Annotated in this window: 112 protein-coding genes, 1 tRNA gene and 1 pseudogene (2 of these 114 only partly in view); 57 read left to right on the top strand and 57 right to left on the bottom strand. The window is 62.7% G+C overall.

The features are described from left to right. The 6 genes from RCH09_RS01375 to RCH09_RS01350 form a co-directional block, all read left to right on the top strand. Positions 1-90: the 3' end of a hypothetical protein gene (locus RCH09_RS01375; protein ID WP_326939225.1), read on the top strand. It extends 252 nt beyond the left edge of the window; only the last 90 of its 342 coding nucleotides appear in the window; the start codon falls outside the window, past its left edge; its stop codon occupies positions 88-90. Between the two features lie 195 nt (positions 91-285). Beyond that, positions 286-954 carry a PEP-CTERM sorting domain-containing protein gene (locus tag RCH09_RS01370; protein WP_326939224.1) on the top strand — a complete coding sequence of 223 codons (669 nt, stop codon included), beginning with the start codon at positions 286-288 and terminating at the stop codon, positions 952-954. Between the two features lie 162 nt (positions 955-1,116). Further along, the gene (locus RCH09_RS01365) at positions 1,117-1,998 is read left to right on the top strand and encodes a DMT family transporter (protein WP_326939223.1); all 882 of its coding nucleotides are present in this window, start codon (positions 1,117-1,119) and stop codon (positions 1,996-1,998) included. A gap of 99 nt (positions 1,999-2,097) precedes the next feature. Then, on the top strand, positions 2,098-2,778 hold the full coding sequence (locus RCH09_RS01360) for a response regulator transcription factor (protein WP_326939222.1): 681 nt from the start codon (positions 2,098-2,100) through the stop codon (positions 2,776-2,778). Between the two features lie 3 nt (positions 2,779-2,781). Then, entirely contained in the window at positions 2,782-4,095 is a 1,314-nt protein-coding gene (locus RCH09_RS01355; RefSeq protein WP_326939221.1) for a HAMP domain-containing sensor histidine kinase, read from the top strand. Between the two features lie 115 nt (positions 4,096-4,210). After that, positions 4,211-4,852 (top strand): hypothetical protein, encoded by a 642-nt coding sequence (locus tag RCH09_RS01350; protein ID WP_326939220.1) that lies wholly within the window; start codon positions 4,211-4,213, stop codon positions 4,850-4,852. Here the strand turns inward: RCH09_RS01350 and RCH09_RS01345 are convergent. Genes RCH09_RS01345 through RCH09_RS01335 form a run of 3 tightly spaced genes read right to left on the bottom strand, consistent with a single transcriptional unit; the run spans position 4,836 to position 8,025 of the window. Beyond that, the gene (locus RCH09_RS01345; protein WP_326939219.1) at positions 4,836-6,665 is read right to left on the bottom strand and encodes a bifunctional anthranilate synthase component I family protein/class IV aminotransferase; all 1,830 of its coding nucleotides are present in this window, start codon (positions 6,663-6,665) and stop codon (positions 4,836-4,838) included. The genes RCH09_RS01350 and RCH09_RS01345 overlap by 17 nt on opposite strands. 43 nt (positions 6,666-6,708) lie before the next feature. Then, positions 6,709-7,284 (bottom strand): nucleoid occlusion factor SlmA, encoded by a 576-nt coding sequence (slmA, locus tag RCH09_RS01340; protein ID WP_326939218.1) that lies wholly within the window; start codon positions 7,282-7,284, stop codon positions 6,709-6,711. 42 nt (positions 7,285-7,326) lie between these two features. Continuing rightward, positions 7,327-8,025: an HAD-IA family hydrolase gene (locus RCH09_RS01335; RefSeq protein ID WP_442784987.1), complete on the bottom strand. Its 699-nt coding sequence runs from the start codon at positions 8,023-8,025 to the stop codon at positions 7,327-7,329. Positions 8,026-8,047: 22 nt separating this feature from the next. Between RCH09_RS01335 and RCH09_RS01330 the strand changes: the two genes are divergently transcribed. After that, a complete protein-coding gene (locus RCH09_RS01330; RefSeq protein WP_326939217.1) occupies positions 8,048-8,971 on the top strand; it encodes a TraB/GumN family protein in 924 nt (307 codons plus the stop codon). 22 nt (positions 8,972-8,993) lie between these two features. Here the strand turns inward: RCH09_RS01330 and RCH09_RS01325 are convergent, their stop codons facing one another. Both RCH09_RS01325 and RCH09_RS01320 read right to left on the bottom strand, forming a co-directional pair. After that, positions 8,994-9,464: a DUF1203 domain-containing protein gene (locus RCH09_RS01325; protein ID WP_326939216.1), complete on the bottom strand. Its 471-nt coding sequence runs from the start codon at positions 9,462-9,464 to the stop codon at positions 8,994-8,996. A 142-nt stretch (positions 9,465-9,606) separates the two neighbouring features. After that, positions 9,607-9,858: a hypothetical protein gene (locus tag RCH09_RS01320; RefSeq protein ID WP_326939215.1), complete on the bottom strand. Its 252-nt coding sequence runs from the start codon at positions 9,856-9,858 to the stop codon at positions 9,607-9,609. 111 nt (positions 9,859-9,969) lie between these two features. Here RCH09_RS01320 and RCH09_RS01315 point away from each other — a divergent pair, with 111 nt between their 5' ends. Both RCH09_RS01315 and RCH09_RS01310 read left to right on the top strand, forming a co-directional pair. Continuing rightward, positions 9,970-10,212 carry a DUF1289 domain-containing protein gene (locus tag RCH09_RS01315; protein ID WP_326939214.1) on the top strand — a complete coding sequence of 81 codons (243 nt, stop codon included), beginning with the start codon at positions 9,970-9,972 and terminating at the stop codon, positions 10,210-10,212. Next, entirely contained in the window at positions 10,205-11,128 is a 924-nt protein-coding gene (locus tag RCH09_RS01310) for an MBL fold metallo-hydrolase (RefSeq protein ID WP_326939213.1), read from the top strand. Before RCH09_RS01315 ends, RCH09_RS01310 begins: the two co-directional genes overlap by 8 nt. Before the next feature lie 21 nt (positions 11,129-11,149). Here the strand turns inward: RCH09_RS01310 and RCH09_RS01305 are convergent, their stop codons facing one another. The 8 genes from RCH09_RS01305 to RCH09_RS01270 all read right to left on the bottom strand — a co-directional run bounded on the left by RCH09_RS01305 (position 11,150) and on the right by RCH09_RS01270 (position 21,025). After that, positions 11,150-11,518, bottom strand: a complete 369-nt coding sequence (locus RCH09_RS01305; RefSeq protein WP_326939212.1) for a VOC family protein — start codon at positions 11,516-11,518, stop codon at positions 11,150-11,152. Between the two features lie 182 nt (positions 11,519-11,700). Beyond that, the gene (locus RCH09_RS01300; RefSeq protein ID WP_326939211.1) at positions 11,701-14,802 is read right to left on the bottom strand and encodes a transglycosylase domain-containing protein; all 3,102 of its coding nucleotides are present in this window, start codon (positions 14,800-14,802) and stop codon (positions 11,701-11,703) included. 285 nt (positions 14,803-15,087) lie between these two features. Beyond that, positions 15,088-16,263, bottom strand: coding sequence for a lipid-transfer protein (locus RCH09_RS01295; RefSeq protein ID WP_326939210.1), 1,176 nt, complete (start codon positions 16,261-16,263; stop codon positions 15,088-15,090). Between the two features lie 46 nt (positions 16,264-16,309). After that, the gene (locus tag RCH09_RS01290) at positions 16,310-17,350 is read right to left on the bottom strand and encodes a branched-chain amino acid ABC transporter permease (RefSeq protein WP_326939209.1); all 1,041 of its coding nucleotides are present in this window, start codon (positions 17,348-17,350) and stop codon (positions 16,310-16,312) included. Next, complete coding sequence (locus RCH09_RS01285) at positions 17,347-18,333, bottom strand: branched-chain amino acid ABC transporter permease (protein WP_326939208.1); 987 nt, start codon at positions 18,331-18,333, stop codon at positions 17,347-17,349. Before RCH09_RS01285 ends, RCH09_RS01290 begins: the two co-directional genes overlap by 4 nt. Further along, on the bottom strand, positions 18,330-19,067 hold the full coding sequence (locus RCH09_RS01280) for an ABC transporter ATP-binding protein (protein ID WP_326939207.1): 738 nt from the start codon (positions 19,065-19,067) through the stop codon (positions 18,330-18,332). Before RCH09_RS01280 ends, RCH09_RS01285 begins: the two co-directional genes overlap by 4 nt. Next, on the bottom strand, positions 19,064-19,831 hold the full coding sequence (locus RCH09_RS01275; RefSeq protein ID WP_326939206.1) for an ABC transporter ATP-binding protein: 768 nt from the start codon (positions 19,829-19,831) through the stop codon (positions 19,064-19,066). Before RCH09_RS01275 ends, RCH09_RS01280 begins: the two co-directional genes overlap by 4 nt. 6 nt (positions 19,832-19,837) lie before the next feature. Beyond that, complete coding sequence (locus RCH09_RS01270) at positions 19,838-21,025, bottom strand: substrate-binding domain-containing protein (RefSeq protein WP_326939205.1); 1,188 nt, start codon at positions 21,023-21,025, stop codon at positions 19,838-19,840. A 220-nt stretch (positions 21,026-21,245) separates the two neighbouring features. Here RCH09_RS01270 and RCH09_RS01265 point away from each other — a divergent pair, with 220 nt between their 5' ends. The 3 genes from RCH09_RS01265 to RCH09_RS01255 all read left to right on the top strand — a co-directional run bounded on the left by RCH09_RS01265 (position 21,246) and on the right by RCH09_RS01255 (position 23,022). Continuing rightward, positions 21,246-22,091 carry a D-amino acid aminotransferase gene (locus RCH09_RS01265; RefSeq protein WP_326939204.1) on the top strand — a complete coding sequence of 282 codons (846 nt, stop codon included), beginning with the start codon at positions 21,246-21,248 and terminating at the stop codon, positions 22,089-22,091. An 18-nt stretch (positions 22,092-22,109) separates the two neighbouring features. Continuing rightward, positions 22,110-22,388, top strand: a complete 279-nt coding sequence (locus RCH09_RS01260; protein ID WP_326939203.1) for a DUF493 family protein — start codon at positions 22,110-22,112, stop codon at positions 22,386-22,388. A gap of 178 nt (positions 22,389-22,566) precedes the next feature. Next, entirely contained in the window at positions 22,567-23,022 is a 456-nt protein-coding gene (locus RCH09_RS01255; RefSeq protein ID WP_326939202.1) for a fasciclin domain-containing protein, read from the top strand. Positions 23,023-23,101: 79 nt separating this feature from the next. Here RCH09_RS01255 and RCH09_RS01250 read toward each other — a convergent pair whose 3' ends face one another. The 3 genes from RCH09_RS01250 to RCH09_RS01240 form a co-directional block, all read right to left on the bottom strand. After that, complete coding sequence (locus RCH09_RS01250; protein ID WP_326939201.1) at positions 23,102-24,577, bottom strand: cryptochrome/deoxyribodipyrimidine photo-lyase family protein; 1,476 nt, start codon at positions 24,575-24,577, stop codon at positions 23,102-23,104. Next, positions 24,574-25,782 (bottom strand): FAD-binding domain-containing protein, encoded by a 1,209-nt coding sequence (locus tag RCH09_RS01245; protein ID WP_326939200.1) that lies wholly within the window; start codon positions 25,780-25,782, stop codon positions 24,574-24,576. Before RCH09_RS01245 ends, RCH09_RS01250 begins: the two co-directional genes overlap by 4 nt. A 134-nt stretch (positions 25,783-25,916) precedes the next feature. After that, the gene (locus tag RCH09_RS01240) at positions 25,917-26,855 is read right to left on the bottom strand and encodes a transcriptional regulator GcvA (protein ID WP_326939199.1); all 939 of its coding nucleotides are present in this window, start codon (positions 26,853-26,855) and stop codon (positions 25,917-25,919) included. A gap of 150 nt (positions 26,856-27,005) precedes the next feature. Between RCH09_RS01240 and RCH09_RS01235 the strand changes: the two genes are divergently transcribed. Genes RCH09_RS01235 through lipA form a run of 3 tightly spaced genes read left to right on the top strand, consistent with a single transcriptional unit; the run spans position 27,006 to position 28,981 of the window. Continuing rightward, entirely contained in the window at positions 27,006-27,353 is a 348-nt protein-coding gene (locus tag RCH09_RS01235; protein ID WP_326939198.1) for a DUF2917 domain-containing protein, read from the top strand. Further along, on the top strand, positions 27,295-27,972 hold the full coding sequence (gene lipB, locus RCH09_RS01230) for a lipoyl(octanoyl) transferase LipB (RefSeq protein WP_326939196.1): 678 nt from the start codon (positions 27,295-27,297) through the stop codon (positions 27,970-27,972). Before RCH09_RS01235 ends, lipB begins: the two co-directional genes overlap by 59 nt. A 13-nt stretch (positions 27,973-27,985) precedes the next feature. After that, on the top strand, positions 27,986-28,981 hold the full coding sequence (gene lipA / locus RCH09_RS01225) for a lipoyl synthase (protein ID WP_326939195.1): 996 nt from the start codon (positions 27,986-27,988) through the stop codon (positions 28,979-28,981). An 87-nt stretch (positions 28,982-29,068) separates the two neighbouring features. Here the strand turns inward: lipA and RCH09_RS01220 are convergent, their stop codons facing one another. From RCH09_RS01220 to RCH09_RS01190, 7 genes are all read right to left on the bottom strand, one after another. Then, positions 29,069-30,817, bottom strand: coding sequence for an extracellular catalytic domain type 1 short-chain-length polyhydroxyalkanoate depolymerase (locus RCH09_RS01220; RefSeq protein ID WP_326939194.1), 1,749 nt, complete (start codon positions 30,815-30,817; stop codon positions 29,069-29,071). Between the two features lie 192 nt (positions 30,818-31,009). Next, a complete protein-coding gene (locus RCH09_RS01215) occupies positions 31,010-31,444 on the bottom strand; it encodes a DsrE family protein (protein WP_326939193.1) in 435 nt (144 codons plus the stop codon). 4 nt (positions 31,445-31,448) lie between these two features. Further along, positions 31,449-32,045, bottom strand: coding sequence for a LemA family protein (locus RCH09_RS01210; RefSeq protein WP_326939192.1), 597 nt, complete (start codon positions 32,043-32,045; stop codon positions 31,449-31,451). A gap of 75 nt (positions 32,046-32,120) precedes the next feature. Further along, entirely contained in the window at positions 32,121-32,777 is a 657-nt protein-coding gene (locus tag RCH09_RS01205; protein ID WP_326939191.1) for a BON domain-containing protein, read from the bottom strand. Next, positions 32,770-33,366, bottom strand: coding sequence for a phosphoheptose isomerase (locus tag RCH09_RS01200; protein WP_326939190.1), 597 nt, complete (start codon positions 33,364-33,366; stop codon positions 32,770-32,772). Before RCH09_RS01200 ends, RCH09_RS01205 begins: the two co-directional genes overlap by 8 nt. 51 nt (positions 33,367-33,417) lie before the next feature. Beyond that, positions 33,418-33,798, bottom strand: coding sequence for a YraN family protein (locus RCH09_RS01195; protein ID WP_442784986.1), 381 nt, complete (start codon positions 33,796-33,798; stop codon positions 33,418-33,420). After that, positions 33,799-34,908 carry a penicillin-binding protein activator gene (locus RCH09_RS01190; RefSeq protein ID WP_326939188.1) on the bottom strand — a complete coding sequence of 370 codons (1,110 nt, stop codon included), beginning with the start codon at positions 34,906-34,908 and terminating at the stop codon, positions 33,799-33,801. It lies immediately after the preceding gene. Between the two features lie 13 nt (positions 34,909-34,921). Here RCH09_RS01190 and rsmI point away from each other — a divergent pair, with 13 nt between their 5' ends. Next, positions 34,922-35,830: a 16S rRNA (cytidine(1402)-2'-O)-methyltransferase gene (gene rsmI / locus RCH09_RS01185; protein ID WP_326939187.1), complete on the top strand. Its 909-nt coding sequence runs from the start codon at positions 34,922-34,924 to the stop codon at positions 35,828-35,830. Here the strand turns inward: rsmI and RCH09_RS01180 are convergent. Genes RCH09_RS01180 through RCH09_RS01170 form a run of 3 tightly spaced genes read right to left on the bottom strand, consistent with a single transcriptional unit; the run spans position 35,811 to position 38,810 of the window. Beyond that, positions 35,811-36,791: a YihY/virulence factor BrkB family protein gene (locus RCH09_RS01180; protein ID WP_326939186.1), complete on the bottom strand. Its 981-nt coding sequence runs from the start codon at positions 36,789-36,791 to the stop codon at positions 35,811-35,813. The two genes, rsmI and RCH09_RS01180, sit on opposite strands and share 20 nt — an antisense overlap. A 19-nt stretch (positions 36,792-36,810) precedes the next feature. Then, a complete protein-coding gene (locus tag RCH09_RS01175; protein WP_326939185.1) occupies positions 36,811-37,365 on the bottom strand; it encodes a DsbA family protein in 555 nt (184 codons plus the stop codon). 32 nt (positions 37,366-37,397) lie between these two features. Next, positions 37,398-38,810: a DHA2 family efflux MFS transporter permease subunit gene (locus RCH09_RS01170; protein WP_326939184.1), complete on the bottom strand. Its 1,413-nt coding sequence runs from the start codon at positions 38,808-38,810 to the stop codon at positions 37,398-37,400. Between the two features lie 250 nt (positions 38,811-39,060). Here RCH09_RS01170 and RCH09_RS01165 point away from each other — a divergent pair, with 250 nt between their 5' ends. From RCH09_RS01165 to RCH09_RS01155, 3 genes are all read left to right on the top strand, one after another. Beyond that, positions 39,061-39,552 carry a DUF4188 domain-containing protein gene (locus RCH09_RS01165; protein ID WP_326939183.1) on the top strand — a complete coding sequence of 164 codons (492 nt, stop codon included), beginning with the start codon at positions 39,061-39,063 and terminating at the stop codon, positions 39,550-39,552. A 113-nt stretch (positions 39,553-39,665) separates the two neighbouring features. Then, on the top strand, positions 39,666-40,217 hold the full coding sequence (locus RCH09_RS01160) for a YbhB/YbcL family Raf kinase inhibitor-like protein (RefSeq protein WP_326939182.1): 552 nt from the start codon (positions 39,666-39,668) through the stop codon (positions 40,215-40,217). 58 nt (positions 40,218-40,275) lie between these two features. Further along, on the top strand, positions 40,276-41,121 hold the full coding sequence (locus RCH09_RS01155) for an HDOD domain-containing protein (protein ID WP_326939181.1): 846 nt from the start codon (positions 40,276-40,278) through the stop codon (positions 41,119-41,121). A gap of 7 nt (positions 41,122-41,128) precedes the next feature. Here RCH09_RS01155 and RCH09_RS01150 read toward each other — a convergent pair whose 3' ends face one another. From RCH09_RS01150 to RCH09_RS01140, 3 genes are read right to left on the bottom strand one after another with little or no spacing between them, the layout of a single operon-like run. Continuing rightward, entirely contained in the window at positions 41,129-43,189 is a 2,061-nt protein-coding gene (locus RCH09_RS01150; protein WP_326939180.1) for an AsmA family protein, read from the bottom strand. After that, positions 43,186-43,755 (bottom strand): SRPBCC family protein, encoded by a 570-nt coding sequence (locus tag RCH09_RS01145; protein ID WP_326939179.1) that lies wholly within the window; start codon positions 43,753-43,755, stop codon positions 43,186-43,188. Before RCH09_RS01145 ends, RCH09_RS01150 begins: the two co-directional genes overlap by 4 nt. Positions 43,756-43,773: 18 nt before the next feature. Then, positions 43,774-44,331: an SRPBCC family protein gene (locus tag RCH09_RS01140; protein ID WP_326939178.1), complete on the bottom strand. Its 558-nt coding sequence runs from the start codon at positions 44,329-44,331 to the stop codon at positions 43,774-43,776. Positions 44,332-44,474: 143 nt separating this feature from the next. Between RCH09_RS01140 and RCH09_RS01135 the strand changes: the two genes are divergently transcribed. From RCH09_RS01135 to RCH09_RS01105, 7 genes are all read left to right on the top strand, one after another. Then, the gene (locus RCH09_RS01135) at positions 44,475-46,508 is read left to right on the top strand and encodes an NADPH-dependent 2,4-dienoyl-CoA reductase (protein WP_326939177.1); all 2,034 of its coding nucleotides are present in this window, start codon (positions 44,475-44,477) and stop codon (positions 46,506-46,508) included. A gap of 31 nt (positions 46,509-46,539) precedes the next feature. Further along, entirely contained in the window at positions 46,540-47,034 is a 495-nt protein-coding gene (locus tag RCH09_RS01130; RefSeq protein ID WP_326939176.1) for an energy transducer TonB family protein, read from the top strand. Between the two features lie 106 nt (positions 47,035-47,140). After that, positions 47,141-47,689 (top strand): hypothetical protein, encoded by a 549-nt coding sequence (locus tag RCH09_RS01125; protein ID WP_326939175.1) that lies wholly within the window; start codon positions 47,141-47,143, stop codon positions 47,687-47,689. After that, positions 47,686-49,119, top strand: a complete 1,434-nt coding sequence (locus RCH09_RS01120) for a dihydrolipoyl dehydrogenase (RefSeq protein ID WP_326939174.1) — start codon at positions 47,686-47,688, stop codon at positions 49,117-49,119. Before RCH09_RS01125 ends, RCH09_RS01120 begins: the two co-directional genes overlap by 4 nt. 137 nt (positions 49,120-49,256) lie before the next feature. After that, a complete protein-coding gene (locus RCH09_RS01115; protein ID WP_326939173.1) occupies positions 49,257-49,559 on the top strand; it encodes a DUF883 family protein in 303 nt (100 codons plus the stop codon). 18 nt (positions 49,560-49,577) lie between these two features. Then, positions 49,578-49,961, top strand: a complete 384-nt coding sequence (locus RCH09_RS01110) for a phage holin family protein (protein WP_326939172.1) — start codon at positions 49,578-49,580, stop codon at positions 49,959-49,961. 12 nt (positions 49,962-49,973) lie between these two features. After that, complete coding sequence (locus RCH09_RS01105) at positions 49,974-50,351, top strand: hypothetical protein (protein WP_326939171.1); 378 nt, start codon at positions 49,974-49,976, stop codon at positions 50,349-50,351. Between the two features lie 65 nt (positions 50,352-50,416). Here RCH09_RS01105 and RCH09_RS01100 read toward each other — a convergent pair whose 3' ends face one another. Continuing rightward, the gene (locus RCH09_RS01100) at positions 50,417-51,283 is read right to left on the bottom strand and encodes a c-type cytochrome (RefSeq protein WP_326939170.1); all 867 of its coding nucleotides are present in this window, start codon (positions 51,281-51,283) and stop codon (positions 50,417-50,419) included. Positions 51,284-51,466: 183 nt separating this feature from the next. On the opposite strand from RCH09_RS01100, the gene RCH09_RS01095 reads away from it, so the two are divergent. Together RCH09_RS01095 and RCH09_RS01090 are read left to right on the top strand one after the other, a co-directional pair. Then, positions 51,467-51,542 (top strand) — tRNA-Arg (locus tag RCH09_RS01095). 440 nt (positions 51,543-51,982) lie between these two features. Further along, entirely contained in the window at positions 51,983-52,396 is a 414-nt protein-coding gene (locus RCH09_RS01090; protein ID WP_326939169.1) for a BLUF domain-containing protein, read from the top strand. A 694-nt stretch (positions 52,397-53,090) separates the two neighbouring features. Here the strand turns inward: RCH09_RS01090 and RCH09_RS01085 are convergent. Together RCH09_RS01085 and RCH09_RS01080 are read right to left on the bottom strand one after the other, a co-directional pair. Continuing rightward, positions 53,091-53,801 carry a hypothetical protein gene (locus RCH09_RS01085; protein WP_326939168.1) on the bottom strand — a complete coding sequence of 237 codons (711 nt, stop codon included), beginning with the start codon at positions 53,799-53,801 and terminating at the stop codon, positions 53,091-53,093. Beyond that, complete coding sequence (locus RCH09_RS01080; RefSeq protein ID WP_326939167.1) at positions 53,791-54,195, bottom strand: VRR-NUC domain-containing protein; 405 nt, start codon at positions 54,193-54,195, stop codon at positions 53,791-53,793. The genes RCH09_RS01085 and RCH09_RS01080 overlap by 11 nt, the downstream gene beginning before the upstream one ends. 74 nt (positions 54,196-54,269) lie before the next feature. On the opposite strand from RCH09_RS01080, the gene RCH09_RS01075 reads away from it, so the two are divergent. Continuing rightward, complete coding sequence (locus tag RCH09_RS01075) at positions 54,270-55,271, top strand: hypothetical protein (RefSeq protein WP_326939166.1); 1,002 nt, start codon at positions 54,270-54,272, stop codon at positions 55,269-55,271. A 103-nt stretch (positions 55,272-55,374) separates the two neighbouring features. On the opposite strand, the gene RCH09_RS01070 is transcribed toward RCH09_RS01075, so the two are convergent. Further along, positions 55,375-55,719, bottom strand: coding sequence for a hypothetical protein (locus RCH09_RS01070; protein WP_326939165.1), 345 nt, complete (start codon positions 55,717-55,719; stop codon positions 55,375-55,377). Positions 55,720-55,915: 196 nt separating this feature from the next. On the opposite strand from RCH09_RS01070, the pseudogene RCH09_RS01065 reads away from it, so the two are divergent. Then, positions 55,916-57,183: pseudogene (locus RCH09_RS01065) on the top strand (glycerate kinase type-2 family protein). A gap of 94 nt (positions 57,184-57,277) precedes the next feature. On the opposite strand, the gene RCH09_RS01060 reads toward RCH09_RS01065, so the two are convergent. Continuing rightward, entirely contained in the window at positions 57,278-57,445 is a 168-nt protein-coding gene (locus tag RCH09_RS01060) for a hypothetical protein (protein ID WP_326939164.1), read from the bottom strand. On the opposite strand from RCH09_RS01060, the gene RCH09_RS01055 reads away from it, so the two are divergent. Next, positions 57,444-57,905: a hypothetical protein gene (locus tag RCH09_RS01055; protein WP_326939163.1), complete on the top strand. Its 462-nt coding sequence runs from the start codon at positions 57,444-57,446 to the stop codon at positions 57,903-57,905. The two genes, RCH09_RS01060 and RCH09_RS01055, sit on opposite strands and share 2 nt — an antisense overlap. Here RCH09_RS01055 and RCH09_RS01050 read toward each other — a convergent pair. From RCH09_RS01050 to RCH09_RS01035, 4 genes are read right to left on the bottom strand one after another with little or no spacing between them, the layout of a single operon-like run. Next, a complete protein-coding gene (locus RCH09_RS01050) occupies positions 57,880-58,623 on the bottom strand; it encodes a pseudouridine synthase (RefSeq protein ID WP_326939162.1) in 744 nt (247 codons plus the stop codon). The two genes, RCH09_RS01055 and RCH09_RS01050, sit on opposite strands and share 26 nt — an antisense overlap. Before the next feature lie 33 nt (positions 58,624-58,656). After that, positions 58,657-58,845, bottom strand: a complete 189-nt coding sequence (locus tag RCH09_RS01045; protein WP_326939297.1) for a DUF1653 domain-containing protein — start codon at positions 58,843-58,845, stop codon at positions 58,657-58,659. A gap of 28 nt (positions 58,846-58,873) precedes the next feature. Then, the gene (locus RCH09_RS01040) at positions 58,874-59,302 is read right to left on the bottom strand and encodes a flagellar basal body-associated FliL family protein (protein ID WP_326939161.1); all 429 of its coding nucleotides are present in this window, start codon (positions 59,300-59,302) and stop codon (positions 58,874-58,876) included. Then, entirely contained in the window at positions 59,271-59,522 is a 252-nt protein-coding gene (locus tag RCH09_RS01035) for a hypothetical protein (RefSeq protein WP_326939160.1), read from the bottom strand. The genes RCH09_RS01040 and RCH09_RS01035 overlap by 32 nt, the downstream gene beginning before the upstream one ends. 23 nt (positions 59,523-59,545) lie before the next feature. On the opposite strand from RCH09_RS01035, the gene RCH09_RS01030 reads away from it, so the two are divergent. The 4 genes from RCH09_RS01030 (at position 59,546) to RCH09_RS01015 (ending at position 65,106) form a co-directional block, all read left to right on the top strand. Further along, positions 59,546-59,725, top strand: coding sequence for a CsbD family protein (locus RCH09_RS01030; protein WP_326939159.1), 180 nt, complete (start codon positions 59,546-59,548; stop codon positions 59,723-59,725). Positions 59,726-59,888: 163 nt separating this feature from the next. Further along, on the top strand, positions 59,889-61,439 hold the full coding sequence (locus RCH09_RS01025; RefSeq protein WP_326939158.1) for a phospholipase D family protein: 1,551 nt from the start codon (positions 59,889-59,891) through the stop codon (positions 61,437-61,439). Positions 61,440-61,730: 291 nt separating this feature from the next. After that, the gene (gene aspT, locus RCH09_RS01020; RefSeq protein WP_326939157.1) at positions 61,731-63,440 is read left to right on the top strand and encodes an aspartate-alanine antiporter; all 1,710 of its coding nucleotides are present in this window, start codon (positions 61,731-61,733) and stop codon (positions 63,438-63,440) included. Between the two features lie 19 nt (positions 63,441-63,459). Beyond that, on the top strand, positions 63,460-65,106 hold the full coding sequence (locus RCH09_RS01015) for a bifunctional aspartate transaminase/aspartate 4-decarboxylase (protein ID WP_326939156.1): 1,647 nt from the start codon (positions 63,460-63,462) through the stop codon (positions 65,104-65,106). 31 nt (positions 65,107-65,137) lie between these two features. Here the strand turns inward: RCH09_RS01015 and RCH09_RS01010 are convergent, their stop codons facing one another. Together RCH09_RS01010 and RCH09_RS01005 are read right to left on the bottom strand one after the other, a co-directional pair. Next, positions 65,138-66,670 (bottom strand): DUF1501 domain-containing protein, encoded by a 1,533-nt coding sequence (locus tag RCH09_RS01010; protein WP_326939155.1) that lies wholly within the window; start codon positions 66,668-66,670, stop codon positions 65,138-65,140. 9 nt (positions 66,671-66,679) lie between these two features. After that, positions 66,680-68,473: a DUF1800 domain-containing protein gene (locus tag RCH09_RS01005; RefSeq protein ID WP_326939154.1), complete on the bottom strand. Its 1,794-nt coding sequence runs from the start codon at positions 68,471-68,473 to the stop codon at positions 66,680-66,682. A gap of 102 nt (positions 68,474-68,575) precedes the next feature. On the opposite strand from RCH09_RS01005, the gene RCH09_RS01000 reads away from it, so the two are divergent. Then, positions 68,576-68,701 carry a hypothetical protein gene (locus tag RCH09_RS01000; protein WP_326939153.1) on the top strand — a complete coding sequence of 42 codons (126 nt, stop codon included), beginning with the start codon at positions 68,576-68,578 and terminating at the stop codon, positions 68,699-68,701. Between the two features lie 78 nt (positions 68,702-68,779). Here RCH09_RS01000 and yfcF read toward each other — a convergent pair whose 3' ends face one another. Further along, the gene (yfcF, locus tag RCH09_RS00995; RefSeq protein ID WP_326939152.1) at positions 68,780-69,403 is read right to left on the bottom strand and encodes a glutathione transferase; all 624 of its coding nucleotides are present in this window, start codon (positions 69,401-69,403) and stop codon (positions 68,780-68,782) included. A 187-nt stretch (positions 69,404-69,590) separates the two neighbouring features. Between yfcF and RCH09_RS00990 the strand changes: the two genes are divergently transcribed. Both RCH09_RS00990 and RCH09_RS00985 read left to right on the top strand, forming a co-directional pair. Beyond that, positions 69,591-71,840, top strand: a complete 2,250-nt coding sequence (locus RCH09_RS00990) for a bifunctional diguanylate cyclase/phosphodiesterase (protein ID WP_326939151.1) — start codon at positions 69,591-69,593, stop codon at positions 71,838-71,840. A gap of 181 nt (positions 71,841-72,021) precedes the next feature. Continuing rightward, complete coding sequence (locus RCH09_RS00985; RefSeq protein WP_326939150.1) at positions 72,022-73,098, top strand: sensor histidine kinase; 1,077 nt, start codon at positions 72,022-72,024, stop codon at positions 73,096-73,098. 66 nt (positions 73,099-73,164) lie between these two features. Here RCH09_RS00985 and RCH09_RS00980 read toward each other — a convergent pair whose 3' ends face one another. The 5 genes from RCH09_RS00980 to RCH09_RS00960 form a co-directional block, all read right to left on the bottom strand. After that, on the bottom strand, positions 73,165-74,784 hold the full coding sequence (locus tag RCH09_RS00980) for a methyl-accepting chemotaxis protein (RefSeq protein ID WP_326939149.1): 1,620 nt from the start codon (positions 74,782-74,784) through the stop codon (positions 73,165-73,167). Positions 74,785-74,847: 63 nt separating this feature from the next. Further along, positions 74,848-75,984: an ABC transporter ATP-binding protein gene (locus RCH09_RS00975; RefSeq protein WP_326939148.1), complete on the bottom strand. Its 1,137-nt coding sequence runs from the start codon at positions 75,982-75,984 to the stop codon at positions 74,848-74,850. An 11-nt stretch (positions 75,985-75,995) separates the two neighbouring features. After that, positions 75,996-76,865: a carbohydrate ABC transporter permease gene (locus RCH09_RS00970; RefSeq protein WP_326939147.1), complete on the bottom strand. Its 870-nt coding sequence runs from the start codon at positions 76,863-76,865 to the stop codon at positions 75,996-75,998. Next, the gene (locus RCH09_RS00965; RefSeq protein WP_326939146.1) at positions 76,855-77,787 is read right to left on the bottom strand and encodes a carbohydrate ABC transporter permease; all 933 of its coding nucleotides are present in this window, start codon (positions 77,785-77,787) and stop codon (positions 76,855-76,857) included. The genes RCH09_RS00970 and RCH09_RS00965 overlap by 11 nt, the downstream gene beginning before the upstream one ends. Before the next feature lie 79 nt (positions 77,788-77,866). Beyond that, a complete protein-coding gene (locus tag RCH09_RS00960; protein ID WP_326939145.1) occupies positions 77,867-79,120 on the bottom strand; it encodes an ABC transporter substrate-binding protein in 1,254 nt (417 codons plus the stop codon). A gap of 219 nt (positions 79,121-79,339) precedes the next feature. Between RCH09_RS00960 and zwf the strand changes: the two genes are divergently transcribed. The 3 genes from zwf to RCH09_RS00945 are packed head-to-tail and all read left to right on the top strand — an operon-like array spanning position 79,340 to position 83,470. Then, on the top strand, positions 79,340-80,800 hold the full coding sequence (gene zwf / locus RCH09_RS00955) for a glucose-6-phosphate dehydrogenase (RefSeq protein ID WP_326939296.1): 1,461 nt from the start codon (positions 79,340-79,342) through the stop codon (positions 80,798-80,800). Then, positions 80,800-81,543 carry a 6-phosphogluconolactonase gene (gene pgl / locus RCH09_RS00950; protein ID WP_326939144.1) on the top strand — a complete coding sequence of 248 codons (744 nt, stop codon included), beginning with the start codon at positions 80,800-80,802 and terminating at the stop codon, positions 81,541-81,543. The genes zwf and pgl overlap by 1 nt, the downstream gene beginning before the upstream one ends. Next, on the top strand, positions 81,521-83,470 hold the full coding sequence (locus RCH09_RS00945; RefSeq protein ID WP_326939143.1) for a glucokinase: 1,950 nt from the start codon (positions 81,521-81,523) through the stop codon (positions 83,468-83,470). The genes pgl and RCH09_RS00945 overlap by 23 nt, the downstream gene beginning before the upstream one ends. A gap of 23 nt (positions 83,471-83,493) precedes the next feature. Here the strand turns inward: RCH09_RS00945 and RCH09_RS00940 are convergent, their stop codons facing one another. The 8 genes from RCH09_RS00940 to RCH09_RS00905 all read right to left on the bottom strand — a co-directional run bounded on the left by RCH09_RS00940 (position 83,494) and on the right by RCH09_RS00905 (position 94,395). Next, positions 83,494-84,651, bottom strand: coding sequence for an ankyrin repeat domain-containing protein (locus tag RCH09_RS00940; RefSeq protein WP_326939142.1), 1,158 nt, complete (start codon positions 84,649-84,651; stop codon positions 83,494-83,496). Between the two features lie 236 nt (positions 84,652-84,887). Further along, the gene (locus RCH09_RS00935; protein WP_326939141.1) at positions 84,888-86,555 is read right to left on the bottom strand and encodes an alpha-amylase family glycosyl hydrolase; all 1,668 of its coding nucleotides are present in this window, start codon (positions 86,553-86,555) and stop codon (positions 84,888-84,890) included. Next, complete coding sequence (gene malG / locus RCH09_RS00930) at positions 86,552-87,442, bottom strand: maltose ABC transporter permease MalG (RefSeq protein WP_326939140.1); 891 nt, start codon at positions 87,440-87,442, stop codon at positions 86,552-86,554. The genes RCH09_RS00935 and malG overlap by 4 nt, the downstream gene beginning before the upstream one ends. Positions 87,443-87,452: 10 nt before the next feature. After that, a complete protein-coding gene (gene malF, locus RCH09_RS00925) occupies positions 87,453-88,964 on the bottom strand; it encodes a maltose ABC transporter permease MalF (RefSeq protein WP_326939139.1) in 1,512 nt (503 codons plus the stop codon). A 74-nt stretch (positions 88,965-89,038) separates the two neighbouring features. Then, a complete protein-coding gene (gene malE, locus RCH09_RS00920; RefSeq protein ID WP_326939138.1) occupies positions 89,039-90,250 on the bottom strand; it encodes a maltose/maltodextrin ABC transporter substrate-binding protein MalE in 1,212 nt (403 codons plus the stop codon). Positions 90,251-90,332: 82 nt separating this feature from the next. Continuing rightward, positions 90,333-91,409, bottom strand: coding sequence for an ABC transporter ATP-binding protein (locus RCH09_RS00915; RefSeq protein WP_326939137.1), 1,077 nt, complete (start codon positions 91,407-91,409; stop codon positions 90,333-90,335). A 4-nt stretch (positions 91,410-91,413) separates the two neighbouring features. Then, entirely contained in the window at positions 91,414-93,045 is a 1,632-nt protein-coding gene (locus tag RCH09_RS00910; protein WP_326939136.1) for an alpha-amylase family glycosyl hydrolase, read from the bottom strand. A 126-nt stretch (positions 93,046-93,171) separates the two neighbouring features. After that, a complete protein-coding gene (locus RCH09_RS00905) occupies positions 93,172-94,395 on the bottom strand; it encodes a maltoporin (RefSeq protein ID WP_326939135.1) in 1,224 nt (407 codons plus the stop codon). A 540-nt stretch (positions 94,396-94,935) separates the two neighbouring features. Between RCH09_RS00905 and RCH09_RS00900 the strand changes: the two genes are divergently transcribed. Next, positions 94,936-95,769 carry an SHOCT domain-containing protein gene (locus RCH09_RS00900; RefSeq protein WP_326939134.1) on the top strand — a complete coding sequence of 278 codons (834 nt, stop codon included), beginning with the start codon at positions 94,936-94,938 and terminating at the stop codon, positions 95,767-95,769. Further along, on the top strand, positions 95,760-96,668 hold the full coding sequence (locus tag RCH09_RS00895; protein ID WP_442784988.1) for an aldo/keto reductase: 909 nt from the start codon (positions 95,760-95,762) through the stop codon (positions 96,666-96,668). Before RCH09_RS00900 ends, RCH09_RS00895 begins: the two co-directional genes overlap by 10 nt. 16 nt (positions 96,669-96,684) lie before the next feature. On the opposite strand, the gene RCH09_RS00890 is transcribed toward RCH09_RS00895, so the two are convergent. Continuing rightward, on the bottom strand, positions 96,685-97,830 hold the full coding sequence (locus RCH09_RS00890) for a branched-chain amino acid ABC transporter substrate-binding protein (RefSeq protein ID WP_326939132.1): 1,146 nt from the start codon (positions 97,828-97,830) through the stop codon (positions 96,685-96,687). Between the two features lie 198 nt (positions 97,831-98,028). Here RCH09_RS00890 and argS point away from each other — a divergent pair, with 198 nt between their 5' ends. The 5 genes from argS (at position 98,029) to RCH09_RS00865 (ending at position 102,822) form a co-directional block, all read left to right on the top strand. Further along, positions 98,029-99,747, top strand: a complete 1,719-nt coding sequence (gene argS / locus RCH09_RS00885) for an arginine--tRNA ligase (protein ID WP_326939131.1) — start codon at positions 98,029-98,031, stop codon at positions 99,745-99,747. A gap of 24 nt (positions 99,748-99,771) precedes the next feature. After that, positions 99,772-100,419 (top strand): SPOR domain-containing protein, encoded by a 648-nt coding sequence (locus RCH09_RS00880; RefSeq protein ID WP_326939130.1) that lies wholly within the window; start codon positions 99,772-99,774, stop codon positions 100,417-100,419. A 17-nt stretch (positions 100,420-100,436) separates the two neighbouring features. Beyond that, a complete protein-coding gene (locus RCH09_RS00875) occupies positions 100,437-101,168 on the top strand; it encodes a thiol:disulfide interchange protein DsbA/DsbL (RefSeq protein ID WP_326939129.1) in 732 nt (243 codons plus the stop codon). A 71-nt stretch (positions 101,169-101,239) separates the two neighbouring features. After that, complete coding sequence (locus tag RCH09_RS00870; protein ID WP_326939128.1) at positions 101,240-102,037, top strand: SDR family oxidoreductase; 798 nt, start codon at positions 101,240-101,242, stop codon at positions 102,035-102,037. Beyond that, positions 102,034-102,822 carry a helical backbone metal receptor gene (locus RCH09_RS00865; RefSeq protein WP_326939127.1) on the top strand — a complete coding sequence of 263 codons (789 nt, stop codon included), beginning with the start codon at positions 102,034-102,036 and terminating at the stop codon, positions 102,820-102,822. The genes RCH09_RS00870 and RCH09_RS00865 overlap by 4 nt, the downstream gene beginning before the upstream one ends. Before the next feature lie 19 nt (positions 102,823-102,841). Here RCH09_RS00865 and RCH09_RS00860 read toward each other — a convergent pair whose 3' ends face one another. Next, on the bottom strand, positions 102,842-103,204 hold the full coding sequence (locus RCH09_RS00860) for a hypothetical protein (protein WP_326939126.1): 363 nt from the start codon (positions 103,202-103,204) through the stop codon (positions 102,842-102,844). 363 nt (positions 103,205-103,567) lie between these two features. After that, a complete protein-coding gene (locus tag RCH09_RS00855) occupies positions 103,568-104,614 on the bottom strand; it encodes an MBL fold metallo-hydrolase (protein WP_326939125.1) in 1,047 nt (348 codons plus the stop codon). A gap of 91 nt (positions 104,615-104,705) precedes the next feature. On the opposite strand from RCH09_RS00855, the gene RCH09_RS00850 reads away from it, so the two are divergent. From RCH09_RS00850 to RCH09_RS00810, 9 genes are all read left to right on the top strand, one after another. After that, a complete protein-coding gene (locus RCH09_RS00850; protein ID WP_326939124.1) occupies positions 104,706-105,116 on the top strand; it encodes a MerR family transcriptional regulator in 411 nt (136 codons plus the stop codon). A gap of 79 nt (positions 105,117-105,195) precedes the next feature. Then, a complete protein-coding gene (locus tag RCH09_RS00845; RefSeq protein ID WP_326939123.1) occupies positions 105,196-106,380 on the top strand; it encodes an isovaleryl-CoA dehydrogenase in 1,185 nt (394 codons plus the stop codon). A 60-nt stretch (positions 106,381-106,440) separates the two neighbouring features. Then, on the top strand, positions 106,441-108,246 hold the full coding sequence (gene aceK / locus RCH09_RS00840) for a bifunctional isocitrate dehydrogenase kinase/phosphatase (protein WP_326939122.1): 1,806 nt from the start codon (positions 106,441-106,443) through the stop codon (positions 108,244-108,246). Positions 108,247-108,273: 27 nt separating this feature from the next. Further along, a complete protein-coding gene (locus RCH09_RS00835; protein WP_326939121.1) occupies positions 108,274-109,455 on the top strand; it encodes an acetyl-CoA C-acetyltransferase in 1,182 nt (393 codons plus the stop codon). 2 nt (positions 109,456-109,457) lie between these two features. After that, positions 109,458-110,132 (top strand): SDR family oxidoreductase, encoded by a 675-nt coding sequence (locus tag RCH09_RS00830; protein WP_326939120.1) that lies wholly within the window; start codon positions 109,458-109,460, stop codon positions 110,130-110,132. Positions 110,133-110,146: 14 nt separating this feature from the next. After that, entirely contained in the window at positions 110,147-111,277 is a 1,131-nt protein-coding gene (locus tag RCH09_RS00825; RefSeq protein WP_326939119.1) for an acyl-CoA dehydrogenase family protein, read from the top strand. A gap of 22 nt (positions 111,278-111,299) precedes the next feature. Continuing rightward, a complete protein-coding gene (locus RCH09_RS00820; protein WP_326939118.1) occupies positions 111,300-111,698 on the top strand; it encodes a rhodanese-like domain-containing protein in 399 nt (132 codons plus the stop codon). Beyond that, positions 111,695-112,081: a YchJ family protein gene (locus RCH09_RS00815; protein WP_326939117.1), complete on the top strand. Its 387-nt coding sequence runs from the start codon at positions 111,695-111,697 to the stop codon at positions 112,079-112,081. Before RCH09_RS00820 ends, RCH09_RS00815 begins: the two co-directional genes overlap by 4 nt. Continuing rightward, positions 112,078-112,244 carry the 5' portion of a carboxyl transferase domain-containing protein gene (locus RCH09_RS00810; protein ID WP_326939116.1) on the top strand. The gene runs 1,438 nt beyond the window's last position, so only the first 167 of its 1,605 coding nucleotides appear in the window; it begins with the start codon at positions 112,078-112,080; its stop codon lies off the right edge, out of view. Before RCH09_RS00815 ends, RCH09_RS00810 begins: the two co-directional genes overlap by 4 nt.

The following is a 112,244-nucleotide window of genomic DNA, read 5'->3' as shown; positions in this document are numbered from 1 at the left end:
CGCGCGTTGCAGCTCGATGCGGCGACGCAGATCGAGGTCAGCCGGGCGCATCTGCGCCTGAAAGCGATTCCGGTCGACGAATGGGATTGATTGCGTAGCGTTGCACCGGCCCGCATCGCTGGCTGTAACGGGGAAGTGACCATATTTAACAGTTGCCGTCTTGTCAGATTGTCTTCGTCCGGCTAGTCTCACGTTAGTTGATTGATATTAATCAATTCGGACATCCGTTCGGCGCGTCTGATGGCAAAGTTTGCTTGCCGAAAAACACCAATAAAAGAGAACACCTTGAAAAAATTAGCCCGCCTGACCATCCTTGCCGCCCTGATCGCACCGTTGTCAGCCCTGGCCGATGTTGCGCCCGTCAACTGGACCCAATGGAACGACGACCTCAGTGGCGCCACCAAACAAGACAATGCCGCCATTACCGTCACCTATACCGGTGATAAGATTGGAGTCGACTACAGTAGCAATGTGTATGGCGTGACCAGCTCGTTTACTAGCGCCAACGTGATCAACACGCCGGGCGCGAACGGTTCGATCAAGATGCAGGGTGGCAATAGCACCATCAACAATTTCCACTTTTCCTCGGCGGTCATCAATCCCTACTTTGCCATCTTCAGCCTCGGGCAGGGCGGGGCCGGCGACGTCACCAGCTCGGCCTCGCTCGACTTCACGATGCCATTCACGATTCTCAGCAGTGGTGCCGGGTTATGGGGCGGCGGCACCTTTCTGGCCAATGGCAACAGCATTGTCGGCAATGAAGGCAACGGCACACTGCAATTCATCGGCTCGTTCACCGACATTTCGTTTGTCACGCCACGCCAGGAAAAATATTACGGTGTCACCGTCGGTCTGGCGCAAGTCTCGGCAGTGCCTGAGCCAGGCACCTACGCGATGCTGCTGGCCGGTCTGGGCCTGATGGGTCTGGCGCTGTATCGACGCAAATCGCTGTAACACCGGACTGCTCCTGCAGCAGTTCAGACGAAAGCCCCGCAAGGGGCTTTTTTTACGTGCTGCGCCGTGCCAACAGGCTCTCGCCTTGCACGTCCGATTTTGGCCAACGGCCAATCCGGCAATGCCTTATCCTCTGCACTTCCGAATTCCCGGTTTCCCGCCATGCGTACCATTGACCTGATCCGACTGCTTGCCCTCGCCGCCATCTGGGGCGCCTCCTTCCTGTTCATGCGCCTGATCGCCCCGGTACTCGGGCCATTGTGGACGGCCGAGCTGCGCGTCGGGATTGCCGGGCTGCTGATGCTGGTCTTCATGGTTGCCACTGCACAGCCAATGCGGTTTCGCGCCAACTGGCGGCAATACCTGATTATCGGCACGGTCAATTCGGCGCTACCCGCCTCGCTGTACGCCTATGCTGCGCTGACGTTGCCGGCGGGGTATTCGGCCATCCTGAATGCCACCAGTCCGCTATGGGGGGCGCTGATCGGCGCCGCGGTGCTGAGCGAGCCGCTTGGTGCGCGCAAGATCGTCGGCCTGTTCTGCGGCGTCGCGGGGGTTGCGTTGCTGGTGCGGCTGGGGCCGGTGCAGTTCACGCCGGAGGTGCTGCTGGCGGCGCTGGCCTGTCTGCTGGCGACCGTCTGCTATGCCAGCAGCGGCGCGTATTCGAAACTGCGTTCGGCCGGCATCGCGCCCGGCTTGATGGCGACCGGTTCGCAACTCGGCGCCGCGGCGGTGCTGCTGCCCGCGCTGCCGCTGGCGCCAATGCGCTCCGAGCCAACCTTGCAGATTCTGCTGCTGGTTCTGGCGCTGGCGGCAATCTGCAGCGCGGTGGCCTACTTCATCTATTTTCGCTTGCTGGCCGATATTGGTCCGACCAAAACGCTGACGGTGACCTTTCTGATTCCCCTGTTTGCGCTGGTGTGGGGTGCGCTGTTCCTGGGCGAAGTCATCAGCATCACGACGCTGGCCGGATGCGCCCTGGTGGTGCTGGCGACCTGGCTGGTGACGGTGGCGCCGCGACGCGCGCTGGCGTCGGCCAACTGACAGCGGGCACGACGCCGGTGTAAAGCCAGGTAAAGTTCCCGGCGACGGCAGGCCGATTGGCTATCCTGAACGCCGTTGCATCTTCTCCGAAACCACACCATGCACAACATTCTGCTGATCGACGACGACGTTGAACTGGTGCAGCTGCTGCGCGACTACCTGCAACAGGACGGTTTCGCTGTCAGCGTCGCGCATAACGGCGAAGCGGGCGTGGCGCTGGCACTGACCGGCAATTTCCAGCTGGCCGTGCTGGACGTGATGATGACGCGCTCGGATGGCCTGGCCGCCCTGCAACGCATCCGCCTGCAGAGTACCTTGCCGATCCTGATGCTGACCGCCCGCGGCGACGATGCCGACCGCATCCTGGGACTCGAACTCGGGGCCGACGATTACGTTGCCAAACCCTGTTCGCCGCGCGAACTGAGCGCACGCATCCGCGCCATCCTGCGCCGCAGCCAGGGCGGCGACAGCGCCATCCAGCCGCCGATCATGGCCGGCGCGCTGGTGCTGTGGTCGACCCAGCGCCGCATCGAGTACGGTGGCCAGCCGGTAGCCTTGACCAGTACCGAATTCAACCTGCTCGAGGTGTTGATGCGGCATGCCGGTCGGCCGGTCAGCAAGGCCGCGCTGTCGGAACAGGCGCTGGGTCGCCCGCTGGCGCGGTTCGACCGGAACATCGATGTGCATCTGTCGAGCATCCGCCAGAAACTGGCGCGCATCAGCGACGCCGCGTGCATTCAGACCGTGTTCCGGCAGGGCTATCAATTGATTCGGGACTGACGGATGGTCAAGCTGTTCTGGAAATTCTTCTTCTTTATCCTGCTGGCGCAACTGACCGCGTCATTTGGCATTGGCGGAACGATCTGGCTGACCCATCTGCGCCAGCAAGCCGATACCGGGCCCGATCGCAGTCCGCCAGCCACCTTCAGCCTGGAAGCGGCCGCCTCCACGTTGCAGCATGGCGGTGCACCTGCGTTGCGTGCGCTGCTTGCCCACATGGGACCGTTCGTGGTGTACGCGGTGGATGCCGCCGGGCGCGACATCGCCAATCGTCCGCTGTCGCCGGAAACACTGGCGGCGGCACGGCCACTGGCACGCCAGGTGACGGCGCCGGATGGCCGGCGCTGGCTGTTGTTTTCGGCGCACAGTCCGAACGGACAAGCGGACCGTCAGCCGCCGCGCAACGGCCAGTTCGGACCGCTGCTGCCGCTGCTGACGTCGGTGCTGGCCAGTCTGTTATTCGCCGCGCTGCTGGCGCGCTATTTCTTTCGGCCGATCCGGCAATTGCGCGATGCCTTCAGTGCCGTGGCCAGCGGCAACCTGCGGCCGCACCTGCAGCAAGCGATGGGCGCACGGCACGATGCGCTGGCCGATCTGGGGCGTGAATTCGACCGCATGGCGCAGCAGTTGCAAACGCTGATCGAGGGCCAGCGCCGCCTGCTGCACCACGTGTCGCACGAGCTGCGCTCGCCGCTGGCGCGGCAGCAAATTGCCATCGGGTTGGCCCGCCAGCAACCGGATCGCAGCGCCGATCTGCTCGAACGGATTGAGCGCGACAACCAGCGCATGGACAAGCTGGTCGGCGCGGTGCTTACGCTGTCGCGGCTGGAATCGGAGCCAGGCGTCGAACCTCGCGACGACATCGTGCTCGACGATTTGCTGGCCGAGATCGTCAATGACGCCCGCTTCGAAGGCGCACCGGCGGCCCGGCAGGTGGTGCTGGTGGGCGAGTCCGGCACGATCGTGGCGGGTAGTGCGGAGTTGCTGCACAGCGCCCTGGAAAACATCGTGCGCAACGCCGTCAAGCACACCGCGCCCGCCAGTACGGTCACGGTGCGGGTGGCCATCGACGGCTCCGGCAAGCATGTCTGCGTCAGCGTCATCGATCGCGGGCCCGGTGTTCCGGACGCCGATCTGGAGGCGATTTTCCAACCCTTTTTTCGTGGCGCCGAGAGTGCCGGTGCGGTGGCCGGACACGGGCTCGGCCTGACCATCGCGCGCCAGATCATCCGCGGCCATGGTGGACAGGTGCGGGCCTTCAACGAGCCCGACGGCGGCCTGCGGGTCGAGACCGCGCTGCCGATCCAGGCATCCTGACGGGGCGCATCGGGCGGCTGCGGCTTTACGTGGATTTACACCTGCCGCCATCTTGCCCGGCCCGACTCGCGCCGATAATCCTGATACCTCCCCACCCCTTTTCGAAGGAATCATCATGAGCGTTGCCAGTGTGTCAAACAGCACATCGCGGTCCCAGCTTCAGCAAACCGGCACGGCCAGTCGCAATCAAGGTGTGCGCCCGCCGCCACCGGACGGCCCACCGCCAGGCGGCGGTAATCCTCTGCTCGACGCCGTCACGTCGGCATTGAAATCGCTCGGCGTAACCTCCAGCACCGACAGCACCGACAGCACGACAGTGACGGCCAGCACCGATACCTCCAGCAGCGCCAGCGCCGGCAAGACCGATGCGCCGCAGGCCTTCGGCGCGTTCTTCCAGAGCCTGCTGCAAACGCTGCAATCCCAGAACAGCGGGTCCAGTACCGAGCAGGCTGGCGGCAGTGCCAGCACCCCGGCGTTTGGCGGCGGCGCCGGCAAACTGGAGCAGGATCTGCAATCGCTGATTCAGAAATTGAGTGCCGGCACTGGAAGCAGCACCAGCAGCACCGGCAGCAGCGACACCGGCAACAGCGCGACGGCAACCAGCAGTACGTCGAGTCTGGACCAGAGCTTCAAGAATTTGCTCAGCGCACTTGGCGACAGCGGCAGCAAGGCCACGCTGACGTCGTTCCTGAAAGCGCTGTCGAGCAATGTCGCAGGCGCCGGTGCGGCCGGCAACGTGGTCAATACCCAGGCGTAAGCAATTGCGCCGGCAGCACGCCACGTAAGGCATTGCACACCACCAGCCGTTGCGCGCGCTGCAGGTCGTCGCGCGTGAGGCTGGATTCGCGCGCCGCCCAGGCCGGATCGTCCAGCAATCGGGCACGCATCACGCCGGGCAGCACACCCGCCGACAGCGGCGGCGTGAGCCACGCGCCATCGATTTGCGCGAACAGGTTGCTGCGCGCGCCTTCGGTGATTTCCCCGCGCTCGTTGTAGAACAGCATGTCGAAGGCGCCCTGCGCCTCGGCTTCGCGCCACGCTGCATCGTACTGGTTGCGGTGCGTGGTCTTGTGACGCAGGAACAGGTCGTCCGAAGCGGTCGGCCGGGTTGCCAGCAACAGCCGCGCAACACCGGGCCATGGCGCCACCGGTGCGGTCTGGATTGACCAGCGACCATCCTGTTCCAGCGCCAGCCGCAAGCGGTACGCCTGGGCATCGGGCAAGGTCGCGCATGCCTGCGCCACCGCCTGACACAGGCCGGCTTCATCCAGGCTGAAGCCGAAATAGCGCGCCGAGCCGGCCAGCCGGTGCAGATGCCGTTCCAGCAAGGCACAGCCATCGGCACGCGATACCGCCATGGTTTCGAACAGCGCAAAGGTGTTCGGCATGCCGGCCAGGAAGCCTGCCTTCAGGCGGCATTCGGCAAACTCGCTGGCGGCCTCGCTGTCATGCACGATGCCGGCGCCCACTCCCATCTCGCCGGCGCGCACTCCGCCGGTGCCGGGCGGCTGCAGGACCAGCGTGCGGATCGGCACCGACAGGCAGAAGTCGCCAATGCGCCCCGGCGCGGTGGCCGGATCAAACCAGCCGATCGCGCCGGTATACAGCCCGCGTGGGTCGGGTTCGAGTGCGCGGATGATTTGCATCGTGCGATGTTTCGGCGCGCCGGTAATCGAGCCGCACGGATATAGCGCGTCGATCACGCCGGTCAGCGTGACATCGGCACGCAATTGCGCAGTGACGGTCGAGGTCATCTGCAGCAGATCGGCATAGCGCGTGACCGCAAACAGCTGCGGCACCGCGACCGATCCGGTGACGGCAACGCGGCCGAGATCATTTCGCAGCAAGTCGACGATCATCAGGTTCTCGGCGCGATTCTTGGGGTCGCTTGCCAACTCGGTGGCGGCCAGCGCGTCCCGGGCGGCGTCGCCGCTGGCCGCTGCGGTGCCCTTCATCGGACGTGCCAGCAGTTCGCCGGCGCGATGCGTAATGAACAGTTCCGGCGACAGCGACAGCACTGCCGAACCATCGGGCAGCGCGATCAACGCGCCGTACGGCACCGGCTGCCGCGCGCGCAGGCGGGCATACAGCGCCGGCAGTGTGCCGAACGCGTCGAAGCGGACCCGATAGGTGTAATTGACTTGATAGGTGTCGCCAGCCTGGATCAGGGCGCGAATGCGACCGATGGCGTCCTCGAAGGCCTGCGGCGTGACACTGTTGCGCAGGTTGGCCACGCCCGCCGGGGCGGCATCGCTGCGCGCTGCCAGCCAGGCGCCGACCTGGGTGGCATCCAGCAGCTCGCAGCGTGCAAACAGCAGCACCTGCGCCAGTGGCGCGGTCTCGGTGTGTGGCGCGATGCCTTGCAGCGCCGCACCCAATTCGTACGACATCAGCAGCACTGCCGGGGTATCGGTCTGCTGCAACTGGTCCAGCAGCTGCGGCAAGTCGGTATGTTGGTGGCAGATCAGTGTGCGCAGGTAGCCCGTGTACAGGCGCGAACGCGGCTGGACGGCGCTGGCATCGGCGTCATCGAGCAGCGCATAACAAAGATCGGAATTTTCGGCAGGCATGGCGCAGCGGGTGTCATTGGGACGGTGCGCCGATTGTAGGCGATCAGCGCAAAATCAGTGCGATCTGCTCCTGCGCACCCTCGGAAGGCTTCTGCCGAAAGCCGGTCTTGGCAAAGCGCTGCCAGCGCCCCAGCACAAACGAGGTCAGCAAATTGGCGCGCATTGCCACCTCGGCTTCCGTGGCCTGCTGCTGCGTCACAGCCATGCGCAGCGCCTGCTTGATGGCCAGTTCGACGCGGTCGATGAACTGGTTCATGCGCGCCTGCAGCCGGTCATCTTCATTGACCAGCGCATCGCCGAGGATGACCCGCGTCATGCCCGGATTGCGTTCGGCAAAGTTGAGCAGCATGGCGCCGATGGCGTGGGCCTGGTCGAGGCCGTTGTCCTGTTGTTCGGTGATCTGGTTGATCAGGCCGAACACGGTCGATTCGATGAAGTCGATCAGGCCCTCGAACATCTGCGCCTTGCTGGCGAAGTGCCGGTACAGCGCGGCTTCGGACACGTCGATGCGTGCCGCCAGCGCGGCTGTCGTGATCTTTTCGCCCTTCGGCTGTTCCAGCATCAGCGCCAGTGTCTGCAGAATTTGCAGCTTGCGTTCGCCCGGTTTGGTGGTGGCCATGGTCGGTATTCCAAAGTGAGTCGATCAAATTTTTTTTATTGACTAGCGCAGCCGGTGCACCTGCCCTGACAGTTGCCTTAAGGATTTTACTTTGACATCGACAAATGCGGGGCGGTTTATGAATGTCGATGGCGCAATCCGGCCGGGGCTACGCAGATAGCCGGTCATCCAGACCGTGCGCATGCCGATCTGGCGTGCCGCTTTCAGGTTCACCGCAGTGTCTTCGACCAGCACGCAGCCGCCGGCATGCAGGCGCTCGCGCCGCAGCAGCTGGCGCAACATCAGGCGCGACGGCTTGGGCCGCAACTGGCCGTGCACCCGCATCGACTCGATCGAGATATGACGGGAAAAATGCCGCTGCAGGCCGAGATGGCGCAGCACGTCCTGCGCGTACCGATGGGGCGCGTTGGTCAGCAGGATCTTGCGGCCCGGCAGGCGCTTGAGCAATGCCACCAGTCCGCGCTCGGCGCGGATCATCGCCGGCAGATCCTCAAAGCAGTGCGCCGCGTGCAAAAAATCCGCTTGCCGCACCTGATGATGCTTTACCATCCCCAGCAGCGTCGCGCCGTAACGCCGCCAGTAGGCGATGCGCGCCGCATTGACAGCGTCGGCGCTGGCCGGTGCGTCCGGCGTGCCGAGTACTCCGGCAATGAAGCGGTTCATGTTGACGTTGATCGCCGGGAAGATCGCATGCGATGCATCGTGCAGCGTGTTGTCGAGATCGAAGAGCCAGGTTCGCAATTGTATTTTTCAGAAAGAGCGCATGCATCGCACACTGATAGTCATCGTACTGGCCCTGTTGGGGTTGTTTCAGAACAGCGCCTGGTCGCAGCGCGTGGCCGACCTCAAGGTTCGCGACCAGGCAGTCAATCGCGGCACCCTGTTCCGGGTTACGCAAGGCGGGCACAGCGCCTGGCTGTTCGGCACCGTGCATGTCGGCCAGGCATCATTCTATCCGCTTGAGCCGGTCGTCCTTGGCGCGCTGGCCGGCGCCGACCAGGTCGCCGTCGAGTTCGACATCAACGACCGCGCCGCGCTGCAGGAGGCGCTGGCCAGGCACGGCATGCTGACGGCGCCGAAAACCCTGCAGACAGCGGTTTCCGCCAACACCTGGATGCAACTCCAGGCCGCGCTCAAGAAAGCCAATCTGCCGGTGGATGCGGTGGCGCAAATGAAGCCATGGACAGTCAGCACCATCCTGCTGGCGCTGGCGCTGGAACAACATGGTTTTGCGCGCGAGCAGGGCATCGAAGTGTATTTGCTGGCGCAAGCCGCCAAACTCGGCAAGCCGGTGGTGTCGCTGGAATCGGCCGATTACCAGCTCGGCCTGTTCGATCAGCTTGACGACAAGCAGCAGGAAGTATTCCTGCGCGAGTGCCTGCAATCGATTACCCAGGGCAAGCTGCGGCAGCAGTCGCAGCAGGTCATGGACGCCTGGGGCCGCGCCGACAGCGCCGCCGTTGAAAAACTGCTGGACAAGGAATTGGCCGAACACACCGTGACGGCCGATTTCACCAAACGTGTGTTGCTGGCGCAGCGCAATCCGCCGATGAGCGCATCGATCGCGCAGCTCATGGAAAACCAGGCATCGGTCTTTGTGGCCATCGGCATGCTGCATCTGATCGGCGCCGACAGCGTGCCGAAATTGCTGGAGCGGCGCGGCTACAAGGTCGAGCGAATCTACTGATGCGCAGCGCGGGATCGGCCTGTCAGGCCCGATTTACCCGGCACGAAAAACATCCCCGCGTCGCATTGTGCAGATGCAGGTGGTCCACTGCCTGGTTGGCAAGCAGACGCATGATCTCGGCATCGACCACCTTGCCATCGCACAGCGATGCATCCAGCATCATTCCTGCCGCGTCGTAGGCGCGCACCGACATCATGCGACGACGCACGTAATCGGTAAGGGTCCCGGCTGGCAGTGCTTTCTGCGCGACGCCCTTGCGAACAAAAATCGGACCGCTGCTGCGATACGGCGACGCGGCCGGCTGATGGACAAATTCGAGCAACAACAACTCGTCACCGACTTCGGCGTCGTCGAGGCTGACGCGGCACGGATACCCTGATGACCCGGTGGCAATGACCCGCCGCATGTTGCGCTCGATGAGTCGTTGATCGGACAGGGCGAATAGTGGCGCGAAGGGTTCGGCCGCAAGGCCGATGAGCTGGAAGGAATCCATGATGGTTTCTGCCGATGAATGAGAGAGCCACCATCATCAGGAAGTAACCGCGCGATGTCTGGCCGGGTTCGGACATGCAAACGCGCGCGAAATGAGATTGGCCGCGGCGGCTAGCCGCAACGCTTGCCAGTCGCAGCGCCGCTCAGGGTGCGCCGTTGGTCGGCGCCGGTGCTTCCAGCATCTCGACGCCAATCCGGCGCGCTTCGGCTTCCGCGGCGGCGGCATCCGGGAAAACCGTTTCGACCGCGACCCGTTGTTCGGTGAACGTGATGTTGCGGTGCATCGGGTTCGGCGACGGACCGACGATGGTCAGATGCGCGGCCCAGCCGTCGCCGTCGGGCATGGCGACACCGGTAAATTCAATTTCATAGTCACCAATTTTTTCGGATGGCATGTGCGTCTCCTGCAAGTTGAAGTGGCTGTCAGCCTACCACCGATCATTCGCCACCATGCCTGACACGCGGCAAGCGGGCATAATCGGGGTCCTGTCATCGCCACCGCAACCATGCCTCCTGATCAACCCAACGCCAACCATTTGCCGCCCGAGGCACTGATCACGTTCGACCCGGTCAATGGCGCGGCTGCGGTGCCGTCGCCCTGCATCGGCCTGTGCCAGATGGACCCGGATACCGGACTGTGCCAGGGCTGCCAGCGCGACATCGATGAAATCGTGGCCTGGGGCGGGGCTTCCGAGGCCAGCAAGCGTGGCATCTGGCATGCCATTAACCGGCGTCGCGCCAATGTCTGACCAGCCGCTGGCGCTGCCGCCCGGCATGCAGGTGTTCGAGCGCGGCTGGCTGTCCTCGAACAACGTGTTGTTCATCGGGCGCGCGCAAACCGCGCTGGTCGACAGCGGTTATGTCAGTCATGCGACCCAGACGCTGGCACTGGTGGGACATTGCCTGCAGGCGCGGCCGCTCGATCTGCTGGTCAATACCCATCTGCATTCCGACCATTGCGGCGGCAACGCGGCGTTGCAGCAGCGCTATGCCTGCCGCACAGTGATTCCGGCCGCCGAAGCCGGCGCGGTGCGCGACTGGGATGTCGATGCGCTCAGTTTCGCCGCCACCGGCCAGCAGTGCCCCCCCTTCGCTTTCGATGCCACGCTGGCGCCGGGCGATGCGCTCGTGCTGGGCGACATGGATTGGCAGGCACTGGGCGCGCCGGGGCATGATCCGCATTCGCTGATCCTGTATTGCGCCACCGAACGCATCCTGATTTCGGCCGACGCGCTGTGGCAAAACGGGTTTGGTGTGATTTTTCCGGAACTCGATGGCGCCTCGGGCTTTGTCGAAGCCCGTGCCACGCTCGACCTGATTGCGGCGCTGGACGTGCGGCTGGTGATTCCGGGCCATGGCGCGCCATTTGCCGGCGTCGAGGCGGCTCTTGATCTGGCGTATTCGCGCCTCGATTATCTCGCTGCCGATCCGGTGCGCAATGCGCAGAACGCCATCAAGGTGTTGTTGAAGTTCCTGCTGCTGGAACGCCAGCAACTGGCGCTCGATCAGGTGCCGGTGCTGTTGGGTGAGATGCGGCTGTTTCGCGAGGCGAACCAGCGCTTCCTGCGCTTGCCCACGCAGGAGCTGGCCGACTGGGCGGTCGGCCAGCTCCTGCGGGTCGGCGCCGCCACTGTCAGCGGCCCGCTGTTGCTCAATCGCGGCTGAGCGCCGGTGGCGCCACGCCGCTCATTGCATGGAATGCAGGCCGATCATGTTGCCCTCGGTGTCGAACACCAGGGCAATATTGCCGTACTCGCCGATGGCGGTCTTCTGCTTCTGAATCCGGCCGCCGGCCTTGACCGCCCGCTCTGCTTCCATGGCGCAATTCGTGCAATGAAAGTACACCAGCACGCTGTTGGCGCCGGCGCTGAAGCCCGGCATGTTGACCAGCGCCCCGCTGGCACCGGTACCGTCTTCCTGCATTGGGAATGCCCACATCTCCAGCCCGGGTGTGTCGAGCCGGGTGAGTCGGGTTTCGAATACGGATTCATAGAATGCCTTGGCGCGGGGCATGTCATCGACATAAATTTCGAACCAGCCTACGGGGTTGTTCATCGCAGTCCTCTCGCGAAGGGGTCGCGGGGAAAGCACCGTCAATCGGTGCACCTGCGAAAAGTCTAATCACGCCGGACAGAATTGAAAACCCCTGCAAGGCGGTGAACCGAGGCGGTTTACCGATTCGCGCAAACAGGAAGCAAATTTCGCGGCGCGCTGTCGCGACGGACACAACGGCGCCGCTATTTGCCCGCCAGTTTTTCGATGACCGGGGCGGAATCGGTCATGACCGGCGTCGATTTCAGCGGCAACTCCGCGTCGCGTTCCTTCACCAGCGGTTGCAGCGCGGGCATCAGCGATTTGAGCAATTGCACCGTCAACGCGCTGGTGAAGGAAAAGTCGGCGGCGTAAGGCTCGTGCACATATGCGGTGATGGTGCCGAAAAACCGGTCGCCAATCAGGAACACGAAGGTCGCCGAGCGATTGACCGCGCGTGATTCAATGAGGCGGCCGCCGCGCCCGTAGGTTTCAAAGCGCTGATCGCCGGTGCCGGTTTTTCCGCCGATGTCGATGATGCTGCCGTCGGTACGCTTGAAGCCGCCCTTCAGACGCACCGCAGTGCCGCCGTCAACCACATCGACCAGGGAACGGCGCACCACCTCGGCGATTTCAGCCGGGATGACGCGCTGCCCATGGCCGGGCTGGTGCACGAAGCGTGTCTCGTAGGGCGTGCCGGCGGCGAAGTGCAGGCTCTGCAAATCGTTGCCTGGCATGGCCACACCCTTGTTGACGATGATTCCCATCAAATACGCCAGCGAGGCAGGCCGGTCGCCGGAGGCGCCCAGCGCCGTCGCATACGAGGGCGTCAGGGCCTGGAAGGGGTAGCCGAGCTGGCGCCAGTCGCGCGCGATCTGCGCGAAGGCATCGAACTCCAGCATCTGGTGAATGCGCGACTCCTGCGTTCGGCTGTTGCGGGTCTTGAACAGCCAGCCATACACCTGCTGCCGTTCGTCGCGGCTGGCATCGGCGGCCTGCGTCATCGTCGCGCCGGGATGCTGCGCCAGATACCCGACCAGCCACAATTCGAGCGGATGCACACCGGCCAGATAGCCGCGGTCGTTGAGGGAAATCGTGGCCGGGTCGAAGCCGTCGTACAGCCGTTGCACGGTGGCGGCTTCGAAGGCAACGTTCGGCAGGCGAGCGCGCAGGAACGCACCGAGCTGATCGACCGGCGCGTCCGGATGCAGGCTGCGAAACACGATGGTCAGCCGCTTCGGCGTCACGCCCAGGGCGTCGATCAGCATCTGCTGCGCTTCCTCGGCGTTTTTGCCGGCATATTTCTTGTAGAAGCGGACCAGGAATTCGCGCCCTTCCTTGTCGGCAAAACGCGCCAGCACCGCCTGCCGCTTGGCCTTGGCAAGCTGATCGGGGTCGGCCGCGGCGACATCGGCGGCGGGGCTCACCGTCTTCGCCAGATCCTGCAAGCCCTCGTTCGAACCGGTGGTGCCGTAATGGCGCACGATGTCGCGCATCAGGCGCACGAACACCAGATTGACCGAGTGCTGAAAACTCTCGCGCACCGTCATGATGCGGCTGTTTTCAGAGGGCTCGAAGTTCTCGAATTGCTGCAGCCCGCCGCCGGTAAAAAACCGTTCGCCGGGATTGCCGGAATAGGTTCGCAACATCGCCGCTTCGAGAATCTCGGGCAGGCCCCCGCCGGGATTGTCGATGCACCAGTCGCGCGCCCAGTGGGCCAGCACATCGCGCTTGTCGATATCGGTCTTGCGCAGGCTTGCCGCGTCCATGGCGCCATATTCCTGATGCAGCTTGCTGATGATCTGCAGGTAGGTGATCAGCGTGCGCAACTTGGCGGTGGAGCCGAGGTTCAGGCGCGCGCCGCTGTTGATGTCGAATGGCTGGTCCAGATTGTCGGTTTGCACGCGCAGCAGATTGGCGTCGGCGGCGCGCTCGAACAGGGTGAAGCTGAAGGTCAGGCGTTCCGGCACATCGCCGCTGCTGAGCAGGTTGTGGCCATACAAACCGGCCGTCTTGGCGCCGGCAGTCGTCTTCAGTTGCCGCAGCGCGGTGGTGATCGCCAGCTGGGCCGGACCGTCCAGCGTGGTTTGCGCGGTCAGGTCGTAGCGGTCGAGGTCATACAGTTGCGGCACCCGCAACATGCTGGACAACTCCACCCGCAGTGCATTGATGGCCTTGCGTGCGATGAACGAACTGGCCGGCTCGTTGACGACGCCCTGATTCAACTGCAACTTGAGCGGCAAGGTCGCCTTCAGCAAGGCCGGAGAAATGACGCCGGCGCCGGCCAGCAGGCGCAGATGCTGGTTGGTCAGTTCGAGCAGCGCCGGCGTGCCTTCGCGCAGGTAGTACGAGGGCCGGCGCTGGGCAATCATCAGCGACAAGGCCTGCTTGTAGGCCTCCGCCGTGCGCCCCAGCGTGGCCGGATCGGCGACTGTCCTGGCATCCTTGAGCAAGCCATTGATCTCGGTGAAGTCGCGCCCGTACCAGGCCCACATGCCATCGCCGAGACCATTGATCTCGCCGTAGCCGGCCTTGGCGGTCAGTGGCACGGTGTTCAGATAGGCCAGCACCGCCTGCCGCCGGCTGTCCAGATTGTCTTCGCCGCCGAGGTAGGCGCGGATCGATGCCGCTTTCATTTGTTCAAGCTTGTCGTTGGCCGACATGGTGCGGCCGTCGGGCGAGTGGCGGTACTTTTCGATTTGCGTGATCAGCGTGCTGGCGCCCGGGGAATCATGCGACGGAATGACCACCTGCACCGCGTGATCGACCACGGCGCGGCTGAGGCGGCTCCAGTTGACGGCAGGATTGCGTTTCGGATAACGCGCATCGAGCAGTTCGCGGTCTTCAATGAACAGCAGTGACTCGATCAACACGATTGGAATCGCGTCGAAGCTGGCGTACACCCGCCCGGGCGAACGCGGCGCGTACAGCGGCTGCTGCGAGCGATCGAGCAGGCGCAGTCCGGCCTGGTCCTTTTCACGATAAATCGGCGGCAGGCCCAGATGCAACAGGGCCGGCGACATGCGCGCCTGCTCGGCGACGACAAAGTCGCGCTTGCCCAGCAGGTCGGTAAATTCGCCGATCCGGCTGTAGCCGAGACGCTCGTCGTAGGGGCCGGTCTTGGGAAAGCGGATCGATGGCGAGGGCCCGGTGCCGGGCGCGAATTTGAGGTCGCGCGCGATCTCCGAAAAGTACTTCGCCTGGATTTGCGACGAATGCATTTCGCGTACGGCCAACCCGGCCGCCACTGCAATCAGGATCAGTAGCAGAAACAGGAGTTTGAGTTTGAAGAAACGAGGTAATGACACTCTGGCAATCGATTGTAGTCCGTGGGCTTGTTCAGGAATCGTATACGGAAATCGACTTCGAAAGGCAGTCATTCATCCAAGAAAAGACACCTGCACAACGATGCTTGTTTTTGCGCACGATGTCGCCGAAGGCGTGCTACTAATCGGGCATTACCGTGAAGCTTTTTGCACGCAGGCAGCTACGCAAGCGATGTCGATAATGGTCTGCCAACACAAAGGGTTGCTCAAGAAATATTCCTGTCGGTATCATTCGCGGCGATTGACCGGAACGAATCTGCCACGGCGTCAGGCTTCGTAGAGCGTCACCACCACCGCGCCGCCCAAACCCAGATTGTGTTGCAGGGCAAAGCGCGCGCCGTCGACCTGTCGCGCACCGGCCGCGCCGCGCAACTGCCAGACCAGTTCGGTGCATTGCGCCAGACCGGTCGCGCCCAGCGGATGTCCCTTGCTCATCAATCCGCCCGACGGGTTGACCACGTACTTGCCGCCGTACGTATTGTCGGCGCGGTCGATGAAGTCCTCGGCGCCGCCTTCCTCGCACAGGCCCAGCGCTTCGTAGCTGATCACTTCGTTGGGCGTAAAACAATCATGCAGCTCGACCACCTGGATGTCTTCGCGTGCCAGGCCGGCCTGCTCGAAGGCCGCCGCAGCGGCGCGGCGCGTCATGTCCGCGCCCACCAGATTGATCGCGCTGGTGAAGGAAGCGGGACGATCGGTCGCCATGGTCTGGGCCCGGATGGTCACCGCATTGCGCAGGCCGTGGCGCCGCGCGAATCCGGCCGACGCCACGATCACCGCAGCCGCACCGCACGACGGCGGGCACGCTTCGAGGCGCGTCAGATAATCCGGATAAATGATCGGTGCGGTCATCACATCGTCCACCGTCAGCGTCTGGGTGAACAAGGCATAAGGGTTGTTGATGGCGTGGCGGCGCGTCTTGACGGCGACCTTGGCAAAGATGTCGGGATCGGCGCCGGTGTTGGCCAGATACTCGTTGGCAGCCGCGCCAAACACGCGCAATGCAATCGGCGCGGCCGGCGCCGAGGGGTACAGCGCATTGAGTTTTTGGTCGAACAGGTCGAGCGGCGAAGTGCGGTCATCCCATGCCGTGCCGAGAGCGCCGGCGCGCATTTCTTCGAAGCCAAACGCCAGCGCACACTCGACCGCGCCGGATTCCACCGCCTGCCGTGCCAGGAATAGCGCCGTCGAGCCGGAGGAGCAATTGTTGTTGACATTGATGACCGGAATGCCGCTCATGCCGACCCCGTACAGCGCGGTCTGGCCACAGGTCGAGTCGCCGTAGACGTAGCTCGCATAGGCCTGCTCGACGTGCGCATAGTCGATGCCGGCGTCCGCCAGCGCCGCGCAGATCGCCTTGCCCGCCATGACTTCATAGGGATCGTGCCGGCCCGGCTTGACGAACGGCACCATGCCTACGCCAATCACTTTTGCTTTGTTCATCTCGACTCCCTGCGTGCGGTACGATTATCCGGGCAACTTGCCGGCATCACTTCCATGCCCGCAACCGACCCACTATCCCGGTCGGGAAAAAGTACACCGACAGCACAAACAATACACCCAGCCACAGCAACCAGCGGTCCGGCGACAGCAGCGCCGACAGCAACGGGATGCCCTGGGTGGCGTTGGCGCCGAGTGCCATCAGATCCTGCAGATAACTTTGCGCCAGGATGAAAATCGTCGCACCCGCCACGGCGCCATACAACGTGCCCATGCCACCGATGACGACGATCAGCAGGATGTCGATCATGATCTCGAACGACAGCGAGGTATCGGCGCCGTTGTAGCGCAGCCAGATCGCCAGCAGCGCGCCGGCCAGCGTGGCAAACACCGCCGCCAGCACGTTCGACAGGGTGCGGAAAATCACGGTGCGATAGCCGATCGCCTCGGCCCGGAAGTCATTCTCGCGAATTGCCTGCAGCACCCGCCCGAACGGCGAGTTGACGATCCGCAGCATGGCCAGGAACAGCACCACCGCGCTGACGAAAACCAGGTAGTAGGTCAGCAGCTTGCCGTTGAAATACGGGCCGATCTCATAGGCCGGCGAGAGCATCTCGGGCAGCTTGAAGTTCAGCCCGTCTTCACCGCCGGTGAGTTCGGCCAGTTGCGACGCCAGCGTCTGGAAGGCCGCCGCCACGGCCAGCGTGATCATCGCGTAAAAGATCGCTCGCACCCGCAACGAGAACAGCCCGATCACCAGCGACAGCAGCAACGACAGCAGCACCGCCGCGCCGATGCCGACCGCCAGCTCGGCCCAGCTCGGCCCCATGCGCGTGCTGGCAATCGCCACCCCGTAGGCGCCGATGCCAAAGAACATCGTGTGGGCGAACGAGACGATACCGGTGTAACCCAGCAGCAGGTCATAGCTGGCCACCAGCACGATGAAGATCAGGATCTTGGCGGCGACATTGAGCGCCTTCGCACCGGGAAAAATGAAGGGCGCAAAGGCCAGCCCGAGCACGATCAGCAGCAGCAGCACCGTCAGCACGCGGCTGCGCGGCAGGTCATGGGACAGCAGGCGGGCGATCATCGCGACGTCACCGGGAAAAGGCCTTGCGGCCGCCACAGCAGGATCGCCACCATCAGCAGGATGTTCGAGAACAACGCCACCTTCGGCACCAGAAAACCGGTGTAGTTGGCCAGCAGGCCGACCAGCAGTGCGCCCAGGAAGCAGCCGCCGGTCGAGCCCAGCCCGCCGATGATGATGACGATGAAGATCAGCACATTGACCTGCGCACCCATTTGCGGAATCACGTTCTGCTGGTACAGCCCCCACATCACGCCGCCCAGTCCGGCCAGTGCCGAACCGGCCACGAACACGCCGACGAACAGTTGCCGGATCCGGTAGCCGAGGCTTTCGACCATCTCGCGATCCTGCACGCCGGCGCGAATCAGCAGCCCAAGCTTGGTGCGATTGAGCACCAGCATCATGGTCAGGAACACCGCCAGCCCGACCACCACCGCCAGCACGCGGTACTTCTCGATCGCCGCGTCACCCACCACCAGCGCACCGCGCAGCGCCGCCGGCAACGGCAACGCAATTTGCTGCGCGCCCCAGATCACCTTGATCAACTCTTCGCCGACCACCATGCCGCCCATCGTGATCAGGATCTGCTTCAGATGCTGGCCGTACACCAGCCGCACGATCACGCGCTCGAACAGCCAGCCGACCGCGCCGGCGACCATCATCGCCGCTAGCATCGCCAAGGCCAGCGCGGCCAGATTCAGGCCGAGGTGATCGGCATTGGTCCATTCCGGCAACGCACCCAGCACCGTCACCGCGACGAAGGCGCCCAGCGCGATGAACACGCCATGGCCGAAGTTGAGCACGTCCATCAATCCGAAGATCAGGGTCAGCCCCGAGGCGATGATGAAAATGATCATGCCCATCGCCAGCCCGGCAGCGGTGAGCGTGATCCAGGTCGGCAGCGACCCGATCAGCGGCAGGGCCGCCAGTGCCAGCAGCGGCACCAGCAACAGCGCGATCAGCGTGGATTTGTCGAAGTCCTTCATTGATGTGCTCCCAGCGACAATCCCAGCAACCGCATTTGCATTTCGCCATCCTCCGCCAGTTCTGCCATCGCACCGCGGTGCACGATACGACCGTCGTCCATCACCGCCACCGTGTCACCGAGCTGCTTGGCAAAATTGAAATTCTGCTCGACCAGCAGGATCGTCGTATCCGATTTCTTGAGCTCGCGAAACGCCGCGATCATGTTGGCGATCATCGCCGGCGCCAGGCCCTTGCTGGGTTCATCGATCAGGATCAGGCGGCGCGGCTCGACGATCGCGCGCGCCACCGCCAGCATCTGCTTCTGCCCGCCGGACAATTTGCCGGCCGGGTGCAGCCAGAATTTCTTGATGGCCGGGAACAGGTCGAAGATCCATGCCAGCCGCGTCGCATCGATCGCGTCGACGGTGCGCGCGCCGCGTGCCGCCAGCAGCATGTTGTCGCGCACATTCAGGTCGGCGAAGATGCCCATGTTTTCCGGCACGTAGGCAATCCCGCGCCGCGCGATCTCGGGCGTATCCAGCGCCGTGATCGGCTGGCCGTCGAACAGGATGCTGCCCTGCGACGCATGCCACAAACCCATGATGGTGCGCAGCGTGGTGGTCTTGCCGGCGCCATTGCGACCCAGCAGCATGGTCAGCTCGCCGCGCGGAATGGCCAGGTCGACGCCATGCAGGATGTGGTACGCGCCGATGTGCGTGTGCACGCCGTCGAGCTGCAACAACGTGTTGTTCATGCCGATTCCTCTACGGGGGCCAGTCCCAGATAGGCCTGCTGCACCACCGGCGAGGCAATCACCGCCTCCGGTTCGCCATCGGCCATCAGCGTGCCGTTGTGCAGCACGATGATGCGCTCGGCCAGCTCGCGCACCACGTCCATCTTGTGTTCGACCAGCAGGATGGTTTTGTCGCGCTGCTGCTTGAGGGCGCGAATCAGGTCGAGGATCACCGGCACTTCATCGACGCTCATGCCGGCGGTGGGTTCGTCGAACATGTAGATGTCGGGATCGAGCGCGATCAGCATGCCGACTTCCAGCTTGCGCTGGTCGCCATGCGGCAAGGCGGCTGCGGGCAGATGGCGCTTGGCGGCCAGCGCGACGGCTTCCAGCACCTGCTCGGCGCGTTCGGTCAGCGCCTTGTGATGCGACCAGACATGCCACAGATCGAGTCCGAGATGGCGGCGCGACTGCAAGGCCAGCCGCACGTTTTCCAGCACCGTCAGATTCGGAAACAGGCTGGTCAGCTGGAACGCCCGGCCCAGCCCGGCATGGGTGCGCGCCGCCGCCGTCAGGCCGGAGATATCGCGGCCATGCAGCAGCACCTGGCCTTGCGAGGGCTTGAGCTGTCCGGAAATCAGATTGAAGTAAGTGGTCTTGCCCGCGCCATTGGGTCCGACGATCGCCGTCAGGGTGCCGGGCTCGAAGGCGCACGACACCGCATTGACGGCCACATGGCCGCCAAAACGGATCGTCAGGTCGCGGGTTTCCAGCGCAACGGTCATCGCGCTTTATCGCTTGTTGCGGATGGGCAGCTTGATCTCGTCCATCGTGATTTCGTGCACCAGCTCAGGCACGCCCCACGGGAAGGCCGGGTCGACCTTGATCTTGAAGTGATACATCGACTGCAGCGCCTGATGGTCTTCCTTGCGGAACTGCATGGTGCCTTTGGGGGTTTCGAAGCGCATCCCTTCCATCGTCGCGATCAGCTTCTCGGTGTTGGTGTCGCCGCCGGTTTTCTTCAGCGCCTCGACCACCGCAATGCCGGCCGCCATGCCGCCGGCGGTAAAGAAGTCAGGCGGATTCTTGTAGCGCTTGTAGTGCTCGGTGACCAGCCAGTTGTTGACCGGATTTTTCGGAATGCCGAAGTAGTAATAGGTCGCGCCTTCCATGCCGGGGAAGTTCTTGTACGCGGCCATCGCCGGCAGGATATTGCCGCCGGTGGCGATCTCGATGCCATAGCGTTTCGGATCGAGATCGGCAATCTTGAACGGGTTGCCGGCGCCGGCCCAGATAATGAAAATCACCTTGCGGCCCGGCTTGTCTTTCAGCGAATCGAACAGGCGCTGTGCGCCGGCAGTGAAATCGGTGGTGGTGGTCGGCAGATATTCTTCATGCACGATCTTCGCGTTCTTCAGCGTCTCGCGGAAGGCTTTCACGCCATCGCGGCCAAACGCATAATCCTGCGCCAGCATGGCGATGGTCACGCCCGGTTTGTCCAGTGCCACCGCGTTCGAGATCGCGTCCTGCGACGAATTGCGCCCGGTACGGAAGATGTAGCGATTCCATTTGTCGCCGGTGATGGCATCGGCCACGGCCGGCTCGACCAGCAGGATCTTCTTGTATTCCTCGGCCACCGGCAGCATTGCCAGCGCCACGCCCGAGCCGGTCGGGCCGACGGCGATATCGGCCTTGTCGTCGGCATAGGCGGCAGCCAGTTGCGACTTGGCGACGTCGGGCTTGCCCTGCGAGTCCTTTTCGATCAGGACCAGCTTGTGGCCATTGACCATCATCGTCCCGCCGGTGGCGTAGTCCAGGCCCATGGTCAGGCCGATCTGGGTCTGCTTGGCATAGGCTTCAAGCGGACCCGTCTTGTCATAGACATGGGCAATGCGGATGTCGGCGGGAGCTGCGAAAGCAGCGCTGGAGAAGGCGGAAAGGCAAAGCAGTGCCGGGGCGGCAAGCAGGTGGAGTCTCATGTTTTTCAATCCTCTGGTGGGTGAATCCGGGTGAGACTACCTGATGTTGTGCGGATTTTATAGTGGTAGAAATACTATCGTCCGCATGCTGCGGTGCGCAACGATGCGGGCGGCCGAATCGACGTCACCGGCGCGGCCCCGGCCGATGCCAATTTTGCATATCCATTGCGCAGCCGCCGTGCCAGAATCCCTGCATTCCAAACCGTCCCCGAAAGCCGTCATGTCCGATCCGCTCGTTTATCTCAATGGCGCCATCTCGCCGCTCTCCGAAGCGAAAGTCTCGGTGCTCGACCGCGGCTTCATCTTCGGCGACGGCATCTACGAAGTCATCCCGATCTATGCCCGCAAGGCCTTCCGCGCCGACCAGCACATGGCCAGGCTGTTTCGCAGCCTCGCCGCGATCGGCATCGCCAACCCGCACAGCAAGGCGGAATGGCTGGCCCTGATCCAGCAGGTTGCGGACGCCTTTGCCGACGACGACCAGATGGTCTACGTGCAGGTCACGCGCGGTGTGGCCAAGCGCGCGCATGCGTTTCCGAAGGAGGCCACGCCGACCGTGTTCATCATGACCAATCCGCTGGTGCTGCCGTCGGCGGCGGTGCGCGCCGCCGGCGTTGCCTGCGTGTCGATGGAAGACAAGCGCTGGCTGCATTGCGAGATCAAATCCATCTCGCTGCTCGGTAACGTGCTGGCGGCGCAGAATGCGGCCGAACATGCCGTCACCGAAACCATCCAGTTCCGCGACGGCTTTCTGACCGAGGCGTCGGCATCGAATGTCTGGGTCGTCAAGGATGGCAAGCTGATGGGGCCGCCGAAAGACAACCTGATTCTCGAAGGCATCCGTTACGGCCTGATCGAGGAATTGTGCGCCGCGCTTGCCATTCCCCTGAGCGCGCGCCGCATCACGCGTGACGAAGTGTTCGCCGCCGATGAGGTACTGTTGTCGTCGGCCACCAAGGAAGTGCTGCCGGTGGTCAGCATCGACGGCCAGGCTATTGGAAACGGCAAGCCCGGCCCCATCTACGCAGCTCTGTATGCGGCCTACCAGGATGCCAAGGCCGCCTGACCTTTTTGATTGCGCGCCATGACCAATATCCCTGAAGCACCAGCCAGCCTGATCGAGTATCCGAGCGATTTCCCGATCAAGGTGATGGGTCCGATGCATGAGACCTTCGCCGCCACCATCACCGAGGTGGTGATGCAGTTCGATCCGGAGTTTGGCGAACACCGGCTGGAGAGCCGACCGTCGACGCAAGGCAACTATCTGGCGCTGACCGTCACGGTACGCGCCACCAGCCGCACGCAGCTCGACGATTTGTATCGGGCGCTGTCATCGCATCCGATGGTCAAGGTGGTGCTGTAAGTCGCGACCGAGAGGTTGGCACGGCACGCCGTTCGGTCAGCCGCAAACGCCCGTTTTGCCACGAAGCATACTGATCAGTATGAATTGTCGTATGATCAGGAACCTGGCCGTGCCACTGACTGGCTATGCCTGGTTTCCCGGGCGATGCCCGCCCCATTTATCTTTTTGGAGCCGACACATGAAAAAGTTACTTACCGCCGCAGCACTGGCTTTCGCTTTCACGTCCACCCACGCAGCCGATATCGTTGATACAGCCGTCGCTGCTGGCTCGTTCAACACGCTGGTGACCGCCGTCAAGGCTGCCGGTCTGGTCGATACGCTCAAGGGACCGGGTCCATTCACGGTGTTTGCCCCGACCGACGAAGCCTTTGCCAAGATCCCGAAAGCGAAACTGGATGCGCTTTTGAAAGACAAGGCGGCATTGACCAAGGTGCTGACCTACCACGTCGTCGCCGGCAAGGTGATGGCTGCCGACGTCAAGGCCGGCCCGGTGCCAACCGTCGAGGGTAGCCCGCTGACCGTCACCGTCGCCGGTGGCAAGGTGAGCGTAGACAAGGCGCATGTCGTCAAGACCGACATCGTGGCTGACAACGGCGTGATTCACGTCATCGACACGGTCCTGATGCCGAAGTGATTCAGGGCGTTCGAACCAGTCCAGAAGGCGCTTCGGCGCCTTTTTCTGCGTTCAGCCGATCCGAAGATATGCAGTTTGGCTAGAACAACTGGCCCTGGTCATCCGGCGGCGCACGGGTGCTGCGTTTCGGTCGCGTGGTTGGCGGCAAGCCACTTTTGCGTGAGCCATGCTTTTCCTGAATTGCGCTCGCCTCGGTGCGTGCTGCGCCGGACCGGCGCAGCCCATACAGCGTTTCCTTTGCCGCTGCCAGCGCCATGCGTTCATCGACGATCGGCTGCGAATAGGCCGCCGTGCCGATCTCCGGCACCCACTGCCGGATGTACAACCCCTGCGGATCGTGGTCGCGCTGCTGCTTGGCCGGCGAATAGATGCGCAGCGTGTTGATGCCGGTGGTGCCCGACTGCATCTGCATCTGGCTCCAGTGGATGCCGGGTTCGAAGTCGAGAAACTGACGCGCCAGAAACAGTCCCGGTGCGCGCCAGTGCAGCCACAGGTGATATGCCGCAAAGCTGACCAGCATCGCGCGCATGCGAAAGTTGAGCCAGCCGGTCGCGCATAGCTGGCGCATGCAGGCGTCGACCATCGGATAACCGGTGCGGCCTTCGCACCAGGCTTGTAGCCGTTGCTGATCGACCGGCATCAGCGGCGAACCATCGCCGGCGCGCAGGCCGTCGACCGAGCGTGCCACGTTGCGCCATTCGATGGCCGGTTCATCTTCAAGTTTTTGCATGAAGTGGCAATGCCAGCGCAGCCGGCTGGCGAAGCCGCGCAGTGCGTACGCCAGCGCACGGTCGGGGGTGCTGGCGATGCGCGCCGCGGTGGCCTGGTGGACGCAGCGCATCGAGATCGTGCCGAAGGCCAGATGCGCGCTGAGCCGACTGCAACCCTCGGGGGCCAGCACCGGGCTGGACATGGCGCTGCGGTAATCGCGGCCGCGCCCGTCCAGAAAGCTCGCCAGCGTCGCCCATGCCGCGCGTTCTCCCGCCGCCGGCAGCGCCGCCGCCAGCGCCGGCAGGCCCAGCTCGCGCAACGTCGGTAGCGGCGGCAAGGCGAAGTTGGGTGGCGCCCTGAATCCAGCCACCGGCGGCGCTTCGGGTGCGTCCATGCGTTGCGCCCATCTGGCGGCCCAGCCGTTGCGCGACGACAGGCGCCGCACCACCCCGGTCTGCGCTGACTCGGTCCAGCGCACGCCCTGATTGCGGCACCACGCCGCCACGGCCAGGTCGCGCGCGTAACTCCATCCGGGTCCGGTTTCTTCGTGACTGAACAGATGGGTAAAGGCAAACTCGTCGCGCAGCGATTGCAGCAACTGCGGCATCGCGCCAACCCGCACCAGCAGCGGCAGGCCGCGCGCCGCCAGGTCGCGTCGCAGTTCGGCCACGCAGTCGAGCAGGAAGCCGACGTGGCGTGGGTCGCATTCGGGGCTGGCCAGCCACTCCGGCTCGATCACCACCAGACCCAGCGCGTTCTCGAACTGCATCGACGCCGCCAGCGGCGCATGATCGCGCACCCGCAGGTCGCGTTTGAACCAGACCAGCGCTGCCGGGCGGGTCATGGCGGCAGCTTGCCGACGCTGGCGTCCAGGCCGCGTGCTGCGCGGGTCCACCATTTCGAGAACGAGTCGCAGCGCGGCGTGATGGACGGGAACAGCAGCGGCGCCGCTGCGCATTCGGCCCAGCCGGACAGCCACGGCGCGAGATGGGGTTCGTCGATACTGCGCACCGTGCGCGCGCCATGCAATGCAGCGCCGATGGCGGCTGCGCTGCCGAACCAGCGCGTCGCCGCAAGCTCGGCCATGCGCGTTTCGACAAAGTGCCAGCGTCGCTCGCTCCAGCGCCACGCGGCGTGGAAATCCGCGACGATGATACCGATCACCAGCGTGTCAGCCGGCAATCCGTCCGGGAGCCTGCCCAGGCTCCACGGGTGTACCAGCCAGACGTCGCGACCGGCAACGGCAGCGCCGTCGGGGGCCGTCACGCCAGAACCGGCCGACGGTGCAGTGGTAACCAGCGGTTCGGCTGGCGCTGCGCCGTCGGCTGGCACGGCGTGCCGGTGCGGCGCTTGCCGTGCGATTGCGTCAAGCGCCTCGTACGAGACATCGATCACACTCCCGGGGCTGTGCCATGGCGCCGGTGCAAAACGGGCTACGTTGTCGGCATTGAACAGGTACGGCTTGTGGCTGGCGGTGCCGGCGACCCATTGCCAGCTGAGGTGGTTGCTGGCGATGTCGCCGTCGAGCAAGTGGCCGTACAGCCAGTCGGCCCCGGCGCGCCAGTGCACTTTGCGCACATGCACCACGTAGCTGGCCAGCCACATGCGCGCGTGGTTGTGCAGCATGCCGGTGGCGTACAGCGTACGCACCGCCTGGTCGATCACTGGCACCCCGGTGCAGCCATGCCGGATGTCATGCGGCAACGTGTGCGCGTACGCCGCATCTGGCAGCGGGCCTGCATGCAGCGACCGCAGGATGGCCTCGCCACGGTGCTGCCAGACATGCCGGAAGTAGGCGCGCCAGCCGAGCTCGTAGACAAACTTGTGCTGCATCTCAAGCGGATGGCGCGCGCGCACGCCGGCCATCACCTCGGCGAGCGTGACGAAGCCATGCGTAATGTAGGGAGACAGGTTGCTGACCGCGCCGTCGAGCGCGTTGCGCGTGCTTGCATAGGCAGCGGGATCGACAGCGTTGATGCGGGCCTGTACGGCAGCGAGCGTGGGTGCAAAGGGGTCAGCCATGCTGGCCGGTGTGGCTCGGTGGTGCATCGGAAAATCCAGGGTCGGAACAAGGGACAGCGAACCGGCGGCAGCCCGGATTTGATCGGTCTGCGGCCTGCCTGAACGCATGCAACCGGATTATATCGACGACCTGTATTCGGCGCTGTCGTCGCCTCCGATGGTCAAGGTGGTGCGGCCGCGGCCGATGGGTGCAGCTGGCCGGAATCCGCCGCCTTCCATTTCGCGACTTCACAAAACAGCCAGTCGCGGAAGGCCTTGACCTGTGATTTTTGCAGCGATGCCGGCGGGCAGACGAAGTAATACGAGGACGGGCATTTCACCGTCACATCGAACAGGCGCACCAGCGCCCCTGAGGCCACGTCCGAGGACACCATGCCGTGGCGTGTAAGCGCGATGCCCTGGCCGTCGATGGCGGCGCGCACCAGCATCGTCGAGTCCTGGAAAATAATCCCCGCAGTCGGCTCCGGCAACGCCACGTTGGCCGCCTTGAACCACGGCATCCACGGTTCCAGATCGCAACGCAGCAACGCACTGCGCACCAGATCCTGCGGCGTTGCCGGCAGCTTGCCACCGTTGAAGTGCGGGCTGGCGACCGGGTAATAGTAGTCATCCATCACCCACTCCTCGGCCAGTCCGGGATAGTTGCCCTGACCGAAGCGAATCGCGACATCGACATCTTCGCGCGCGAAATCGGTCAGGTAGGTGCTCGATTGCAGACGCACTTCGATGTCCGGAAACTGTTCGATGAAGTTGCCCAGGCGCGGCGACAACCAGCGCGCGGCGAACGAGGACAGCGACGAAATGGTCAGGCGGCGGTGGCCGGTGGCGGCTTTCACCACGTCGGTGGCGATGGCAATGTCGAGCAGGCTCCTGCGCAAGGCAATTGCAAACTGCTGGCCATGCTCGGTCAGCGCAATGCGTTTTCCGGCACGGGTGAACAGCTGCACGCCGAGTTCGGCTTCGAGCGCGCGCACCTGGTGGCTGATGGCGCCATGGGTCACGTGGATTTCATCGGCTGCGCGCGAGAAATTCTGGTGCCGGGCGGCCGCTTCGAAGGCGCGCAGGGCGGTCAAATTGGGCAGTCGGCGAAAATCAGCCATGGCCATCCTTGTGAATTAAATTAGCAAGAGTCACGAATATAACTCGTTTTGCCAATGCCGTTGCGACGCCTACACTACCTCCATCGACAAGGCAACAAAGGACTCACTTCATGCTTTGGTGCGATATATTTTTTATCGGAGCATCCCATCATGTCAAATCTATTCGCAACGCAATCGTCAAGTATCCGTGCCGACCAGGTCATGTCCGGCGTCGCCGAGCGGCCGCAAACGCTGCGTGTGGCGCGTGGCAACGTCTGGGTCACCATCGAAGGTCTGCGCGCCGATTTCTGGTTGTCATGCGGCGACACGCTGGCGCTGCCGGCGCACCGTCTGGTGGTGGTCGAGGCGCACGGACAGAATGCCGAGGTGGCGGTGTCGGCCGCGCCGTCGGCTGGTGGCACCGCCCGGCTGGGGACATTGTTCGGTACACTCGGGCGCTATGTCTCTGATCGCACCAAACCATCCACCAGCCCTGCTGATTGTCCAGCGCGGTCTTGAACCGTTCGACGTCACTTTCGCAGCGATGCGCGCATTCACCGATGCGCGCGACGCTGCCACACCTGACCAGCTCTGGCTGGTCGAACACCCTGCCGTTTTCACGCTTGGCCTCGGGGCCGATCCGGCCCATGTGCTGGATGCGCACGCCATCCCGGTAGTGCAAACCGATCGCGGCGGCGAAGTCACCTATCACGGCCCCGGCCAGGCCATCATCTATCTGTTGATCGATTTGCGCCGACGCCGTGCCGATGGCGGCCTGCTGGTGCGCGAGTTTGTCGGCAAGATCGAGCAGGCGGTGATCGATGCCCTCGCCGCGTATAATCTGGCCGGTGCGCGCAAGGCCGGGGCGCCGGGCATTTATCTTGCCGACGGACCGCATCAGGGCGCAAAGATTGCCGCGCTTGGCTTGAAAGTGCGCACCAACGGCAGCACCTATCATGGCGTTTCTCTGAATGTGGCGATGGACCTGACACCGTTTGGCTGGATCAACCCGTGCGGTTACCCCGGCCTGGCAACCGTCGACATGCGCACGCTGGGAGTTGACGCCGCGCTGGCGCAAGTGCACGCGGCGCTGGCCGGGCACCTGACGCATCGACTCAACAGCACATCTCTGGATTGAATCTGGCACACCTATGGCACACGAACCGACCGACCCCGTTGCAACGACTTACTACAATCCGCTTGAAAAGCAAAAAGGCGCCGGCAAGACCGCGCGCATCCCGATCAAGATCATCCCGGCCGAACGGCTGAAGAAACCCGACTGGATTCGCGTCAAGGCGGCCTCGCCATCGACCCGCTTCTACGAAATCAAGGACATCCTGCGTGCCAACAGCCTGGTCACCGTGTGCGAAGAAGCCAGTTGCCCGAACATCGGCGAGTGCTTCGGCAAGGGCACCGCGACCTTCATGATCATGGGCGACAAGTGCACCCGGCGTTGCCCGTTCTGCGATGTCGGCCACGGCCGGCCCGATCCGCTGGATGTCAAAGAACCCGAGAATCTGGCCAAGACCATCGCCGCGCTGCGGCTGAGTTACGTTGTCATCACCTCGGTCGATCGCGACGACCTGCGCGACGGCGGCGCCGGCCATTTTGCCGACTGCATCCGCCGCGTGCGCGAATTGTCGCCCAACACCCGCATCGAAATCCTCACGCCCGATTTCCGCGGCCGCATGGACCGGGCGCTGGAGATCCTCAAGATGGCGCCGCCGGATGTGATGAACCACAATCTCGAAACCGTGCCGCGCCTGTACAAGGAAGCCCGGCCCGGTTCCGACTACGACTATTCGCTGAACCTGCTCAAGCGCTTCAAGGAGCTGCATCCCGACACCCCGACCAAATCCGGCATCATGGTCGGCCTGGGTGAAACCGACGAAGAAATCCTGCAGGTCATGCGCGACCTGCGCGCGCACGGCGTCGACATGCTGACCATCGGTCAGTACCTGATGCCCAGCGGCGACCACTTGCCGGTGCGCCGCTATGTGCATCCCGACGTCTTCAAGATGTTCGAGACCGAGGCCTACAAGATGGGCTTCGTGCACGCCGCGGTGGGTGCGATGGTGCGCAGTTCGTACCATGCCGACGAGCAGGCCCAGGGGGCGGGTGTGGTGGTCGACAGCCAGCCCGAATAAAAAAGAGCGTTCGACAGCTGATGTCGAACGCCCCGCTTTCCGGCGCGCTCGTCCGAGCGCGCCGCGTCAGTTCCCGTTCAAGGCCCGTTACGGGCAACTCCCGATCACGTAATACCCGGCCGAGGTCTGCGACAGCGTGGCGGTGTAGAACAGATTGTCCAGTCCCATGTTCTGGTTCGAGCCGTTGGCCAGCGCATAGCCGCCGCTGTCATGCGCGCGGCCGGCCTGCACATGCGCGTAATTGCTGGCACTGGTGCTGGTGCAGGTGAACGCCGATTTGGTGGTGGCGTTGACGGCCGCCGACAACGCGCTTTCCACCGCACCGCTGGCGACCGTCGAGACCTGATACGCGTAGGACGTCGCGGCCGCCAGGCCAGTGTCGCTGTACGCCGTGGCCGTCAGCGGGGTCGCCGTGACCTTGATCTGGTTGCGATACACGTTGTAGCCGACCGCGCCGGTCACCGCATTCCACGACAGTGGCACGGTGCTGGCCGTGGTGGCGCCGACCAGCAGTCCGGTGGGTGGCTGGATCACCGGCGCCGGACCGACCAGGAATTGCGCAATGGTGCAGGCAGCCGAGGTCTTCTGGGTGACGGTGTCGGTCGCCGTCACGCTGCCGCTGTAATAGCCATTGGCCAGGCCGGCATAGGCTTTGCTGAAATTCGCACCGCTGCCCGCCGCCGCATCATTGGCGGGGGTCGGTCCGGTCAATGCCACCGCATAGCTGGTGATGCTGCCGGCAGCATCCGTGGCCGCGCCGCTGATGGTGGCCGTCGTGCCTGCCACCGTGGCGCTGCAGGCCGTCATTACCGGGGCCGCAACGGTGCTCACCCGCAGATTGTTCTTGAACCAGAAATCCATCACGAAGGCCGGGTAGTTGACCTTGGTCGCGTCGACATAGCGCGCATTCTGGCCGCCGGTTCCGGCCGGCCACGCATGCGCCATGCCGGTCACGGTGATTTCGCTGGTGCGCAGTTTGCCGTTGCTGTCGGTGTAGGGAATATTGCTGCCGCCGGTCGGGACCGTCACCGCGGCGCCTTTGGTGAACGTGCCGCCGTACACGCCGCGCATGGCGGCGGCATCCATCGGCCCGTACGCCTGCGCCACCGTGTAATCGGTGGTGCCCCAGACCACGCCAGCGATCTGGCTGGCGAATTTGGCGCTGTTGCTGCCGGCCAGTGTTTTGCAGTTGGCCGTGGCGGTGGCTGCCGTGTAGCCGGACGGCACGAAGCCGATCTGCGCCGTGGTGGTGCCTGGCGGTGGTCCGGCATTGATGCCGACCCCGGCAAAAATATCCGGGGCCATGCAGCCCAGCGCCATCGTTTCGCCGCCGCCGGACGACAGCCCGGTCACATACACCTGGTTCGGGTCGATCGCATATTGGGCATTGGTGACAAAGCGGCTGATCAGGTTGAGCAGAATTGCATCATGTCCGGTCGAGCGGTTGTGGTTGGTACTGGCGTAGTCCCAGCAGTGATTGCTGTAGACATTGCCGGTCGCGTTGGGCGCGAGGATCACGGCGCCATACTGCTCGGCCATGGCCTTCCAGTTGTAGCCGTTGTCGGCGGCCTTGTCGATCACGTCGGCGGCGGCGGTCTGGGTGCATCCATGCAGCACCAGCACCAGCGCGCGCTTGCCGGCGACGGTCGGCTGCGCTGTCGGCCAATAGAAGTATCCGGTCAGATTGCCGCCATTGACTGAATCGGCGGCCCAGGTTTGATTGGCGCTCCATGCACCGGGACCGGCGGTGACTTGCGCCTGGGCAGCGATGACGGGAATGAGCAAGGCGACCGCAGTCGCCAATCGACCGAGCAATCGGTTGAAGGTTGTAGCCATGATGTGAAGTCTCCGTATTTTTTTGAGCTGCCAATGGACCGCTCCCCGTCAGGCACGGAGGCAGGTCTTCCCGGAAGTAAGCTTTCCGGGACACATCGATACTAGTCGGGAATCCCGAGAGTGCAATGTCGCTGGTAGTTCTACGGTAGCGGCGACCGGCTTGCGGGCAACGTGATGTTGCGCCGCACTGGCTCATGGTCGGAAATACACGTAGCCTTCGCGCGCCTGCAGCCGCGCAATTTCGACCACGCCGGCCGGGACTGGTCGGGCAATCGCGACCACCCGCGACGCCGGAATATTGTGCGCTGCAAGCGTATTCATGCAGATGCGGAATTCGACGCCTTGCGCCGCCAGTTCGACCAGCGCCGGTTCGAATGGCTTGCCGTTGTGATCGACGGCATCGCGCAGCATGAACTTCACGCCATCGGCCAGTCCGACCACGACGATTTTGGTGTCAGGCTCGGCGCGCAACTGATTGCGGATATTTGCCAGCGCGCGGGAGGCCTGGTCGATGCCATCGGCGAGGTGGTAGACCACCTTGATCGGTTCGGCGGCGCGGGCCGGAAGGGTGGTGGTTGCCAGCAGGAAGACGGCGGCAGCGGCGGTTGTCAGGAATTGGCGGCGCATGGGATCAGGTCCTCGAAGAGTCAAGCGGTGGAACGTCGGTGGCGTCGGCGGTCTTGCCCGGGACGAGCAATGCACCGGCCTTGAAGCCGAACAGGTTGGCGATGACCGAGCCCGGAAATTGCGCCAGCGCGGCGTTGTACTGCAGTACGGCATCGCTATAGGCCTGGCGGGTGAAGGCGACCCGGTTGCGCACCGCGTTCCATTCCATCGACAGTGCCAGCATCGACGGATTGGCTTTCAAGGTCGCGCGCGCATCGAACAGGGCGGGCAGATTGCCCAGCGCGGCGTTGAGCACCGCGTCGGCAGTCGCCAATTGCTGCAGCGCTGCCGCATTGGTGGGATCGGCGGCGTGGGCATTGGCTTCGATGACGCGCGTGTGCGCCACCAGAATATCGGCAAGGCGACTGCGCTCGCGCGGCATGTCGGCCTCGGCCGCGTCGGCCAGTGTCGCAATCAACGCCAGGTGGCGTTCGTACTGTCCGTTGAACAGGGCATAGGAGTTCCTGAATTGCTGGCGCAGGCTGACCAGCCGCTTCCAGGCGCCGATCGCCCAGAACATGGCCAGCAGAAACACGCCTGCCAGGACAAGTACAGCGGTCATGCGCACTCCCCCCGAAAGAAAAGCCGCCCTGCGATTCGGGAGCGGCTTTTTGCGTGACGCATTAACCCTGCCCGGCTACTTGCTGGCCGGAGTCAATGTGGTTTTCGACAATTCCTTGAGCTCGTTGTCGTCGATCAGCTCGAATACCCGTACGACTTTTTCGACGCCGGAAACGCCGCGCGTGATTTCGGTCGCCAGATGGGCTTCGCGCTCGGTGACGCGGCCCATCAGATACACCACGCCGCGTTCGACAATGACCTTGACCGAGTTGGCATAGAGGTCGCGCGCGTCGACGAACGATGCCTTGATCTTGCCCTGCAACAGCACATCATTGGAGCGTGAGCCGAAGCTGGAGATGCCGGCGACGGCGACTTCATTGACCACCGAATTGACGCCTTCGATCGCAGCGGCTTCGCGTTCGACCGCGGCTTTCATGGCCTCGTCGCGCACTTCGCCGGTCAGCAGGACCTTGCGGTTGAAGCTGTTGACGTTGATATGGCCACTGTCGCCGACCAGCCGGGCGATGCGGTTTTCACCCTTGATGACAATCGTCTTGTCTTCGGTCTGGGCACCAAAGGTGCGCCGGTCCGATGCGGCCAGCGTGCCGACTACGGCGGTGCCGACCATCATTTCGATACATCCCTGCAAGCCGGTTGCCACCAGTGCGCACAGCGCGATGGTAGCCATTGGGCGGCTGGCGCGTGGCCAGATCCGACGAGCCCGATCAATCATTCGCATCTCCTCCGAAAAGTGCCACGTCAATGCCGTCGCACATACAATGAATCGTTAATAAATGGACTTCCTGAATGCGTGCGGTGCGGTCGTGCGGCACGCAGATATGCACGTCGGCATCCGTCAGTGCCTTGCCGATCGCGCCGCCGCCCTTGCCGGTCAGTGCGACCACCCGCATGTCGCGTTCCAGTGCGATCTCGATGGCGGCCAGCACATTGGCTGAATTCCCCGAGGTCGACATCGCCAGCAGCACATCGCCGGCTTGACCGAATGCCTGCACCTGCTTGCTGAAAATTTCGTTGAAATTGTAGTCGTTGCCGATTGCGGTGATGATCGAGGTGTCGACCGTCAGTGCCAGCGCTGGCAAGGGAAGCCGTTCGCGCTCGAAGCGCCCCACCAGTTCGGCGGCAAAGTGCTGGCAGTCAGCGGCCGAGCCGCCATTGCCGCAGGCCAGAATCTTGTTGCCATTGGAGAGTGCGGTGAACATGAGTTCCACCGCCTGGGCGATAGGCTGCGCGAGAACCGAGGCGGCCTGCATTTTCAGGTCGGCGCTTTCATGGAAGTGCGCGATGATGCGTTGATTGATCATGATGGCAAGTGGGAAGTTGTGTCCGCTGCTTCTGCGGCGGCAAGGCGGATGTCAGGAGTCGATCGCATTTTGCAGCCATGTTATCACCGCCCCATCAATTGCCACCACATCGAAGCGGCAGGGCGGCGGATGGCGGTAGCGTTGCAGGTAACGTTGCGCCGCATGCGTGAGGCGAATCTGCTTGCTGCGCGTGATGCTGGCCGCCGCGCCGCCATGGCGCTGACCGCTGCGTTGCCGCACTTCGACAAACACCAGCGTGGCCGCATCCTGCATGATCAGATCGAGCTCGCCGGCCTTGCACAAAAAATTGCGTTCGACCAGGGTCAGGCCATGCTGCTGCAAGTGCGCCAAGGCGCGATCTTCGGCGGCGTCGCCGGCAATCTGCCGGTCGGTACTGCTGGCGCGTGCGCGCAGCCGTGCCATCAAGCCCATTCAATGATCCGCATTCAGCGGCACCACCACGCCATCCCGGTACACCGCCTGCAGCGCCGTGCGTTCAAAGCGGGTCGCGCCATTGCCGAAACTGACGTGCAGCTTGCCGCTGACGCCATCGAGATCGAAGTCGGTATGGCGCAGGCCGATTTCACGGGCGATCCGGAACGCATCGATGCCCAGCGCGTAGAGCCGTTCGAGATCGGCGCTGCGTTTCTGCTCGGCGCTGTCGAGCAGTCTTGGATAGATCATCACGGCCGGATGGGCCAGCGCGATTTGCCAGGGCAGATCCAGCAGGCGTACGCCGTCCAGTTCGGACAGCCGGTTGCTGTCGGCATCCTGCGGCACCAGCGGGTTGAGCTGTGACAGTCCGTACATGGGCGGCAAGTCACTGCCGAGCGCGCTGCGCAGCTGGCGCGCCTGAGTCGCGTCGAGGGCCAGAAACAGCAGTGTCGGTTTGTCGGACTGGATGCGTTTTTTGAGCAGTGCGATGGCGTTGGCGCTGAAATAACCGCCGCTGGTCGGCAATTCGACGGACTGCGCCTCGAAACCGGCCTGCTGCCATTGCCCGGCAAAGGCGTGGGCAGCGCGCCGTTGCCACGTGGCAGTGGTCGACAGCACCAGCGCGCGCGCGGATTTCTTGCCACTGCCGGCCCAGCGGGCAGCCTGGCGCGCTTCGTCTTCGAGCGACAGGCCGATCACCAGCAAATTGCGCGGCAACGTGCCGTCGGTCTCGATCGAGATGTCCGGCTGGGTCAGCGCGATGGTGGGAATGTTGACGATGCGACTGAGCGCGAGCGCCGTGACGTCGGTGCGCGAGAGCGGACCGACCACGATGTCATGCCCGGCCACTGCCTCGGCATACACCGACAGGATTTCCTTGCTGCTGTCGCCGGTTTCGATCACGGTCAGCGTGGCGTCGCCGCGGTCGCGTTCCCAGGCCGCCTGGAAGCCGGCCCGCACGGCTTCGGCAGCGCGTCCCAATGTGTCGGAACGCAACGGCAGAATCAAGGCAATGCGCGGCGGCGCCAGCGGCGCGTCGGTTGTGTTTGCCGACACAGACGAGCACAATCCGCACAACACGCCGATCAGCGCACACTTTGCCCACATGATGAATCCCTCGATGACTGAATCCCCGACCACCCCGATGTTCAATGAAGTGTCGCAGCAGATGTATCCGTTGTCCACCCTGTACGTCGTCGCCACGCCGATCGGCAATCTCGGCGACATCACGTTGCGCGCCCTGCACCTGCTCGGCCTGGCCGATGCCATTGCTTGCGAGGACACGCGCAACACCGCGCAACTGATGACGCGCTACGGCTTGTCAAAACCACTGATCGCAGCGCATCAGCACAATGAACGCGAAGTGGCCGACAAACTGATCGCCCGCCTGCAGGCCGGCGAACGCATCGCGCTGGTGTCGGACGCCGGCACGCCGGCCATCTCGGACCCGGGTGCGCGCATCGTCGAGGCGGTGCGCGCGGCGGGACTGCGGGTGCTGCCCCTGCCCGGCCCGTCGGCATTGATCACGGCGCTGTCGGCCAGCGGCTTGCAGGATGCGCACTTCTACTTCGCCGGCTTTCTGCCGGCCAAGGGGAAGCAGCGCGACACGGTGCTGGCCGGCTTGCGTGGCGTCGCCGCGACGCTGGTGTTCTACGAAGCGCCGCACCGGATTGTCGATGCGGTGGCGGCCTTGACGGCAGCCTTCGAGCCGACCCGCCAGATTGTGTTCGCACGCGAACTGACCAAGCTGTTCGAAGAAATTCATCGCTGCGATCTGGCCGATGCGGCAGCCTGGGTGGCGGCCGATGCCCATCGCGAAAAAGGCGAATATGTGGTGTTGTTGCAAGGTGCACCGACGGCCATTGCCGCCGATGACGTCGAAGCCGACCGCGTCTTGCGCATCCTGATGGCAGAGTGCTCGGTCAAGCAGGCTGCAGCGCTGGCGGCGCAACTGACCGGCCAGAAAAAGAACGCATTGTATGAGCGTGCCTTGTTGCTCAAGGCAGACCTCAAGGCGCCTTTGGACTGAGCCCGGCGGCAGCGTCTTCTTCCTGCGCTGCCTTGCGCGCGGCGACCATGGTCGGCTCCGGCTGGTGGCGATCGGTGCGACCCGGCACCTCGGGCGCGGCGGGCGGAATCGCGCTGGCCTTGCGTGAGCCGAACGTCGATGCATAGGCCCAGGTGAATTCGGCGCCCATCAGGAAAATCTGCGCCGAGTAATACACCCAGACCAGCACCACCACCAGCGAGCCGGCCGCACCGAAGCCGGAGGTTACCCCGCTGGTGCCGATGTACAGCCCGATCAGGTATTTGCCGATCGTGAACAGTAGTGACGTCACGACCGCACCAATCCACACATCGGTCCACGCCACCTTGGCGCGCGGCATGATCTTGAAAATCATCGCAAATACGACGGTGGTAAACAGGAAGCTGACCGCCAGATTCAGTACGCTGGCAAGCACAGCCCAATTCGCGAACAGCGGCCCCCATAGCCGGCTCAGTGCCGCCAGCGCGGCGCTCGCCACCAATGACACCATCAACAAAAAGCCAATCCCGAGGATCATGCCGAACGACAACAGGCGCGCGCGCAACAGCGTCCAGATGCTGCCGCGATCGCGTTTCGGCGCGCGCCAGATCCGGTCCAGCGCATTCTGCAATTCGCCGAACACGGTAGTCGCACCGACCAGCAGCAGAACCCCGCCGACAATGGTGGCGGTAACGCTTTCGGCCGGCCGGCTGACGCTCTCCAGCAGACTTTGCACCGCCTGGGCGCCCTGCGGTCCCATCAGCCCGCGCAACTCGCCAACGATCTCGCCGCGCGCGGCCTCCACGCCAAACAGCAGCCCGGCAATCGAAATCACGATCAGCAGCAGTGGCGCAATCGAAAACATCGTGTAATACGCCAGCGCCGCCCCCATGCTTTGCGCGTAGTCGTCGATCCACGACGACGCGGCCGCCTTGACCAGAATCCAGAGGTTCTTCAGCATCATGCGGGTCCCCGTCACGTAGTCAGGGATTGCCGAGCGCCGCCAGTACCGCGCGCTCCAGATGTTCCAGCCCGAACGAGACGTCGACCAGCTCATCATTGAGGAAGAAACTCGGCGTACCGCGCAGTCCCAATTGCACGCCGGCGGCGTGGTGTTCGCGCACGCGCTGCAGATACACGTGATCGGCCATCTCGGCATGAAAACGCACCATGTCGAGCTCCAGTGCTTCGGCATGTTGCGCCAGCGCGGCGGGTTTCAGATGTTGTGGTTGGGAAAACAGGCGCGCATGCATTTGCCAGAACTTGCCTTGCGCGGCGGCAGCTTCGGCGGCCTCGGCAGCCAGTTCGGCATGCGGGTGCGCGGCGGCATCCGGGAAATGCCGGAACACGAAACGCAGACGGTCGCCAAACGTCTCGACCAGATGGCGTGTGGCAGGCTCGGCCTGGGCGCAACGCGGACACTCGTAGTCGCCATATTCGACCAGCGTCAGCGTTGCCGCACTGTTGCCGGTTTCGTGTTCGGTGCCGGGCAGGCCGCTCGGGTGACGCGGGTCAGTGGAATTCGTTGTTGTGCTCATGCTGTTCTCCGTGAGTGAAAAAATAGGTTGTTTCAAGGTTGTCGTTCAAGCAGGATCAGCCCGCACAGCCCGGCCGCTGCCGAGGCCACGCCAGCGACGATGGCCGCGACATGGAAACCGCTGACCAGTGCCGCGCCGTGCGCCGCCAGCACCATGCCGAGCATGGCCGTGGCGATCAGCCCGCCCGAACGCGCCACTGCGCTATTGAAGCCCGATGCTACGCCGGTGTGACTGGTCGCCACCGATGCCAGCACCGCCGTCGTCAACGGCGCCACGGCGGCGGCCATGCCGATGGCGATGACGAGCATGGCCGGCAACGTCGTGCTCCAGTACGAGCCGCCCGCACCGATGCGTGTGGCCAAAAAAAATCCTGCGGCGACAATCAGCGGGCCAAGCGTCAGCGGCAGTCGCGGTCCGATGCGGCCGGCAATCCGGCCCATCGTCGATGATGCCAGCGCAATCACCACCGGCAGCGGCAACAAGGCAGCGCCGGCCTCGGTGGCGGAATAACCGTTGACCTCGATCAGCACGAACGGCACCAGGACGAACAGGGCGCCGAGTGCGCCGTACAGCAAGAACGTCAGCAGATTGAGGCCGACGAAACTGCGCGAGGAAAACAGCGCCAGCGGTAACATCGCGTCGTCGCCGCAGCCGTGTTCAACGATCAGGAACAGCACCAGAAACACCGCACCGAGCACCAGCGCAATGGCGGCGCCGGGATCGATGCCGGCGGTCGAGGATGCCACCGTCAGGCCCCATGTCAGGCTGGCCAATCCGATCGATGCGAGCGCCGCGCCTTTCAGGTCGAGTGTCGGTCGCGCCGGATTCGGCGTGTCGTGCAGGTAGCGCATGCCGAGATACAGCGCCAGCAGCGCAATCGGCACGTTGATCAGAAACATCGCGCGCCAGCCGACCACGTCGATCAGCCAGCCGCCGATCAGCGGACCGATCGCGCCGGCCCCGGCGCCGACCGCAGCCCAGACGCCAATGGCCCGGCCGCGCGCTTCGCCATTGAACGTCGCGCCAAGAATCGCCAGACTGTTGGGCATCAGCAGCGCTGCGCCGACGCCCTGCAGGACCCGGCCGGCAATCAGCCAGCCCGATCCAGGCGCAAGCGCGCACCACAGCGACGCCAACGCGAACAGCGCCACCCCCGCGACCAGCACGCGGCGTCGGCCAAAGCGGTCGCCGGCAGCGCCGCCCAGCAGCAGCAGCGCCGACAGCGGCAGCAGGTAGCCATTGACGATCCATGACAGGCAGGCGCCATCGGCACCGAGGTCGCGGCCAATCGCCGGCAGACCGACATTGACCACCGAGCCATCAATGAACGCCAGGCTCGACGCGAGAATGGTGGTGGCCAGAATCAGGCGCGGATGACGCACCGGCGTCGCCACCGGCACGCTGACGGCGATGGTGCGGTCGCACGCGGGCAGTGCCGCGGTCATCGGCTTGCCTTCATCGTCGTGAGTCTGATTCGAATGTGCATCGTCAATTCTGGAGGAGCATGCATGTGACAACCATGCCTCGGATCGGCGCGGCATGTCTGGGCGGTATCGCACCAAATGGTATGGTCGCGGTTGCCCGTGGCGGGCCTGGACCGGCAATCCTGACCGCAGGGTGCGCCCAACGTGTGCAAACGACAGCGCTCAGTGTACGCTTGCCGTTGTTTATTCAACCAGTCTGCGGAGACAACCGATGATCCAACCCGAACGCATGCACGCCAGTCTGGACGGCGATTTTGTCGTATTCCTGATTGGCATGCGCATCAATCGCTTCTGGAAAATCCACAAGTGGCTACCGGTCACGCGCGCCATGCCGCGCATGCTCAAGGAACTGGCGCAGCAACCGGAACTGGGTTTGCTGTCGTACGAAATGTGGTTCGGCCGCACCCTCATCATGGTGCAGTACTGGCGCTCCGCGGAGCAGTTGCTGGCCTACGCGACCAGCAAGGACGCGGCGCATTTGCCGGCCTGGAAAGCCTTCAACCAGGCCGTCGGCACCAATGGCGATGTCGGGATATGGCATGAAACCTATCGCATTGCTGCAGGAGCGTCGGAAAATATCTACGTCAACATGCCGCCGTTCGGATTGGGCAGGGCCGGCACGCTGCGGCCGGTCTCGGCCGAACGCAACAGCGCGCGGCAGCGCTTTCAAGCCCACAGTGCGGACCCGGGTCCGACCCCGTAACAACGCACCACGGCACGGCTCTTGCGTTTTCTTGCGTGCCACGCCATTCTTGCCCCTCAGCGACCAAGACTTGTTCGCTGTTCTTCTTTTTGGTTACTTGCGAAAGGATTTTCATGGAAAAGACAATCAGGTTGGGCGGCGCGCTGGCGGGCGTCATGCTGTCGATATGCATGGCTCAGGCCAGCGCTGCCGGGATGCTGGTGACATCGTCGTCCTATCCGGATGGCGGCACGATTCCGGCGCTGCATGGCGGCGATAGCGGGGATTGCGGCGGCAAGGGTGTGTCGCCACAGGTGTCGTGGTCGAATCTGCCGGCCGGCGCCAAATCGGTGGCGCTGCTGATGCTCGATCCGGATGGCGCCAAGGGTCTTGGCGTGGTGCATTGGGTCGCCTACAACATCGGTGCGGATCGCAACCAGTTGAAGCAGGGCGAAGGACAGATCGACGGCGCCGGCGCCACGGTCGGGAAAAATGTCACCGGAGCCACGGCGTATCGCGGCATGTGTCCGCCGGCAGGAGATGTCCCGCATCACTACACGCTGACCGTGATCGCCACCGATCTGGAGCCAACCCTGCCTGCGGGCATGACGCGCGATGAACTGTTGGCAGCCTTGAAAGGTCACGCGCTGGGTGGTCAAAGCGTGGTCGGCCGGTATGGCCGATGACAAAATGGCATCCCGCAATCAGGTCGAAAATCGGCGCGGATTGGGTTAAGATCATTTGATGGACAAACTAGACGCGTACCGAATCATCGCGGCACAAGCCAGTCACGGGGAGTTGGCCTTCCCGACGAATGTCAATGCCTCCCTCAAGATTCAGGCGGCCCTCGATGATCCCGAGTGCCACATCGAAAAAGCGGTGACGCTGGTCGCCGCCGAGCCGTTGTTGTCGGCGCGCACGGTGGCCATTGCCAATTCGGTTGCCTACAATCCGTCCGGGCGCGAGGTGGCCAATGTGCGCGTGGCGGTGGCCAGACTCGGGTTTCGCACGCTGCGTTCGCTGGTCGCTGCGATGATCGTGCGGCAGTTCGCCAGCATGGTGTCCGATCCGATCTTGCGCGTGAAGTCGGCGCAACTGTGGGAGCATTCCGCACATGTCGCCGCGCTGGCATTCGTGCTGGCCAAGCGGGTGTCGAAGGTCGATCCGGAAACCGCTTTTTTTGCCGGCATCGTGCACGAGGTCGGCGGCTTTTACTTGTTGTCGCGCGCCGCCGAGTTTCCCGGGCTGCTCGATGGTGACGGCGAAGATTGGCGCAATTTCGGCGAGCGCGTCATTGGCCGCGGCGTCATGAAAAAACTCGGGGTGCCCGAAGAGATCATGACGGCGATGGAGGCGGTCTGGTTCGGCACCCGCGTGCTGCCGCCGCTCACCCTGGGCGACACGTTACATCTGGCCAAGGATCTCGCGCCGGTGCCAAGTCCCTTCAATCCGGTCGACGGCAGTGGCGAGGCCTATGCGATGTCGGCCGCCACCATTGATTTCGAATGCGGCGACGGCACCTTGCGCAGCATTCTCGAGGAATCCGCCGACGATGTCAGGTCGCTGACCGCGGCATTGCTGATGACCTGACGCCGGGTTATTTGTGCGGCGCGGGTTTCAGTCCCTTCGTCGCATCGGCCACGATGGCCGGGCACGGCGAATCGCTGCTGTTGCTCGGCGCAACCAGTGCCAGCAACGCCGCAAACGGCGCCACCAGGCCCAGCCCAACTGCCGCTGCGCCACGTGCCGCGAGCGGTCCCACTTCGACGCCGACCTTCGGGTCCTTGAACGTACCCTTCACATACAGCGGCGAGCGCAACGAGAACACCCGGAAGCCCTTGGTGTTCGGATGCACATGCAAATCCATTTGTTCGTTGGCCAGATTGACCGAGCCGTCAACATTGATCAGGGCATCGGCGGTGTCGATGGCAAACACGCGCGCGTCCAGCACGCCCTTCTTGGCAACAAAGTTCGCCGCCGCGCAGTTGATCTTGACGGTCTTGGCGCCGAACAGTTTGTCCAGCACGACATTGGCCACGTTCAAGCCAGCCTGCTCCAGCAAGGCGCCGCTGACGGCGCCATCGACCAGCAACAATTTGATGTCGCCATCGAGCGAGGCCGCCAGACCGGATGGCATGTTGCCGCTGGCGTGCAGGTCGGCATCGCCATTGATCTGGCCGAAACTGGTCTGCATCGGCTCGAAGGTCGGCAGCAGTTCCTTCAGGCGCAGGCGGCGTGCCGACAGATTGAAATGGGCAGCGACCGGGTCGCTGCTGCTGTCGAGCACGATGTTGCCGGACAGGGTTCCGCCGGCGACGCCAAACTTCAGCGGATTGAGTGTCAGCTTGCCATTGTCGAGCAGCACATGCGCCGACAGGTCGTTCACCGGCAACGATTCCTTGCGAATGATCTGGCCGGCGACAAACTTGATGTCGGCATCCATCGCCTTCCAGCGTTCGGTACGAAACGGCGTCGCCGGAATCGTCATGCCGGACTTGACGACAACTTCCTCTCGCGCCGCAACTTTTTTACCGTTTTGCGCCGGATTGGCGGTCCCGATCAACGGTCCGAGGTCGGCCAGCAACAGCTTCTCCGAGCGCACCTCGCCGACCAGTTTGGGGCGCACCCCGGCAGTAGTGTAGGTGAGCGTGCCGGCCACGTCGGAACTGCCGACGCGGCCAGTGAATTTTTCATAATGAAACACGCTGTCGGCCTTGTGCAGGCGGCCGCTCAGATGACCTCGGGTCGAAAATGGTGGTGTGTCCGGCAAGGTCACGCCGGTCAGCTCGTACAAGTGCGCCATGCTGCCCGAGGCCAGTTGCAGTTGCAGGTCGAGCGCAGCCAGATTGCCGGGATCGGTGATGGTGCCGGCGATGACAATGTGATTGTCGCCGACGCGCACATCGGCCTGCAACGGAAACGGCCGGCTGGTGTCGACCAGCGACAGTACGCCGCCAAACTGGCCGCGTCCGGACAGCGGCGCCTTGTTGTGCGTGCCCTTGATATCGAAGCTGAACCCGTAGCCGCCAGTTGCCGCCGTTGCAGTCTGGGCAGCCTCCGACTTATCCAGCAGCGCGCCGATATCCACCCCTTCGCCAACCGGACGAATCGTGGCGACCGCGTCGATGTTGCGGATCTTGTCGACGATCGTCACCTGCCCGGCGGCGAAGGCAATCTGGTCAATCTTCAGATTCCACGTCGATGGCGTGCCGGCACGGGTCTTGAAGGTCCAGTTCACGCGGCCGTCGGCCAGGCGTTCGACATCCACCGCCGGCCTGGTCACCTGGATCGCCGAAATCGCGACGTCCCGGGCCAGCAGCGGCAACAGGCCGATATCGAATGCGATATTTTCTATCGATGCGAAATCGGGATTCCTGGCCCAGTCCGGATTCTTGATCAGGACATCGTTGGCGGTCAGGCGCGGGCGCGGCAAATAGCTGCGCCAGCCATTGCCGCCAGTCGGGCGATGCCAGTCCAGGCTGATATGTCCGCGCACCGCGAAGTCGCGGCCGATCTCCTGCGAAACCCGGTCATTGAGCCAGGGGCGGCTGCGATCCCAGTCCCAGTTCAGCGCGATCGTGAGCAATATCGCAAAGACGGCGGCAACAATGGCGACGACGATGGCGAGGATTCGGAACAGTCTTGGAAGGTGCGTCATTTTTCGCTGGTTGCCTTGCGCTTCAACATTTCGGCGCGCATCTCTTCAAACTGGTGACGCGATTCACCTTCAATGAATTTCGGACCGATCACTGGCGGCACGTAGGTCGGCGAAATCGATTCGGCATGGTAGGTCACGTGCGTGCCAGTGCCGTCAGGGGTGAGCACGGTGGTGCCATCGAGCTTTTTCATGTTGCCGGAAAGAATGTGGCTGGTGATTTTGCTGAAGGGCTTGAGTTCGATTTCGCGCACCGAATCGAACGCGAAGCTGATCAGGCCGTGGTCGGCCAGGCCTTTTTGCGCGACTTCGATCTTGTCGCCGTCGCGTTTGGTGATCGCGCTGAACTTGACGTTCGAGACGAAGTTCGACATGTGGTCAAAATCCGTCAACACGTCCCACGCCTGTTTTGGCGCTACCGGTACCTTGAAATCGACATCGATGATGATCAATTCGCCATTTTTCTTGACATGCACGTCAACTGGCGACTGCGCTTCATCGGTCGCGGCAAACGTACTGCCACACAGTGCCAACAGCAGTGTGGCCAGCAGGGTCGGGCGCAGGTTCATGGTGCTTCTCCTTTGCGATTATTTCTCAAGCTGGGCGATGACTGCCTCCAGCATCTTGCGCACATCGCCCTGGACGATGGCATTGCCTACCAATGGCGGAACAAAAAAATCCGGTTCGATAATGCCGCTGTATTCGATGCGCGTGCCGCTGACGCCGGCCTGTTCGCCGGGGCTGAGCTGCCAGCGCGCACCATAGCGCTTCATGTTCCCCGAAATTAGCGACACATCAATCGACGATGGTGGACGTTCCGTGACCCGAATCAACAAATGAATCGCATGCCGGATAAAGAAAAATCCACCCCGCCCATTCTGTTCCAGAACCACCTCGGCGCCGTTGCGCGACACCACGCGGGCGCCCGCCAGATTCGGTACATACTCTGGCTGGCGCTCATAGTCCGTCAACACCTGCCAAACGTGCTCGGGCGTGGCGCGCGCGAAAGCATTGGCGCGGATATCGAAGAACGGCTGCTCCGCAGCCCGATTGCGCTGCACCACGACCTGCAATTCGTTGTCAGCCCGCGCCGGCAGGATCAGCATGGTCGCCAGCAACATCAGAAATCGGAAGGGCAAGCGCATCGCAGCTTCGAAAACATTGTCAGAGTGCGCACGATAGCAGAGAAAAAACTTCCTGAACGTGCGGCGGCTAACGGACAATCAAGTCAGCCTCTGCGCGACAGGGAGAATGTGCGCAGACCACGCAACCCAACATAAAAACCATAATGACAACCGAGACCTATCCCCATCTGCTGGCGCCGCTCGACCTCGGCTTCACCACGTTGAAGAACCGCGTGATCATGGGATCGATGCACACTGGCCTGGAAGACCGCTTCTACCACTATCCCAAGCTGGCGGCGTATTTTGGCGAGCGCGCGCGCGGCGGCGTCGGCTTGATTGTCACCGGCGGGATTTCGCCCGACCGGCGCGGCTGGCTGCTGCCTTTTGGCGGCACCCTCAACAGCCGGCTCGATGTGTCGAACCACCGCAAGGTGACCAGTGCCGTCCATGCGGAGGGCGGCAAGATTGTCATGCAGATCCTGCATGCCGGCCGCTACGGCTACCAGCCGTTCGTGGTGTCGGCCTCGGCGCTGAAGTCACCGATTTCGAAATTCACGCCAAAGGCCCTGACCGCAGCCGGCATCGCCAGCACCATCGCCGATTACGTCCGCTGCGCGACGCTGGCCAAGCGGGCCGGTTACGACGGTGTCGAGATCATGGGCAGCGAAGGCTACCTGCTCAATCAATTCCTGTGCGCGCGCACCAACCTGCGCACCGACGAATGGGGCGGCCCGATCGCCAACCGGATGCGGCTGCCGGTCGATATCGTGCGCCGGATTCGCGCCGCAGTTGGCGCCAATTTCATCATCATGTACCGGCATTCGCTGCTCGATCTGGTCGAGGGCGGCAATACCTGGGACGAAGTGGTCACGGTGGCGCGCGCGCTGGAACAGGCCGGCGTGACCATCCTCAACACCGGCATCGGCTGGCACGAGGCACGGGTGCCGACCATCGTCACGTCGGTGCCGCGGGCGGCATTCCGCTCGCTGGCCGGGCGCCTGCGCAAGGAGGTCGGCATTCCGGTGGTGGCATCGAACCGCATCAACATGCCGGCCGAGGCCGAAGACATCCTTGCCAGTGGCGATGCCGACATGGTGTCGATGGCGCGGCCGTTCCTGGCCGACCCCGAGTTTGTGAACAAGGCCGCCACCGGCCGCAGCGACGAAATCAATACCTGCATCGCCTGCAACCAGGCCTGCCTCGACCATACCTTTGCCAACAAGCGCGCCAGCTGCCTGGTCAATCCGCGTGCCGCGCATGAGACCGAGCTGGTCTACCGCAAGACCGTCAAGCCGCGCCGGGTCGCCGTGGTCGGGGCTGGTCCGGCCGGACTGTCGGCAGCCTGCGTGGCGGCCGAATGCGGCCATGCGGTGACGTTGTTCGAAGCCTCCGATCGCATTGGCGGCCAGTTCAACTACGCCATGCGCATCCCGGGCAAGGAAGAATTCGCCGAAACGCTGCGTTATTTCGGACGCCGCCTCGAGCGCACCGGCGTGACGTTGCACCTGAACCGGCGCGTGACGCGACAGGAGTTGCTGGAGCAGGGCTTCGACCACGTCATCGTCGCCGCCGGCATTGTGCCGCGCATGCCGAAGATCGATGGCATCGGCCACCCGAAAGTGCTGTCCTACCTGGATGTCCTGAAAAGCAACGTCGCCGTCGGCAAGCGCGTGGCCATCGTCGGCGCTGGCGGTATCGGCTTCGATGTGGCCGAGTTCCTGCTGCACGATGCAGCAGTGCCGCTGCCCATTCCGCTGTCGCACTGGCTGGGCGAATGGGGTGTCGATTTGAGCGCCAGCAGCGGCGGCGGATTGTGTGCGCCGACGCCGGAACAGCCGCCGCGCACGGTGGTTCTGCTGCAGCGCAAAGCCACACGGGTCGGGGCTGGCCTTGGCAAAACCTCCGGTTGGGTGCATCGGGCGACGCTGTTGCGAAAAGGCGTTGAAATGCTGGCCGGGGTCGAGTACAACAAAATTGACGACAACGGCTTGCACATCACCGTCGGCGGTGTGACACGCTTGCTGGAGGTTGATCACGTGATCATCTGCGCCGGCCAGGATTCACTGACCAGCCTGATGCCGGACGGCGCGGTCAGCAATGGTCCGGCCTTTCACCTGATTGGCGGGGCCGCACTGGCGGCTGAACTCGATGCCAAACGCGCCATCCGTGAAGGCGCGGAACTGGCGACGCAACTATGATGTGCACGGACATTCTCAGGAACGAAAAATCATGAAACTCCAGCTCGTTGTCGGTCTATCCACGCTGGCGGCAATGCTCGCCGCCTGTTCCACCTCGCACGGCCCGGTCGAATCGCGCAGTGACAGCAGCGCCCGGGTCGAGGCACGCGTCGAAACGACGCGTGACGGCACCTCGACCGCGCGCACACTGGCCGCCTACAAGGAGGATCTGGCGCAACGTATTTGCGAAACCAATTCGACCAAGGTGTACGTGAGCCGGCCGCAAGCCCTGCTGCGCGGCGTCATCGTGGTCAAGTTCGTGGTCGACGCCAACGGCAAACTGATCAGCAGCGAAATCACGCGCGGCAATCGCGATGGCGCCATCGAAGCGACCGCGCTGGCCAGTTTGCGCAGCACCGCGCCGTTTCCGAAGCCGGCCTCGAACCTGTTGCGCAATGGCCGGGTGGAATTGTCCGAGACCTGGCTGTTCAACAACGACGGCCGCTTCCAGATTCGCAGCATTGCGCAACCACAAATGAGCGAATGACACCACAGCGCGCCTGCTGCAGGTTTGTGTCGCAAGACGGTAGAATTCGTTGCCGGTCAGGATGTCATTGAGAACGTCTGTCCGTTTACCCAGATACAGGAGCATCATGGCCACATCCGATTCGCGTGCTGGCTCTCGCCGTCCCGCCAAATTGTATTTCTATGCCGATCGGCCCAGCGCAGAGCGCGCGTTGCAGTTCGGTGAGTTTCGTTTGCGCCCCGCCAATCCCGGTGAGCCGCTGCCACCCGACGCCAGCCAGATTCTGCCGTTCGGCATGCGCCCGGCATTGGCCCCGCCGGGTTTCCTGACGCTGAGCCTGTCCAGCGCGCCCAGCGACAAGTTGTTCCAGCGTGACGCGCAGGCGCCCTGCTGTATCGTGATCCACAATCCGGAAGAGTTCGGGGAACGGATGCATCGCGCCGTGCAGAAGGTGCTGCCGTTATGGACCGGCATCGACGCCGCCGTCGCCTACGGTGCGCCCAGTCCGCTGGGCGCCGCCTTCACCAAGGGACGCCATCTGGCGGCACAGAAGGAATGGTTGTTCGCATGGCGACCGGTACAGCCGCAGTCGTCCTTCAATCCGATCGTCATTCAGATCGGCAGTCTCGAAGAGTTTGCGGAATTGCGCGAACAAACCGGCGCAGCCTTCTCATGAAAATCCTCGACGTTGACGTTGCCGTCATTGGCGCCGGCAGTGCCGGTCTGTCTGCATTCCGGGCGGCGAAGTCGCAAGGCGCCAGCGCGGTGCTGATCGAACGCGGACCGCATGGCACGACCTGCGCCCGCATCGGTTGCATGCCCAGCAAATTGCTGATTGCCGCGGCCGAAGCCGCGCACATGGTGGCCGAGGCGCCTGCCTTTGGCGTGCACGCCGGGCCGGTGCGCATTGATGGCGTGGCCGTGATGGCACGAGTGCGTTCGGAGCGCGATCGCTTTGTCGGCTTCGTGCTGGAAAGCGTCGAGCAGATCGCGCCGGCCGAACGGTTGTGGGGCAGCGCCCGCTTCCTCGGTCCGCAGCAACTGCAGATCGACGACCATACCCAGGTCAATGCTGCGCGCATCGTCATCGCGACCGGGTCGAGCCCGATCGTGCCCGCCGAATTGCATCATCTGGGCGCGCGCGTGATCACCAACGACCAGGTGTTTGACTGGACCGACTTGCCCGAGTCCGTGGCCATCATCGGCCCTGGCGTGATTGGCCTGGAACTGGGCCAGGCGCTGCATCGGCTTGGCGTGCGCGTGGCGCTGTTCGGTCGCGGCGAAAAAGTGGGCCCGTTGACGGACCCCGAGGTGGTGCGCAGCGCGCTGGAGTGCATGCACGCGGAGCTCGACCTGCGCCTCGGCATCCAGCGCTTTGATGTTGAGCCCGATGGCGATGGCGTGCTGGTGCACTCGGCCGGCAAGGATGGCATGGTGCGCAGCGAGCACTTTGCGCTGGTGATGTCGACCGTTGGCCGCAGTCCTAACCTGCGTGGGCTGCAGCTCGAACATACCGGGCTGGTATTGGATGGCAAGGGCGTACCGACATTTGACCGCTGCACGATGCAATGTGGGTACAGCACGATTTTCATTGCCGGCGACGCCGATGACGAGAAACCTCTGTTGCACGAAGCCGTCGACCAGGGCCGTATCGCCGGCGATAACGCCGGTCGCTTCCCCGATATCAAGCACGGGTTGCGGCGGGCGCCAATCGGCGTGGTGTTTTGCGATCCCCAGATTGCGCTGGTGGGGCAAACCCATCACGATCTGGCGCACGATAATTTTGCGATTGGTCAGGTTTCCTTCGCCAATCAGGGCCGCAGTCGTGTGATGCGACAAAACCGCGGTCTGTTAAGGGTGTATGGTGAACACGGTTCGGGGCGGTTTCTCGGCGCAGAAATGATTGGCCCGCGCGCCGAGCATCTGGCGCACCTGTTGGCCTGGGCCTGTCAGAACAGGATGACGGTTGCGCAGATGATCGACATGCCGTTCTACCATCCGGTCATCGAAGAAGGCGTGCGCACCGCATTGCGCGACCTGCAGGAAAACATTTTGCGCGGCATGCCGCCCGTCGAGCACTGCACCGACTGCACGCCGGGAGTGTGATTGCGCTGTTGTTCGAATAGCAGCATTATGTACGATAGCGCACCGAGGTTCCGGGCACTTGCGCCTATCGTGGTGTCCAGTCTGAACCGCATCCATGCGACGACGCCTCATTCGATCCACCACCAAGGAGCTTGACCATGTTGACATCCCATCTGAAAACCGGCCGTACCGATATGAAAACCCTGGTACAGGACGCCCAGGACCTGTTCCGCGAAGCGACCGCCGCGACAGGCCTGAAAGCCGACGAACTGCGCAACAAAGGCATGGCATTGCTCGAAACAGCGATGGAGAAGGCCCATGATGCGCAAGTCGTTGCGGTTGAAACGGGCAAGGAAATCGCCAGCACCGCCGATGACTACGTGCACGAGAACCCATGGCGTGCGGTGGCCGTGTCGGCAACCGTCGGCGTGTTGATCGGCATGCTGATCGCGCGCAAGTAAGCCGCGACGCCTCCACCCATGGACCAACCATCTGCCAGCCCATCGTCTGGTCTGTTGCCCGGTTTGGCCGGCATGGCAAAGAACATCTTTGCGTTGCTGGTCAACCGTATCGAACTGGCCTCCATTGAGCTGGCCGAAGTGCGCGGTAACCTCGTCAAGATGATTCTGGCTTCGGCAGCCGGCATGATTGCGGCCTGCTTCGCCGTGTTGTTCTGGACCGGCCTGCTGATTGTGCTGACCTGGGATGCGCTGGGCTGGAAGATACTGCTGCTCCTGGCAGTTGCGTTCAGCCTTATCGCCGTCGGCGTGGCGTTGTATGTCCAGTCGATGCTCAAGCAAGGTCAGTTGTCGATGCCCGCCACCCTGTCCGAGCTGCGCAATGACCGTGATGCGTTGCTGTAACCGAAAGCCGCGATGAGCCAAGACCTGAACCATCCAATCCCGGCCACACTGGCCGAGCGCAAGGAAAAGTTGATTCGCGAAGGCGCGGCGTACCGTGCTGCGGTGCGCGGCGCGCGCGACATGTTCAACAAGAATCTGCGCACGGAAGCCCTTGCGCGCGGACTGATCGCGCATTTGACCGGCAACGCCTATGCAGTCATCGGCAATCTGTTGGGCGGCAAGCGCGGCAACCTGCAAACGCTGCTGCCACTCGTCGTCAGCGGTGTGTCGCTGATGCTCAAGGCGCGGTTGCTGCTGCCGATGTGGCGTTCGGTAGGGGTGATCGGCGCTGTTGGCGCCGGCGCCTGGCTTCTGTTTCGGCGCAAGAAACCGCTCATGACAGAAGACTGAACATCGACTGCTGACATAAAAAATGCCGACATCATGTCGGCATTTTTACGTCCGGTGCAACCGCGTTATTTCGCTGCTGCGGCCATGTAGTCGACCGCCGCCTTGACTTCGTCATCACTCGCTGACGATCCGCCCTTGGCTGGCATGACCCCCGCTTTGCCCTGATAACCCTTGATGGCGTGGTCATGCAACGTGGCGGCGCCTTGCTTGATGCGATCGGCCCAGGCGGTCTTGTCGCCGAACTTCGGCGCACCGGCGATACCGGCAGCATGGCAGGCCATGCAGACGCCGTCGTACAGTTTTTTGCCGGCATCGGCGGGCAGGGCTGCAGGCGCTGCTGCGGCGACGACTGCCACCGGAGCGGCTGGCGCTGGTGCTGCGGCTTCGGCAACTGCAGGCGCTGCGGCAGGAGCAGCGCTAACCGCCTTGGCTTCCGGTTCCTTGAACTTGGCGCCAGCCTGATTGGCCATGAACGCCACGGCACGGGCCACTTCGACATCATCCAGATCCGGATTGCCGCCCTTGGCAGGCATTGCCCGGATACCGTTGACGGCATGCGACACCAGCGTCTCGTAGCCCTGCGCAATGCGCGTCGACCACGCCGCTACGTCGCCGACTTTCGGGGCACCAGCCACGCCGGCAGCGTGACATGAAGAACACACCGCCTTGTAGACAGCGTCGCCGGCCTGCAATACCTTCGGCGCGTTGCTGTCCTTGAGAATGAATCCCTCGTCGGAAACCGGTTTCAGGCGGGCCGCGATGGCCTCAGAAGTCTGTGCGTTGGAGCCGCTGCCGACCTTGTCATCGCTGGCGACGTACTGGACCAGCAAGACAATGCCGATGATGGGCACGATAAAGCCGGCAAGAACGGCGGCAATGAGTTGCTTGGGTGTTTTGATCCCGGAGGCGTGATCGTCGTGTGCGTCGCTCATAGTTCCCTTAGTGCAGATGTCAAAACCGGTGGCCTGTCGCGCCGCGCCATTCGCAGCATCTCACATCGCCAAAGCGCTCGATTATAGATGGTTTGTATTGCGTTTGGAACGCGCAAGCACCCTATCCATGGACGGGGCAGCAGAAAAACGGTATCCTGCACGCCTTCGCACGGTTCCTCACATGCGGCTGTAGCTCAGTGGATAGAGTATTGGCCTCCGAAGCCAAGGGTCGCTGGTTCGATTCCAGCCAGCCGCACCAATAGAATCAAACACTTAGCCCGACTTTTACAGTTGGGCTTTTTGCTTTCTGACGGTTTCTCTTGCCCATGTAACCGCTGTGTAACCTCATTCAGTCAATGCGAATCACTGCAACACGTTTGCGATGCGACGGGCATTGGCCCTCGATACGCCGTAGGCCCTTGCCAGTGCGCTGACGCTTTCGCCTTGTGCGTACTTCCTGCCAATGCCGTTCGAACGCTTAATTCTCTGTTGCGTGGAAGGAATTAGTTGGCCTATGATTTAGGTCGGGACTTTTACGTGGCGCTTCCAAGGACCCCGATGGGCCGGACTTGAGTCAAGGGCGTCATGTAAATCCGGCAGGCCCTTTTAAAGCACTTCGAACGCCATACTATTTTTAAGATAGTATGAATTTTTGCTCCGTCAGATTCGACCGGGGTTCACCAAATTTAGGATGTTTCAATGTCAATTAATCAGCTTATCTACCTAAGCCAAGCAACACGTAAGATGTCTCCAGAAGACCTTTCTGCGATACAAGAAAAGGCAAAGACAAACAACGCGCCACTGGAGATAACAGGTAGTTTGTTTTACAACGGCGGGTGGTTTTTGCAAGTATTGGAAGGTCCGGCATCTAAGCTTGATACGCTTTATAAGAAAATCGAACTCGATCCTCGACACAAAAATTCCCGAGTGATTTACAACGAACCGGCCAGTTTCCGCACTTTTCCTCGCTGGAGCATGAATATGACCAACTTGAACGACAGACAAGCCGACAAATACGATGAGCTTGTCGAAGTCCTCGAAGCTGCTCAAGCAAACCGAAAGGTCGGATTGTTTTCCCCGGCAGTGGCATTGCTGAAAATTTTTAAAGCATGAGTGACGTTTTCCGGTTTGTGGTGGGCGCCATGAGACGTCAGGTTTTTGATGTGAAATGACATCTTGTCCAGTGCTGGGCCGGTTCGACCATGTTGCGTACCGAGCGAGCCCACTAGCCAGCACTTCTTTTGTGTCACTCATCAACCGGCATGGCGATATTGCGCACTAACCGGGGCGCTAACCTCACCGGCTCTATTTGGCGCTATGGTTTTTCTTTGGCGGCATCTATGGCGGCGTCTGAGCCAGCGTCCCTGCGAAAAGTCCAGCAACCATGCGGGTTACGGGGAATGATTGGACTCCTGATGAGGAGTCGAACTGGCGTTTGCCTGTACTGGCTCTGTTTCTGAGTGCTGCCACGCGCGCGCGGAACGCTCAAATACCGTGTTGGAAAACGGTGTTGGCAGATGCCTGCATGTTGGAAATGTGATCGGCTGTTCCCAACAGGGACAGACGGTGCCTTGTGGGGGTGTTGGGAAACGGTCGTTTTCTAACAGTGTCACCATCAACCGGAATTGGCAGAAAAAAACCCGCACGCGGCGGGTCTGGGTTTTTCGGTAGTCGGCTGTAGCCTGCTTTTTGGCTAAAGGTCTAAGTGCAGGCTTTTTCGAGCGATTCCCGAAAGTCGCGCAGGATGGAATTTAAGCGCCTATGTTCGGCCAGCCATTCAGCGGAGCGCATACCGTGCTTTGTTGCGTTACCGGATGCCTTCGCTTTTCCGCTTTCGGTGGTCGGTCCGGTTGATTGCTTCCACGGCTTCCAGTTTCGTATCAGTGCGGCCTGCTTTAATCGTTCCTCGGGTGTCCAGTGTCGCACTGCTTGCCTCCGTTAATAGTTCGTTCGATGGGGTTATGTTTCTCTCGTGCGTAGGTTTTTCAGTCAATGACTTGGCAGCCCCGTTATTCACCTGTTGCTGTTGCGCTATGTTGGCTTGCTTGATGAAGGTCGCCGACTTCGGGTATTTGATTTCCGCTATGGCTTCCACGGTCGAGCGGCACTGTGATTGTGCTTTGAGCGCCAGTCGAAAATAGGTATCCAGTTTCGGCATCACGTCGGCTTGAATCGCCCGGTTTGCGAAATTGTTAAACATGGCGTTTAGCGCGATTGCCTGCGCTGTCAGCATCCCTTCCAGTTTGTCGAGATTGCCCCCGTTGACGGACTCGATATCGTCCTTCACCACCATTAAGCAATCTTGCAAACTCACGCCGGAATACTGCGCTCTCGAAAATTCCAGCGCAGTTGTTGCGTTTGCCGTTGCGGGGTTCAGCACATGCTCGGCCACCGCCCTATCTTCAGTAGTGCCACGCCGACAAACCACCTGCACCATTTTTGATTTATCCGGCTTTGGTATATCCGCCATAGCTGGCGCGACAACCTTCTTTGATGTCGTCGTTTGTTTAGCAGTCATTTGATTTTCCGTTCATTGATAGTTGAAGTTCGCGCAACACGTCCCGGCAATCCCTCGCCATGAATGCCACACCACCAGCGGCCCGAATGCGTTCAAGGAAAATGGTTTGTTCGGGTCGCAGCTTTCCATGCTCGGCCTTCACTTCCACGCCAAGTAAGCGGCCATCCGTCAATTGCCCGAGAACGTCAGGGCAGCCGGTCCAACCGAAGCGCACAAAGCGCCCGCCCATCATTGCGGCCCCGCTGTTCATCCGTTCACACCATGCCACCAGCGAATGCGCCCGCAACGTCTTCAGGACTTCCACCAGCGCAGCGGCTTCGGGCTTTGCATTGGCAGACTTCAACGGCAAGGCGTCGCCAAATAAATCGAGTGGTGATGCTTTACCGGTCGTCATGGCATCACCCCGGCATAACCCAAAAGTGCGGATAGTGCGGATGAACCCCGCTGGACGAAACCTATAACCTGAACATGGCCAGCATTACGGTCGGTTCGGTGATCGGCAGCACGACGGTAACCCGCAAGGTGACCAATGTCGGCGGCGCCGCTGCAACCTACAGCGCTGCGGCCACCCTTCCCGGCTTCACGACCTCGGTCACGCCGGCCAGCCTGACGCTGGCACCAAAGGAAACCAAAAGCTTCACCGTCAAACTGGTTGCCAGTGGCGCCGTGGCGAATGTCTGGTCGTACGGATCGCTGACCTGGAACGATGGTGCGCATACGGTAAAAATCCCGCTCACCGCACGTACCGGCAATCCAATCCTGGCGCCGGATCTGCTTACCGGCAACACCGTTTCGGGCTCGCGTGTCTTGACCGTCAAGACCGGCTTTTCCGGTCGCATGACGGCCAACAAGGGCGGCCTCAAGGATGCCACGCTGTCGAGTGTCTACAGCCTGGCTCCCGGCGCCGTGACGCAAGCGGCGCTGAAAACCGCCTGCGTTGCTGGCGTCGATACGGTGTCGGTGAAGGTACATAACTTCGTCGTACCGGTTGGCACCATCGTGGCCCGCTTTGCCTTGCGTCAGGAAGATACCGGCGCCGTTACCGATGACAACGACCTGATGCTGGTCGCTCCGGATGGCAGCACGGTGTATTCGGGCAACGATGGTTCGATCGAGTCGGTCCAGGTCGCCAGCCCGGCAGCCGGCAACTACAAGGTGTGCGTGGCAGCCTACGGTGGTGGCGCAGCAATGACGCACAAACTGTCGAGCTGGGTGGTCACGCCAAGCGATATCGGCGGTAAGTTCAACGTCCTTTTGCCGGGCACCGTGTATGCCGGTAGCACAGCGTCGGTTGGCGTGTCATGGTCTGGCCTGCCACTCGGCGGTCGCTTTGTCGGTGGCGCCCAGTTCAAGGATGCCAGCGGCGCAGTGCAGGCCACCACGGTCGTGCGGGTTGAAACCAACGGCGGCCTGCCGCTGGCGGAACCGACCCGTGATCTGAGCGCTGCCCAACTGTCCAAGCGCAACTGATCCACCAGCAGGTACGATTGCAGCCCCGCCAGCGTGCGGGGCTGCAATGAAAGAAGGGCCGCCAACGCAAGCTGGCGGCCCTTCTTGTTTGTGCGGACGACGGTCAGACGCCGCTGGCGGGATTCCGGTTCAGTCGGCAAACTCCGCCGCCGCTGGCAGGCACGCAACTGCTGCCCGGATCGGGGATCGCCCGGCAATCCGAGACCATGTCGCTGCGCCGATTTTCTTCTTCGCGGGCGGCGCGATGCTGCGCCACCAGCGACTGCAATTTTTTCGGATCGGTATGCTTGTCGGACCAGGCAAGCCACGCCTCCGGCCCGCCGCACGATTTGGCGCCAATGCCAATGGTGTGACATTGGGCCGCGCTGTCGCAAGCGGCAGCGCCGATTTCGGCATGGATTTTCGCCAGCAGTGCCGCACTGCCGGATGGCGCAGAAGTGGGACGCACGGGATCCTCCGCACAAGCGACGGTTGCCAGCGCCAACGCGCTCAGGCAACACAAACGAAACAACGAGGAAAGATGCATGGCCCGATGCTGGCATAGTCGGCGACGGCTGGCAAGGCATGAAAACAATTCATCGGCGCGGTTGCCCCGCGTCGAAACCGCGGCCGCATAATCAGGCCACCTAATCCTGGAATCCGCCATGAGCCTCGCCACACCGCGCCAGTTTCTGCTTGACCTGTATGCCACTGCCGTAGCGGCTGTCAGCGCCGAAAAATGCCTGCCTGCGTATCTCCCGCCAGCCCCGGCCAACGGGCGCACACTGGTGATCGGCGCTGGCAAGGGCGCCGCCGCGATGGCGCAAAGCGTCGAGCGGCATTGGCCGGGTGAATTGTCCGGTCTGGTTGTCACGCGCTATGGACATGGTGCGCCATGCCAGCGCATCGAGGTGGTCGAGGCCTCCCATCCGGTCCCCGATGCAGCCGGGCGCGACGCCGCCCGGCGCATGCTGGCGCTGGTGCAGGGCCTTGGTCCGGACGACCTGGTGTTGTGCCTGATCAGCGGCGGCGGCTCGGCCGTGCTGGCGTTGCCGGGCGACGGCATCACGCTGGAGCAGAAACAGGCGATCAACAAGGCCTTGCTCAAGAGCGGCGCAACGATTGCCGAAATGAACTGCGTGCGCAAGCATCTGTCGGCCATCAAGGGCGGCCGGCTGGCGTTGGCCTGTGCGCCCGCGCGCGTGGTCACGCTGCTGATTTCCGACGTGCCCGGCGATGACCCGGGCATCATTGCCAGCGGCCCGACCCTGCCCGATCCGACCACCTGCGCCGAAGCGCTGGCGGTGCTCGGCAAATACGGGATCGCCATTCCCGCTGCGGTGCAGACGCATCTGGACAGCGGCGCCGGTGAAACACCCAAGCCGGACGACGCGCGCTTCGCCCGCAATCAGCACCACGTCATCGCCACCGCGCAGCACGCGCTGGAAGCGGCCGCCAGTGCCGCGCGCGCCGCCGGTGTAGCGGCATACATCCTGTCCGACGGGATCGAAGGCGAGGCGCGCGACATCGGCCTGATGCATGCGGCGCTGGCCCGCCAGGTGGCGCTGCACGGCCAGCCGTTTGCCCGGCCGTGCGTGCTGCTGTCGGGTGGCGAAACCACGGTCACGGTGCGCGGCACGGGCCGGGCGGGCGCAATGCCGAATTCCTGCTGAGTCTGGCGGTGGCGCTGGATGGCTTGCCGGGTGTGCATGCGCTGGCCTGCGACACCGACGGCATCGACGGCTCCGAAGACAATGCCGGCGCACTGCTGCAACCCGATTCGCTGGCGCGCGCCACAGGGCTCCGCCTGCGCGCCCGTACGCTGCTCGACAACAATGATGGCTACGGTTTTTTCAGTGCGCTGGGCGACCTTGTGGTGAGCGGGCCGACGCGTACGAATGTCAATGATTTTCGGGCGATGCTGATTCTCTGATCAGGCAATTGGCGTGGACGACCTGCCGGACGGGATTGCGGGAATGGAACCAGCATCGACGTGGCGCGACTTAATCGTTACTTTCACACCATTGCTAGAGAAGGACGATCATGCGGTTTCCATCATTTTTTTTTAAGCCTGCGCCCATCCGCGCGAAGCCTGCCGTAAGGACTGCAGCCAGGTCTAGACCGACCAGCGACAACAACGTGTCGGCGAGTTTCGTACGCGGGTGCGAACTGGGAAATAAATTGGCCGCCAGCATGGGTGCGCTGGTAAAGGGACGCCTGCTTGCCTCGCTGCCCGTGCCGCCGCAACACCCACCCCGGCCGCGCGAAATCGCGTTGTCGAGGCTGTTCGCGGGAGTTCCGCAAACGCCCACCCAGCTCCCCCGGCTTCGTGCTGCGCAACCGAGCCAGCAGGCCAAGCGCGAGGCCGCGAAACCGCAGCCGGGCGCGCCAACAACTTCCGCCAGCGCCAAACGCCTCTCCTCGACTGAACTTCAGCTGCTGCGCGACAAGACGCGCGAATTGCATCAGTGCGCCGTCAAGCGTGAGCGCGAGCTTGGGGGCGAGCTAATCGCAGCCAGCGCAGGGGGCGATTTGGTTCGCGTCGCGCATCTGCGAAGGCAGTTGGTTGAAGCCCAAGTTCGGCGTCAACAGCTACAGCTTCAATTTATGCAACTAGGCAGCGAACTGCTTAACCAGCGGCGAGCGGCGCGCTGAGCGGCGCAGCCACCAGCAGCGCCAGATCGTCGGCATCCAGATAACACCACTCGCCTTCTTCCAGGCCGAGCCCGGCGAGTGTCAGGCCGCCAACGGCAACCCGTTGCAGGCTGATGCAATGGTTGCCGGCGGCCGCCAGCATGCGCTTGACCTGATGGTATTTGCCCTGCTCCAGCACGATCTCGATGCGCTGCGCGTCGACCATCTGGCAGTGCACGGCCGCCAGCGGTGCAGGCTCGTCATGCAGCTGGACACCGGCCAGCAATTGCGCGACTAGCTCCGGCGTGACCGGCTCGGCGGTGGTGGCGACGTAGACTTTCGGGATATGCGATTTCGGCGAGGATTGGGTATGGATGAAGGGCCCGTGATCCGACATCAGCAACAGGCCGGTGGTGTCATGATCGAGCCGTCCGACCGGCTGCACCTCGCGCCACGTGAATTGCTCCGGCAGGATGCTCAGCACGCCCGGATGATGACTGGGTTTGCGCGAGCATTCGAAGTTGGGCGGCTTGTGCAGCGCCAGAAAGACGTGCTCGCGGTAGTCCCAGTCCTCCTCGAACAGACGGAACACCAGGGCGTCAGTGTTGAACGCCTGGCGGTAATCGGTGATCACCGTGCCGGCGATGCTGACTTCGCCTTCGGCGATCAATTGGCGGCACCATTTGCGGGTGCCAAAGCCCTGCGATTGCAGGATGCGGTCAAGGGTCAATGTCGTCATGGCGGCACTGTAGCAGAAGCCGTGCGGGCCGACTCAGGGCAGTGGCGAAAAACGCCGCATCGGCTTGCCGTCGAGCTCGATCATCTCGTCAAACACGGCCGTCGGTCGTACCCACAACGCGCCGTCCGGCGAGCGGTACACCGTCATCGGCGTGAGATCGGATTCGAGGGTGGCGGCGCCGACCAGTTCATAGATGCCGCCCTTGTAGTGTCGAAATTTCATGGCCATGGTCGTGAGTGTGGAGGGGCGGTCAAACACCGGTTTGCAGCAAGAAATCCATGAACAGGACTTGTTCGACATTGGTCGTCTTGAAGCGCTTGTTGACCGCATCCTTGAGCACGGTTTGCAACGTGGCCAGTCCGCCCGGCGCGTGCACGCCGGCGGGTTCAAGGCCATCGAGGATACCCTTGATGGTCGTGAGAATCGCAGGCTTGTTCTCGGTGGCCCATTGCTGATTGCTGCGGTTGGTCTGGATGGCAATCTTGGCCGCCAGCGAATAGGTATCGGTGCTGATCACCAGCGGTTCGATCAGCGTGAAGGCCTGTAGCGTCTTCTGCTCCGGCACATACGAACGGAAATACCAGGTCGCACCGAATATCCCCAACAATGCGGTCAGGATGACCGCAATGGTGACGATGACGAACATGTCATTGTTGGCGGCTTTGGCGGGTTTTTTCATGACAAGGAATCAAGCTGGTGCAACGCCCCGGGCGAACGTCAAGTGGCCAGTGTAGCAGCGCGCGGTTGCTGGCGACCATAATTTTATTGCCTTGATGCATCTCGCTCGGCGCCTGCAGTTTTGTGCGATAACGCACCGAAACGATCGGCGGGTTTCCGTATTGTCGGTCTGGCAGTAACGCGCCGGTGGCGTAATACAACGTTCCGGCAATGCTGTACATCCACCCATTTCAGGAGAACATGCATGAACAAGGACCAAATCAAGGGCGAAGCCAAAGACATCGCAGGCAAGATCCAGGAAGAAGCGGGCAAACTGACCGGTAGCCAGGATCAGCAAGCCAAAGGCCTCGGCAAGCAGGTCGAAGGAAAAGTCCAAAAAGGTCTGGGCGACGCCAAGGAATTCATCAAGGATCACACCAAGTAAATCCAGCGACTGGCCGCATGGCAGTCCCGATGCCCGCTCACTGAGCGGGCATCGTCGTTTCTGCGTCCGGCATCCGGCACCGGAAAATCGGTACACTCACATCTTTCGCACGCCGCACCGCGCCATCCTGACGCACCAGTGCCAAGATGCTGACAGGTCCATCATGTTTGATTCCGTAGTGTTGCGCCAGTTGGCGCCGTTGCTGGTCGCCACCCTCGTGGCCGGATGCGCCGGCTTGCCGGTTGGCTTTGAAAAAAACCCTTCCACCGCGTTGCCGAATCCGCAAGACACCAGTCTGGGGCGCATCGTGCAGGCGTCGCTGCCGTCTGACGCCAGTTCGGGATTCCGCTTGTTGCCCACCGGCGGCTTTGCCTTTGATACACGCATCGCGCTGGCGCGCCGTGCCGAACGCACGCTCGACGTGCAGTATTACCTGTTCCATGACGATGAAGCCGGCCGCGCGCTGGGTCGGGAGGTCTTGGCTGCGGCGTTGCGCGGGGTGCGCGTGCGGGTGCTGCTCGACGACATTGCGACCGAAGGCAAGGACCAGATGTTTGCGCAACTGTCGGCCCATCCCAACCTGGAAGTGCGCGTATTCAATCCCTTTGCCGGTGGCCGCCTACGGATGTTTACGCGTGTTCTGGCGGCGGCCGGGGACTTCGACCGGATCAATCACCGCATGCACAACAAGCTGTTCGTCGCCGATAACGCGATGGCGATCACCGGCGGTCGCAATATCGGCAACGAATATTTCATGCAGGGCAGCGCCAGTAATTTCATTGATCTTGATGTGTTCGCCGCTGGTGCGATCGTGCCGAAGATGTCCGCCGTATTCGACGCGTTCTGGAATAGCGAATACGCCTATCCCGCCAGCGCATTCGCACACCTGAAGCTCGACGACGTGCCGCTCGCGCCGGAACCGGCCGGGATGTCGGCGGCGGCATTGACCGAGACGCGCGACCCGCTCGGCTACGGACCGATATCGACCGAACTGGGCAGCGGCAAACTCGCGCTGGAAGTCGCCTCCGCAACCGTGGTGGCCGATGCACCCTCGAAAGTCGCCGGCCTGACCGAGGAAACCAGGGCCGATACGGTCAGCAGCAACATCGTGCGTCTGATGACCAGCGCTGAAACCGAAGTGATGGTGATTTCGCCGTATTTCGTGCCTGGAAAAATCGGCATGAAAGCGATTCGCGCCATGTCGGCACGCGGCATTCGCATGATCGTGCTGACCAATTCGCTTGCTGCCAACGATTCGCCGCTGGTCCATGTCGGCTATGCGCGCTATCGACGCGAGATGCTGGAACAGGGCGTGCAGTTGTACGAACTCAGTCCGACCCGCGCGCAAAAGCGTGGTCGGCTCGGTTTGTTTGGGTCCTCGCACGCCAGTCTGCACGCAAAGGTGGTCGCGGTCGACCGCAAGCGGCTCTTCGTGGGCTCGCTGAATCTGGACGCCCGTTCGGCGCGCACCAATACCGAGATGGGCCTGCTGATCGACAGTCCGACCATGGCCGGCCAACTGGTCGAGTTGCTGCAGGCCGATCACGATGAGAGTTCCTATCGCCTGCGTTTATCTGCCAAGACCGGCGGCCTCGAATGGGTCGCCATCGACGATGGCGTCGAGGTCATTTATACCAGCGAGCCCGATGTCGGCGTGTTGTTCAATTTCGGCTTGTGGCTGCTTGCGCCGCTGGCGCCGGAAGAGTTGCTCTAGGCCGCCGCAACGACGCAGAATCGCCCGGGCCGCTTCACCAGCGCCATTGCCCGATACGGGAAATTCTCCGGCATGCGGTGGCAATTTTTGACTATGTGCGTCAACGCACGCAGATAAGTATCCCAGGCCGTCGATACTCAATCCACCGGATCGCTGCTGCTGGCCCAGAACAACGATCCGGCGTATCTCGCAACACTTCTTCCCCTTCCGATCGCATTCCGCAACATACCCGTGGATGCCGGACCGTGCCCGCACACTTTTACCCAGGTGGAAATTCATGATGACGCTGCAATGGAATTGATCAAGCATTTGCTTACCCGCGAACCCCTATTGGCCCTGTTCGCAACGATCGCGCTCGGTTATCTGGTCGGAAAAATCAAAATCGGACGCTTCGTGCTCGGCGGGATCGCCGGCACGCTGCTTGTCGGCGTGCTGGTCGGCCAGCTCGGCATCGAGATCAATCCCGGCATCAAGGCGATCTTCTTCGCGCTGTTCATCTATGCGGTTGGCTTTCAGGGCGGACCGCAGTTTTTTCATGCGCTGAACCGGCGCTCGCTCAATCAACTGGTGTCGGCATTTGTGATGTGTGCCACGGGTCTGTTGTGCGTGTTGCTGGCGGCCTGGATGTTCGACCTCGATCGCGGCATGGCAGCCGGCCTCGCCGCTGGCGGTCTGACGCAGTCGGCCATCATCGGTACCGCCGGTGACGCCATCGCCAAGCTCGGTTTGGCCCCGGCCTTGATCAAGACAATGCAAACCAACGTCGCGGTTGGCTATGCGGTTTGCTATATCTTTGGCTCGCTCGGACCGATCATCATGGTCACCTGGTTCCTGCCGATGGTGATGCGCTGGGACATTCGCCAGGAAGCCATCAAGCTTGCTGCTGCAATTTCCGGCGGCCACGCCGAACTCGACCCGGGCCAGTTCAATGCGGTGCGCGCGGTGGCCACCCGCATGTATCTGGTTGCGCCCGACAGCAAGGCGGCCAACCAGACTGCCCTGGCGATCGACATTGCGCTGTCGGATGCCTCGGTGGAGGCGATTTATCGGGCCGGACAAGCGCTGCCGCTTGCGGATGGCACCGTCGTGCAGGCCGGCGACATGGTGGCGGTTACCGGGCTGATCGTTGTCATGGAGGCCGCCACCGCTTACTTCGGCAAGGAAGTCAGCGCGCCAGAGGGCATGTTGGTGGTGCAGGAGAGCCGCGAAATCATTCTGACCAATCGCGCGCTGAGCGGGCGTGAAGTCGGCGAAATCCACGACCACGTGACCCTGGATACCCGCCACGGCGTATTCCTGACGCGGGTCTTGCGCATGGGCCTGGCGCTTCCGCTGCTGAGCAAGATCACGCTGAAAAGCGGTGATGAATTGCACTTCACCGGCAGCCCGGTGGACCTCGACCGGGTGCAATCGAAAATCGGCTACAAGATCAATCCGGCAGCGGTCACGGACTTCATCTTCATGGGATTGGGCATGCTGATCGGCATCCTGATCGGCATGGTGCAGTTTCACATCATGGGTATCCCGATCTCGATCGGCAGTGGCGGCGGCTGCTTGCTGTCCGGCCTGATGTTCGGCTGGCTGCGCAGTGTCCATCCGCGTGTGTCGGCACTGCCCCTGGGCGCGTCCAACTTCCTGCGCGATTTTGGCCTGGCGGTCTTTGTTGGCATTGTCGGGATCTCGGCCGGACCGCAGGCCTTGGTCGCGATCCGGCAGTACGGCTTCACGCTGCTGCTGCTCGGCGTCGCCGTGACGCTGATACCGCAAGTCGTTACTTTCTTTTTTTCGTGGTACGTGCTGCGCATCCGCAATCCGATCGAAGCGCTCGCCTGTGTCGCCGGCGGCCGCAGCGCCAACCCGGCGTTCGCAGCATTGCTCGACAAGGCGGGCAATGCCACCCCGGTCGTGTCCTTTACCGTTACCTACGCCGTTGCCAATGTGTTTCTGACCCTTTGGGGTCCGGTCATCGTTGGCATCATCACCAAAAATGCCGTCCCCTGAACCGCGATCGAGCCCTATCATGCCGCAACAAGATTTCCAGCAATTTGCCAACCTGAGCCCGTTTGAACTCAAGGATCAGCTCATCGCCATCGCCTCCTCGGATGCGCAACGCATGATGCTCAATGCGGGTCGCGGCAATCCGAATTTTCTGGCCACCCTGCCGCGCTGGGCCTTCCTGAGCCTGGGCGATTTTGCCATGCGCGAAGCCGAGCGTTCCTATTCCTATCTCGACAGCGGCTTTGGCGGTCTGCCGGAGCGCAGCGGCATCGTGCACCGGTTCGATATCTATGCCACGGCACATCGCAGCACGGATGGCGTGCGCTTTCTGCGGTCGGCGATTTCGTATGTGAAGGATCAGCTCGGACTCGACCAGGAAGCGTTTCTGTTCGAGATGGTGGCAGCTTTTCTGGGTTGTAATTACCCGACGCCGCCGCGCATGCTGGTGCACACGGAAGAAATCGTGAAAGCGTATCTGGCGCAGGAAATGTTCGGCCCGATCGCCCATCAGGGACCGTTCTCGGTGTTTGCCACCGAGGGCGGCACGGCCGCGATGACGTATATTTTCCAGACATTGCGGGCCAACGGCTTGATCAAGCCGGGCGACAAGATCGCCATCAGCACGCCGATTTTTTCACCCTATCTGGAAATCCCGCTGCTGGCCGAATACGGCCTCGAGGTGGTCGATATCCGCATGGACGGGCACGCCGACTGGCAGTTGCCGAGCAGTGAGATCGACAAGCTGCGCGATCCGGCAGTAAAGCTGTTTTGCCTCGTCAATCCGAGCAATCCGCCCTCGACCAAGCTGTCCGATCAGGTGCTCGACCAACTGGCTGAGCTGGTGGCGCAACAACGCCCCGATCTGTTCATCGTCACCGACGATGTGTACGGCACCTTTGCGGATGATTTTGTGTCGTTGTTTGCAAAATGTCCGCGCAATGCGCTGTGCGTGTATTCGTTCTCCAAGTTCTTCGGCGCAACGGGATGGCGCCTCGGCACCATTGCTTTGCGCGATGACAATGCCTTCGATGACGCCCTGGCGGCGTTGCCGGAAGCGGAAAAATTACTCCTCGATACGCGTTACGCGTCGCTCACCACGACCCCGCGCGCCATCCGTTTCATTGATCGACTGGTCGCCGACAGCCGCGCCGTGGCGCTGAACCACACCGCAGGATTGTCACTGCCGCAGCAACTGCAGATGGCACTGTTCGCACTCAATGGGCTGATGGACCGCGAGCACCGCTACAAGGAGTCGGCCAAGCAGATGCTGCGCAAGCGCTATCAAACGCTGTATCGCAACATGGGTATTGCCGCGTTGCGGACACCGAACGACGTGAACTATTACTCGTTGATCGATCTGCAGGAAATCGGCGGCGCGTTGTACGGCGCCGAATTCGAAGCCTGGTTCATCAAGAGCGACCTCGGCATCAGCTTCCTGTTTCGTCTGGCAGAAGAGACCGGCGTGGTTCTGCTGCCCGGCAATGGCTTCGATGTGGTCGATACGTCGGCGCGGGTCTCGCTGGCCAACCTGACGGAGATCGAGTACGCGGCAATTGGCAGATTTACGCGCCAGGTGCTGGACGAGTGTTATCAGGATTTCAAGGATAGCTTGCCGGCGCCGGCAACCGCCGACCAGCCTCCGCGCGCCGTGCCCTTGCATCCCGGCTGACGTCCTGCGCGCGGCACTGGTCCGTGTCGCATCAGAGAAAGCCAAGGTTGCTGCGCGCGAACCGTCCGAGATTGGGAAAGATCGTCGCCAGCGCCGCGCTGTCAAGTCCGAACCAGGCCGCCAGCGTGGCGGCGTATTGATCCACCGCCACGGTTGGAATCAGTACGCCGTTGTTGACGGCATCGGGATTGATGAAGCTGCCGGCATCGACCCCGAGAGTGGGAAAGGCGCCGTACAGATCGCCACCCTTGACGCTTCCTCCCAGTACGAAATGATGTCCGCCCCAGCCATGATCGCAACCATCGCCATTGGAGGCGAAGGTGCGGCCAAAATCCGATACCGTAAATGCCGTTACGTTGGCACGCATGTCGACGCCGCCGACGCTGGCGAGGGTCCGATCGAAATACGCCAGGCCATGATCGACCTGCGCCAGCAACGGCGGGTGGGCGCTATTCTGCAACGAGTGCTGGTCGAAGCCGCCGAGGTTGACGATGAAGACCTGGCGTCTCAGGCCCAGCGCGCCGGCCGCTGCAATCATCCGCGCCACCATGCGCAACTGCGTTGCCAGCGGATTGCTCATCGTGGCGCCGGTGACGGGTTGTGTCATGGGCGGTGGTGCGGCGATCGTGGCCGCCGCGCCGCTGGCCAGCGCGTCGCCCAGCGTGCTGGCCGCGCCGATCGAACGCTGCACGATCCCGCCGTAGGTGGTCGCCAGAAAATTGCTGCTGTTGGCGGCGCCGGCGACGCCCTGGATCGCTGTTGCGAACCCGGCCAGATCGCCGTCAAGTGCAATGGTGGCGGCGCCGATGTCGCGGTCGACCTGATACTGATTGGCGGTGCGCCCGTTCAGGAAGGTCGCCGCGCCGGCCAGCGAGACGCTGGTGAAGATGCTGTGGGCGCCATTGCCGGCCAGCGAAAAGTCAGCCATCTGGCCACCCCATCCATACGGAAAACCCGGATTCTGGCCGGCCTCCCACATGGCGCTCTGGTCATTGTGTGAATACAGGTTGCGCGGCAGCGCCGCCGTGTTGGCCAGCACCTGGCTTTTGGTGACAGGCGCCACCAGCGTGCCGACATTGGCCACCACCGCCAGACGCCCCGCCTGAAACAGCGACTGCAGCGATCCCAGCAGCGGATGCAGGGCAAACGTCCGGGCTGCCGAGGACGACGAACCGGGTACGGTCTGGCGCGTTTTCGGCACGATCGGCAACACGCCGCCGAAAAATTCCGGCGTGCTGCGCGCGACCACCCGGCCATTCAGGGGCGAGATGGCATCGGCCGCGACGGCTGCGGCGCCCGGGCCAAGCAGCGCGATCGGATCGTCGCCGGTGTTGCGCGCCGTCTGGTAGCGACTCCAGGAATCCGGATCGGTCGCCAATACGGTATTGAAGGCGTCATTGCCACCGCCCAGGCGGATGCAGACCAGCGCCTTGTAGCTGCCGTTGCCGGCGGCATTGGCGTCGCGCAGGAAGTCGGCCAGCAGGTTTGCGCCGAGCAGGGTTCCCAGTCCGGCGGCGGGCATGGCGCGCAGCAGGCGACGGCGTACTGGATCAATTGTGTTCATGGGATCTCCTCAGCGTTGCACGATGAATTCAGGGGAGGCGGCGGTCAGGTAGATCGCCAGCCGGATGCGTTTTCTGCGCGCTGCGTCCATGGCGGCTGGCGTCGCCGCAGCGCCCGCCGGAAGCGCCACCGTGGTTACGGCGCTGGTGATCGCCTGGCGCAGCACCGGCGACATCTGGCCGTACAGCAGCCGGCTGTTCATGCTGTCAGCCAGTGCGCCGGGGTCGGATGCCTTCGCAAGCAGGCTGTCGAGCGAGAGCTGGATGTCGGTCTGGTTCAACGGCAAGCCAACGAACAGCATGGCGCGCAGGTAGTTCAAATTGCCGGCCACCGAGACCTCGTTGGCGACCTGAAGTTCGGGGCCGACCAGGCCGTTGGCGGCCAGCGGTGATCCCGGCGGGCTGTAGCCGGGCGACCAGAAATTGAAGACCGACGGGGCGTGATACGGCGTCATGCCGATCGCATCGCTTTGCGACGACTCATCGAATTCGGTGAAGGGAAATGTGCCGCTCGCCGAGCTGGCGCCAAAGGCCCGCAACAGGGCGGTGACGCGCAGGGTCGGGTCGCGCAGCTTGCCAAAGGATGGCTCGGCGCTGCGGCGCAGGTCACGCGCTTCCGGGTCGAACAACACGGCCTTCATGACGGTTGCCAGATCGCCGCGCTGGCCATTGCCATTGTCGTTGAACGCCGCCGCGACCCGACCGATGTAGGCGGCGCCCGGATTGCTGGTGACAAATTGCTGGATCAGCCGGCGCGCGATGAATGGCCCGACGTTCGGATGGTTGAACAGCGTGTCGAGCGCGATTTTCAGGTCGGCGTCGGGGTTTGCCGTACTCGTCGCCGCAATGGTCGTGCCGAGAAAGCGCTTCTCCGAGGTCGAATGACTGGCGCTGCGCCATTGCATCGGTTGCAGCGCGGCGTCGACGCTGCCGCCGCGCGAGGCCCGGTACCGCACCAGGCCGGTAAACACTTTTGCCAGGCCGCTGATGTCGTCCTGCGTATAGGTCGGCAGGGGCGCGCCGGTGGCATCGAGGCGGGCGCTGCCGTCCTGATTGAGCTGGGTCAGTCCGAGCGTGAACAGCTGCATTACTTCGCGCGCGTAGTTCTCGTCCGGATGGGTGCCGGTGGCGGGATTTTCCTTCTGGTTGTTTTCGTAGGTGAGGAAGCTGCCCATGGTGGGCGAGCGGGTCACCTGTTCGAGCAGCGTGCGGAAATTGCCGAAGGCATTCGCGCTCAGCGTATCGAGGTAATTAATGGATTCGCGCGTATTGGTGCGCACCACGGCGTCGTTGAACGAGATCACGAAAATGTTCGAGAGTGCGTAGTGGATGCGTTGACGCAATTGATCATTGCCGTCGACCGCGTCCTGATAGAAATTGGCGGTGACGAAATCATTGAGGTTGTCCGTCGCGCTCCATGGTTTGGCGCTGAGGCGGGCGATGCGCGATGTCAGCGGCAGGGCGCGTTGCTGATCGAACCAGGCGCCGTAGGACGGCGCGGCCATCAGTTGCGCGACGCTGGCCTCGGTCGGGCCGAAACTGGCCTGGGTCAGGAAGCGCGCCGCCTCTGCACTGCTGGCCGGCTTGGTGGCAGCAATGTCGACCCAGGACGGCTGCGGCGCTGCCGGCGTGGCCGCAGGGGCGGCTGTGGCGACGCCGACGCCGGTTGACGGGTCTGGCAGCGCGGCGGACGTGGTGGAAGTCATCGCCGGATTGATGTTGCTTTGTTCGCCGCCGCCGCACGCGGCGACGACCGCGGTGGCGATGAGGATGGCGCTGAATCGGTACACGGAAAAGGAATGCATTGAGCTCTCCTGAATGAAGGGGAAAGGTTGCGGCGGTGCGCGGATTGGTGGTGCGTGTCGCAGCTTGCCGGCGTGGCGCCGGGAACTGCGCGTTGAAAATCGTTGGACGTGCTGCGTAAATTAATCGAGGTGCGGCAGCGGCAGAATTTTCTGTCGGCGGAGCGCCGAAATCAGGTGAAAAAAAGTGCGGTTGACGTGGTCGCGCAACGCAGTTTCCGGGAGGCTTGATGCCGGTCCGAAATGACGCGCGGCAATCCAGTCAGGGCAAACGCGTACTGACCAGGATTGCCGCGGGAATGTGCCGCATCAACGCGGCTGGGCCACCCATTGCTGCACCGACGGGCGCTGCCACTGTGCGTGCGCCCAGTCCTGCAATTTTGCCGGCATCGGGTCGCCATTCATGATCAAGCGGTTGAGCATCAGGGCCAGATCGGTGTCGGCGATGCACCAGCGCCCAAACAGATTCGGACGGCCTGCGTCAATGAAACGATCGGCCACTTGGATCAGCAAATCGCGCGCAGCAATGCCGGCATCGCTCAGCGGTGTGGTCACTGGTGCGAAAAAAATCACGCGCGTGCTGCGCTCGGTGCGAAGCGGCAGCAGGTCGCTGCGCAGCCATGCCTGCAGTTGACGCGCGCGGGCGCGTTCGACCGGATCGGCCGGGTAGAGCGGCGCATAGGCGGGCGCGGCAAACACCTCATCCAGATACTCGGTGATGGCGCTAGATTCGCTGAGCACCAGATCATCCTGCTGCAAGGTCGGTACGCGCGCCGTCAGCGAGCTGTTGCGAAACGCCGGCAGCTGATTGTGCTGCTGGTCGAGATCAACCGTGGCGAGTTCGAACGGCAATCCCTTTTCGGTCAAGGCGACGAACACCGACATGGCGTAGGGGCTGGTGAAGTTGCTATCGACAGTGAGCTTGAGGTGCATCAGTGATCCTTTCAGGTGGGCTTGCACGAAGCCGTGCAGTTGGCTTGCGACTGATCGATATTGTATGCGGGTCGCTGATGGTGCTCGAACTTGTACGCCGCGTGCCGGTCAAAAGGCTTGCCATTCTGGCGCGCCATCAAACCACGCTGGATGTGCCTCCCCCCGACCAATCCCTTTGCGGCACGCGATGGAATCCACGAAATCCCCCCCACAGTTCGGCCAGCAGGCCGACCCCGGCGAGTCTTGCGTTCCCGAGCCGCTGATCCAGACGCTGCTGTGCGCACTGGTCGACATCGCCGGCGCCGAATGCGGGTATCTGCTGCTGGTGCAGGAAGATGCCCTGACGCTGGGGGCCAAGGCCAGTCCCGATGCCTGCGAACTGTATTTCGACGCACCGCCACAGGTCACGCCGGCATTGCCGCGTTCACTGCTGGAACATGTTCGCGAAAACGATACCCAGGTGCTGTTGTCCGATCTCACCACGCCCCATCCCTTTGCCGACGACCCGTATTTCTCGACGCATCGTCCGAAGTCACTGCTATGCCTGCCCATCCACCGCAAGACCGAGCCGCTCGGGATTTTCTATCTGGAAAATCGTTCGACCAGCAATACCTTCGACACCGAGCGACTGGCGCGGATGCAGTCACTGGCAACCAGCGTCGCAGCCTCGCTCGCGACCATACGGCAACTCCGGAGCCAGTCGCAGGCCGAGCAAGCTACCGCACAAATCAGTGCTGCCCTGTCCGCCAGCGAACAGACCATGCGCGAGCTCGTCGAGATGCTGCCGGCGGCAGTCTACGTATGTGATGCGCAGGGCCGCATCGAAAGCTTCAACCGCAGTGCGGTCGAATTGTGGGGCCGGGCGCCGCATCGCGACGACCCCGCCGAGCGGTTTTGTGGCGGGTATGGACGCTATACGCTGGGCGGCGTGTTCGTGCCGCGCAACGCAACGCCGATGGCAGAAGTGCTACGCAGCGGTGTGCCGGCAACGAATCGTGAACTGGTCTACGAGCGTCCCGACGGCTCGCGCCGCACCGCCATTCTCAACATCATCGCGCGGCGCGATTCGCATGGGGTCCTGACCGGCGCCATCAGCTGCCTGACCGACATCACCGAACGACGCGAAGCCGAAGAGCGCATCCACTACATGGCCCATTACGATGCGCTCACCGGATTGCCAAACCGAATCCTGTTGCAGGACCGCATGAACCAGGCCATCACGGTGGCGCAGCGCAGCGGCGGCAAGGTGGCGGTGCTGTTTCTGGATCTCGACAACTTCAAGCACATCAATGACTCGCTCGGCCACCTGGTCGGCGATCGTCTGCTGCGCATGGTGGCCAACCGGTTGCGCCAGTGCCTGCGCGGGATCGATAGCGTGGCGCGTCTTGGCGGCGATGAGTTCGTGCTGACCCTGGCGGCGGTGGCCGGCCCGCGCGACGCCTCGTCGGTGGCGCAGAAAATTCTCGCCACCCTCAATGAACCCTGCCTGATCGACGGCAATCTGTTGCATATCGACGGCAGCATCGGTATCAGCCTGTACCCGGATGACGGCATTGATGTCGAGAGCCTCATGCGCGCCGCCGACACCGCCATGTATCACGCCAAGCGGCGCGGCCGCAGCAACTATCAATTCTTCACCGCCGCCCTGAACGTCGCGGCACAACAGCGCTTTGACGTCGAGAGCCGTTTGCGGCAGGCGCTCGCGCGGCACGAACTGACCCTGCATTTCCAGCCGCAGATCGATCTGCATAGCGGTCGCATCGTGTCGGCCGAGGCACTGTTGCGCTGGAGCCCGGACGGCAAGCCGACGGTGTCCTGCGGCAGCTTCATTGCCATCGCAGAAGAGACCGGTCTGATTCTGCCGATCGGCAACTGGGTGCTGCGCCAGGCCTGCCATCAGCTGCGCCGGTGGCACGAGTCCGGCTTTGAGCGGATGCAAATTGCCGTGAACCTGTCGGCGCGCCAGTTTTACCAACCCGGTTTTCTGCGCATGGTCAATGATGCGCTGACCGAGGCCGGCGTCTCGCCCAGCGCGCTGGAACTGGAGATCACGGAGAGCATCCTGATGCAACGCAGCAGTGACAATATCGCCACCCTCGGGCAACTCAAGGCGATGGGGATCAAGCTATCGGTGGATGATTTTGGCACCGGCTATTCCAGTCTTGCTTACCTGCAACGCTTTCCGCTGCACGCGCTGAAGATCGACCAGTCGTTCGTGCGCGGCATCGGCACCGATTCTAACGATACGGCGCTGGTGATTGCCATCATCGCCATGGCCAACAGTTTGCGGCTGCAAGTGGTGGCCGAAGGCGTCGAGACGGACGAGCAGGCTGCGTTCCTGCGCGAGCAGGGTTGCGCGATCGGACAGGGCTTTCATTTCGGCAAGGCGGTCACCGGCGACCGGATGCTGGAGCTGTTGCGTTCGACACCGCATTGATTCAGCACAATGCAGCGGCGGTGACGGGTGTAACATCAAGAATATTCCAACGCTGCCCAGCGTTCCTGCACTTCCTTCCTTTTTCCTCACCGGAGCAACACCGCATGCGCTGTCGAAACAGAGCCACGGATCGGTCACGGTTGGTCTGCCGCCTTGCCGTTTCCGGCGCGCGGGCCTGCACGTGAAGGCGCGCAATCACCAATTGCTGACGATTGCGCTGGCACTGATCCCGAGCGGCGTGCTGGCGCTGTCGCTGCTTGATGCCGACGTTCGTGTCGCGCTGGTGGCGGCCAGTCCGGCGGTGCTGATCGGGCTGCTCGGCATGGCGCTGAGCATGGCGGTGGCCGTATCGCGCCTGACCGGTGCACTTGTCTCGGCGGCGCACGCGGCTGTCGCGCACGGCGATGCGACCCTGCCCGCGCACTCTGGCGTGGCCGAAGTCGATCAACTCACCCGTGCCTTGAGCGACACGGCAGCGGAACTGGCGCGCGAAAAGAAATTCCGTGCGCTGGCCGATGCCGAGCGCACGCACCTGTTTGCCAGCGAACATGCGGCGCGCCAGCTGGCCGAGGCGCAAAATCACGCCAAGGACCAGTTCCTTGCACTCCTGAGCCACCAGTTGCGCAATCCGCTGTCGGTGATCGGGACCGCCATTGCGGTCATGGATCACGAAAAAGTCACGCCCGACCACGCCGCCAAGGCCTACGCCATGATTCGACGCCAGAGCGCCGAATTGAGTCGCATCGTCGACGATTTGCTGGACCTTGACCGGATCATCAGCGGCCAGGCCCGGCTGGCGCCGCAGCGCATCGATCTGGCCGCAGCGACCCGCCTGTGCCTGGAGACGCTGCGGGTGAGTGGGCAACTTGATCAGCACACCTTCAGCGCCGATCTGACGCCCGCCTGGGTCAATGCCGATCCGGCCCGGCTGGAGCAAATCATCGCCAATCTGATCGGCAATGCGCTGCACGTCAGCGCGCGCGATGGCGCCATCGAAATCGAGGTCAACGACGCGGACGGCGGGGCGCTGCTGGTAGTGCGCGATCATGGGCAAGGCATGAGCGCCGACATGGTGCCGCGCGCATTCGATGTGTTCGTGCCGGATGACAGCCGCAGCGGCCCGGTCCAGGGCCACCTCGGAATTGGTCTGGCCATGGTGCGCAAGCTCAGTGCGCTGCATGGCGGAACGGTATCGGCCGAAAGCGCCGGGCTCGGCCTGGGCAGTACCTTCACCTTGCAGCTGCCAAGGGCGGCTTGATCCTGCATCGGGCCAACGCCAACAGGCGCCAGCCCGGGTCGCTGTGCGGCGCGGCCCCGACGGGGATTAGCGCGCGCCCTCCACCACCCAGCCAGGTGACGCCGTTCGATCCGCCACCACCAACCCGGACGACCCGACTGCGCCGGCATCGAGCTTGAACAGACTGACGGCCTGCATCAGCACATCGGCCTGATCCTGCATGCTCTCGGCCGCTGCCGCCGCCTGCTCCACCAACGCCGCATTCTGCTGCGTCATTTCATCCATCTGCGCGATGGCCTGGTTGACCTCGCTGATGCCGGCGCTCTGTTCCTGGCTGGCCGCCGTGATTTCACTCATGATGTCGGCCACCTGCTTGACCGACTGCACGATCTGCTGCATCGTCTTGCCGGCCTCGTCGACCAGCTTGCTGCCGTTGCCGACCTTGTCGACCGAGTCGCCGATCAAGCCCTTGATCTCGCGCGCCGCGCCGGCCGAGCGCTGCGCCAGATTGCGCACTTCCGCCGCCACCACCGCAAAACCGCGACCCTGCTCGCCGGCCCGGGCCGCTTCCACCGCCGCGTTCAGCGCCAGAATGTTGGTCTGGAACGCAATCGCATCGATCACGCCGATGATGTCGACAATCTTGCGCGAACTGTCGGTGATCGACCCCATCGTCTGCACCACCTGCCCCACCACCTGCCCGCCCTGGATCGCAAAGCTGGAGGCCGACTGCACCAGGGTATTGGCCTGCCGCGCGCTGTCGGCGTTGTTGCGTACCGTCTCGGTCAAGGTCTCCATCGAGGCCGCGGTCTGTTCCAGCGAACCGGCCTGCGCCTCGGTGCGGGCCGACAGATCGGCATTGCCGGCTGCGATCTGGTGCGATACCACGCCAATGGTTTCGGTCCCGCTGCGCACGCGGCGTACGGTCGACGACAGACTGCCGTGCATCTCGCGCAGCGCAGTGAGCAGCTGGCCGGTTTCATCGCTCCCGCCAGCGGCAATCTGGAAACTGAGGTCACCACCGGCGACCTGGCGGGCCACATTGACGGCCTGGCGCAACGGTGTCGTAATGCTGCGCGTGATCATCCAGCCAACCACCAGCGCCAGCAGCATCGAGAGCGCACTGATGGCCAGCATCAGTTGCGTGGCGTGTTTGCTGGCGTCGTCAAACTGGGTCAGGTCATCGCGGGTCTGGCGGTTTTGCAAATCGACCACGCGATCAATCACTGCCAGCCACTTTTCCTGGATAGGGGCGGCCTGGGTGGTCAGCAGCAGCTGCGCCTGGCGCGCATTGAAGGCAGCGACAAAGCCGGCCGCCTGTTGCATCAACGGGGTGATTTGCTGCTCCAGTGCGTCCATCCGGGTCAGCAGCGTGTGCTCTTCTGCACTCAGTCCGAGGTCAACCAGCTGTTGCTTGCCCAGCTTGTAGGCGGCCTGCTGCAGACCGATCTTGGTCATGTCCTTTTGCATGTCGTTGATATCGGACGAACTGCCGATGCCGCGTGCAATCAGGGCCTGACCAAACAGGCTGGTACGCATCGCCGCCACCGCGACGGTTTTGGGCTGGCTGCGGCTGACGGTGTGGGTCAGTTGCGCGCGCGCCTGATTGGACGACAGCACGGCGATGGCCGTGATGCCGGCCATCAGCGCCAGCATCACGCCGAAGCCGAACGCCAGCCGATACCCGATCCGGAAATGATTAAACATGTTGTCTCCTTCATGTCCCGTTCTTTAACCAGCAACAGTGACGTTAATCAACCCGCCAACCGGTCAGGCGATGCGTTCTTCCGTGACCGGATCAAACAGCACTGCCTTGGACAGGTCAAATGCCAGCATGATCGCCGCGCCCGGAGCGGCATGCGCGCCCGGATGGGTGCGGCAGGTCGCACGGGTCTGGTTGAACCAGACAAACACCATCGTATCCGGACCGGTCGGCTCGACCAGCTCGACGGTGCATGCGACTTCCGTGGCCTGGTAGTTTCCGCTGGCCGCATGGTCGCGCGCACTGGCCGCATCGGTCACATGTTCCGGCCGAATCCCGAGAATCACTTCGTGCCCGACCCGCGCCATCAATGCAGCCGATTGCAACAGGTTGGCCGGCAACGGCAATGGCGTAACGGCGCCCTCATGGATCAGCTCGAAGGCGGCGCCGCCTGCGTGCGCCACCAGTTTCCCCTTCAGGAAATTCATCGATGGCGAGCCAATGAAACCGGCCACGAACAAATTCTGCGGCTGGTCATAAATTTCCTGCGGGCTGCCGTACTGCTGCACCACGCCATCCTTCATCACGGCAATACGATCGCCCAGCGTCATCGCCTCGATCTGGTCATGTGTGACGTAGACGATGGTGGTGCCGAGGCGCTGGTGCATGAGCTTGATTTCGGCGCGCACTTCGACCCGCAGCTTGGCATCCAGATTCGACAACGGCTCGTCGAACAGGAACAGTGCCGGGTCGCGCGCGATCGCGCGGCCCATCGCCACGCGCTGGCGCTGGCCGCCGGACAGCAGGGCCGGTTTGCGGTCGAGCAGATGCGTCATTTGCAGTGTCTCCGCGACCCGATCGACGATGCGTTTCTGCTCGTCTTTCGGCACCTTCCGGATACCCAGGCCGAAGGCGATGTTCTGCCGCACCGTCATGGTCGGATACAGCGCATACGACTGGAACACCATCGCGATATCGCGTGATTTTGGCGGCACATCGTTGACCACCTTGTCGCCGATCAGGATTTTACCGTCGGTGACCGATTCGAGTCCGGCGATCATGTTCAGCAGCGTCGATTTGCCGCAACCTGACCCGCCGACCAGAATGATGAACTGGCCATCTTCGATATCGAGATTGATCCCTTTTAATACTTCGGCGCCGTTCGGATACACCTTGCGCACATTGCGAATTGTCAGGCTTGCCATCTGTCGTTCCCTTATCCCTTGACTGCGCCGGCGGTCAGGCCGCGCACAAAATATTTACCGGCGACCAGATAGATCCCCAGCGTCGGCAATGCGGCGATGATCGCTGCGGCCATGTTGACGTTGTATTCGGTCACACCGGTGGAGGTGTTGACCAGATTGTTGAGCCCGACCGTGATCGGTTGTGCATCCGAGCCGCCAAACACCACGCCGAACAGAAAGTCGTTCCAGATCTGCGTGAACTGCCAGATCAGGCACACCATGAAGATCGGCAGCGACAACGGAAAAATGATGCGGCGGTAAATCGTGAAGAAATCGGCGCCGTCGATGCGTGCCGCCTTGACCAGATCTTCCGGCACCGACACGTAGTAATTGCGGAAGAACAGCGTGGTGAAGGCCACGCCATAAATGACGTGCACCAGGATCAGGCCCGGCGTGGTGTTGGCCAGATGCGCCATCCCCAGCAGCCGTGCCATCGGCAGGATCACCACCTGGAACGGAATGAAACAACCGACCATCAGCGCGGTGAACACGACCTCCGAATAGCGAAAGCGCCAGTGCGCCAGCACATAGCCGTTGAGCGATCCGATCAGGGTCGAGATCAGCACCGCCGGCACCGTCATCGAGACCGAATTCCAGAAGAATGGCGCCAGGCCGTCGCAGCGCACGCCGGTACAGGCGCCGCTCCAGGCCTTGGCCCACGCGGCGCCGGTCGGCGCCATCGGCAGGTCGAGCAGATTGCCGGCACGGATTTCGTCGAGCGACTTGACCGACGTCGTCAGCATCACGTACAGCGGCATCAGGTAATACAGGGCCACCAGCACCAGCAGCGCATACAGGGCGATGCGGCCAATGCCGGGGAAGCCGCGGCGTTCAGCGTCCATGACGGGTTCCTTTGGTTTCGAGATACATCAGCGGCACCAGCACCGCAAAGACGGTCGCCAGCATCATCATGGCCGATGCTGCGCCGAGCCCGAGTTGGCCGCGCGTGAACGAAAACTGATACATGAAAATGGCCGGCACGTCGGACGACGTACCCGGTCCGCCGGCAGTCAACGCCATGACCAGATCGAAGCTCTTGATGGCGATGTGCGCCAGCACCAGCAGCACGCTGAAGAACACCGGTCGCAGCGCCGGAATCACGATGCGCAGATAGATTGTTGGCAGACTGGCGCCGTCGACCATGGCCGCCTTGATGATGCTGTCGTCGACGCCGCGCAGGCCGGCCAGAAACAGCGCCATCACGAAGCCGGAGGATTGCCACACACCGGCGATGACGACCGTGTAGATGGCCATTTCGGAATTCACCAGCCAGTCGAACGTGAAGTTGGGAAAGCCCCAGTCATGCACCAGTTTTTCCAGCCCCAGTCCCGGATTGAGGATCCACTTCCAGGCGGTGCCGGTGACGATGAACGACAGCGCCATCGGGTACAGATAGATGGCGCGCAGGGCGCCCTCGGCACGGATCTTCTGATCCAGCAGGATTGCCATGCCGAGGCCAACGACGAGGCAGATGCCGATGAACAGGCTGCCGAAAATGCCGAGGTTGGTGGCGGCGACCCACCAGCGGTCGATGCCGAACAGGTTTTCATACTGGCCGAAACCGGTCAGCTCGAAATTGGGCATCAGGCGCGAATCGGTCAGCGACAAGAAGCCGGTCAGCGCGATGAAGCCGTACACGAAAATCAGTGAGGCGATGATGGTCGGCGACAGCACCAGCTTGGGCAGCCAGGCGTCGGCCAGCCCGGCCAGCCGGCTGGTCGGCCGCTGGGTGGGGCGAATTCGGGGGATTGCAAGGTCTGACATGATGTGCTCCAGTATTGCTCTTGACGCGCAAAAAAACCCGGGCCATCGCAGTGGCAGCCCGGGTCATTATGCGTCGCTATTACTTCGTTTTGGCAGCTTTTGCGAGTTCGGCGACAGCGTCTTTCGAACTCATTGTCGAGTTCATGAATTTCGCAATCACGTCACTGATCGCGCCTTGCTGCGCAGCATTGATTGCCATGCCATGCGCCATACTCGGCACCAGGCCGCCAATCTTGTTGGTGGCATCCATGTCATCCATCGACTTGATGGCGCAGCTGTCGAACTTGGCGCGCGAGACACCGGCACGGGCTGGAATCGAACCCTTGTTCAGGTTGAACACTTCCTGAAATTCCGGGCTCATGATGGTCGTGGCCAGGGTCAACTGGGCTTTTTGCACGGCTGGATCTTTCACCGTGAACATCGCCATCGAGTCGATGTTGAAGGTGAACGATTTGGCAGTGCCCGGTGCAGGAACGCACAGGAAATCCTTGCCTGCCACTTTGCCGGCGGCGGTAAATTCGCCCTTGGCCCAGTCACCCATGAACTGCATGCCGGCCTTGCCGTTGATGACCATCGCTGTCGCCAGGTTCCAGTCGCGACCGGCGGCATCCTTGTCGATGTAGGTCTTGATGTGCGCCAGCGTGTCGAAGGTCTTGAGCATGGTCGGGCTGGTCAGTGCAGTCTGATCCAGATTGACCAGTGCCTTCTTGTAGAAGTCACTGCCGCCAACGCCGAGCGCGACCGATTCGAACACTGTCGCATCCTGCCATGGCTGACCACCGTGGGCGACGGCAACCAGGCCGGCTTTCTTGATCAGGTCAGCCGCGACGAAGAACTCATCCATCGTGGTTGGCACCTTGGCGCCGGCTTTCGTCAGCACTTCCGGATTGATCCACAACCAGTTCACGCGATGCACATTGACCGGCGCGGCGACGTAATGGCCTTTGTACTTCATGACGTCCGACACCACTTTTGGCAGCGACGCATCCCATTTGCCTTCGGCGGCGGCGGCGTCAATATTGGCCAGCACGTTTTCCTTGCCCCATTCCTGAATCGACGGGCCCTTGATCTGTGCCGCTGTCGGAGGGCTACCGGCGATGACGCGGGCTTTCAGTGCGGTGGTGGCGTTTTCACCGCCGCCGCCGGCGACTGCAAAGTCTTTCCAGGTCACGCCCTTGGCTTCCATCATTTTCTTGAGTTCGGCGATCGATTTTGCTTCGCCGCCGGAGGTCCAGTAATGCAGAACTTCGATTTCCACGGCATGGACCGAGGCCGCCGCAGACATCAGTGCGGTGGCAGCAAACATGGACTTGATGAGATGTTGCAATTTCATTATTTGTCTCCTGAGGTGAAGTGCAGGGCACGGTCTGAATGCCGCTGTTCGGGTTAGTACCTGGTTGGTTTTTGTTAAGCTAGTAAAACTACATGCTTGACTGATATTTCACGCAGTTTTGATGTCAAAATCGCTTTAGTGCCTTGCTAGTGTAGTAATGCTACAGTAATATTGCAATATAAGTTTTTATTGATTACAAAATTCTGAGCGATGACCCCGATCCAAGACAATCCCGCTTTTACTTTCGTGCTGTTCGGCGGCACCGGCGATCTTTCGATGCGAAAGATCCTGCCCGGCCTGTACGCCGCCCACCGGACCGACAAACTGCATGCCGACGGCAAGATCATCTGCGTCGCACGGGAAGTCATGGACACCAACGCGTTCGTCGAGAGCGTGCGCTCACGGGCCACCGGCTATTTGAAGCAGCCAGCCGATGCCGCCTGGGACAGCTTCCTGCAGCGCATTGAATACCTGACCATCGATGCATTCGCCCTTGCCGGCTACGCGCCGCTGGCGCAGCGGCTGCACGAGGCGCAAGGCATCTGCGTGTTCTATCTGGCCACCGCGCCGGCGCTGTTCGAGCCAATCTGCAATCATCTGGCGGCCAGCGGCATCGACCTGACGCAAGCGCGCGTCGTGCTCGAAAAGCCGCTCGGCACCGACCTGACCTCGTCGCGCAAGATCAACGATGCCGTGGCGCGGGTCTTTGCCGAGAACCAGATCTACCGGATCGATCACTACCTGGGCAAGGAGTCGGTGCAAAACCTGATGGCGCTGCGTTTTGCCAACTCCCTGTTCGAGCCGCTCTGGCGCCGCGAATCGATCGCCCATGTCCAGTTGACCATTGCGGAAGAGCTCGGTGTGGAAGGGCGCGGCGAATTCTACGACGCCACCGGCGCCCTGCGCGACATGGTGCAGAACCACCTGCTGCAACTGTTATGCATGGTCGCCATGGAGCCGCCGACGTCGCTGGACGCCGATGCCGTGCGCGACGAAAAGCTGCGTGTGCTGCGCGCATTGAAACCGCTGACGCAGCAGGATGTCGAGCAGAATGCGGTGCGCGGGCAATATGCGTCGGGCGCGGTGCGCGGCAGCCCGGTGGCCGGATATCTCGACGAGCCCGGCATCAAGCCCGGTTCGCACACCGAAACCTTCGTCGCGCTGCACGCGCAAATCAACAACTGGCGCTGGGCAGGCGTACCCTTCTTCCTGCGCACTGGAAAACGGCTGCCGCAGCGCAGCGCCGAAATCGTCATTACCTTCCGTCCGGTTCCCCATGCAATTCTGCCGCTGCCAGCCGGACTGGCCGGTGAAGGCGCCAACCGGCTGGTGATCAAACTGCAGCCGGACGAATCGATTCAGCTGCATTGCCTGGCCAAACAGCCTGGCGACGGCATGCACCTGCAACCAGTGGTGCTGGATCTGGCCCTGGATAAAGTATCACCGCGCCACCGCGCAGAAGCGTATGAACGACTTTTGGTAGACGCAATCCGCGGCAATCTGGCACTATTCGTGCGCCGCGACGAGCAAGAGGCTGCCTGGAAATGGGTGGCGCCGTTGCTGACCGCCTGGGACAACGCCAGCCTGCCGCCGAAATCCTATTCCGCCGGCACCTGGGGCCCGGCCTCCTCGTCGGCACTGTTGTATCGCGCCGGCTTTACCTGGCCCGAGGAGAGTTAATGAGCATCGAAATACGCCTGTTTGGCGACACCGCGCAGGCTGCCCATGCCCTGGCCGACACGGTGGCACGGGCGGTGCAGGCGCGCTTGCAGCATGCGCCACGGGCCTTGTTGCTGGTGTCGGGCGGGCGCAGTCCGCTACCAATGCTGGACGTGCTTGCGCAAGCGCCCTTGCCGTGGCCGCAGATCGACGTCTCGCTGGTCGATGAGCGTTGCGTGCCGGAGGCGCATGCCGATTCGAATTCGGCGCTGGTGCGTCGTCATCTGCTGGTGGATCGGGCCGCCGCGGCGCGCTGGGTGCCACTGCTGACCGACGCCACCGTGCCGGACCAATGGACCATGGCCCGGCAGGCGGCGCAAGCGGCCTGCCAGAACGCGGCGCTGGCCGACCCGGCGGTGGTCATTCTCGGACTCGGCAACGATGGCCACACCGCCTCGCTGTTTCCCGATGCGCCGCAATGGCCGGATGCGCGCCAGACCAGCGCGCGCTACGTGGCGGTGCAGCCGCAGACCGCCGCGCATGCGCGCGTCGGCCTGTCATTGCAAGCGCTGATTGACCAGAAGGATTGTCAGGTCTGGTCGGTCGGCAATGACAAGCTTGACACGATAAAGCGTCTCGTTGAACTGTTTCGCCAAGTCGAACACGGTGACGCTGACCTGGAACAACTCCATGCAGCAGGTCCGTTGGCCCTGCTGATCGCACACCAGAAAGTAACCCTCCATGTCTTCCACAGCGCCAGCTAGTTCCCGCGATCCGCACAGCGCGACATACCTTGACGGCCCGCGTCTGCTGGCCGATGTCGGCGGCACCAATGCGCGTTTCGCGCTGGAACGCGCGCCCGGCCAGATCGACACCATCCGGGTGTTGGCCTGTGCCGATTACGTTGAATTTGCCGCGGCCGTGGAGGCCTATCTGACCGAGGCGGGACGACCGCCGGTGCGCCATGCCGCCATCGCCATTGCCAATCCGGTGCAGGGCGACGAGATCAAGATGACCAACCATTCGTGGGCGTTCTCGATCGAAACCACCCGCCGCAGGCTGAATTTCGACACGCTCCTGATCGTCAACGACTTCACGGCGCTGGCGATGTCGCTGCCGCATCTGGAGCCAACCCATCTGGAGCAGATCGGCGGCGGCAAGAGCCGTCCCGGTGGCGTCATCGGATTGGTCGGCGCCGGCACCGGCCTCGGCGTTGGCGGCCTGATTCCGACTGCCGGCCGCTGGATCGCACTGGGCAGCGAAGGCGGTCACGTGACCTTCTCGCCAACCGATGAACGCGAAGTGGCGGTCTTGCAGCATTGCTGGAAAACCTGGCCGCACGTGTCGGCCGAGCGGCTGGTTTCCGGCCCCGGTATCGAATTGATTTACCAGGCGCTGGCCATGCGCAGCGGCGGCAATGTCGAGGCCTTGCCGACCCCGGAAATCATTCGCCGCGCACTCAAGGAAAACGATGCCCTGTGCCTCGAAGTGGTCGACTGCTTCTGCGCCATGCTCGGCACGGTGGCCTCGAACGTAGCGGTGACGCTGGGCACGCTGGGCGGCATTTATATCGGCGGCGGCGTGGTGCCGCATCTGGGCGACTATTTTGCCCGCTCGCCGTTTCGTGCCCGCTTCGAAAGCAAGGGCCGCTTTGGCGAATATCTCGGACAGATTCCAACGTTTGTCATCACCGCGCCGTACCCGGCCTTCGTCGGCGTTGCCGCGATCCTGTCGGAGCATCTCGGCGGCGGCAATGCGATCCCGATTCTCGAACGCATCCGCAAATCGCGTTCCCAGTTTTCACCGGCCGAGCAAAAAGTCGCCAGCTTGATCCTGGCCCATCCGCGCGCCGTGATGAACGATCCGATTTCCGAAATCGCGCGCCGCGCCGACGTCAGCCAGCCGACCGTGATCCGCTTCTGTCGCTCGCTCGGTTGCCAGGGCCTGGCCGATTTCAAGCTCAAGCTGGCGTCCGGCGTGACCGGCACGGTGCCGGTGTCGCACAGTCAGGTACATGTCGGCGATTCCTCGCTGGATGTCGGCGTGAAGGTGGTCGACAACACTATCTCGGCGATGCTCGAAGTGCGCGACAACCTCAATACCGACGCGCTGACCGCCGTCATCGAAGCGCTCAGCCAGGCCACCCGGATCGACTTCTACGGCTTCGGCAGTTGCGGCCTGGTGGCCGAAGACGCGCGCCAGAAATTCTTCCGGCTCGGCATTCCGACCTCGGCCTCGATCGACCCGCAATTGCAGGAAGTCTCGGCCTCGATGCTCAAGCCCACCGACGTGGCGGTGATCATTTCCAACTCCGGCCGGTTGCGCCACCTGGCCCCGGCAGTCGAAGCCGCGATGGCCACGGGCGCAACCGTGATCGCGCTGGCACCGGCCAATTCGCAACTCGCCAAACGCGCGCATCTGACGCTGGCGGTGGATCACGACGAAGGCAGCGCGGCGCACATTCCGATGGTCTCGCGCATCCTGTTGCTGGTCCTGATCGACATGCTGGCGGTGGGCGTTTCGCTCAGCCGCACCAGCCCGTTTGCGGAGCTGCAGCGTCAAGTCAAGCGCGGCATCCTGACCCATACGCTGACCCATCCGGGGCTCAACCCCGGACGTGCGACTGCCGAGGGACCGGGCGGCGACGATGACAACGGACCGGTTGCGCCGGTCATTTCCCACACGGTGTAGTGCGTTGTCGTGGTAACGCTGTGTCAGAGCGGGGCGGCGTCCGGTGGATCGGGCCAGCGCGGATGTCCCGGCGCGCTCTGATAGATATCGATGGCGGTTGACCTGCGAGGTCCGCTCGAAAGATAGGGGTTGGCACCGTGTGCCAGAAGCAGCCACAGCAACTCATGCTGCTGCGTCGCTCCCGCAGTGTAGGCCACCTGGCCGATGGCCGAGAACCCGATGTTGGCGCAGCGGTAAACATCGGCGCCATGTTCCAGCAGCACCCTGGCCGTTGCGACGGATTCATCTTTGTTGTCCGCATTGAACGCGCTGCCAATCATATGCAAGGCAGTCTGGCCATACTGATCGGTGGCATTGACCTCGGCCCGGCCCGATTCCAGCAGCACACGAATGCTTTCGGGCTGCCGTGATTCAGCGGCCGTCCACAGGAGGGGCTGCGCGTCGACCCCGGCCGCCAGCAATACCCGCAGTGTTTGCGTGTCGCCGGTGCGGGCGGCGTCCTTGGCGCGCTTGGCGATCAATGGAGCATTGCCGCTGGCTGCCAGCGCCAACAGTATCTGGTCACGAGCCGCCGGCTCCCGTTTCAGTGCGATCCTAACGTACCGTTGCAGCCGGTTCGGGCCGATTTGACGCCCGGCATCGCCTTGCAGCAAGGCCTCAATTCGCTGCTGCAGCGATATCCGTGGTTCACCTTCCATGTCCATCAGCGGCAAGTCGTCACGGCCGAAGCGCAACAGCTCGGTGAGCAGGCTGTTGACATACAGCGGCGGCCCACCCGCATCGTCGGAGGCAGCGCTACCATGGCTGGCTGGCAGGCTATCGCTTTCTTTCCACTCTTCCGCGCCCTCGTCCGCACGCAGATCGGGGCAGGCCCGGCCCTGCTCCAGCGGATTGACGATACCGTGCCGCACCAGCGTCGCCAGCGCGTCGAGGGAGGCGCGATTGCCGCATTGGCTGGCGGCATGCAGATGCGACCACAGGTTCAGCGGATTGCCATCCATCGGCGCCACCTGCGCAAGGGCGGCGGCGATCTCGGCAGCGATGTGCTCGGGGAAGCCGGGATGATTGGGCGGCGCCACAAAACCTGCTTGGGCGAACTCACGACGCAGGCGCGGGCCGATGCGCGGTGGTGCAACGTCAATGCAGGCGCACAGCCGAAATAGTGTGCGCCTGCGCTGCATGCCGGAAGCGCGTTGCGCTGCCGCGGGAGCCGGGTCTGATGCGGGCTCAGGCGCTGCGGCCCGCGCGCGATTGTCGTCGGCCGGTGCTGGTGGCGCAGCGATAGGCCGCGGGCTTGAGGAGGAAGAACTGGCGGAGCGCACGATAACTTTTCCTGATGAATGACGACACATAAAGTGCCCGCCACCATGGCCGGCATCGAAGTAGTGTATGTGTCCAGCAGGATTATCAGGTTCCGTCAGCGCGGTTGTTCAGGGAGCGGCACAACGCGCTCCAGCAGCACGCAACCGGTAGCCAGCAGGGTGACGCTGTCGTGCGCCACGGTCAGCAGTGCGCCGCTGTAGGCATCGCGCAGCCTGGTGCCGTCGGCGAAGACGCCGTGCACTGGCAAGGTCACCTGGCCGCTGAGCGCCGGCGCAATCACCACGCGGTCATCGCGGCTGTCGTCGATGCGCGCAAACACCCACGGCTGCAGCGACAGTCGCTGGTGCTGACCGCGCGCAATCGCCACGTGTGCCGCGCGGAAGCGTCCGAGCTTGCCGGCGTGGGCCAGCAGTGCAGCGTCGGGGCTGTCCCAGTTCATCGGCGAACGGGTGGCCTGCTGCGGATCGCCTGCCGGCGCGCTGCCGGGTTGCCGACCGCTTTCATCACCATAGAAAATCTGCACGCCGCCCGGCGCCAGCAACAAGGTGGTCAGCCCTTTTTTCAGATCGGTGCGCGGATACAGCAGCGTATCGTGCGACGAAATATACGACAGCATGTCATGTGCCGGCGGCGTCGCCAGGCCGGCCGCATAGCCGCGATACAACCCGTCGAGGGCAGCCTCGTCGCCGCTGGCGCGGGCCTGAAAATCAAAGTTGATCATCGAATCGAAACCGGCATCGTGCCAGCTGCTGCGCTCGGGACCGTGGCCCCAGACTTCGCCGGTCATCCAGAACGGCGCATCGTCGATTTTGCCGGTGGGATGGCGCGCCTTCCAGTCGCGCAGCGCCTCGCTTGCCGCGGCTTTCAGCGCACGCCAGCTGTCCGGCTCGACATGCTTGACGGTGTCGGCGCGAAAACCGTCGACGCCGTATTCGCGCACCCAGTCACTCAGCCACGCGACCAGATAGCCGCGCACCGGGGTTGCGGGCACGGTGCGGGCGCGCGTATCGGTCTTGTGCTGCAGGAACGGCGGCAGCGCCACCGGCGCGGATTGCTCGGTCTTGAAGTCGGGCAGATAGGCCAGCGACATGGTGAAGTCGTCGCGTCCCGGATCGCTGTAACCGGGCAGGCCGGCGCGCACCCAGTCGCGGCCCCACCAGTCGCCAAAGGCAAAATTGTTGTAGTCGATGTAGCTGTGATAATCGCGCAGCGTGGCTTTTTGCCAGCCGGGCCAGAGCACCTTCACGCCGGTGTCCGACAGGCTCTGCAGGTCGGCATAGCCGGGATGGTTCATGACCACGTCAAACAGCACCCGGATGCCCTGGGCATGGGCAGTGTCGATCATCTCGCGCAACTCGTCTGGCGTGCCCATGTTGGCATCGAGCGTGGTGTAGTCGAGTGTCCAATAGCCGTGATACGCGTAATGCCGGAAGCTGCTGCTGCCGCCCACCACCCAGCCGTGGATCTGCTCGAATGGCGCGGTGATCCACAAGGCATTGACGCCGAGTTGCTGGAAGTAACCGGCGCGCAGTTTTTGCGTGATGCCAGCCAGGTCGCCGCCCCGAAAGGTGCCGGGCGCGTCCGGATTGTCCGGATCGCGCTGCTGGCGACCGTATGAATTGTCGTTGGCCGGATTGCCGTTCTGGAAGCGGTCCGTGATCAGGAAGTACACGATCGGGTTGGCGGCAAACGGTGCGGCGGCCTGCACCCCGCTGACCAGCAACCAGGTCGACAGCAGCGCCGCCCGCAGCGCCCCGATCATCCCTTGACTCCACCCGCCGTCAAGCCCGACACCATCCAGCGTTGCGCCAGCAGGAACACTGCCGTGATCGGCAGGCCGGACAGGATCGCCGCGGCGGCAAAATCACCCCACAGATATTTTTGTTCATACAGGAACAGTTTCGATCCGACCGCCAGCGTCAGGTTGTTTTGCTCGTGCAGCAGCACTGACGCCACCGGGTATTCGATGATCGCACCGATGAAGGCCAGCAAGAACACCACCATCAGGATCGGCACCGCCATCGGCAGCAGCACGTACAGGAAGGCCTGCCATGGCGTGGCGCCATCGACTTTGGCGGCTTCCTCGATCTCGGCCGGGATGGTGTCGTAGTAACCCTTGATGGTCCAGATGTGCATTGCAATGCCGCCGGTGTAGGCCAGCACCAGGCTGCCATGGCTGTCGATGCCGAGCCAGGGCACGTAGCTGCCGATCAGGTCGAAGATGGTATAGATCGCAATCAGCGCCAGCACCGCCGGGAACATCTGCAGCAGCAGCAAGGCCGACAGCGCGCCCGACTTGAACCGGAACTTCATGCGCGAAAACGCATACGCGCACGTGGTCGACAACAGCAACGTCACGACCGCCGTCATGCTGGCGATCTTGATCGAATTCCACAGCCAGCGCAGCACCGGAAAATCCGGCTCGATCAGGGTGCCGTTCGGCCCCTGATACGACATGCCGAGCGCAAGCCGCCAGTGGTCGAAACTGATTTCGGACGGAATCAGGCTGCCGCTGGCGAAATTGCCGGGACGCAGCGAGATCGACAGAATCATCAGGAACGGAAACAGCACCATGCAGATCAGTGCGATCACGGCGATGTGCGCCAGCACCACGCGCCAGCGGTTGGAACGGTCGGTTACGATAGCCATGCTGCGCTCCTCATTTGTTCACCTTGGTCAGTCGCATGTTGATGATCGACAGGCTTGCCACCAGCACGAAGATCAGCGTCGAGATGGCGGCCGCCAGGCCGAAGTTCTGGCCAGAATCCTCGAACGCAATCCGGTACGTGTACGACACCAGCAAATCGGTGGTGCCGGCCGGTACGGTGGTATCGAGGAAATCGGGACGGCCGCCGGTCAGCAGGCTGATCAGCACGAAGTTGTTGAAGTTGAAGGCAAACGACGCCACCAGCAACGGCGTCAGCGGCTTGATGATCAGCGGCAGCGTGATGCGGAAAAAATTCGTCAGCGGCCCCGCGCCCGCCAGCGCCGAGGCCTCGTACAGGTCGCCCGGAATGGCCTTGATCAGCCCCATCGTCAGCACCATCATGTAGGGATAGCCCAGCCAGGTGTTGACGATCAGGATCATCACCTTGGCCAGCGTGGTGTCCGAAAACCAGGCCGGCTTGATGCCGAACAGCGCGTTGAGAATCAGGTTGATTTCACCGAAATTGTTGTTGAACAGGCCCTTGAACACCAGGATCGAAATGAAGCCCGGGACCGCATACGGCAGGAACAGCAGGGTGCGGTAGACGCCGCGGAAGCGCAACTGGTCCCAGTTCAGCAGGATTGCCAGCACCGTGCCCAGCGCCAGCGTCGTAAACACGGTGATCGCCGAAAACACCACGGTCCAGACGAAGATGCGCACGAACGGGCCGCGAAACGCCGTGTCGGTAAAGATCCGCGTGAAATTGGCGAAGCCGACATTGACCTTGAAGCCAGGCTGGACGTTGACGCCGTCGGCGGTCTGGTAAAAGCCGGTGGCAAAGTTGGGCTTGAGCAGTGCGCCGCTTTCGGTGTCCTTGAGCGTCTGGTCCGGCTGGCGTTGCCAGACTGGTTCGACCGGCGCGAACTGGCGCAGTCCGGCCATGCGCAGCGCGGTCTTGTCGGGCAAGGTCAGCGTCAGGGCTTTCAGTGCGCGCTGATGCCCGATCACGTCCTTGACGGTCAGCGGCTGGGGCAGCAGCGGCGCGGCCGCTTCCGGCGTCAGCGGCGCCAGTGCCACCGTTAGCGGCGTGTCCGCCAGCAGCGCCAGCGCCGGCGTGACATACACCGCCGCATCCTGCTGCAGCCGCACCCGATAGCCATTGCCGTCGGCATGCAGCGTCATTGCATACGCACCGCCCGGCGCGCGTCGGGTTTCGTCGAGCAGAAAGCGGGTGGCGCGTTCGAATGGCAGCAGGTTCTTCGAACTGAAATTGGTAAAGCCGATGGAAATCGTATAAATCAATGGGAACAGCACGAACACGATCGCCGCCGCGACACCCGGAAACAGGTAGCGGTAGGCCAGCATGCGCGGTGACGTGTAGATGAAACCGACCAGCGTCAGCACGGCGAGAAACCCGAGTGCGAGGGTGGCCTGACCGGTCGAGTACAGCATCGCGGCCAGATACAGTCCGGCCACCAGGATGGTGATCAGGATGGCCGGGCCGATGGATTTACGCAGGGACATGAGCGGTCTTTGAATTCGGGAATGCGAAAAGCGGTTCACCGAATCGCTCGGCGAACCGCATCAGTGCGGTGCTGTTAGTTCGCCGTCAGGATGCGCTTGGCGGCAGCATCAAGACCTTCCTTGGTGCCCTGGCGACCCTGCGTGATGTTTTCCAGCGCCGATTTCATCGAGGACCAGAAGCGACCCATCTCCGGATTGTTTGGCATCGGGACACCGGCCTGTGCGCTGGCCATCGTTGCCTGGATGTTCGGATCGGTCTTGAGTTCGTTGAACAGCGCCTTGTTGGCCGGTGTGCCCAGCGGAACATCCGCGTTGATGGTTTTCAGTCCGGCCACGGTCAGCATCTCGCCTTCGAGGAATTCGGTCGCCACATCCTTGTTCGGACTGGCTTTCGAAATCATCGCGCCCAGCACGCCGACGAACGGCACGGCAGTCTTGCCGCCGACGGTTGGAATCGGTGCCACGCCGAAGTTGATCTTCGATTTGCGCACGTTGTCCCAGGCCCACGGGCCATTGATCATCATGGCGATCTTGCCCTGGTTGAAGCCGGCTTCCATGTCCGAGTAGCCGGCGCCCTTTGGCATCGCATCCGATTTCACCAGCTTCAACAGCATGTCGGCGCCAGCGATTGCGCCGGCATTGTTGACACCGGTTTTGGTCGCATCGTAATTGCCGTCGGCTTTCAGGTTAAAGGCATAACCGCCGCCGGCGGCCAGCATCGGCCAGGTGAAATAGGTATTGGTGTAATCCCACAGGATGGCTTTCTTGCCGTCGGCCGAGAGCTTCTTGTCCAGCGCCAGGATTTCTTCGAACGTCTTTGGCGGGGTCTTCACCAGATCCTTGTTGTAGATCAGTGCAACCGCTTCGATCGAGAGCGGATAGCCCCAGGTCTTGCCGCCGACCGTGAAGGCTTTCCATGCCAGCGGATCGATGCCGTCATGCACGGCCTTGCTCGGCTCGATCGATTGCAGCAAGCCGCCGGCAATCCATTCGCCAAGGCGGTCATGCGGCCAGATCCAGATGTCCGGACCCTTGCCTGCTGCAGCGGCCTGCTGGAATTTGGTGGGTGCATCTTCCGGATGTTCGACGACAACCTGGATGCCGGTCTTTTTGGTGAACTCTTCGCCCAGTTTGGCGATGCCCTTGTAACCCTTGTCGCCATTGACCCAGATCAGCAATTTGCCGGGTTCAGCGGCAAACGCCGTGCTGACGCCGCCAAGGGCGCTGACCATCAGCATTGCGGCGACCAGCTTGCGGCGAGTGAAATTGCGTGTTGAAAGTGACATTGTCTTCTCCATTGAAATCACGAGGCTGTTATTGAGATGGCAGGGTGCGGCCCGCGTTACGCACCCTGCCTGAATGAAGCAATCAGCGGCAGGCGCGGCCGTCTTCGTCAAACACATGCAGCCAGCCTGGTGCAATCGTCAGTGCGGTTTTCTGGCCGATTTCCCACTCCCTGTCCGGCGCACTGCGCACCACCAGCGGTACGTCGCTGCCGGCCACGGTCACATAGATATAGCTGACGTCACCGAGATGCTCGACCGCATGCACCTCGACCGGCACGCCGCCCGGGTTGTCGCCCAGCGTGATGTGCTCCGGACGGGCGCCGATGGTGACCTCGGTGCCAACGGCCAGGGTGCGCGTGGTGTCGACGTCAAAGGTGGCGTCGCCGATACCAACGGTGAGGTTGTTGTGGCCGCCGACGCGCACGCTGCCCTTGAAGAAATTCATGCGCGGCGAGCCGAGAAAGCCGGCCACGAACAGATTGTCCGGGCGGTGATACAGCTCCAGCGGCTTGCCGACCTGTTCGATGCGGCCGGCATTGAGCACCACGATGCGGTCGGCCAGCGTCATTGCCTCGATCTGGTCATGCGTCACGTACAGCATGGTGGCGCGCAACTCGCGATGCAGGTTGGCCAGCTCGATGCGCATCTGGACGCGCAGCGAGGCATCGAGATTCGACAGCGGTTCATCAAACAGGAACACGTCGGGCTTGCGCACGATGGCGCGACCGATCGCCACCCGTTGGCGCTGGCCGCCGGAGAGTTCCTTGGGCTTGCGCTCCAGCAGCGGCTCGATATGCAGCACCTTGGCGGCATGCATCACGGCGTTGCGGGTGGCGCCTTTTTCATCGCCGGCCAGCTTGAGGCCGAACGCCATGTTGTCGAACACGCTCATGTGCGGATACAGCGCATAGCTTTGAAACACCATCGCAATGCCGCGCTGCGCCGGCGGGATGTCGTTGACCAGGCGCGCGCCGATCTTCAGCTCGCCCGCGGTAATTTCTTCCAGCCCGCAAATGGCGCGCAGCAAGGTCGACTTGCCGCAACCGCTGGGACCGACGAAGACGATGAACTCGCCGTCGGCGATGTCCAGATCGATCCCATGCAGCACCTTGACGTCGCCGAATGATTTCTTGATGCCCGTGAGCTGCAGTCCTGCCATGTAATTATCCTTGTCCGATTGCGCCAAACCAGCCATCGAAGGCGGGCAAGGTGATGGTGCCGTTGGCGGCCGTTCCGGTCAGTCCGCTGCCGAACAATGCAGTCGCAGCGCTGGCATCGGGCCAGCTGAAGGTGACGGGTTGGTCGCCGAGGTTGAAGGCGGCCAGCAGTGCTGGCATGCCGGGCAGATCGCGCCGCAATGCCAGCACCGGTTCGGCGGTGTCGAAAAACCGGATCTGGCCGATCGTGAGCTGCGGGAACTGACGCCGCCACGCAATCATGTTGCGCGCAAAATTCAGCGGCGAAGACGGCTCCCGATCTTGCGCATCGACGGCAGCGCGCGCATGTTCCGGCGGCACCGGCAGCCACGGCTTGCCATGGGTGAAGCCTGCATGTGGCTGGGTCGCCTGCCACGGCATCGGCGTGCGACAACCGTCGCGGCCTTTGAAGTCGGGCCAGAACGTAATCCCATACGGGTCCTGCAGCTGATCGAACGGGATGTCCGCTTCGGTCAATGCCAGCTCGTCGCCCTGGTACAGGCAGGGTGTGCCGCGCAGCGACAGCTGCATCGCCAGCAGCACCTTGGCCAGTTGGGTGGGTGCATGGGCGCCGCCCCAGCGTGTCATGACGCGCACGCTGTCATGGTTGCCAATCGACCACGAGGCCCAGCCACCCGCCACGCGGGCTTCAAACTGCTCGACCTGGGTGCGGATATGGTGGGCTGAAAATTCGGGCGTCAGCAAATTGAAGCTGTAGGCCAGTTGCAGCTTGTCACCGTCGGCGGTGTAGTCGGCCATCACGGCCAGCGAATCGTCGGCCCCGACTTCGCCAATGGCGACGGCCTTGAATTCGTTCATCAGCGTGCGCAGGCGCACCAGAAATGCCAGGTTCTCGGGACGCGTCTTGTCGTACACATGCGCCTGCATGCCATACGGATTGACGGCCGACACGCTGCTGGTATCGCGTTTGGTGGCTGGCGGATTGTTACGCAGCAGCTGGTCGTGGAAATGGAAGTTGCAGGCATCGAGCCGGATGTCGTCGACGCCGCGCTCCAGCCAGAAACGCAGATTGGCCAGATGGGCATCCTGCACCGCAGCACAATGAAAATTCAGGTCCGGCTGGCAGCTCAGGAAATTGTGCAGGTAGTACTGCCGGCGTTGCGTGTCCCATTGCCAGGCCGAGCCGCCGAACACCGACAGCCAGTTGGTCGGCGCGCTGCCGTCGTCGCGGGCATCGGCCCAGACATACCAGTCGGCCTTCGGATTATCGCGGCTGCTGCGGCTCTCGGTAAACCACGGATGGGCATCCGAGGTGTGCGACAGCACCTGGTCGATCATCACGCGCAGTCCCAATTCATGGGCGCGGGCGATCAGGGCGTCGCAATCTGCAAGGGTGCCGAACAGCGGATCGACGTCGCAGTAATCGCTGATGTCGTAGCCGAAATCCTTCATCGGCGACGTAAAGAAAGGGGATATCCACACCACATCGACGCCGAGACCGGCGACGTAATCGAGTTTCGCGGTGATGCCCGGCAGGTCGCCGACGCCATCGCCATTACTGTCAAAAAAACTGCGGGGGTAGATTTGGTATATGACTGCCGCACGCCACCAGTCGGGGCTGCGATCGGAATGCATCATGATGGTTCCGGTAGAAAAGAGACTCGTCGACAAGCTGACGAAGACGAGTCAAGGCCGTTGCTGGCCGAGGACAAACTCCAGAAAATGAAACATGGCCGCAGCGCGGGGCTGCGGCCATGGGTCAACTTACCACCATGTCTCGACCTGGAAACCAACCGTGCTGCCGTTGGTTTTGGCGCCGAAGGCACCGGTTGTCGACAACGCATCGCCAGCACCCGCTGCCGATTGCGCAGCATCGTTCCACTTGGCGTAAGTGTAGTACGCACGCAGCACCGGACGCGACCAGAAACCATTGCCGGCGCTCAGTTGCGGAGCAATCGTGAACTTGGTCAGATGACGGGTCGCCTGATTGTCTGGCTTGACCTGGTCGTAACCGAATTCCGCTGCCAGACTCATGTTGTCAGCGAAGTGGTAGACCGGACGCACGCCGAACGAAGTCCATTTGCTGTGGATCGATGCGGTTTCCTTGTCTTCGTACACGAAGGTACCCATTCCGGACCACTTGGTGCCTTCAGGCTGGACCATGATCTGTTCGGTAATGCGCGTCACCTTGTCGTCTGTCAGCGCGCCAAAGTTCACGCTGCCGGTACCGGCGCCACTGCCTTTGCCGTACTGGAGTGCGATCTTGTTGAAGCCGCCCATCAGATTGCTCTGCACGTGCATCGCGGTCAGCAAGTGGCCACTGGCGGTCGGAGCGCTGGCGCCAATGCCGTTACGCTTTTGCATCAGCTCGGCACCCAGCGTCAGTTCGCCATCCGGATTGGTCTTGATGCCCGAGAAGCGGATGTCGTGGGTAAGAATCGTGCGCTTGTTGTCTGCATCGTCGGCATTGCGGATGATGGCGTAGGCCAGCTTGACGCCGCCCAGATCAATGTTCTCCAGACCGGCGCCAGGACCGCTGTCATTCCAGAAGTAGTAATCCGAAATATGCACGTCTTGACGATCGTAGAAGCGTTTGCCAACCCAGGCCTTGGCTTTTGAGAACGCGCCGGTACCGATGTTCTCGGCGACAGCGTTGGCTTCGCGCCATGCCGGTGAATACTGCTCGAAATCGGTGTTGTTCTTGACCACGAATGCCAGCCGGGTATTGAGGCGGATGCCGAAGCCGTTGGCGCCCTTGAAGGCTTCGCCGCCGAAGGCCAGCTCGCCGTAGGTCTCGCACTCGTTACCGAGGCGGAATTTCGAACCCGCGCCAGCCAGGCCGAAACAGGCTTCCTTGCCGCCTTCGCTGGAGGTGCCGAAACCGGAGCGGAAATAGCCACCGAAGTCGATTGGGAATGCGGCCTGCGCAAACGACGCTGTCAAGGCCAATGTGGCTGCCACCGGCAGTGATTTCAAAATGCGGCTCATTTCATCTCCTAATAGATTTTTTAAAATTGTGTCGTGCGCGAACTTAGTCAACTCGACCAAGCGCGAATTCCCTGTTACTCCCGGCATATGCTCCAAGCTGCCAGGCATTGCGCCAGACTTTCGGACATGACAGATCGTCACGGCCAAAATCTAGTGAAACTACAATTCGCCTGTTTGAGGCTGAAACCGATAAAATCGCATTTGCTGCACGGATTCCTGTAGGCCACTGTGATTAATTCTAGCATTTCTTTGTAGTTTTACTAAAAAAATTGCATTTTTTTTGATGCAAATGTAACAACGCCGCATCGTGAAGTTCGGATTTAAGCCTGATCTCTGCTATGAGAATATGCGGCCGGAAGGGTAATCCGCACCAATGATAGTTGAGTGTTGTAAAATTGCTGTACTAATACTACAAGTAATTGAAGTACATTCGCTTTTCTGCCATTTGTTCTGGCAGAGACCGAAAGTCCTCAATAATTGTCCTGAACATCAGCTTTTCCTGATGTCGTTTTCGACATCATTTGCCCCCTTGGAGAATTCATGCGCCTCATCACCTTGATTGCCCCGCGTCTGTTGCCGACCCTGTTTGGACTATCCCTGCTCGGCGCCGCGCCCTTTGCCGGCGCCTCGACCGAGGGCGCTCGCTATGAAGCCTGCGCCTCCTGTTCGCCGCGCGACATGGCGTGGAGCGAAGGCGAGTTCGACCAAATTTATCTGACAGCCAATCCTGGCCCGGCCAATCTGCAGCCGCAGGAACTGCCGGTCGATACGCTCAGCCACGCGCTGTTGCTGTTGAAGGTAGAAAGTAAGGGCAAGCCGGTCGGCCTGTTCGATGACGACAGCGCGAGCAGTTTGGCGCGTGGCCTGGCGCTGGCGCTGGCCAAGGCCGGTCCGCAGCAGGATGTGATTTTCTTTGTGGTCAGCCGCGGCAACAGCGGCGTGCTGGGCACCAAGGTCGGCACCAGCGGCCGCGCCTTCATCGACCGCACCGGCCTGAACCTGATCGTGGGCGAAGCACAAACCGATTTCATCGGCGCCTATCGCGCCACCCGTCGGGCGCGCGAATTCAACTTCGGCAGTCGCGCCAAGGCATCGAAAGTGGTGTTGTCGTCGGAGGGCATGCAGCATCCGCGCACCGACTCGGTGATCCTGTCGGTGACGCCAAACACGCCCAAAAATACGATACTTGCGCCGGCCATGCCAACGCAATATCAACCTGCCCCGGTCGCTGCACCGCTGCCGGTGGCGCGCGATGACAAGTTCTATGCTGCCCAGGAAGAGCGCCTGAAAGCGCTCAAGCGCCTGCGCGCGCAAGACTTGATCACCGAAGAAGAGTACGCCGCCAAGCGCGCCGACATCCTTAAATCGCTGTGATCGCACCGCGCATCCGGCTCGCCGCCGACGGTCCGGAATTCTCCCGGATCGTGTTCGGACTGTGGCGGCTGGCCGAGTGGAATCTTGCGCCAGCGGCCCGGGTGGCGCTGCTCGAGCAGGCACTCGCGCTAGGCGTGACGACGGTCGACCAGGCCGATATCTATGGCGGCTATGTGTCGGAAACCTTGCTCGGCGAGGCGCTCGCGCTGGCGCCGGGCTTGCGCAAGCGGCTGCAGATCGTCAGCAAATGCGGCATCAAGCTGGTGCATCCGAATCGTCCACAGCACCGGGTCAAGCATTACGACACCAGCGGCGCGCATATCCTGGCGTCGGTCGAGACGTCGCTGCGGGCGATGCACACCGATCACCTGGATCTGCTGCTGATCCATCGCCCCGATCCGCTGATGGATGCGGATGCCGTGGCCGAGGCTTTTCTGCAATTGCAAAAGGACGGCAAGGTGCTGCATTTCGGTGTTTCCAACTTCACGCCGGCGCAGTTTGATCTGCTGTCGTCGCGGGTGCCGCTGGTGACCAATCAGGTCGAGCTGTCGGTGCTGCAGCCGGCCGCGCTCACCGACGGTTCGCTCGATCAGGCCCAGCGCCTGCGCTGCGCGCCGATGATCTGGTCGGCGCTCGGTGGCGGGCAGTTGTTTGGCGACGGCGATGCCCGGGTGCAGCGGGTGCGCGCCGAACTGGCGCGGGTCGCTGCACTGCACGCGGTCAGCGAAGCGGTGATTGCCACGGCCTGGGTATTGCAACATCCGTCCCGGCCGCTGGTGCTGACCGGATCGGGCCGGATTGCGGCGATCGCCGAGGCGGTGTCCGCCTGCGCCGTGACCCTTGCGCGCGAAGACTGGTTTGCAATTCTGGCGGCGTCAACGGGTGCTGAAGTGGCCTGATGGATTGCGCGCCGATCTAGCGGATTATCCCGATCTGATTGCGCGCGCCGCCGCGAAACACATACAGCGTCACCGCAGCATCGCGCAAATCGCCGTGCTCATCGAAGGCCAGCAGGCCGGTGCTGCCCTGGTACCGGCTGCGCGCCAGCGCCGGCAAATACTTGTCCGGTGCAGTAGTGCCGGCGCGCTGCATGGCGTCGACCAGAACCATCACCGCGTCATGCGCGTAGGCGGCGACCCACAATACATCGGTGCCGAATTGCTTGCGGTAAGCGCGCTTGAAGGCATCCAGATCGGCGGCGCGGTCCGGCTCGACCCCGCCCGGCAGTGCGCAGACCACGCGGTCGTCGGCGATGCTGCCGCCAGCCAGGCCGGGCAGCGCGTCATTGCAGATGCCACCGCCGCCAACCAGCGTCGCGTCAATGCCGAGCTGACGCATCTGCCGCAGCAGCGGACCGGCCACCGCATCCATGCCGCCGTAAAAGATCACCTGCGGCGCAGTGGCCTTGATGGCGGTCAGAATCGCGCTGAAATCGGTGGCGCGATCGGTGGTGTATTGCTGCGACACCACGCTGATGCCGGGATGCGTGCGGATCGCCTTGGTGAATTCGTCGGCCAGACCCTGGCCATACGCGGTGCGATCATCGATCACGGCGATGCGCCTGGCGTGCAGCTGTTGCGCTGCATGTCGTGCCAGCGCCCGCCCGATCTGGACGTCATTGGCGACCACCCGGAAGGTGGTCGGCAAACCCTGTTGCGTGTATTTCGGACTGGTGGCCGCGGGCGAGACTTGCGCAATGCCGGCGTTGGCGTAGATGCGGGCGGCGGGAATCGAGACGCCGGAATTGAAATGCCCGACCACGCCATTGACCTTGGCATCCACCAGCTTTTGCGCCACGCTGGCGCCCTGCCTGGGATCGGCGCCGTCGTCTTCCGCCTGCAGCGCGAAGCGCACCGGCTGGCCGCCGATCACGACGCCTTTGGCATTGAGTGCATCGATGGCGAGCCGGGCGCCGTTTTCGCTGTCCTTGCCAAGGTGGGCGATCGGACCGGTGGTGGGTCCGGCATGGCCAATACGTACCACCTGTTGTGCTTGCACCGTGCCCAGGCCTGCGAGCACGATCAGGGCCGCAGCAGCGGCGCGGAATGCTTGGTCATGCATGGTTTTCCTTTCGACGAGTTGACAGGTATATTTTAAAAATCCGCGGCGTCACGGTGAACGAAGCGTTTGTGCTGTGGATATGACGTTTCCAACGATGCGTGGCCGTCGATAGGCGCAGGCCGGTCGGCTCGGTATAATCGGATTCCATTTCCTCACGACAGTCCGGCCTTGCCGACTGTCCCAATTTGCGCCCAATCCATGCTCGCCCATCAAAAACAACGCATCACTGACCTCTTCAACGCCGCCGTGGCGCCGCTGGTTGCCGGCACCGAGCTGCAACCGGCAGTCGTGCTCGAACGCCCGCGCGACCCCAGCCATGGCGACGTCGCCTGCAACATCGCCATGCAACTGGCCAAGCCGCTGAAAAAGAATCCGCGCGAACTGGCGCAGCAACTGGTTGCCGCCCTGATGGCCGACCCGGCCCGCAGCGGCCTGATCGACGCCGTCGAGATCGCCGGACCCGGCTTCATCAACCTGCGCCTGGCCACGGCCGCGAAACAGGAGGTGGTGCATACGGTGCTGCAGCAGAACACCGAATACGGCCGCAGCACGCAGGGCGCGGGCCGCAAGGTGCTGCTCGAGTTCGTGTCGGCCAATCCTACCGGCCCGCTGCATGTCGGCCATGGCCGCCAGGCCGCGCTGGGCGATGCGCTGTCGGCATTGTTCGAGGTGCAGGGCTATGACGTCATGCGCGAGTTTTACTACAACGACGCCGGCGTGCAGATCGCCACGCTGGCCAATTCGGTGCAGGCGCGCGCGCGCGGCTTCGTCCCGGGCGACGCGAACTGGCCGGAGCCCGCCTACAACGGCGACTACATCGGCGACATCGCGCTTGATTTCCTGGCCAAAAAAACCGTCGGCGCCGTCGATGGCGCGCCGGCCACCGCCAGTGGCGACGTCAACGACCTGGATTCGATCCGGCAGTTTGCCGTCGCCTACCTGCGCCATGAACAGGATCTGGACCTGCAGGCGTTTGGCGTGAAGTTCGACAACTACTATCTGGAGTCGTCGCTGTACGGCGATGGCAAGGTGACCGCCGCGGTCGAGGCGCTGATCGCCGCCGGCAAGACCTACGAGCACGAAGGTGCGCTGTGGCTGCGCACCACCGACTACGGCGACGACAAAGACCGCGTGATGAAGAAATCCGACGGCACCTTCACGTACTTCGTGCCGGATGTGGCGTATCACATCGTCAAATGGGAGCGCGGCTACGACAGCGCCATCAACATCCAGGGCAGCGATCACCACGGCACCATCGCGCGCGTGCGCGCCGGCCTGCAAGCCGCCGGCAAGAGCATCCCGCAGGGCTATCCCGACTACGTGCTGCACAAGATGGTGACGGTGATGAAGGACGGCGAAGAGGTCAAGATCTCCAAGCGCGCCGGCTCGTATGTCACCTTGCGCGACCTGATCGAATGGTCCAACGGCGACGCCACCGACGACCTGACCCGGGGCCGCGATGCGGTGCGGTTCTTCCTGATCTCGCGCAAGGCCGACTCCGAGTTCGTGTTCGATGTCGATCTGGCACGGGCGCAGTCGGATGAAAATCCGGTGTATTACGTGCAGTATGCGCATGCCCGCATCTGCTCGGTGCTGGCGCAATGGGGCGGCGACGAAGCAACGCTGCGCGAGGTCGACCTGAGCCCGCTGACAGCCCCGCGCGAAGCGACGCTGCTGGCCAAGCTGGCCGACTATCCGGATGCACTGGCACACGCGCTCGAAGAACTCGGCCCGCACCAGGTCGCCTTCTATCTGCGCGATCTGGCCGGGGAACTGCATAGCTACTACAATGCGGAGCGGGTATTGGTCGACGATGTGCCAACCAGAATGGCACGGCTGGCGTTGTTGCTGGCAACCCGGCAAGTATTGCGTAACGGTCTGTCGCTGCTTGGCGTATCGGCACCCACAAGAATGTAATCTTTCGAATTGAATCCAGCACGCATGAGCCAACACATCCACAAACACCTGTCCCGCCGCAGCCAAACCGGCGGCACCCTGCTCGGCCTGATCATCGGGTTGGTGATCGGCCTCGGGATTGCCGTCGGCGTCGCGCTGACCATCAACAAGACCACGCTGCCGTTCCTCAACAAGGTGGCCAAGCCCGATCGCGCCGAACTCACGCCGGGCCAGGCCACCGACCCGAACAAGCCGCTGTACGGCAACAAGAATCCGGCCAAGGAGGCTGCCAAGGGTTTTGCCGCAGCGCCGCCGGCAGTCGATCCGGCGCCGCCCAACTCGGCCGATCCGCAAGCCGTCAAGAACGCCGCCGCCAAGGAAGCCGCGGCCCAGCCGGTCGCCGAAAAGCCCAAGAAAGTCGATCCGCGCGCCGAGGAAGGCAGCGACGAGAAATGGACCTACTATCTGCAGGCTGGCGCCTTCCGCGAGCAGAACGATGCCGAAAGCGCCCGTGCCAAACTGGCACTGCTCGGCTTCGAAGCGCACATCACTGAACGGCCCAGCGACACCGGCGTGCTGTACCGGGTGCGGGTCGGGCCGTTCAGCCAGCTCGATGCAATGAATCGTACCCGTGGCAAATTGACCGACAGTGGCGTCGATGTCGCCGTTGTTCGCACCCCTAAAACCCCCTGATCCCCCGAAGGAGTCGTATGCGTTTCATTCAACAAGTGCTGGTGTCGGCAAGTCTTGGTCTGATCATGGCCGCCGCGACGGCGAGTCCGACGGCGCCGCAAAACGGCGCCGAATACCGCACGCTGGAGCGGCAGCAGCCGACCGAAGCCGGCAAAAAGGTCGAAGTCACCGAGTTCTTCTGGTATTCGTGCCCGCATTGCTTCGCGTTCGAGCCGTCGCTGGCCGAGTGGGTCAAGAAGAATGCCGACAACATCACCTTCAAGCGTGTGCCGGTCGCTTTCCGCGATTCGTTCATTCCCCAGCAGAAGTTATATTACGCGCTGGAAGCAATGGGCAAATCAGAAGAAATGCAGCGCAAGGTATTCAACGCCATCCACGTCGAACGCCAGCAGATCGACACCGATGCGACGATTCTCGATTTCGTCGGCAAGCAGGGCCTCGACAAGCAGAAATTCGCCGACGTCTACAACTCGTTCGGCATGCAAAGCAAGGTGCGCCAGGCCAGCTCGATGCAGGAGGCCTACAAGATCGACGGCGTGCCAACCATTGCCATCGACGGCAAGTACCTTACCTCGCCATCGATTGTCGGCACCGCGTTTGGCAAGAGCCAGCCTGAAAACGTGCTGGCAACCTCGACCTTGCAAGTGATGGATGCGCTGGTGGCCAAGGCCCAGGCGGAACGCAAGGGCGCCACCACGGCACCGGCAGCGCCGGCGGCCAAGGCGGCCAAGGCGCCAGCCAAGAAATAAGCGGGTACTCATCCGCGCCAGCAAACCCGTCAACCCGGCGGGTTTTTTTTATTGAGCAAGCCGGAGGTGACATGGCGGCAGCACCCATCGCGCAGCGGGTCTTCATCACCGGCGCATCAAGCGGTCTCGGCGCGGCACTCGCGCGCGCTTATGCGCAGCAAGGAGCGATCCTTGGTCTGGTCGCACGGCGGCGCGAACTGCTCGGCGAACTGGTCGCCAGCCTGCCCAATTCCGTCGCCCATCAGATTTATGTGCTCGACGTCACCGACCATGCCGCGCTGCGCGCAGCGGCGCAGCACTTCCTGGCCGGCGGTGCAGTCGACGTGGTAATCGCCAACGCCGGGATTTCGCACGGCACCCTGACCGAACACGGTGCCGATCTGGCCGTATTCCAGCGCATTGTCGACACCAACCTGATCGCCACCGTGGCCACCTTCGCGCCCTTCATCGCGGCCATGACCGCGCAGGTGCAGGGCGGACGCGCGGCGCCACGCCTGGTCGGCATTGGCAGTGTCGCCGGCATCCGCGGTTTGCCCGGCGCCGGCGCCTACAGCGCCTCCAAGGCCGCCGTCATCAGCTATTGCGAAGCACTGCGGGTCGAGCTGCGCGGGCGCGGCATCGGCGTCGTCACCATCGCGCCAGGCTATATCGCCACACCCATGACGGATCACAACAGCTACCGCATGCCGTTCCTGATGCCGGCTGACAGTTTTGCGCGCAAAGCCATCGCGGCCATCGCCGTCGGCAGCAGCTATTGCGTTTTGCCATGGCAAATGGGCGTGGTCGCGAAAATGTTGCGCCTGCTGCCCGATGCCGTGTACGACCGCTTGTTTGCGCATGCTCCGCGCAAGGCCCGCAGCGCGCCATGAAGCTCATCGACGCGCTCGGCATCAAGCACCAACCGGTCGATGCCGCACAGGCGCCGCGCATCGTCTCGCTGGTGCCGTCGATTACGGAGCTGTTGTGCGACCTCGGCCTGGCGCAGTCGCTGGTCGGGCGCACCGGTTTCTGCATTCATCCGGCCGATGTGGTGCGCGGCATTGCCAAGGTGGGCGGTACCAAGGACGTGAATGTCGACAAGATCAGCACGTTTGGCGCAACCCACCTGATCGTCAACATCGACGAAAACGAAAAACCGACCGTCGATGCATTGCGCAAGATCGTGCCGCACGTGATCGTCACCCATCCGCTGGCGCCGCGCGACAATCTGGCGCTGTATCGCTTGCTCGGCGGCGTCTTTGGCCGGGTCGCGCAGGCCGAAGCCCTGTGCGCGCAATTCGAATCGGCCGCGGCGCTGCTGACGCCTGGCGCGCCGCAACGGGTGCTGTATTGCATCTGGAAGGATCCATGGATGACGGTGTCGCGCGATACGTACATCGCGCGCATGCTGGAACAGATTGGCTGGCAGCAATGGCCGGCGCCGACGTCGATGGCGCGCTATCCGACCTTCAGCTGGTCGGATGCGCTGGTGCAAGCGGTGGACTTGGTGCTGCTGTCGAGCGAGCCGTATCACTTCGGCGAGGCGCATGTCGACAGTCTGGAACAACAGATTGGCAAGCCGGTACGGCTGGTAGATGGAGAGATGCTGTCGTGGTACGGCAGCCGGGCCATTGCCGGCTTGCAGTATTTGCGACGGATTCAGTCAGAGTGCTGAATCCGCCAGCGGGGTTGCCTCATTTTTGGCGATTGATCCGCACCAGCATGCGAATGATTTCGCGGGCGATGACGCGGTACGTCTCGTCGAGCCGTTGCAGGTCGGCGATCAGTTTGACATCGGCGGATTCGAAGCGCAGGGTCGGATCGGCCGACTCTGCACTCTTGTCGTCGCCGCCGCCAAAACGCAGCCATTCGGCGGGCACGCCCAGCCACTGCGCCAGGGTCCGTAGTTTTTCCTGAGTGGGGATCGCCTCCCCCACCAGCCACTTGCGCGCAGCATGGACGGTGATGGGCCGACCTGCGAAGCGAATGTTGAATTCGCGCGCCAGTTGTGTCGGGCTGTCCGGTGAGTAGTCGGCATTTCGCAACGCAAGCTGCAAGCGTTCGCTGAAGTCTTCTCGTTCGATAGATGCTTTCATTATTGCGCACTATTCCATGTCGAATCCTGAGAGTCAGTCTCTGACTGACAGGAACTTTTATTGACCAATAAGAATTAAATTGGAACGTGGAAATCGGTGGATGTTGTCGCGTAGCGATGAAGGCGAAGGAGGACTGCCAGAGGGCCTGCAACAAAACTTGTCGGACATCGGCAGCTCTCAGTGTAGGTGTGCGCCGATGGCGATGCAAGATGATCAACAGCTTATTTGTCGCGCGGCAAAGGTGTAGTGTTGGTGGCAAAAATTTCCAGCGAATTCGGTGCGGTGCTGTTGATGTCAGTTCACCGCAGTCCGCCCGGTTGCGCGTCAGGCGCCCAGGGCCACGAAGCGAAACACGCCATCGTCGCCAACACGACGCTGCAGCACGCCATCGAACCAGAGCTTGTGCAAATGCGCCAGCGCCTCGCCCAGCGCGAAACTCAGTTGGTGCGTATCCAGCGCGCGCGGAAACATCACCGGCAGGATGTCGGCCGCCGATTGCGGCGTGGCGCATGCCGTGACGACCTCGGCCAGGCGCGCGGCATGATGGTCATTGAGCTGGGTGATGCGCGTATGCAATCCACGAAACGGTTTGCCGTGCGACGGCAGCACCAGCGTATCGGCCGGCAGGTCCGCGTATTTGGCCAGCGAATCCAGATACTGCTGCACCGGATTGGATTCCGGCTCGATCGCAAACACCGACACGTTGGTGGATATGCGCGGCAGCACCATGTCGCCGGCAATCAGCACATTCAATTGCGCTGAATACAGCGAGGCATGCTCCGGCGCATGACCAAAACCGGTAATCACGCGCCAGTCATGCACGCCGATGCGCACGGTTTGTTCATCCTGAATGCGGCGGTACGAAAGCGGCACCGCCGGCACCAGCGTCTGGTAGTAACTCTTGCGGCCAGCCAGCCGTTCCAGCAGGGCCGGGTCGCTCAGGCCGTGGCGCTGGAAATGCGGCACGATGGCGGTGCCATCGACTCCCGGCAAGGCGGCCGACATCATGCGCGCAAAGGCGTACTCGCCGGTCGTCATCCACAGCGGCGCCTGCCAGCGCTGGCACAGCCAGTCGGCCAGTCCGACATGGTCCGGATGGCAATGCGTGGCCAGCACGCGGGTGATGGGGCGGCCGCGCAAGTGGGTGGCAAAGATGACCTCCCACGCCGCGCGCGTCTCATCGCTGGCGATGCCGCAGTCGATCGCAGTCCAGCCGTCGCCGTCCTCCAGCAGCCAGAGGTTGATGTGGTTCAGTGCGAACGGCAGGCCCATGCGCAACCAGTGCACGCCGGGCGCGACTTCGAGCAAGGCGCCGCTGGCGGGCAAGGTGTCGCCAAAAGGATAGTCAAGTTGGGCTTCGAGCAGATTCATCAGCGGTTTTTCCGGGTAGGGGATGCAAAAATCGGGCTGGCACGTCTACAATGCTTTACGTTTACGTCAACTGTCGCTTACAACACACCGGATGCCAACTTACACCATTACCGAACTGGCGCGCGAATTCGATATCACGCCACGCGCGATCCGTTTCTACGAAGACCAGGGTTTGATCAGTCCGAAGCGCGAAGGCGCCAGCGGGCGCACCCGGGTCTACACCGCGCGCGAACGGACCCGGCTGAAGCTGACGCTGCGCGGCAAACGGCTGGGCCTGACGCTGTCCGAGATCAAGGGCCTGGTCGACATGTATGAATCACCGAAGGATTCGGCGGCGCAGATGAAGCGTTTCCTGGCGGTGCTGGACGCCCATCGGCAAACGCTGGAATTGCAGCGCGAAGACATCGACATCACGCTGGCCGAAATCAGCGCGCATGAGGCCCAATGCCGCAAGGTGCTGGAGGGCCGCGCCAGTAAAAAGGCCGCGCTGAAGGCCGTTTGAATGATGCTGCGTTGACGTTTACGTTAACGTCAATCCAAGGTACACTTTCGCCACCAATTTCCCGACCACTGAGGATGCCATGATCGATCTGCCCGGACTGACGTTTGACCATGGCGAAGACATCGCCGCGCTGCGCGACGCCATCGCCCAATTCGCCAGCACCGAGATTGCGCCGCGCGCCGGCGAAATCGATCGCAGCGATCAGTTTCCGATGGATCTGTGGAAAAAAATGGGCGAGCTCGGCGTGCTCGGCATTACCGTTGGCGAAGAATACGGCGGCGCCAACATGGGCTATCTGGCCCACATCATCGCAATGGAAGAAATCTCGCGCGCCTCGGCCTCGGTCGGTTTGTCGTACGGCGCGCATTCGAATCTGTGCGTGAACCAGATCAAGCGCAATGGCAGCGATGAACAGAAGGCCAAATACCTGCCGAAGCTGGTGTCGGGCGAACACATCGGCGCACTGGCGATGTCCGAGCCGAACGCCGGTTCGGACGTGGTCAGCATGAAACTGCGCGCCGACTGGAAAGGCGACCGCTGGGTCCTGAATGGCACCAAGATGTGGATCACCAACGGCCCCGATGCCGATGTGCTGGTGGTGTATGCCAAGAACGATATCGAAGCCGGCCCGCGCGGCATGACGGCATTTCTGATCGAAAAGAATTTCCCCGGCTTTAGCGTCGCCCAGAAGCTCGACAAGCTCGGCATGCGCGGTTCGCACACCGGCGAACTGGTGTTCCGCGATTGCGAAGTGCCGGCCGAAAACGTGCTGGGCGGCCTGGGCAAGGGCGTCAATGTGCTGATGTCCGGCCTGGACTACGAACGCACCGTGTTGTCCGGCGGCCCGCTGGGCATCATGCAGGCCTGCATGGACGTGGTGATTCCGTATGTGCATGAGCGCAAGCAGTTCGGCCAGCCGATCGGCGAATTCCAGCTGATGCAGGGCAAGCTGGCCGACATGTATTCGACCATGATGGCCTGCAAATCGTACGTGTATGCGGTCGGCCAGGCTTGTGACCGTGCCAAAACGCCGGAGGCGGTGCGCGCCCTGCGCAAGGATGCCGCCGGCGCGATCCTGTACAGCGCCGAAAAAGCCACCTGGATGGCTGGCGAAACGATTCAGGCGCTGGGCGGCAACGGCTACATCAACGAATACCCGGCCGGGCGCCTGTGGCGTGATGCCAAGCTGTACGAAATCGGCGCGGGCACCAGCGAGATCCGGCGCATGCTGATCGGGCGCGAGCTGTTTGCCGAGACCCGATAACTCACCCGGTGCGCGAAATGGCTACACTGGCACTCCGGCAATGGCCATTCGGGTCCTGACATGACAGCTGCGTTCCCCAAACTGCTTTCGTCGCAGATCGCGTTCGACATCGCGCGCACCATCCTGGATGGCTTCGACAAGCACTATCGCCTGTTTCGCGCCACCAGCCAGGCGGCCAAGCGGCACTTTGAGCAAGGCGCCTGGCAGTTGCAGCAAACCAGCCTGCGCGAGCGCATCGCGTTCTATGACAAGCGCGTGCATGAGTGCGTTGCGATCCTCGAAGATGAATACGACGACGGCGAACTGACCGATGCGGTCTGGCGCGAAGTCAAGTTGCATTACATCGGCCTGCTGACCGACCACAAGCAGCCGGAGCTGGCCGAGACGTTTTTCAATTCGGTCTGCTGCAACATCCTGCACCGCACCTATTTCCATAACGACTTTATTTTCGTGCGCCCGGTGATTTCCACCGAGTACATCGAAACCAGCGATCTCGCGCCCAGCTACCGCGTGTACTATCCGGCCGCCGACGGCCTGCATTACACCTTGAAGCGCATCGTCACCAATTTTCAGCTGGCCTGTCCGTTCGCCGATCTGGACCGCGATATCGGGCTGGTCGAAAGCCGTCTGCAGGATGTGTTCGGCCCCGAGAACCTCGAACCGAATCATCAGGTGCAGGTGCTGGCCAGCCTGTTTTATCGCAACAAGGGCGCCTACATCATCGGCAAGGGCATCAATGGCAATCGCGAATACCCGTTCGTGGTGCCGATCCTGCACAACCGCAAGGGCCAGCTGATTCTCGATACGGTGCTGTTCGATCCGGCCCTGATCACCGTGCTGTTTTCGTTTACCCGCGCGTATTTCATGGTCGACATGGAAGTGCCGTCCGGCTACGTCCAGTTCGTGCGCTCGCTGCTGCCGAAAAAACCGCGCAGTGAAATCTACACGATGCTGGGCCTGCAAAAGCATGGCAAGTCGCTGTTCTACCGCGATTACCTGCACCACCTGCGCCACTCGTCGGATCGCATCGAGGCCGCGCCCGGCATCAAGGGGCTGGTGATGGTGGTGTTCGCCCTGCCGTCGTTTCCGTATGTATTCAAGGTGATCAAGGATTTCTTCCCGCCGCCAAAGGAAACCACGCCGGCGCTGGTGCGCGAAAAGTACGTGCTGGTGAAGAACCATGACCGCGTTGGTCGCATGGCCGATACCCTCGAGTATTCCAATGTCGCGTTCCCGCGCAGCCGCTTCGACGACGACTTGCTGGCCGAACTGAAATCGGTTGCGCCGTCGCTGATCGAAGAAGATGATGATCAAGTCATCATCAGGCACGTCTATATCGAGCGGCGCATGATCCCGTTGAACATCTGGCTGAGCAGCGCCGAACAACGCGGCGATGATGCAGCGATCGAGCACGGCATTTTCGAGTACGGCAATGCGATCAAGGAATTGGTGCGGGCAAATATTTTTCCGGGCGACATGCTGTACAAAAATTTCGGCGTGACCCGTCACGGCCGCGTGGTGTTTTACGATTACGATGAGATCGAATACATCACCGACTGCAATTTCCGCACCATTCCGCTGCCGCGCAACGAGGAAGACGAAATGGCCGCGGAGCCGTGGTATCCGATTGGCAAGCACGATGTTTTCCCGGAGCAGTTCGGCACTTTCTTGCTGGGTAACGCCAACGTCAAAAAGTATTTCATGAAATACCACGCCGACCTGCTCAGCGCGGCATACTGGCAGGGCTGCAAGGAGCGTATTCTGGCCGGCCAGATTGACGACGTATTTCCGTATCCGCAGCAACTGCGCTTCAGTTATCAGGCGCAACTTCTCAATAGTCCAACCGTCGCAGCGCAGGCTGCCTAACCAAAACAATTTGTCAGGAGAACCACCATGAATGATCCCATCGTCATCGTCGGCGCAGCCCGTACCCCAATGGGTGCTTTTCAGGGCGACTTCACGTCGCTGTCGGCCAACGAACTCGGCGCCGTCGCGATCCGCGCTGCGGTCGAGCGTGCCGGACTGAATCCGGACCAGGTCAACGACGTCATCTTCGGCAATTGCCTGATGGCCGGCCAGGGCCAGGCGCCAGCGCGGCAGGCCGCAATCAAGGCCGGCATTCCGGTTTCGGCCGGCGCGGTCACCCTGTCGAAGATGTGCGGCTCGGCCATGCAGGCCACCATGTACGGCGTCGATTCGCTGCTGGCCGGCACCAACGAGGTGGTCGTCACCGGCGGCATGGAGTCGATGACCGGCGCGCCGTATCTGATCCCGAAAGCGCGCGGCGGCTACCGCATCGGCCACGCCATGATGTATGACCACATGATGCTCGACGGACTGGAAGACGCTTACGACAAGGGCCGCTCGATGGGCACCTTCGCCGAAGAGTGCGTTGCCAAATACCAGTTCACCCGCGAAGAGCAGGATGCCTTCGCGATCGCCTCGGTCAAGCGCGCCCAGGCCGCCAGCGCCGATGGCTCGTTCGACTGGGAAATCGCGCCGGTGACGGTCTCGGGTCGCAGCGGCGATGTCGTCATCAGCAAGGACGAAGGTCCGGCCAAGGCCAAGCTCGACAAGATCCCGACGCTGAAACCGGCGTTCAAGAAAGACGGCACCATCACTGCGGCGTCGTCGTCGTCGATCAACGATGGCGCCGCCGCACTCGTGCTGATGCGCGAATCGACCGCCAAGAAACTCGGCTGCACGCCGATCGCCCGGATTGTCGGCCACAGCCGCCACTCGCAGGAACCGAACTGGTTCACCACCGCCCCGATCGGCGCGATCGACAAGCTGTTCAAGAAAACCGGCTGGACCCTGAAAGACGTCGATCTGTTCGAAATCAACGAGGCCTTTGCGGCCGTGCCAATGGCGGCAATGCGCGAACTCGACATCCCGCACAGCAAGGTCAACATCCACGGCGGCGCCTGTGCGCTGGGTCATCCGATTGGCGCGTCCGGCGCCCGCATCATCGTCACGCTGATCGGCGCGCTGAAAAAAACCGGCGGCAAGCGCGGCGTTGCCACGCTGTGCATCGGCGGCGGCGAAGGCACGGCCATGGCCATCGAGCTGGTGTAAGCATGGCCGTCGCTCTGATTGTGGGCGCCTCGCGCGGCATCGGTTTCGAACTGGCACGCCAGTATCGGGCCGATGGCTGGCGCGTGATCGCTACCGTGCGGCAGTTGCAGCATGCCGATGCGTTGCTCGAACTGGGCTGCGAAACCATCCAGCTCGATGTCGCCAATGTCGAGCAATGCGCTGCGCTCGGCTGGCGGCTCGACGATGAGCGGCTCGATGTCGCGATCCTGTGCGCCGGTGTCTACGGTCCGCGCACCAGCGGGCTGGAAACACCGACGCAGGCCGAATTCGACACCGTGATGCACGCCAACGTGCTGGGTGCGATGCGACTGCTGCCGCTGATTGGCCCGCTGGTGGTCAATGGCAAGGGACGGCTGGCGGTGATTTCGTCGCTGATGGGATCAATGGGTCAGCGCGGCAGTCCGAGCGGCTGGTTGTACCGCGCCAGCAAGGCCGCGCTGAATTCGGTGCTGGTCGACAGCGCCTTGACGTTCGGCCCGCAAAAGGCGATTTGCGTGTCGCTGCATCCGGGCTGGGTGCGCACCGACATGGGTGGCGACGGCGCGGATTTGGCCGTCGAAGACAGCGTGGCCGGTATCCGCACTACGCTGGCTGGCCTGCGTGCGGCCGACAACGGCAAATTTTTCAATTACGACGGCAGCGCGCTGAGCTGGTAGTTCAAAGGAACCCAATGATTTTGAGTCCAGAGCACGACATGATCCGCGAAGCGCTGCGCGCCTTCGCGCAGGAACGGCTGGTGCCGAACGCGGCCCGCTGGGACAAGGAACATCACTTCCCGCAGGATGAATTGCATGCGCTGGCCGCACTGGGTGCATATGGCGTGGCCGTGCCGGAAGCCAATGGCGGGGCCGGTCTCGACTATCTTGCGCTGGCGCTGGTGATCGAAGAAGTCGCGGCCGGCGACGGCGGCACTTCGACGGTGATTTCGGTGAACAACTGTCCGGTCTGCAGCATCGCGATGATGTATGCCAATCCGGCCCAGAAAGAGCAATGGCTGCGGCCACTGGCACAGGGCGAAATGCTCGGCGCGTTTTGCCTGACCGAACCGCATGCCGGCAGCGACGCCTCCAGTCTGCGCACCACCGCCGTGCGCGACGGTGACGACTACGTGCTCAATGGCGTCAAGCAGTTCATCACCAGCGGCAAGTATGCCGATGTCGCCATCGTGCTGGCCGTGACGGACAAAGAGGCCGGCAAGAAAGGCATCAGCGCGTTCTGGGTGCCAACCAATACGCCCGGCTACATCGTCGCGCGGCTGGAAGACAAGCTCGGCCAGCACTCGTCGGATACGGCACAGATCCTGTTCGAGAACTGCCGCATCCCGGCCGACAACCTGATCGGCGACGAAGGCCAGGGCTATCGCATCGCGCTGTCCGGCCTCGAAGGCGGACGCATCGGCATCGCCGCGCAAGCCGTCGGCATGGCGCGCGCGGCGTTCGACGCGGCGCTGCTGTATGCCAAGGAGCGTGTCAGCTTCGGCCAGACCATCTTCACGCATCAGGCAGTGCAGTTCAAGCTGGCTGACATGGCGACCCAGATCGAAGCAGCGCGCCAGCTGGTGTGGCACGCGGCGAGCCTGAAGGACGCCGGGGTGCCGTGCCTGAAGGAAGCGGCGATGGCAAAATTGTTCGCCAGCGAGATGGCCGAAAAAGTCTGTTCCGACGCGATCCAGATTCATGGCGGGTCCGGCTATGTGTCGGATTTTCCGGTCGAGCGGATCTACCGCGATGTGCGCGTGTGCCAGATTTATGAAGGCACCAGCGACATCCAGAAGATCCTGATCGGCCGTGCGCTGGCCTGACAATCGAGCCGAGGAGACCCCCATGAAAAAAGGCTACAAGGCCCTGATCGACGAAGCCAGCGCCGAGATTACGACGCTGTCGGTCGACGCCGTGCGCGCCCGGCTGGACGATCCGAAGGTGCAACTGGTCGATCTGCGCGACCCGCGCGAAGTCGAACGCGAAGGCGTGATTCCGGGCGCGTTTCATGCGCCGCGCGGCATGCTTGAATTCTGGGTCGATCCGGAGTCGCCGTATTTCAAGCCCATCTTTGGCGAAGATCGCGAGTTCATTTTCTTTTGCGCCGCCGGCTGGCGCAGCGCGCTGGCTACCAAGACGGTGCAGGACATGGGGATGACCAACGTGGCTGATCTGGCCGGCGGTTTCAGCGCCTGGAAAGCCGCCGGTGCGCCGGTGGCCGACTACGTGAAGAAGCCCCGGTGAGCCAGCTCTGCCCGTGCGGCGGCGGCGACTATGTCAGCTGCTGCGGTCGCTTCATCGATGCCGGCGCGGTCGCCGCCAGCGCCGAAGAACTGATGCGCTCGCGCTATACCGCCTACACCCGCGGCGCAATCGACTACCTGCGCGCGACCTGGTCGTCCAGCACCTGTCCGCCCGATCTGGCACATGACCCGCACGCCAAATGGCTCGGCCTCGACGTGCGCAAGATTGGCGGCAATGGCGATCACGCCAGCGTCGAATTCGTTGCCCGCTACAAGATCCACGGCCGCGCCCATCGCTTGCACGAAGTCAGTCGCTTCGTGCGTGACGATGGCCGCTGGTTGTACCTCGATGGCAGTTTCCCCGAAAGCAGAGCCACACCATGATCCTCGAATCAAAACTCAACCCGCGTTCGGATGATTTCAAGGCCAATGCCGCAGCGATCCAGCTGGTCGTCGATGACCTCAAGCGCACGGTCGAAAAAATCGCCCTCGGCGGCGGCGACGATGCGCGTGCCAAGCACACCGGCCGCGGCAAGCTGCTGCCGCG

It is taken from the genome of Actimicrobium sp. GrIS 1.19 (assembly GCF_035984655.1).
GTDB lineage: Bacteria > Pseudomonadota > Gammaproteobacteria > Burkholderiales > Burkholderiaceae_D > Actimicrobium.
This window is presented reverse-complemented; position numbering and strand designations above follow the sequence as displayed.

Bases quoted from the DNA above. Each gene is read 5' to 3' on its own strand.
- RCH09_RS01365 (WP_326939223.1), top strand. From the start codon at position 1,117: ATGCGTACCATTGACCTGATCCGACTGCTTGCCCTCGCCGCCATCTGG.
- RCH09_RS01360 (WP_326939222.1), top strand. From the start codon at position 2,098: ATGCACAACATTCTGCTGATCGACGACGACGTTGAACTGGTGCAGCTG.
- RCH09_RS01355 (WP_326939221.1), top strand. From the start codon at position 2,782: ATGGTCAAGCTGTTCTGGAAATTCTTCTTCTTTATCCTGCTGGCGCAA.
- RCH09_RS01350 (WP_326939220.1), top strand. From the start codon at position 4,211: ATGAGCGTTGCCAGTGTGTCAAACAGCACATCGCGGTCCCAGCTTCAG.
- RCH09_RS01345 (WP_326939219.1), bottom strand. From the start codon at position 6,665: ATGCCTGCCGAAAATTCCGATCTTTGTTATGCGCTGCTCGATGACGCC.
- slmA (WP_326939218.1), bottom strand. From the start codon at position 7,284: ATGGCCACCACCAAACCGGGCGAACGCAAGCTGCAAATTCTGCAGACA.
- RCH09_RS01330 (WP_326939217.1), top strand. From the start codon at position 8,048: ATGCATCGCACACTGATAGTCATCGTACTGGCCCTGTTGGGGTTGTTT.
- RCH09_RS01325 (WP_326939216.1), bottom strand. From the start codon at position 9,464: ATGGATTCCTTCCAGCTCATCGGCCTTGCGGCCGAACCCTTCGCGCCA.
- RCH09_RS01320 (WP_326939215.1), bottom strand. From the start codon at position 9,858: ATGCCATCCGAAAAAATTGGTGACTATGAAATTGAATTTACCGGTGTC.
- RCH09_RS01315 (WP_326939214.1), top strand. From the start codon at position 9,970: ATGCCTCCTGATCAACCCAACGCCAACCATTTGCCGCCCGAGGCACTG.
- RCH09_RS01310 (WP_326939213.1), top strand. From the start codon at position 10,205: ATGTCTGACCAGCCGCTGGCGCTGCCGCCCGGCATGCAGGTGTTCGAG.
- RCH09_RS01305 (WP_326939212.1), bottom strand. From the start codon at position 11,518: ATGAACAACCCCGTAGGCTGGTTCGAAATTTATGTCGATGACATGCCC.
- RCH09_RS01295 (WP_326939210.1), bottom strand. From the start codon at position 16,263: ATGAACAAAGCAAAAGTGATTGGCGTAGGCATGGTGCCGTTCGTCAAG.
- RCH09_RS01290 (WP_326939209.1), bottom strand. From the start codon at position 17,350: ATGATCGCCCGCCTGCTGTCCCATGACCTGCCGCGCAGCCGCGTGCTG.
- RCH09_RS01285 (WP_326939208.1), bottom strand. From the start codon at position 18,333: ATGAAGGACTTCGACAAATCCACGCTGATCGCGCTGTTGCTGGTGCCG.
- RCH09_RS01280 (WP_326939207.1), bottom strand. From the start codon at position 19,067: ATGAACAACACGTTGTTGCAGCTCGACGGCGTGCACACGCACATCGGC.
- RCH09_RS01275 (WP_326939206.1), bottom strand. From the start codon at position 19,831: ATGACCGTTGCGCTGGAAACCCGCGACCTGACGATCCGTTTTGGCGGC.
- RCH09_RS01270 (WP_326939205.1), bottom strand. From the start codon at position 21,025: ATGAGACTCCACCTGCTTGCCGCCCCGGCACTGCTTTGCCTTTCCGCC.
- RCH09_RS01265 (WP_326939204.1), top strand. From the start codon at position 21,246: ATGTCCGATCCGCTCGTTTATCTCAATGGCGCCATCTCGCCGCTCTCC.
- RCH09_RS01260 (WP_326939203.1), top strand. From the start codon at position 22,110: ATGACCAATATCCCTGAAGCACCAGCCAGCCTGATCGAGTATCCGAGC.
- RCH09_RS01255 (WP_326939202.1), top strand. From the start codon at position 22,567: ATGAAAAAGTTACTTACCGCCGCAGCACTGGCTTTCGCTTTCACGTCC.
- RCH09_RS01250 (WP_326939201.1), bottom strand. From the start codon at position 24,577: ATGACCCGCCCGGCAGCGCTGGTCTGGTTCAAACGCGACCTGCGGGTG.
- RCH09_RS01245 (WP_326939200.1), bottom strand. From the start codon at position 25,782: ATGCACCACCGAGCCACACCGGCCAGCATGGCTGACCCCTTTGCACCC.
- RCH09_RS01240 (WP_326939199.1), bottom strand. From the start codon at position 26,855: ATGGCTGATTTTCGCCGACTGCCCAATTTGACCGCCCTGCGCGCCTTC.
- RCH09_RS01235 (WP_326939198.1), top strand. From the start codon at position 27,006: ATGTCAAATCTATTCGCAACGCAATCGTCAAGTATCCGTGCCGACCAG.
- lipB (WP_326939196.1), top strand. From the start codon at position 27,295: ATGTCTCTGATCGCACCAAACCATCCACCAGCCCTGCTGATTGTCCAG.
- lipA (WP_326939195.1), top strand. From the start codon at position 27,986: ATGGCACACGAACCGACCGACCCCGTTGCAACGACTTACTACAATCCG.
- RCH09_RS01220 (WP_326939194.1), bottom strand. From the start codon at position 30,817: ATGGCTACAACCTTCAACCGATTGCTCGGTCGATTGGCGACTGCGGTC.
- RCH09_RS01215 (WP_326939193.1), bottom strand. From the start codon at position 31,444: ATGCGCCGCCAATTCCTGACAACCGCCGCTGCCGCCGTCTTCCTGCTG.
- RCH09_RS01210 (WP_326939192.1), bottom strand. From the start codon at position 32,045: ATGACCGCTGTACTTGTCCTGGCAGGCGTGTTTCTGCTGGCCATGTTC.
- RCH09_RS01205 (WP_326939191.1), bottom strand. From the start codon at position 32,777: ATGATTGATCGGGCTCGTCGGATCTGGCCACGCGCCAGCCGCCCAATG.
- RCH09_RS01200 (WP_326939190.1), bottom strand. From the start codon at position 33,366: ATGATCAATCAACGCATCATCGCGCACTTCCATGAAAGCGCCGACCTG.
- RCH09_RS01195 (WP_442784986.1), bottom strand. From the start codon at position 33,798: ATGGGCTTGATGGCACGGCTGCGCGCACGCGCCAGCAGTACCGACCGG.
- RCH09_RS01190 (WP_326939188.1), bottom strand. From the start codon at position 34,908: ATGTGGGCAAAGTGTGCGCTGATCGGCGTGTTGTGCGGATTGTGCTCG.
- rsmI (WP_326939187.1), top strand. From the start codon at position 34,922: ATGACTGAATCCCCGACCACCCCGATGTTCAATGAAGTGTCGCAGCAG.
- RCH09_RS01180 (WP_326939186.1), bottom strand. From the start codon at position 36,791: ATGATGCTGAAGAACCTCTGGATTCTGGTCAAGGCGGCCGCGTCGTCG.
- RCH09_RS01175 (WP_326939185.1), bottom strand. From the start codon at position 37,365: ATGAGCACAACAACGAATTCCACTGACCCGCGTCACCCGAGCGGCCTG.
- RCH09_RS01170 (WP_326939184.1), bottom strand. From the start codon at position 38,810: ATGACCGCGGCACTGCCCGCGTGCGACCGCACCATCGCCGTCAGCGTG.
- RCH09_RS01165 (WP_326939183.1), top strand. From the start codon at position 39,061: ATGATCCAACCCGAACGCATGCACGCCAGTCTGGACGGCGATTTTGTC.
- RCH09_RS01160 (WP_326939182.1), top strand. From the start codon at position 39,666: ATGGAAAAGACAATCAGGTTGGGCGGCGCGCTGGCGGGCGTCATGCTG.
- RCH09_RS01155 (WP_326939181.1), top strand. From the start codon at position 40,276: ATGGACAAACTAGACGCGTACCGAATCATCGCGGCACAAGCCAGTCAC.
- RCH09_RS01150 (WP_326939180.1), bottom strand. From the start codon at position 43,189: ATGACGCACCTTCCAAGACTGTTCCGAATCCTCGCCATCGTCGTCGCC.
- RCH09_RS01145 (WP_326939179.1), bottom strand. From the start codon at position 43,755: ATGAACCTGCGCCCGACCCTGCTGGCCACACTGCTGTTGGCACTGTGT.
- RCH09_RS01140 (WP_326939178.1), bottom strand. From the start codon at position 44,331: ATGCGCTTGCCCTTCCGATTTCTGATGTTGCTGGCGACCATGCTGATC.
- RCH09_RS01135 (WP_326939177.1), top strand. From the start codon at position 44,475: ATGACAACCGAGACCTATCCCCATCTGCTGGCGCCGCTCGACCTCGGC.
- RCH09_RS01130 (WP_326939176.1), top strand. From the start codon at position 46,540: ATGAAACTCCAGCTCGTTGTCGGTCTATCCACGCTGGCGGCAATGCTC.
- RCH09_RS01125 (WP_326939175.1), top strand. From the start codon at position 47,141: ATGGCCACATCCGATTCGCGTGCTGGCTCTCGCCGTCCCGCCAAATTG.
- RCH09_RS01120 (WP_326939174.1), top strand. From the start codon at position 47,686: ATGAAAATCCTCGACGTTGACGTTGCCGTCATTGGCGCCGGCAGTGCC.
- RCH09_RS01115 (WP_326939173.1), top strand. From the start codon at position 49,257: ATGTTGACATCCCATCTGAAAACCGGCCGTACCGATATGAAAACCCTG.
- RCH09_RS01110 (WP_326939172.1), top strand. From the start codon at position 49,578: ATGGACCAACCATCTGCCAGCCCATCGTCTGGTCTGTTGCCCGGTTTG.
- RCH09_RS01105 (WP_326939171.1), top strand. From the start codon at position 49,974: ATGAGCCAAGACCTGAACCATCCAATCCCGGCCACACTGGCCGAGCGC.
- RCH09_RS01100 (WP_326939170.1), bottom strand. From the start codon at position 51,283: ATGAGCGACGCACACGACGATCACGCCTCCGGGATCAAAACACCCAAG.
- RCH09_RS01090 (WP_326939169.1), top strand. From the start codon at position 51,983: ATGTCAATTAATCAGCTTATCTACCTAAGCCAAGCAACACGTAAGATG.
- RCH09_RS01085 (WP_326939168.1), bottom strand. From the start codon at position 53,801: ATGACTGCTAAACAAACGACGACATCAAAGAAGGTTGTCGCGCCAGCT.
- RCH09_RS01080 (WP_326939167.1), bottom strand. From the start codon at position 54,195: ATGACGACCGGTAAAGCATCACCACTCGATTTATTTGGCGACGCCTTG.
- RCH09_RS01075 (WP_326939166.1), top strand. From the start codon at position 54,270: ATGGCCAGCATTACGGTCGGTTCGGTGATCGGCAGCACGACGGTAACC.
- RCH09_RS01055 (WP_326939163.1), top strand. From the start codon at position 57,444: ATGGGTGCGCTGGTAAAGGGACGCCTGCTTGCCTCGCTGCCCGTGCCG.
- RCH09_RS01060 (WP_326939164.1), bottom strand. From the start codon at position 57,445: ATGCTGGCGGCCAATTTATTTCCCAGTTCGCACCCGCGTACGAAACTC.
- RCH09_RS01050 (WP_326939162.1), bottom strand. From the start codon at position 58,623: ATGACGACATTGACCCTTGACCGCATCCTGCAATCGCAGGGCTTTGGC.
- RCH09_RS01045 (WP_326939297.1), bottom strand. From the start codon at position 58,845: ATGAAATTTCGACACTACAAGGGCGGCATCTATGAACTGGTCGGCGCC.
- RCH09_RS01040 (WP_326939161.1), bottom strand. From the start codon at position 59,302: ATGAAAAAACCCGCCAAAGCCGCCAACAATGACATGTTCGTCATCGTC.
- RCH09_RS01035 (WP_326939160.1), bottom strand. From the start codon at position 59,522: ATGTACAGCATTGCCGGAACGTTGTATTACGCCACCGGCGCGTTACTG.
- RCH09_RS01030 (WP_326939159.1), top strand. From the start codon at position 59,546: ATGAACAAGGACCAAATCAAGGGCGAAGCCAAAGACATCGCAGGCAAG.
- RCH09_RS01025 (WP_326939158.1), top strand. From the start codon at position 59,889: ATGTTTGATTCCGTAGTGTTGCGCCAGTTGGCGCCGTTGCTGGTCGCC.
- aspT (WP_326939157.1), top strand. From the start codon at position 61,731: ATGGAATTGATCAAGCATTTGCTTACCCGCGAACCCCTATTGGCCCTG.
- RCH09_RS01015 (WP_326939156.1), top strand. From the start codon at position 63,460: ATGCCGCAACAAGATTTCCAGCAATTTGCCAACCTGAGCCCGTTTGAA.
- RCH09_RS01010 (WP_326939155.1), bottom strand. From the start codon at position 66,670: ATGAACACAATTGATCCAGTACGCCGTCGCCTGCTGCGCGCCATGCCC.
- RCH09_RS01005 (WP_326939154.1), bottom strand. From the start codon at position 68,473: ATGCATTCCTTTTCCGTGTACCGATTCAGCGCCATCCTCATCGCCACC.
- yfcF (WP_326939152.1), bottom strand. From the start codon at position 69,403: ATGCACCTCAAGCTCACTGTCGATAGCAACTTCACCAGCCCCTACGCC.
- RCH09_RS00990 (WP_326939151.1), top strand. From the start codon at position 69,591: ATGGAATCCACGAAATCCCCCCCACAGTTCGGCCAGCAGGCCGACCCC.
- RCH09_RS00980 (WP_326939149.1), bottom strand. From the start codon at position 74,784: ATGTTTAATCATTTCCGGATCGGGTATCGGCTGGCGTTCGGCTTCGGC.
- RCH09_RS00975 (WP_326939148.1), bottom strand. From the start codon at position 75,984: ATGGCAAGCCTGACAATTCGCAATGTGCGCAAGGTGTATCCGAACGGC.
- RCH09_RS00970 (WP_326939147.1), bottom strand. From the start codon at position 76,865: ATGGACGCTGAACGCCGCGGCTTCCCCGGCATTGGCCGCATCGCCCTG.
- RCH09_RS00965 (WP_326939146.1), bottom strand. From the start codon at position 77,787: ATGTCAGACCTTGCAATCCCCCGAATTCGCCCCACCCAGCGGCCGACC.
- RCH09_RS00960 (WP_326939145.1), bottom strand. From the start codon at position 79,120: ATGAAATTGCAACATCTCATCAAGTCCATGTTTGCTGCCACCGCACTG.
- pgl (WP_326939144.1), top strand. From the start codon at position 80,800: ATGAGCATCGAAATACGCCTGTTTGGCGACACCGCGCAGGCTGCCCAT.
- RCH09_RS00945 (WP_326939143.1), top strand. From the start codon at position 81,521: ATGTCTTCCACAGCGCCAGCTAGTTCCCGCGATCCGCACAGCGCGACA.
- RCH09_RS00940 (WP_326939142.1), bottom strand. From the start codon at position 84,651: ATGCAGCGCAGGCGCACACTATTTCGGCTGTGCGCCTGCATTGACGTT.
- RCH09_RS00935 (WP_326939141.1), bottom strand. From the start codon at position 86,555: ATGATCGGGGCGCTGCGGGCGGCGCTGCTGTCGACCTGGTTGCTGGTC.
- malG (WP_326939140.1), bottom strand. From the start codon at position 87,442: ATGGCTATCGTAACCGACCGTTCCAACCGCTGGCGCGTGGTGCTGGCG.
- malF (WP_326939139.1), bottom strand. From the start codon at position 88,964: ATGTCCCTGCGTAAATCCATCGGCCCGGCCATCCTGATCACCATCCTG.
- malE (WP_326939138.1), bottom strand. From the start codon at position 90,250: ATGTCACTTTCAACACGCAATTTCACTCGCCGCAAGCTGGTCGCCGCA.
- RCH09_RS00915 (WP_326939137.1), bottom strand. From the start codon at position 91,409: ATGGCAGGACTGCAGCTCACGGGCATCAAGAAATCATTCGGCGACGTC.
- RCH09_RS00910 (WP_326939136.1), bottom strand. From the start codon at position 93,045: ATGATGCATTCCGATCGCAGCCCCGACTGGTGGCGTGCGGCAGTCATA.
- RCH09_RS00905 (WP_326939135.1), bottom strand. From the start codon at position 94,395: ATGAGCCGCATTTTGAAATCACTGCCGGTGGCAGCCACATTGGCCTTG.
- RCH09_RS00900 (WP_326939134.1), top strand. From the start codon at position 94,936: ATGCGCCTCATCACCTTGATTGCCCCGCGTCTGTTGCCGACCCTGTTT.
- RCH09_RS00890 (WP_326939132.1), bottom strand. From the start codon at position 97,830: ATGCATGACCAAGCATTCCGCGCCGCTGCTGCGGCCCTGATCGTGCTC.
- argS (WP_326939131.1), top strand. From the start codon at position 98,029: ATGCTCGCCCATCAAAAACAACGCATCACTGACCTCTTCAACGCCGCC.
- RCH09_RS00880 (WP_326939130.1), top strand. From the start codon at position 99,772: ATGAGCCAACACATCCACAAACACCTGTCCCGCCGCAGCCAAACCGGC.
- RCH09_RS00875 (WP_326939129.1), top strand. From the start codon at position 100,437: ATGCGTTTCATTCAACAAGTGCTGGTGTCGGCAAGTCTTGGTCTGATC.
- RCH09_RS00870 (WP_326939128.1), top strand. From the start codon at position 101,240: ATGGCGGCAGCACCCATCGCGCAGCGGGTCTTCATCACCGGCGCATCA.
- RCH09_RS00865 (WP_326939127.1), top strand. From the start codon at position 102,034: ATGAAGCTCATCGACGCGCTCGGCATCAAGCACCAACCGGTCGATGCC.
- RCH09_RS00855 (WP_326939125.1), bottom strand. From the start codon at position 104,614: ATGAATCTGCTCGAAGCCCAACTTGACTATCCTTTTGGCGACACCTTG.
- RCH09_RS00850 (WP_326939124.1), top strand. From the start codon at position 104,706: ATGCCAACTTACACCATTACCGAACTGGCGCGCGAATTCGATATCACG.
- RCH09_RS00845 (WP_326939123.1), top strand. From the start codon at position 105,196: ATGATCGATCTGCCCGGACTGACGTTTGACCATGGCGAAGACATCGCC.
- aceK (WP_326939122.1), top strand. From the start codon at position 106,441: ATGACAGCTGCGTTCCCCAAACTGCTTTCGTCGCAGATCGCGTTCGAC.
- RCH09_RS00835 (WP_326939121.1), top strand. From the start codon at position 108,274: ATGAATGATCCCATCGTCATCGTCGGCGCAGCCCGTACCCCAATGGGT.
- RCH09_RS00830 (WP_326939120.1), top strand. From the start codon at position 109,458: ATGGCCGTCGCTCTGATTGTGGGCGCCTCGCGCGGCATCGGTTTCGAA.
- RCH09_RS00825 (WP_326939119.1), top strand. From the start codon at position 110,147: ATGATTTTGAGTCCAGAGCACGACATGATCCGCGAAGCGCTGCGCGCC.
- RCH09_RS00820 (WP_326939118.1), top strand. From the start codon at position 111,300: ATGAAAAAAGGCTACAAGGCCCTGATCGACGAAGCCAGCGCCGAGATT.